This is a genomic window from Xanthobacter aminoxidans (assembly GCF_043193615.1).
GTDB lineage: Bacteria > Pseudomonadota > Alphaproteobacteria > Rhizobiales > Xanthobacteraceae > Xanthobacter > Xanthobacter aminoxidans.
In genome coordinates this window covers 284173-397487 of sequence record NZ_JBAFUS010000004.1, presented here as the reverse complement: position 1 = coordinate 397487, position 113315 = coordinate 284173, and the positions used below count along the sequence as shown (strand labels likewise).

Below are 113315 nucleotides of genomic sequence, written 5' to 3'. Positions count from 1 at the left end.
GAGGGGAGAGGGGAGAAGCCCTCGCCAATACGCAAAAGCACTCTTCAGGAGAAACGCACATGAACGTGGGATTCATCGGCCTTGGCATCATGGGCGCCCCCATGGCCGGCCACCTCATCGACGCCGGGCACACGCTGTTCGTCTATGACGTGGTGAAGGTGCCCGAGGCGCTGACCGCCAAGGGCGCGACCACCTGCGCCTCCTCCGCCGAGGTGGCGAAGCAGGCCGACATCATCATCACCATGGTGCCGGATACCCCGCACGTGGAAGAGGCGCTGTTCGGCAAGGGCGGCGTCGCCGAAGGCCTCTCGGCCGGCAAGATCGTGGTGGACATGAGCTCCATCTCCCCGGTCGCCACCAAGGGCTTCGCGCAGAAGATCAACGCGCTCGGCTGCGACTATCTCGATGCCCCGGTCTCCGGCGGCGAGGTGGGCGCCAAGGCCGCCTCCCTCACCATCATGGTGGGCGGGCCGGATGGCGCGTTCGACACCGTGAAGCCCCTGTTCGAGAAGATGGGCAAGAACATCACCCTCGTCGGCGGCAATGGCGACGGCCAGACCACCAAGGTCGCCAACCAGATCATCGTCGCGCTGACCATCGAGGCGGTGGGCGAGGCCCTGCTGTTCGCCTCCAAGGCCGGCGCCAACCCGGCCAAGGTGCGCGAGGCGCTCATGGGCGGCTTCGCCTCGTCCAAGATCCTCGAGATCCACGGCGACCGCATGGTGAAGCGCACCTTCGATCCGGGCTTCCGCATCGAGCTGCACCAGAAGGACCTCAACCTCGCCCTCCAGAGCGCCAAGGCGCTGGGCGTGAGCCTGCCCAACACCGCCACCTGCCAGGAGCTGTTCAACGCCTGCGCCGCCCACGGCGGCTCCAAGTGGGACCACTCCGCCATGGTGAAGGCCCTCGAACTGATGGCCAACCACACCGTGGCCCCGGACGCCTGAGGGCGCCGGATCGCACGCAGCACCACGACGACACCCTTGGCGGCGCGGACGGTTTCCTCCCCCGCGCCGCCGGCATCCCGGACGGGTCCGCGCGACCCCTTCGGAAGAGGCGCGCCGACAGCGTTCCCGGCGCGCCTCCGCCGCCTCACATTGCGCCCCCACCTCCGGCGCCGAACGGGGGGCGAAACGGACGCCTGAGATGCCCGCAACGGTCAGCCCTGCTGCCGTTTATGCGACTTTATGCGTACATCAAAGACGCGCATGATATCGACTACATCGATTGCCGTTCGGCGGACGGGAGGCGAGCCAGGCTCTTGAGTTCACGCATTTTCTTCATGAGAGCCAGAGCCCCCCTCGCCTGAAAATGCTCTAGAAGACACTGAACCGAGCGCGAACGCGCCAGCCGGAGGACGACACATGCCCAACAAGCGCCATCACCCCCTCAAGCGCCAGCGCGCCACCAAGATCGTCGCCACGGTCGGGCCCGCCTCCAACAGCGAAGAGAAGCTGAAGGCGCTGTTCCTCGCCGGCGTGGACGTGTTCCGGCTCAACTTCTCCCACGGCACCCAGGCCGATCACGGCGAGGTGCTGGCCCGCATCCGGCGGCTGGAGAAGGAGATGAACCGGCCCATCGGCGTCATCGCCGACATGCAGGGTCCCAAGCTCCGCATCGGCCGCTTCAAGGACGGCTCCATCGCGCTCAAGGCGGGTGACGTGCTCCACTTCGATGCCGACGTCGATCGCCCCGGCGACGAGACCCGCGTGCCCATTCCCCACCCCGACATCCTTGAGGCCCTCACGGTGGGCTCCACCGTGCTGTGCGACGATGGCAAGGTGCGCCTGAAGGTGGTGAAGAAGGGCGCCGGCTTCCTGGAGGCCCAGGTGGTGGCGGGCACCAAGCTCTCCAACAACAAGGGCTTCAACATCCCCGACGTGGTGCTGCCCCTCTCGCCCCTCACGGAGAAGGACCGCCACGACCTCGAATTCGCCTGCGAGGCGGGGGTGGAGTGGATCGCCCTCTCCTTCGTGCAGCGGCCGGAGGACATCCACGAGGCGCGCGGCCTCATCAAGGACCGCGCCGCCATCATGCTGAAGATGGAGAAGCCCGCCGCGGTGGAGCATCTCACCGAGCTGGTGGAGCTGTCCGACGCCATCATGGTGGCGCGCGGCGATCTCGGCGTGGAAATGTCGCTGGCCGAGGTGCCGGCGCTGCAGAAGCGCATGATCGCGGAATCCCGCAAGTACGGCCGCCCGGTGATCGTGGCGACGCAGATGCTGGAATCCATGATCACCGCCCCCGTGCCCACCCGCGCCGAGGTGTCGGACGTGGCCACCGCCGTCTATGAGGGCGCGGACTGCGTGATGCTTTCCGCCGAGACCGCCGCCGGCCAGTTCCCGGTGGAGGCCGTGACCTTCATGGACGACATCATCCGCCATGTGGAGTGCGATCCCGGCTACCGGCAGGTGCTCGACGCCACCCAGTCGGAATGGGGCAAAACCATCGGCGATGCCGTGACCAAGGCCACCTATCAGGCCGCCATCGCGGTGGATGCCTCGGCCTTCGTCGCCTTCACCCTGTCGGGCACCACCGGCCTGCGCGCCGCGCGCGAGCGGCCCGCCATTCCGATCCTCGGCCTCACCCCCAAGGTCGAGACCGCGCGGCGCCTCGCCTTGTCCTACGCCGTGCACGCCGTGCACATGAAGGAGGACATCCACTCCTTCGGCGAGATGGTGGACACCGCCGTGCGCACCGCGGTGGAGCACGGCCTCGGCAAGCCGGGCGACCGCCTCGCCATCACCGCCGGCGTGCCCTTCGCCAAGCCCGGCACCACCAACATCATGCGCATCACCACCATCGGCGCCACCAACCCGCCCTCGCGGGACGATTTCGACACCGGGGCGGCGAAGAGCAGCAAGTCCAAGGCCCACGCCTGACGCGTGCAGCATGATCGGGAGCGCACGTTCCGCGCGCGCTCCCATCGCTGCGAAGCATGAGCCTGACCGGAGCCGACGCTTCGTAATGTGCTGCCTGTTGACGCATGCGGCAGTCTGAAATCGTTTTCTTCGGCCACATGGGGGGTTGGACGTCCTCTGCGGGGCTGGACGAGGGGCGCCCCCTTCGGTCTATGCTGGGCCATCCACAGCCCAACCGGCCGAAAGATGCCCGTCGAGATCGAGCGCAAGTTCCTCGTCACCTCCCACGCATGGCGGGCGGGCGCGCGCGCCACGCCCATCCGCCAGGGCTACCTCTCACAGGATGGGGCGACGGTGCGCATCCGCATCGCCGACGGCGACGCCTTCATCACCGTGAAGGGCAAGACGCAGGGCCTCGCGCGGGCCGAGTTCGAATATCCCATCCCGGTCGAGGATGCGCGGGTGATGCTGGAGACGCTCTGCGCCCGGCCGCTCATCGAGAAGACCCGCTATTCCGTCCAGCATGCCGGCCGCCTGTGGACCGTGGACGTGTTCGAGGGCGAGAATGACGGCCTCGTCATGGCCGAGGTGGAACTGGACGGTATCGACCAGCAGGTGGACCTGCCCGACTGGGTGGGCGAGGAAGTCACCTCCGACCCCCGCTACCGCAACTCCTCGCTGGTCAGCGCCCCGCTGGGGTATGGGAAGTAGCGGGCGCGCCTGAGCGCTGCCATCGCACACCACCGCCATCGCCTCCCACGCGCCGTCATGCCCGGGCTTGTCCCGGGCATCCACGTGGTTCGACTGGGAACGCCTTTTGACGCGTGATCCGTCGGCCCGACGTGGATGGCCGGGACAAGCCCGGCCATGACGCTGGCTCAAAGCGCCAAGGCTGGCGCGGCGACATAGAGGAAATCCCCCGCCGCCTCCCCCTCAGCCCCCGCCCTTCCCCGCCAGCAGCGCCTCCACCGCCAGCATGTCGCGCCAGGCGAAGCGCTTGCCGAGTGGCGTGCGCAGCAGGTAGGCCGGGTGGAAGGTGGCGATGGCGCGGATGGTGCGCGTGCCGGTGTCGTAATCCATGAAGCGGCCGCGCAGCCTGGTGATGCCCTCGGTGGTGCCGAGCAGCGCCTGCGCCGAGGGGCCGCCCAGACACACGAGAATATCCGGGTCCGCCAGCTCGATCTGCCGGGCGATGAAGGGCAGGCACACCGCCGTTTCCTGCGGCGTCGGCGTGCGGTTGCCCGGCGGGCGCCAGGGAATGACGTTGGCGATGTAGGCGCTGGTGCGGTCGAGGCCGATGGAGGCCAGCATCAGGTCCAGCAGCTTGCCGGAGCGGCCGACGAAGGGCAGGCCCTGCTGGTCCTCGTCGCGGCCCGGCGCCTCGCCCACGAACATGACCTTCGCGGCCGGATTGCCATCGGCGAACACCAGCCGGCTCGCGGTGCGCTTCAGCGCGCAGCCCTCGAAGCCGTCGAGGATCGCCTTCAATTCGTCGAGGCTCGCGGCGGCCCGGGCGGCCTCGCGGGCGCCCATCACCGCCTCGTCCGGCGGCTGGGTCACAAGGGTGGGCGTTGCCGGAGGTGCGGGCCGCGCGGGCTGGTTGCGGGAGGGGGCCGGGCGGCTCGGGGCAAAGCCCGCCGGGCCTCCGGACGCCGCGCCGGTGGAGCCGGTCTCGCGCATCGGGGGCGCCTGGGGCCGGGACCGGCTCGGCTCGGCGGCGCTCTCGGCGAAGCGGTCCACCGGCACCTCGCCGATGGCCACGTCCACGCCCGCCTCCCAGTGGAAGGCGAGAATGTCGGCCCAGTCGGCGAAGTCCCTGTCGGCGGTCACGCTCATGAATTCCTTTTAGCCATTGAAGCGCCCAGCGCGAAGCCCGGCATGCCGCGCCGCACCACACTTTCCAGCGCGGCGGCATTATATTCCCACATACGGAAAGATGTTGCCCTAAACGGCAGTGCGCGGTTGTCTTTGCCGGCGTGTCGTGGAAAAAGTCCAATCAACGGGATTGACGGACGGGAGCAGGCGTATGAGCGCGGCGGAGCTGCCTGAGCGCGAAGGCATGGATTATGATGTGGTGGTGGTCGGCGCCGGCCCTGCGGGCCTTGCCACCGCCATCCGCCTGAAGCAGCAGGCCGCCGAGCGCGGCACCGACATCTCCGTCGTGGTGGTGGAGAAGGGCTCGGAAGTCGGCGCCCATATCCTGTCCGGCGCAGTCATCGACCCGGTGGGCCTCGACGCCCTCGTTCCCGGCTGGCGCGCGGAGGCGGATGCGCCCCTCACCGTGCAGGTCACGGACGACGCCTTCTACCTGCTCGGCCCGGCCGGCGGTGTCCGCCTGCCCAATTTCGCCATGCCGCCGCTGATGAACAATCACGGCAATTTCGTCGGCTCGCTGGGCAATGTCTGCCGCTTCCTCGCCCAGAAGGCCGAGGCGCTGGGGGTGGAGATCTACCCCGGCTTCGCCGCCGACGAAATCCTCTATGACGACAAGGGCGCCGTCACCGGCATCGCCACCGGCGACATGGGCGTGGACAAGAACGGCGTCCCCAAGGGCGAATTCACCCGCGGCATGGAATTGCGCGGCCGCTACACCGTGTTCGCCGAGGGCGCGCGCGGGCACCTCACCAAGCAGATCATCGCCAAATACGACCTGGGCGCCGGCCGCGACGTGCAGAAGTTCGGCATCGGCCTGAAGGAACTCTGGAAGGTAAAGCCGGAGAAGCACAAGCCCGGCCTCGTGCAGCACGCCTTCGGCTGGCCGCTCGACGGCAAGACCGGCGGCGGCGCCTTCCTCTACCACATCGACGACGAGCAGGTGGTGGTGGGCTTCGTGGTCCACCTCAACTACCAGAACCCCTGGCTCTCGCCCTTCGACGAGTTCCAGCGCTTCAAGACCCATCCCACCTTCCGCGACACCTTCGAGGGCGGCAAGCGCATCGCCTACGGCGCCCGCGCCATCACCGAGGGCGGGTACCAGAGCGTGCCCAAGCTCTCCTTCCCCGGCGGCGTGCTGGTGGGCTGCGCGGCGGGCTTCGTGAACGTGCCGCGCATCAAGGGCAGCCACAATGCGGTGCTCTCCGGCATGCTCGCCGCCGACCACCTGCTCGACGCGCTCGCGGCCGAACGCAGCCATGACGAGATTGCGAGCTACGAGGCGGCCTGGCGCTCCTCGGCCATCGGCGCGGACCTGAAGAAGGTGCGCAACGTGAAGCCGCTGTGGTCCAAGCTCGGCACCTTCGTCGGCATTTCGCTGGGCGCGCTGGACATGTGGACCAACACGTTCGGCTTCTCGCTGTTCGGCACGCTGAAGCACGGCAAGACCGACGCCGCCTCGCTGAAGCCGGCCAAGGACTGCAAGAAGATCCAGTATCCCCGCCCCGATGGCGTGCTGACCTTCGACAAGCTCTCCTCGGTGTTCCTCTCGAACACCAACCACGAGGAGAACCAGCAGGTGCATCTTGTCGTGAAGGACATGGCTTTGCAGAAGGCGTCCGAGCACGACGTCTACGCCGGCCCCTCCAACCGCTATTGCCCCGCCGGCGTCTATGAGTGGATCGAGGAGGGGGCGGATGCCCCGCGCTTCCAGATCAACGCGCAGAACTGCGTCCACTGCAAGACGTGCGACATCAAGGACCCCAACCAGAACATCACCTGGACGGCGCCGGAAGGCGGCGGTGGGCCGAACTATCCGAACATGTGAGGATGGGTCGTCATGCCCCGGCTCGTCCGGGGCATCCGCCTTGCCCTATCCCCGCGCGGCCTCGGCCGCCTGCGGCAGGTCCTGCGCCGCGACTTCCGACAGGGCATGGCCGTAGAGCACGAGGCAGGGGCCGTCCGCCCCTTCGTCCACGGCGCGGGTCACGGCCTCCACGAGGCTGGCGACGGTGGCGATCACCACCTTCTCCTCCGGCCGCGTGACCGAGAAGATGGCCACGGCCGGGGTCGCCGGCTCGATGCCGGCGGACATGAGATTGCGCACGAGGTCCGGCAGGGTCCGGCGCGGCATGTAGACGACGGTGGTGGCCGCCTTGTCGGAGAGCGCCTTGAAGTCGAGATCGGCGGGCAGCTTCCCGTCGCGGGCATGGGCGGTGACGAATTGCAGCCGCCGCGCATGGTCGCGATGGGTGAGGGAGGTGACGAGGCGGCTCGCCGCGCCCTGCGGGGAGGAGATGCCCGGCACCACCTCCACCGGCACGCCGGCCGCGCGGCAATGGGCGATCTCCTCGCCGGCCCGGCCGAAGATCATGGGCTCGCCGCCCTTCAGGCGCACCACGCGGCGGCCTTCGCGGGCGAGCTCCACCATCAGCGCGTTGATGTCGTCCTGCTTGCAGGAGGGGCCGTAGCCGGTCTTGCCCACCAGCATCTTCTTCGCCTCGCGCCGGGCGAAATCGAGGATCGCGCCGGACACGAGGTCGTCATAGAGCACAACGTCCGCCGATTGCAGCGCGCGCACGGCCTTCAGCGTCAGAAGCTCGGGATCGCCCGGCCCCGCGCCCACCAGCACCACCGAGCCGCCGTGCGGTATTGAGCCCTGCGTCTCGAGCGCGGCGAACAAAGCGGCGCGGTCGGCCTCCTCCGGCGCACGATGGGGCTCGGCGAGGGCTTTCGCCGCGAAACGCTCCCAGAAGGCGCGGCGGGCGTGGAAGGAGAGGCCGCGCTCGGTCACCGCCGCGCGCCACGTCTTCGCCGCCTGCGCCCAGGCGCGGAAGCCGGAGGGCAGCAGCGCCTCGATCTTGGCCCGCACCGCCTGCCCGAACACGGGGGCGGCGCCATCCGTGGAGATGCCCACCACGAGGGGCGAGCGGTTCACGATCGCCCCGAAGGTGAAGTCGCACAAAGCCGGCCGGTCGATGACGTTCACCGGCACACCGGCCGCGCGGGCGGCGGCGTAAAAGCGCTCGGCCGCGTCCGCATCCTCGAAATCGCCGATGGCGAGGGCGGCGCCCGCGATGTCGTCGGCGTGCCACTCGCGCACATGCACGGCGATGGCGCCGTGGGTCGGTGCGCCGGCCAGCCGCCAGATGTCCTCGCAGACGGCGGGGGCGATCACCTCCACCCGCGCCCCGGCGGCGGAGAGAAGCTCCGCCTTCCAGGCCGCCGGCTCGCCGCCGCCCGCCACCAGCACGCGCCGGCCCTCAAGACCGAAGAACAGCGGCAGGCGCGCAAGCGCCTCCATGCGCGCCTGCCGCGTCTCACGCGGGGCACGGGGGCTGCTGGATTCGGCGCCGGGGGCGGCCATGGGAAAAGCTCCAAAAAGCTTGTTGTTCGGAAAGGGTAAGCTCCAAGTCCGCCGGGCGCCACCCCTCTCCCCTCGCGGGAGAGGGGATGGGGGTGAGGGGGCGCGCGCGGCTCTCGCAGAGCCGGACAAACGGCGCCATACCCCTCACCCCAGCCCTCTCCCGCATGAACTCGGCTGATGCCGAGTTCATTTCGTGAAAACCGAAGTCGGCAAAAGCTGACTTCGAGGGGAGAGGGAGCCCTGAGATCAGCCGCGGGCGGCGACGACGATGATCTCGACCAGGAACTGCGGCGCGGCGAGCTTGCCTTCGCTGGTGGCGCGGGCGGGGGGATTGGCCTTGTCCACCCAGGTGTCCCACACGCGGTTCATGCCGGCGAAATTCTTGATGTCCGACAGCCAGATGGTCGCGGTGAGGATGCGCGACTTGTCGGTGCCGGCGCGGGCCAGCAGGCTGTCGATGGAGGCGAGCACGGCCTTGGTCTGGCTCTCCACGTCCGGCCCCTCGGCCACCTGGCCGGCGAGATAGACGGTGTTGCCGTGGATCACCGCCTCGCTCATGCGGGCGCCCTTGTCGAGCCGTTCGATGCTCATGATGTGTCCTCTTGTTGGGGATGGCGGGTGTTTAGCAGCATCCGGGGCGGAGGCGTCAATGGCGACGGGTGTCTCACCTCGTTCCGGCGTCATCCCCCGCCTTGTGCGGGGGATCCAGCTGTGGCCGGGCGCGGTCTCGACAATCGGAGAGCCGGCCGTCGGCCCGGTGGATGCCCCGGACAAGCCGGGGCATGACAGCGGGAATAGGCCTCAGTGCGCCTCTTCCCAGTTCTTCGCCGCCCGCGCGTCCACCTTCAGCGGCACGGCGAGATGGACGGCGGGGGCGGCCGCCGTCTCCATGGCGTGGCGCACCACGGGAATGGTGGCCTCCGCCTCGGCCTCCGGCACCTCGAACACCAGTTCGTCGTGCACCTGCAACAGCATGCGGGCGGACAGGCCCGCCTCAACCAGCGCCGGCTCCATGCGGATCATGGCGCGGCGGATGATGTCGGCGGCCGTGCCCTGGAGGCGGGCATTGATGGCGGCGCGCTCGTTGAAGGCGCGGAGCGAGGGGTTCTTCGCCGCGATGTCGGGATAGTGGCAGCGCCGGCCGAACAAAGTCTCCACGTATCCGTGCTCGCGGCAGAAGGTCTTGGTCTCCTCCATGTAATCGCGGATGCCGGGGAAGCGTTCGAAATAGCGCTTGATGTACTGCCCCGCCTCCTCGCGCGGAATGCCCAGCTGGTTGGCGAGGCCGAAGGCGGAGATGCCGTAGATGATGCCGAAATTGATGGCCTTCGCCCGTCGGCGGATTTCCCCCGGCATGTCCTTCACCGGCACGCCGAACATTTCCGAAGCCGTCATGGCGTGGATGTCCAGCCCCTCGGTGAAGGCCTGCCGCAGCGCCGGGATCTCGGCGATCTCGGCCAAAAGCCGCAGCTCGATCTGCGAATAGTCCGCCGAGACGAGGAGGTTGCCCTCCTCCGCCACGAAGGCGCGACGGATGCGCCGGCCTTCCTCGGTGCGCACGGGGATGTTCTGGAGGTTGGGATCGGAGGAGGAGAGCCGCCCGGTGGTGGTGGCGGCCAGCGCGTAGGAGGTGTGGACGCGCTTCGTCTGCGGATGCACGAAGTTCGGCAGCGCGTCCGTATAGGTGGAGCGCAGCTTGGAGAGCTGGCGCCATTCCAGGATCTTCTGCGGCAGCTTGTGGCCCAGCTCGGCCAGCTCCTCCAGCGCGGTGGCCTTGGTGGACCACATGCCGGTGGCGGTCTTGGTGCCGCCGGGGAGGCCCATCTTGCCGAACAATATGTCGCCCATCTGCTTCGGCGAGCCCACGTTCAGCCGCTCGCCGGCGAGTTCCGCGATCTCGTCCTCCACCCGCGCCGCGCCCTGCGCGAATTCGGAGGAGAGGCGCGCCAGCATGGCCTTGTCGATGGCGATGCCGCGGGATTCCATGCGCGCCAGCACGGGAATAAGGGGCCGCTCCAGCGTCTCGTAGACGGTGGTGCGCCCCTCGGCGGCAAGGCGGGGTTTGAGCACCTGCCACAGGCGCAGCGTCACGTCCGCATCCTCGGCGGCGTAGGCCGTGGCGGGCTCCAGCGCCACCTTGTCGAAGGTGATCTGCGCCTTGCCCTTCCCCGTCACCTCGGAATAGCCGATGGGCTGATGGCCGAGGTGGAGGACGGAAAGCTCGTCCATGCCGTGGCCGTTCTTGCCGGCGTCCAGCGCGTAGGACATGCACATGGTGCAGTCGATGGGCGCGACGTCGATGCCGTGGCGGGCCAGCACCGCCTCGTCATACTTCACATTGTGCCCGATCTTGAGGGTGCCCTTGTCCTCGAGCATGGGCTTCAGGGCCGCGATGGCATCGCCGAGCGAGATCTGCCCCGGCAGCAGGCCCTCGGAGAACAGGCCGTCGCCCGCGCCCTGGTGCAGCAGCGGGATGTAGCAGGCCTCGTTGGGCGAGAGCGCGAGCGAGACGCCCACGAGGTCCGCCTGCATGGGGTCCAGCGAATTGGTCTCGGTGTCGAAGGCGACCACGCCGAGGTCCATGGCCTTGGCACACCACGCTTTCAGCTCGGCGAGATCGAGGATGGTGCGGTAGGCCTTGCGATCCACCGGCGTCGCCCGCGCGGCCTGCGCGCGCTGGTGGGCGAGATCGGAGGGGGTGGGCGTGCCGCTGGGGGCGGCGGGAGCAGCGCCGGGTTGGGCGGCGGCGGCCGGCGCTTCGCCGTCTGCGGTGGGCGCAGCGGCGGGGGCGAAGAGATCGCCGCCGCTGGGCGCCAGTTTCGGGTCCGGCTCCACCTCGCCGGCTTCCACGCCATAGGCCTCGGCCACGCGGCGGGTGATGGTGGTGAATTCCATGGCCTTGAGGAAGGAGATGAGGCGCTTCGCGTCCGGGTCTTCCAGCACGAGGTCTTCCAGCGGCACTTCCACCGCCACGTCGCGCACCAGCGTGACGAGCTGCTTGGAGATGCGCGCGGCCTCCTGATTGTTCAGGAGCGACTCGCGGCGCTTGGGCTGCTTGATCTCGCCCGCGCGGGCGAGCAGCGTTTCGAGATCGCCATATTCGGCGATGAGCTGCGCGGCGGTCTTGATGCCGATGCCGGGCACGCCGGGCACATTGTCGGTGCTGTCACCGGCCAGCGCCTGCACGTCCGTGACCTTCTCCGGCGGCACGCCGAAATATTCCACGACCTCGCCGAGGCCGATGCGCCGCTCGGGGCGCGCCCCACGCCCGCCGCTCTCGCCCGAGGCGGGATCGTACATGGCGACCTTGGGGCCGATGAGCTGCATCAGGTCCTTGTCGGCGGAGACGATGAGCACGTCCGCCCCGGCCTTCACCGCCTGCTCGGCATAGGTGGCGATGATGTCATCCGCCTCGTAGCGCGCCTGCTCCACCGGGATGAGGCCGAAGGCGCGCACCGCCTCGCGCATGAGCGGGAACTGGGGAATCAGCTCGTCCGGCGGCTCGGAGCGGTTGGCCTTGTAGTCGGGATAGAGCTCCTTGCGGAACGAATCCTCCGACTTGTCGAAGACGATGGCGAGGTGGGTGGGGCGGATGCCCACGGCCCCGTCGCGCACGAACTGGAACAGCTTGGTGCAGAAGAGGCGCACCGCGCCCGTGGGTAGCCGGTCCGAGCGGAAATTGTACTTCCGGTCCTGGTTGATGGACTGGAAATAGGCGCGGAACACGAAGGAGGAGCCATCCACCAGGAACACATGGTCGCCGGGCTTGAGGGGGCGGGGAGAGGGGGACATGGGGCGTCCTTCAAAGGTCCGGCGGCAGCGGCGATCAGGGGTCGGGGTCGGGGGTCGCAAGATCGGGGGTCGATCGAGGCGCGCACGATGCCCGAGGGGGCGGCCAGGAACAAGTGCCGCGGCACCCGCTGAAGATGCGCACCGCCGGCGCGGGAAAGCCCGCCGGCCCAATGGCCAAGCCGTGCCGCAGCGCACACTTCGCAGGCATCTGCATCATCAGATGAACAACGGAAGTGCAGGCGCCGCGCACGCCCAATTTTTCATCAATCTAATTTTATTCGTGGAATCAGAGACCTAAGCATCCGGGCGCACTTGGCCCATCACTTGCTTTTATCACTGCGGCGCAGTCGATGATGACCGCGCCCCATATTCGTCCCAACGATGGGACCCGCAGCAGAGCCGCTGACAGCCATGACCGGAAGGTCGTGAGCATGTCCGCGGCTTTTTTCGTTTCGGGTCTCCGCGTCCGCCTTTGCCGATCCAGGGGAAAAGAACATGAGCGACGCTTTCAAGTCCGGGCCCAACGAAACCGTCTCCACCGAAGCCGACGCCTCCACCCCCGCCGGCGTCTCGCGCCGCTCGCTGCTGAAGGGCACGGCCGCGGCGCTGGGCACCGCCGCTTTGTTCGAGAGCATCCGCATGGCCTTCCCCGGCGGCGTGCCGGCGGCCTACGCCTCCGAGGCGCCGGAGACCAACAAGGCGACGCTCGGCTTCATCGCCCTCACCGATGCGGCGCCCCTGTTCGTGGCCAAGGAAAAGGGCCTGTTCGACAAATACGGCATGACCGACGTGACGGTGGCCAAGCAGGCCTCCTGGGGCACCACGCGCGACAATCTGGTGCTCGGCTCCGAGGGCAACGGCATCGACGGCGCCCACATCCTCACGCCCATGCCCTACCTGATCTCCGCCGGCAAGGTGACGCAGAACAACGTCCCCACCCCCATGTACATCCTCTCCCGGCTGAACCTGAACAGCCAGTGCATCTCGGTGGGCCAGGAATATATCGACCTCAAGATCGGCCTCGACACCAAGCCCTTCAAGGAAGCGCTGGACAAGAAGAAGGCCTCCGGCAAGTCGGTGAAGGCCGCCATGACCTTCCCCGGTGGCACCCATGACCTGTGGATCCGCTACTGGCTCGCCGCCGGCGGCATCGATCCCGACAAGGACATCGAGACCATCGTCGTCCCGCCGGCCCAGATGGTGGCCAACATGAAGGTGGGCACCATGGACTGCTTCTGCGTCTGCGAGCCGTGGAACGAGCAGCTCATCCACCAGAAGATCGGCTACACCGCCGTCACCACCGGCGAGCTCTGGAAGGACCATCCGGAGAAGGCGCTCGGCATGCGCGCCGCCTATGTGGACAAGAACCCCAAGGCCGCCATGGCGCTGCTGAAGGCGGTGATGGAAGCCCAGATGTGGTGCGACAAGATGGAAAACCGCGAGGAAGTCGCGGCCATCTGCGCCAAGCGCCAGTGGATCAACGTGCCGGTCGCCGACGTGGTGGACCGCATGAAGGGCAAGTTCGACTACGGCACCGGCCGCGTGGTCGAGAAGAGCCCGGTCATGATGAAGTATTGGCAGGACAATGCGTCCTACCCCTACCAGAGCCACGACCTGTGGTTCATCACCGAGGACCAGCGCTGGGGCAAGTTCGAGCCCGATTACGACGCCAAGGCCCTCATCGCCAAGGTGAACCGCGAGGACATGTGGCGCGAGGCGGCGAAGGCTCTCTCCGTGCCGGCGGCCGAGATCCCCACCTCCACCTCGCGCGGCAAGGAGACCTTCTTCGACGGCAAGGTCTTCGATCCGGAAAACCCCTCCGCCTATCTGTCGAGCCTCGGCATCAAGCGGATTTCGTGATCGCGCGGCGCCGCCCCTGATCCCAGACCACGGGGGCGGCGCCCCCTGCCCCGAACCCGGAGACGCATTCATGTCCATGCCCGCCCTCAAGCTGGAAAAATCCTCGCCTGCCAAGATGGCGCAAGCCCCGGCAGCCCAGGTGGTGAAGATGCCGGCGCGCAAGCGCCCGGCGCTGGCGGAGAAGATCGTGCCCTTGCTGAAGACGGCCGCGGCCAACATCGTCCCGCCCATCGTCGTCATCGCCCTGCTCCTGGGCCTGTGGCAGATCCTGTGCAGCGCCCCGGGCTCGGCCCTGCCGCCGCCCTCCTCCATCATCCAGAATTCGTGGGAGCTGATCGCCCACCCCTTCTATGACCGGGGCGGCCTCGACAAGGGCCTGTTCTGGCACATCCTCGCCTCGCTCCAGCGGGTGGCGGTGGGCTACAGCCTCGCGGCGGTGGCGGGCGTCGGCCTCGGGGTGCTCATCGGCCAGTCCACCTGGGCCATGCGCGGGCTCGACCCGCTGTTCCAGGTGCTGCGCACCGTGCCCCCGCTCGCCTGGCTGCCGCTCTCGCTGGCCGCCTTCCGCGACGGCCAGCCGGCGGCGGTGTTCGTCATCTTCATCACCGCCATCTGGCCGATCATCATCAATACGGCGGTGGGCATCCGCAACATCCCGCAGGACTACCGGAACGTTGCTGCGGTGCTGCGGCTGAACCCCATCGAATTCTTCCTGAAGATCATGATCCCGGCGGCCGCGCCCTACATCTTCACCGGCCTGCGCATCGGCATCGGCCTCAGCTGGCTCGCCATCATCGCGGCGGAGATGCTCATCGGCGGCGTCGGCATCGGCTTCTTCATCTGGGATGCGTGGAACTCGTCGCTCATCGGCGACATCATCGTGGCGCTCTTCTATGTCGGCATCACCGGTTTCATTCTGGACCGCATGATCGCCGCCGTCGGCGCCTTCGTAACCCGCGGCACCGCCGCTGCCTGAGGAGGCTTCCATGGGCGCCTATCTGAAGCTCGATCACATCGACAAGACCTTCACCCGCGGCTCCGCCTCCACCAATGTGCTGAAGGAGGTGACGCTCGACATCGACAAGGGCGAGTACGTCTCCATCATCGGCCATTCCGGCTGCGGCAAGTCCACTTTGTTGAACATCGTCGCCGGCCTCACCTCCGCCACCACCGGCGGGGTGATCCTCGACGGGCGGGAGGTGAATTCCCCCGGCCCGGACCGCGCCGTCGTGTTCCAGAACCACTCCCTGCTGCCCTGGCTCACCGTCTATGACAACGTGCGCCTCGCGGTGGACAAGGTGTTCTCCGGCACCCGCTCGCGCGCCGAGCGGCACGACTGGACCCTGCACAATCTCGACCTCGTGCAGATGGGCCATGCCAAGGACAAGCGCCCCTCCGAAATCTCCGGCGGCATGAAGCAGCGCGTCGGCATCGCCCGGGCGCTGGCCATGGAGCCGAAGGTGCTGCTGCTGGACGAGCCGTTCGGCGCGCTGGATGCGCTCACCCGCGCGCACCTGCAAGACAGCGTGATGCAGATCCACGCCACGCTGGGCAACACCATCCTCATGATCACCCACGACGTGGACGAGGCGGTGCTGCTCTCCGACCGCATCGTGATGATGACCAACGGCCCCTCCGCCTATGTGGGCGAGGTGCTGGAGGTGAAGTTGCCCCGCCCGCGCAAGCGCCTCGAGCTGGTGACCAACCCCACATACCTCAAGGCCCGCGAGGCGGTGCTGAAATTCCTCCACGAGCGCCACCGCTTCGTCGAGGCCGCCTGACGCAAAGGCGCGGCCTGTCCGCGCCATCGACGCGCAATAGAGGCGCGGGCCTGCCCGCGCCGTCCTCCTAGACCGCCGAGACCACGCGCCCAACCGGCGCGCACGGGTTCGCGCGCCCTTCATCAGGAGTTTTGCCATGAGCCTGACCCCGCACCAGATCGAGCTGATCCAGGACTCGTTCGCCAAGGTGGTGCCCATCGCCGACACCGCCGCCGCCGTCTTCTACGGCCGGCTGTTCGAGATCGCGCCGCAGGTGAAGCCCCTGTTCAAGGGCGACATGAGCCTCCAGGGCGCCAAGCTCATGGCGACGCTGGGCCTCGTCGTCGCCGGCCTCAGCGATCTCGGCAAGATCGTCCCCGCCGCCGAGAGCCTCGCCCGCAAGCATGTGGCCTATGGCGTGAAGGACGAGCACTACGCCCCCGTCGGCGCCGCGCTCATCTGGACGCTGGAGCGCGGCCTCGGCCCCGACTTCACGCCCGAGACCAAGGAAGCCTGGGGGGAAGCCTACGGCATCCTCTCCTCCGTCATGATCGCCGCCGCCGCCAAGGCGCCGGTCGCGGCCGAGTGAGGAGAGGCACGTGAGCGAGCCCCTTCTCGTCATCGGCAACGGCATGGCCGCCGCGAAGCTCTGCGAGGAGCTGACCCGGCGCGCGCTGGGCCGCCACGCCGTGGCGGTAATCGGGGCGGAGCCGCACCTTGCCTATAACCGCGTGCTGCTCTCCGAAGTGCTCGCCGGCCACATGAGCGCCGCCGAGGCGGAGATGAAGCCCGCGCAATGGTGGCGCGAACGGGGCGTGACGCTGCAATACGGCACCCCCGCCGCCGCCATCGACCGCGCCGCCCGCGACGTGGTGCTGGCGGACGGCCGCCGCCTGCCCTTCGGCAAGCTGGTGCTGGCCACCGGCTCCCACCCCATCCGCCTGCCGCTGCCCGGCATGGAGCTGCCCGGCGTCCACACCTTCCGCGATTTGAAGGACGTGGAAGCCCTGCTGGCCGCTGCCGCCGTGCCCGGCACGCGCGCCGTGGTCATCGGCGGCGGGCTGCTGGGCATCGAGGCCGCCGCCGGGCTTGCGGGTGCGGGCGTCGAGACCCGCCTCGTCCATCTCATGGACCGGCTGATGGAGCGCCAGCTGGACGTCGCGGCCGGCGGCTTCCTCCGACGCGCCGTGGAGGCCAAGGGCATCGAGGTGCTGCTGGGCGCCGCGAGCGAAGCCATCGAGGGCGAGAGCCACGTCACCGGCCTGCGCCTGAAGGACGGCCGCGTCCTTCCCGCCGACATCCTGGTGGTGGCCTGCGGCGTCATCCCCAATGCGGACCTCGCCCGTGGGGCGGGGCTGGAGGTGAAGCGCGGCATCGTGGTGGACGACACCCTCGCCTCGTCCGATCCCGACATCTTCGCCATCGGCGAATGCGCCGAGCATCGCGGCATGACCTACGGCCTCGTCGCCCCGGCCTATGAGCAGGCCGGCGTGCTCGCCCGCCGCCTCGCCGGGGAGGATGCGCGCTACGCGGGTTCCGTGGTTTCCACCAATCTCAAGGTGTCGGGCGTGCCCGTCTTCTCCGCCGGCGACGTCACCGGCGGCGCGGGCACGGAGGACATCGTGCTCACCGATCGCGGCCTCGGCATCTACCGCCGGCTCATCGTGAAGGACGGCGTTCTAGCCGGCGCCGTGCTGTTCGGCGACACGGCGGACGGCCTCTTCTACCTCGACCTCATCACCCGCCGCACCCCCATCGCCGCCATGCGCACCGAGCTTGCGTTCGGCCGCGATGCGGTGGCGGCCGCAGCCTGACAAGAAGAAGAAAGGAAACCCCATGGGCGCCGATTTCACCACCGACCAGAAGCGCTATCTGGAAGGCTTCGTCTCCGGCGCCAAGGCCGTGCAGATCGCCCGCGGCGCGCCCGCCGCTGCGCCGGTCGCCGAGATGACCGGCCCCGACGCCGCGAGCCATCGCGCCATGGCCCGTACCGAGGCGGCGGGAAAGAAGCTCACCCCGGAGGAGAAGGCGAAGCGCGAGGAACTGGGCCTCGACGCCTATGACCGCATGCGCGCCGCCGCCCGCGACGGCGTCTTCCCCAAGGGGCCGGACATCCTGCGCTGGAAGTATCACGGTCTGTTCTATGTCGCCCCGGCGCAGGACAGCTTCATGTGCCGCATGCGCATTCCCGGCGGCATCCTCACCCACTGGCAGTTCCGGGGCGTCGCCGACATCGCGGAGCGCCACGGCGGTGGCTTCACCGACATCACCACCCGCGCGAACCTGCAGATCCGCGAGATCCCGCCCACCGACGGCATTGCCGTGCTGGAGGGGCTGGTCTCCCTCGGCCTCACGGCCAAGGGCTCGGGGGCGGACAATATCCGCAATGTCACCGGCACCCCCACCGCCGGCATCGACCCGCAGGAACTGCTCGACACCCGCCCGCTGGCGAGCGCGTGGCACCACTACATCCTCAATAGCCGCGACATGTACGGCCTGCCGCGCAAGTTCAACGTGGCGTTCGACGGCGCCGGCACCATCGGCGCGCTGGAGGACACCAACGACATCGGCTTCCAGGCGGTGGAGGTGATGGACGGCTTCGGCATCGCCCCCGGCGTCTGGCTGCGCCTCGTGCTGGGCGGCATCACCGGCCACAAGGATTTCGCCCGCGACACCGGCATCGTCGTGCGGCCGGAGGAAACGGTGGACGTTGCGGCGGCCATCGTGCGCGCCTTCATCGACACCGGCGACCGCACCGACCGCAAGAAGGCGCGGCTGAAATATGCGCTCGATTCCATGGGCTTCGACGGCTTCCTGAAGCGGGTGGAGGAAAAGCTCGGCCGCCCCTTCACCCGCCTTGCCGCCGAGGCGGTGAAGCCGCGCGCGGAGCCGGACCGGCTCGCCCATCTCGGCGTCCATCCGCAGAAGCAGGCGGGGTTGAATTATGTGGGCGTCGGCACGCCCGTGGGCCGCATGAGCGCGGCGCAGATGCGCGGGCTCGCCGACATCTCGGCCCGCTTCGGCGACGGAGATATCCGCCTCACCGTCTGGCAGAATCTGCTCATTTCCGGCGTCGCCGATGCCGATATCGCGGCCGTCACGGACGCGGTGGAGGCCCTCGGCCTCACCACCAAGGCAACGCCGCTCCAGGCGGGCATCGTCGCCTGCACCGGGGCGAAGGGCTGCCGCTTCGCGGCGGCCGATACCAAGGGCACCGCGCGGGCCATCCTGGCCCATTGCGAAGAGCGGGTCGCCCTCGACGGGCCGGTGAACATCCACGTCACCGGCTGCCACAATTCCTGCGCCCAGCACTATATCGGCGATATCGGGCTGATCGGGGCGCGGGTGCCAGTCAATGACGACGGGGACACGGTGGACGGCTATCACATCCTCGTCGGCGGAGGCTTCGGCAGCGCGGCCGCCATCGCCCGCGAGCTTTACCAATATGTGCCGGCGGACGACGCCCCGGCCGTGGTGGAACGCCTGCTCAAGAGCTGGCAGGCCCACCGCGCCGCGGGCGAAAGCTTCGCCGACTTCACCCGCCGCCTCGACCCCGACGCGCTGAAGGCGCTGGCGGCTGCGGCATGAGCGCAGGCGTTCCGGCCGCGCACACTCCATTCGAGACACGCCCATGAGCCTCCAGTCCCGTCCCCCCATCGTCCCGGTCCTGCCCGACAGCGCGCCCTTCTCCGCGGAGCAGCGGGCGTGGCTGAACGGCTTTTTTGCCGCCATCCTCTCCACCGAGACGGCGCCCGCGCCCATGGCCCTCTCGGCCGGCGACGCGGCGGCGCTGATGCCTGATATCTCCGCTCCCGCGCCTGCGGAAGAAGATGACGGCGCACCCTGGCACGACCCCTCCATGCCGCTTCCCGAGCGCATGGCGCTGGCCGAGGGCAAGGCCCTGCCCCGGCGCATGATGGCGGCCATGGCGCAGCAGGATTGCGGCCAGTGCGGCTATGTCTGCGAGACCTACGCCAAGGCGCTGGCGAGCGGCGCGGAATCAAAGCTCAACCTCTGCGCCCCCGGCGGCAAGGAGACGCTGCGGATGCTGAAGCAGCTCGCGGCGGAAACTTCGGCTCCGGCCGAGGCCGCGCCGGTCGCCGAGGCCCCCGCCCCTGCGCTCGCCCCCGCAGCCGCCGCCACCGGCACCCGCGAGAATCCCGGCGAAGTCACCTTCCTCTCCCGCACCCGCCTCAACAAGGCGGGCTCGGAGAAGGAGACGTGGCATGTGGAGTTCGACCTCGCCGGCTCCGGCATCGACTATGCCGCCGGCGACAGCTTCGGCGTCTTCCCGGTGAACGATCCCGGCCTCGTCGCCGCCGTGCTGGAGGCGCTGCACGCCCCCGCGGACTTCCCCATCGCCGGCCATACGCTCGCCGAGGTGCTGGCCCGCGAGGTGTGCCTGAAATCGGCGCCGGACGCGCTCTTCACCCTCATCTCCTATCTCGTCGGCGGCGAGCGCAAGGCGAAGGCCCGCGCGCTCGCCAATGGCGAGGACCCGGACGGCGACGCCGCCACCCTCGACGTGCTGGCGGCGCTCACGAAATTCCCCGGCATCCGCCCCGACCCGGAAGCCCTCATCGAGTGCCTGGAGCCGCTGCAGCCGCGCCTCTATTCCATCTCCTCCAGCCCCGTCGCCACCCCCGGCCGGCTCACGCTGACGGTGGATGCGGTGCGCTATGATCTGGAAGGCCGCACCCGGCTCGGCGTCGCCTCCACCTTCCTCGGCGACCGCCTCGCGCCGGGCACGCGGATGAAGGCCTATATCCAGAAGGCCCACGGCTTCGCTTTGCCGCAGGATCTGGCGAAGGACATCATCATGGTCGGCCCCGGCACCGGCATCGCGCCCTTCCGCTCCTTCCTGCACGAACGGCTGGCGACCAGGGCCCCGGGCCGCAACTGGCTGTTCTTCGGCCACCAGCGCCGCGAGACGGATTTCTTCTACGAGGACGAGTTGTCCGGCCTTCAGGCCGCCGGCTGCCTCACCCGCCTCGACACCGCCTGGTCCCGCGACGGCGACCGCAAGGTCTATGTGCAGGATCGCATCCGCGAGGCCGGCGCGGAGCTGTGGGGCTGGCTGAAGGACGGCGCGCATTTCTACGTCTGCGGCGATGCCAGGCGCATGGCGAAGGACGTGGAGCAGGCCGTCGCGGATGTGGCCGCCACCCATGGCGGGCTTTCGGCGGAGGCGGCGGCGAAATTCGTCGCCGATCTCAAGACCGCCGGGCGCTATCAGGCCGACGTGTACTGAGCTAGAAATGATGGCCACGCCTCAGGCAGGACCGGCATGAACGCCCCCCTCACCTCGCCCCCTTCGGTGAAGACCACCTGCCCCTACTGCGGCGTCGGCTGCGGCGTGAAGGCGACGCCGGACGGGCTGGGCGGCGCGCTGGTGGAGGGCGATCATGACCACCCGGCCAATCTCGGCCGCCTGTGCTCCAAGGGCGCGGCGCTGGGGGAGACGCTGGGGCTCGGCACCCGCCTGCTCCACCCGCTGGTGCGCGGGGCGGACGGCGTGCTCGCCCGCGCGAGCTGGGACGAGGCGCTGGACCGCATCGCGGGAGACCTCTCCGCCATCATCGACCGGCACGGGCCGCAGGCGGTGGCCTTCTATCTCTCCGGCCAGCTGCTGACCGAGGATTATTACGCCGCCAACAAGCTGGCCAAGGGCTTCCTCGGCACGGCGAACGTGGACACCAATTCGCGCCTGTGCATGTCCTCCTCCGTCGCCGGCCACAAGCGCGGCTTCGGCTCGGACACGGTGCCGGGCAGCTATGAGGATCTGGATGGGGCCGACCTCATCGTCCTCACCGGCTCCAACACCGCGTGGTGCCATCCCGTTCTGTTCCGCCGCATGGAGGCCGCGCGCAAGGCGCGGGGCACGAAGCTTGTCGTCATCGACCCGCGCCGCACCGACACCGGGGCGGAGGCGGACCTGTTCCTGCCCCTCGCCCATGGCACGGATGCGCTGCTGTTCTCCGGCCTGCTGGTGCATCTGGCGCAGAGCCCGGCCTTCGATGCCGCTTATGTGGAGGCGCACACGACAGGCTTTGGCGAAGCCTTGGAAGCCGCCCGCGCCGTGGCGCCCGATGCCGCAACCACCGCCCGCGCCTGCGGGCTGGCGGTGGCGGACGTGGAACGCTTCTTCGCTTTGTTCACCGAAACGCAGCGCACCGTCACCTGCTACTCGCAGGGGGTGAACCAGTCGGCGGTGGGCACCGACAAGGTGAACGCCATCCTCAACTGCCACCTCGCCACCGGCCGCATCGGGCGGGAGGGCATGGGGCCGTTCTCCCTCACCGGCCAGCCCAATGCCATGGGCGGGCGCGAGGTGGGCGGGCTCGCCAACCAGCTCGCCGCCCACATGGGCTTTTCCCCCGCCGAGGTGGACCGGGTGCGCCGCTTCTGGGGCGCGCCGCACATGGCGGAGCACGAGGGGCTGAAGGCGGTGGACATGTTCGCCGCCATCGGCCGGGGCGAGATCAAGGCCCTGTGGGTGATGGGCACCAACCCCGCCGTGAGCCTGCCAAAGGCCGACGCCGTGCGCACGGCGCTGGAAGGGCTGGAGCTGTTCGTCCTCTCCGAGAACGTGGTCGCCAACGACACCGCCGGATGCCGCCCGCATGTGATGCTGCCCGCCGCCGCCTGGGGCGAGAAGGATGGCACCGTTACCAATTCCGAGCGCCGCATCTCCCGCCAGCGCCCCTTCCTGCCCCGCCCCGGCGAGGTGCAGCCCGACTGGTGGGCGCTCAAGGGCGTTGCGCAGCGCCTCGGCTTCGGCGCGGCCTTCGCGTGGCGCGGGCCGGCGGACATCTTCCGCGAGCATGCCGCCCTCTCCGGCTTCGAGAATGACGGCGCGCGGGATTTCGACATCTCCGCCTTCGCCGGCCTCACCGAAGCGGCCTACGAGGATATCGCGCCGGTGCAATGGCCCGTCCCCACCGGCCGGGCGGAGGGCACCGCGCGCCTGTTCGCGGACGGCGGCTATTTCACGCCCGACCGGCGCGCCCGCTTCGTCGCCCCGCGCCCCGTGGTGGCGGTTTCGGCCGAGAACGATTTCCCCTTCCTGCTCAACACCGGCCGCATCCGCGACCAGTGGCACACCATGACCCGCACCGGCCTCGCGCCCCGCCTCGGCGCGCACATTCCGGCGCCGTTCGTCGCGGTTCATCCGGACGATGCCGCGCCGCTGGGGCTCGCCACGGGCATGCTGGCGGAGGTGACGAGCGCCCACGGCCGCGCGGTGCTGGAGGTGGTGGTGGACGCCGGCCAAAGACCCGGCACGCTGTTCGCGCCCATCCACTGGAGCCACGCCAATTCCTCCGACGGACGCGTCGGCGCGCTGGTGCATGCGGTGACGGACCCCATCTCCGGCCAGCCCGATTCCAAGGCGACGCCGGCTGCGCTGGCGCCCCATGCGGCGCCGTTCGAGGGCTTCGTGCTGGCGCGCCGGCGCATGGCGCTGCCGGAGGGCGTGTGGTGGGCGCGCGCGGCGCTGGAGGGCGGCTATGGCTGGCGCATCGCCGGCCGCATGGGGCCTGAGGACTGGGCGCAATGGGTGAAGGCGGAAGGCCCGGCGGACGTCGCCGAGCTGAGCGATACGCCCTCCGGCCTCTACCGCGCCGCCGCCTTCGATGCGGACGGGAGGCTCGACTTCGCGGTGTTCATCGGCGCCGCCGGCCAGCGCGTGGCGTGGGATGCGCTGAAGGGGCTGCTGGCGTCCGAGGTCTCGGCCGCCGACCGGCGCCTCGTGCTTTCCGGCCGCCGGGCGGGCGCGAATGCCGCCTGCGGGCCGCTGGTGTGTGCCTGCTTCGGGGTGCCGAAGGACACCATCCTCGCCGCCATCCGGGACGGCGCCGCCGATGCGGCGGCGGTGGGCGCGCGGCTCAAGGCCGGCACCAATTGCGGCTCCTGCCTGCCGGAAATCCGCAAGCTGATTCTGGAGGCGACGGCGCCGGCGTGAATTGAGGGCCGGAGGCGTTGCGAGATCGGTTGCGTCCGGGCTGTCGCAAGCCCCATCGATCCTACACCACCGTCATGGCCGGGCTTGACCCGGAAGTCGGCTGCTGCCGACTTCCGCCTTGGAGAACGGAACCCGCAAACATGCGGGCTCCGGCCATCCACGTGGCGAGGCTGGGAATGAAATTCACCAGCCGTCTCAGGCGGATCGACGTGGATGCCCGGGACAAGCCCGGGCATGACGCCGAATGACGGATTTAGACGCGCATTCCCGCACCGCGCGCATCGATGCGCTTGTCCGGGGAACGGCCCTTCGGTCAAGCCGGAGGGCGACAGGTCAACGGCCTAAAGGGAGGCGGAAGACCTCAGCCTTCCTTGCCTTCGGCCTTGGCGCGCTCGATGCCTTCGAGGATCAGCTTGTGCGCCTCGGCGGCGTCGCGCCAGCCGACGATCTTCACCCACTTGTTGGGCTCCAGATCCTTGTAGTGCTCGAAGAAGTGCTCGATCTGCTTGAGGGTGATCTCGGGCAGGTCGTTGTAGTTCTGCACCTTGTCGTAGCGCTTGGTGAGCTTGGAGGAGGGCACGGCGATGATCTTCTCATCCATGCCGGCCTCGTCCTCCATCAGCAGCACGCCGACGGGGCGCACCGAGATGATCGCGCCGGCCACGATGGCGCGGGTGTTGGCCACCAGCACGTCGCAGGGGTCGCCGTCGCCGGAGAGGGTGTGCGGGATGAAGCCGTAGTTTCCGGGATACCGCATGGCGGTATAGAGGAAGCGATCCACGAAGAGGGTGCCCGCGGCCTTGTCCATCTCGTACTTGATCGGCTCCCCGCCGATCGGGACTTCGATCAGCACGTTCACGTCGTGGGGCGGGTTCTTGCCGATCGGGATCGCGTCGATGCGCATGGGATGCTCGCTCTTGACACTGGCTGCGGGACTTCGGGTCCGCTCCGACCAAAGTCGAATCGGCGCCACGCAAGGCTGCGCAGGCGCTTCGGACCCGACGGGCGGGTGCCCGTCCGGGCGCTACCGCTGCCAAGCGAAGGCGGTCTTGTCCAGCGTTTTCGAACCGAACTGCTCGGTCGAGGATGCGACCGGTTGCCCCCCCAACGCCTGATAGAAGCCCACGGCGCTTTCGTTTTCCGCGAGCGCCCACACCACGAGACCACCAAGCCGGGCGATGGCGAGATCGCGCCGGGCGGCCGCGAACAGGCGCTGGCCGAAGCCGAGGCCCTGATATTGCGGGTGGAGGTAGATTTCGTAAATCTCGCCGCCATAGGGCAGCGCCTTGGCGCGGTTGCCGCCGTAATTCACGTAGCCGGCGATGTCCTCGCCCACGAGCAGGACGGACAGGCGGCTGCCTCTGCGGATGGCGGCATCCCACCAGCGCGGACCGCGCCGCTCCACCATGCGCTCCAGCTCGATGCCGGGGATGATGCCGCGATAGGCTGTCCGCCACGCGTCGTCATGGACCGCCGCGATCGCCTTGGCGTCGGCGGGCTTGGCCCTGCGGATCTCGATCAGGCCGGTCGTCATACCCGTGATGGAAGCAAACCCGGCGCCTTCCATCAAGGGGCATGACGCAGGACAGCCACAACCGGCGGGGGACGACGCCTTGAGCCTCGCCGCACGCGCGCCGAAACCGCGCGGCGGCATAGGCACTTAAGAGGTATCAGGCCGCAACCTCGGGGATGAGGCGCACGGTCATCACAAAGCGGCGTTCCTCGCCCGCGGGGATGTGGAGAAGGCCCGGCTTCTCCACGAACGGGCGGGTATCGCCCTCCGGCGTCGCATAGCCGGACCATGGCTCGATGCAGAGGTACGGCGCGCCGGGCTTGGTCCAGATGCCGAGGTCCGGCATGCCGGGAAAGGTGATGTCCAGCCCCGGCCGGCCCGGCACCCCATACTGGAGCCGGTGCGAATTGAGCCCGAGGAAGATCAGCGCATCGCGCTCGAACATGGCGTCATCCGGAGCCAGCACCCCCTCGGCGGCGGGGCTCGGCTCGCTGGCGCGGGAGAGCAGGCCGTTGACGGGGCGGTGGATGGGCGCGGGCTCGGGATGCTCGAAAATCACCCGGTGCTCGGCGCGCGTGCCGCCATAGGGCAGCGGCCAGAGGAAGGCGGGGTGGTAGCCGAAGCTCGCCGGCAGCACGCCAGGGCCGGGATTCGTCACCACCGCCTCCATGGCGAGCGTCGCGCCTTCGAGCGCAAAAGTGACCTCCAGCGCGAAATCGAACGGGTATTCGGCCCGCGTCGCCGCGCTGGGGAGAAGGCGGAAGGTGGCCCGGTCCGGCGCCTCTTCCACCACCTCGAACTCGGAGAAGCGCGCGAAGCCATGCCGGCGCATGGGGTGGCCCTTGCCCTCATGCACGAGGGTGAGGTCCGGCAGCTCGCCGACGATGGGGAAGAGCAGCGGCGCCCGGCCGGTCCAGAAGGCCGGATCACCGTGCCACAGCAAGGCGCGGCCCTCGGCGTCGGCCAGCGCCCGTAGTTCGGCGCCCAGCGTGGAAATCTCCGCCGACAGCGCGTCCGAGCGCAGCGATACGGTCCTGCCCATGGTGTCCCCCCGGTTTCTTCCCTGCGCCAGCTGTAGCACCCGAGCGAAGCAGGAGCACGGGCTGGCGCAGCCCTCCCCAACGTCAGACCTACAACCAAAGGCGCACGCGCGGTATCCCTCACCCGAAAGTATTAGACAGCAAGGCTTCTGCAACAAGTGGGTTTCCAAGTCGGAAAAACGCCCGCCGCGCCACGTAATAAAGCGTCAAAAAGCCACTCCAAACATTTACAGATCATCGATTCCCGCGCACTCCACAGAAGCAGGCAGCGCACTGCACAATACATTCGGCGTATGGCCGAAAGTACGGGGTTTCCTCAACTAGCGCGCGGCGTCGCCTCTGGTACAGAGTGCAGGGTGACGAGGCCGGTCGAGGCCAAGGTCGATCACGAAGATAACAACCGGGGCCCACGGGTACCGCGGGCTTTCAGGGAGGGCGACCCATGGACAATTCCGTGGCCGCACGCATTGCGGCCGATCCCAATTACCAGGCGCTGAAATCGCGCCGTTCGCGCTTCGGGTGGAGTCTCACCCTGGCGATGCTGGTCGTGTATTACGGCTTCATCCTGCTCATCGCCTTCCGCAAGGACCTTTTGGCCGCACGCATGGGTGACGGCGTGATGACCTGGGGCATTCCGATCGGCTTCGGCGTGATCGTGTTCACCATCCTCATCACCGCCATCTACGTCCGCCGCGCCAACGGCGAGTTCGACGCGCTCTCCGAGAAGATCAAGCAGGAGGCGCTCAAGTGAACGCGACGCTCCCGACCTCGTTCGCCCGCCGCGCGTTCGCCATCGGCGCCGCGGCCGCGCTCGTCCTCGCCCCCACCCTGGCGCTCGCCGCCGGCGGCGATCTCGGGCAGGCCGACAAGCAGGCCACCAACTGGACCGCGATCACCATGTTCGTGGTGTTCGTGCTGGGCACGCTCTACATCACCAAGTTGGCGGCCGCGAAGACCAAGTCGGCCGCCGACTTCTACACCGCGGGCGGCGGCATCACCGGCTTCCAGAACGGCCTCGCCATCGCCGGCGACTACATGTCGGCCGCCTCCTTCCTCGGCATATCCGCCGCGGTGATGAGCTCCGGCTATGACGGCCTCATCTACTCCATCGGCTTCCTCGTCGGCTGGCCGATCCTGACCTTCTTGATGGCCGAGCGCCTCCGGAACCTCGGCAAGTTCACCTTCGCCGACGTCGCCGCCTTCCGCTTCGCCCAGACCCCGGTGCGCGTGTTCGCCGCCTCCGGCACCCTGGTCGTGGTGGCGTTCTACCTCATCGCCCAGATGGTGGGCGCCGGCCAGCTCATCAAGCTGCTGTTCGGCCTCGACTACTGGATCGCCGTGCTGATCGTCGGCGCGCTGATGATGGTCTACGTGCTGTTCGGCGGCATGACGGCCACCACCTGGGTGCAGATCATCAAGGCCTGCCTGCTGCTCGGCGGCGCCACCTTCATGGCGGTCATGGTGATGTGGCGCTACGGCTTCTCGCCCGAGAAGCTGTTCGCCGCCGCGGTCGAGGTGAAGACCAACATCGCCGCCGCCAAGCCCGGCACCACGCCCCAGGCGGCGGCCGCGGCCGGCCAGTCCATCATGGGACCGGGCAACTTCATCAAGGACCCGATCTCGGCCATCTCCTTCGGCATGGCGCTCATGTTCGGCACTGCCGGCCTGCCACATATCCTGATGCGCTTCTTCACGGTTCCGAGCGCGAAGGAAGCCCGCAAGTCGGTGATGTGGGCCACCGCCTGGATCGGCTACTTCTACCTCCTGACCTTCATCATCGGCTTCGGCGCCATCACCTTCGTGCTCACCAATCCGGAGTTCCTCACCGGTCCCGGCGGCGGGCTCATCGGCGGCGCCAACATGGCGGCGGTGCACCTCGCCCATGCGGTCGGCGGCAACGTGTTCCTCGGCTTCATCTCGGCGGTGGCGTTCGCGACCATCCTCGCGGTGGTGGCCGGCCTCACGCTCTCGGGCGCCTCGGCGGTGTCGCACGACCTGTATTCGACGGTCATCAAGAAGGGCAAGGCCGACAGCGCCTCGGAGCTGAAGGTCTCCCGCATCACCACGGTCTGCCTCGGCATCCTCGCGGTGCTGCTCGGCATCGCCTTCGAGAAGCAGAACATCGCCTTCATGGTGTCGCTGGCCTTCGCGGTTGCCGCCTCGGCCAACTTCCCGGTGCTGTTCATGTCGGTGCTATGGAAGGACTGCACCACCAAGGGCGCCGTCATCGGCGGCTTCCTGGGGCTCCTGTCCTCGGTGGTGCTGACCGTGCTCTCGCCCTCGGTGTGGGAAGCCACCCTCGGCAACCCGGCCGGCTCCGCGCCGTTCCCCTACACCTCGCCGGCGCTGTTCTCCATGACGCTCGGCTTCGTCGGCATCTGGCTGTTCTCGATCCTCGACAACAGCCAGCGGGCGAAGATCGACCGGGCCGGCTTCCCGGCGCAGGAAGTGCGTTCCGAGACGGGCATCGGTGCGGCGGAGGCGTCGGGGCACTGACCCTTCGTCAGTCGCTCCATGCTAGGCTGACGCCATGCCACGGCCGGACCACATGACCGGCCCCCCGAACGGGGACCGCCGGGAGGATGAACCCCGGGCCGCCACGGCCCGGGGCACAGCCCCCCACGGTCCCGAGGACGCCCCCGCAGCGTCCGGCCCGCCCGCCCCCGGGCGGGCCTCGCCGTCAGAACGGGACCGGCGCGAGCTGGTCTCGCTCATGACCTCGCGGGTGCGCGACGTCTATCTGCGCAAGCCCTTCTTCGTGGACGGGGCGACCGACCTCGTCTCCCTCTGCCGCGACCTCTCCGCCCGCCGCCTCAGCGAAGCCGTGGTGCGCGACGCCGGCCGCATCGGCATCTTCACCACCACCGACCTGCGCGACGCGCTCACCCGCGACACGCCCCCCGCAGCCCTCTCGGTGCGCGAGGTCGCGACCTTCGAGCCCTGGTGCATCTCCCCCGATGCCGAGCTGTTCGAGGCGCTGATCCTCATGCTGCGCCACCGCATCCACCGCCTGCTCGTGCGCGAGGGTGGCGGACGGGCGACGGGCGAGGACGGCATCCTCGGCGTGCTCGGCCAGCTCGACCTGATGGCCTTCGTCGCCAACCATTCCCATCTGATCGCCCTTGAGGCCGCCCACGCGGGCAGCCTCGACGAGCTGAAGGCCGCCGCCCGCCAGATCGACAGCATGGTCGCCGTGCTCAGCGCCGACGGGGTGCGGGTGGAGGTGATCGCGGCGCTGGTGGGCGAACTCAACCGGCAGGTGTTCCGCCGCCTGTGGGAGCTGCTGGCGCCGGAAGAGCTGCGCGCCAAGTCCTGCCTCGTCATCATGGGCAGCGAGGGGCGCGGCGAGCAGATCATCAAGACCGACCAGGACAACGGCCTGCTCCTCGCCGACGGCTTCGCCTTCGCTGGCCTCGACGACATCACCGCGCGCTTCACCGCGGCGCTGATCGATTTCGGCTATCCCCCCTGCCCCGGCGGCGTCATGCTCAGCCGGCCCACCTGGTGCCAGCCGCTCTCCGCCTTCAAGGAGACGCTGAAGGACTGGATCCACGGCGGGGCGCAAGACGGGCCCATGAATCTCGCCATCTTCCTCGATGCCGTGGCGGTGGCGGGCGACGCCTCCCTGCTCGCGGCGGCGCGGGCGCATGTGGACTTCCTGATGATGGGCGACCACGGCTATTTCGCCCGCTTCGCCCAGGCGGTGGAACGCTTCGGCGAGAGCGGAAGCTGGTGGAGCCGCCTGCCCGGCCTCACCGGGCGCGGCGCGGCCGAGGTGGACCTGAAGAAGCTCGGCATCTTCCCCCTCGTCCACGGCGTGCGGGCGCTGGCGCTGGAGCACCGCATCACCGCCCTCGGCACCGCCGACCGGCTCGCCGCGCTGGTGGCGGCCGGGCACATGGACGAGGGCTTCGCCCGCGACCTCACCGATGCGCTGCGCCTGTTCATGGGCATGAAGCTCGCCAGCAACCTCCGGCAGATCGCCGAGGGCCGCGCCCCCGGCAATGCGCTGCGCCTCGCCGATCTCGGCACGCTGGACCGGCAGGCGCTGAAGGAGGCCCTCGCCATCGTGCGCGGCTTCAAGCAATGGCTCTCCCGCCACTACCGGTTCGACGCCCTATGAGCCCCGGCCGAGGTTCCGAAGACTCCCCCGAGCCGCCGGGAGGGCGCGGGCCGGACCGGCAGGGGCTCATCGCGCTGGCGGCGCTGGGCGTGCTCGCCTTCAATTTCCCGCTCTTGGCGGTGTGGGACACGGAGGCGACCGTCTTCGGCCTGCCGCTGCTGCCGGTGGCGCTGTTCGCCATCTGGGGCGCGCTGATCGCGGCTTTGGCGTTTGCGAGCGAGCGGCGCGGGCATGGGGCGGCCTCCCCCCTTCTCCCGGCCGAGCCGGACGAGCACTGAGGCGGCGCCATGTCACCCTTGCTCTCACCCGCCCTCTCCCCGGCCCTCGTCATCGGCGTCGCCGCGCTCTATCTGGCGGCGCTGTTCGCCATCGCCGCCTTCGCGGATCGGCGCGCGCGGGAGGGCCGCTCGCTCATCGGCAATGCGTGGGTCTACGGCCTGTCGCTGGCGGTCTATTGCACCGCCTGGACCTATTTCGGCAGCGTCGGCCGCGCGGCGACCACGGGCGTGTGGTTCCTGCCCATCTATCTCGGCCCCACGCTGGTGATGCTGGTGGCCTGGGTGGTGGTGCGCAAGATGATCCGCATCGCCCAGACTTACCGCATCACCTCCATCGCCGACTTCATCGCCTCCCGCTATGGCAAGAGCCCGCTGGTGGCGGCGGTGGTGACGCTGATTACCGTGGTCGGCATCGTCCCCTACATCGCGCTGCAACTGAAGGCCGTCTCAGCCGGCTACACGGTGCTCACCGCCACCGGCGCGCAGACGGCGGCGCCGAGCTGGTGGCAGGACGGGACGCTGCTCGTGGCGCTCGCCCTCGCGCTCTTCACCATATTGTTCGGCACCCGCCACCTCGACAGCGCCGAGCGGCACGAGGGCATGGTGGCGGCGGTGGCGGCGGAATCGCTGGTGAAGCTCGTGGCCTTCCTCGCGGTGGGCGCCTTCGTCACCTATGGCCTGTTCGGCGGCTTCGCCGATGTGTGGGCGCGCGCCTCGGCGCTGCCGGGGGTGAAGGGGCTGCTCACGCTTTCGAGCGCAGGAAACTTCGCCTGGGCGCAATGGTTCAGCCTCACTTTGCTCTCCGGCCTCTCCGTCCTGCTGCTGCCACGCCAGTTCCAGATGATGGTGGTGGAGTGCGTGGACGAGCGGCACCTGAAACGCGCCGCCTGGCTATTCCCGGCCTATCTCCTCGCCATCAACATCTTCGTCCTGCCCCTGGCGCTTGGCGGCCTGGTGCTGCTGGGCAAGGGTGCGGACCCGGAGACCTTCGTCCTCACTTTGCCGCTGGCGCACGGAGCGGGCGGGCTGGCGCTCATTGCCTATGTGGGCGGTCTCTCGGCGGCGACGGGGATGCTCATCGTCGAGACCATCGCCGTCTCCACCATGGTCTGCAACGACCTGGTGATGCCGGCGCTGCTGCGCCTCAAGCTCATCCGCGCCGACGGGGGCGACCTCACCCGCCTCCTCCTCAACATCCGCCGCGCCGCCATCCTCGGCGTGCTGCTGCTCGGCTATCTCTATTTCGGGGTGGCGGGGGAGGCCTATGCGCTGGTCTCCATCGGCCTCATCAGCTTCGCGGCGGTGGCGCAGTTCGCCCCGGCGCTGCTTGGCGGCATGTACTGGCGCGGCGGCACGCGCCTCGGTGCCTTGGGCGGGCTGCTCGGCGGCTTCGCGGTGTGGGCCTATACGCTCATGCTGCCCTCGGTGGCGAAATCCGGCTGGATGGACGGCGCCTTCCTCACCCACGGCCCATTCGGCATCGCCGCTCTGGCGCCGGAGCGGCTGTTCGGCCTCTCCGGCCTCGACAACCTCTCCCACGCATTGTTCTGGAGCCTCTTCGTCAACGGCGTGCTCTATGTGGGGCTCTCGCTCTGGCGTGCGCCGTCCGGGCGGGAGGCGAGCCAGGCGCTGCTGTTCGTGGATGTGTTCGCCCGTGGCCGCAGCGCCGCCGATCCCGTCTTCTGGCGCGGACGGGCGCACCGGGCCGATCTCGAAGCCCTCGCCCGGCGCCTGCTGGGCGCGGACACCGCCCGCCAGATCTTCGAAGACCACGCCCGCGAGCGCGGCACCGGCGACGTGGCGGACCTCACCGCCGACGCCCGTCTCGTGGACCTCGTGGAACGCCGCATCGCCGGCGTGGTGGGCTCGGCCTCCGCCCGCGTGCTGGTGGCGGCGGTGGCGGACGAGGAGCCGCTGGGTGCCGGCGACGTGATGGACATCCTCAACGAGGCCTCGCAACTGCGCGTCTATGCCCGCGCGCTGGAGGAGAAATCCCGCTCGCTGGAGATCGCCTCCGCCGAACTCTCCGCCGCCAATGCCCAGTTGCGCACGCTGGACGAGCTGAAGGACGACTTCATGTCGTCCGTGACCCACGAGTTGCGCACCCCGCTCACCGCCATCCGCGCCTTGTCCGAACTCATGCTCGACACGCCGGACATGGAGGGCGACCAGCGGCAGGACTTCCTGCGCATCATCGTGGGGGAGAGCGAGCGGCTGGGGCGGCTGGTCAACCAGGTGCTGGACATGGCCAAGATCGAATCGGGCCATGCTGAGTGGCACAGCACGGATGTGGACCTCAGGGCCCTCGTCGCCGACGCGGTGAAGGCGACGGCCGAACTCGCCCGCACCAAGGGGGCCGAGATCGTGCTCACCGCCCCCGCCTCGGTGCCGACCGTGAAAGCCGATCCCGACCGCCTCACGCAGGTGATGCTGAACCTCATCTCCAACGCCGCGAAATTCGTGCCGGCGCAAGGCGGGCGCATCGACGTGCGGCTGTCCGCCGACGCCGGCGGGCTGGAGGTGCAGGTGGAAGACAACGGCCCCGGCGTACCGCCCGCCGACCGCGACACCATCTTCGAGAAGTTCCGCCAGGGCGGCGACGCCCTGAACCGCCCGCCCGGCACCGGGCTCGGGCTTCCGATCAGCCGCCGGATCGTGGATCATTTCGGCGGAAAGATCTGGCTGGATCAACGGGAGGGGAAAGGCGCATGCTTCGCCTTCCGGCTGCCGCTCCGGTCCCAAGGGGCGAACGCCCCGACACTAACAATTTCGGCAGAAGCCGAAGAGACCACATGAGGAGGAAACGCCATGGACAGGGAGATCGCCATGGAGCCGGGCGCCCATCCCGCGCCCTGCCCGCAAGGGGCCAAGGTGCTCATTGCCGATGACGAGCCCAACATCGTCATCTCGCTGGAGTTCATGATGAAGCGCGAGGGCTTCGCCGTGCTGGTGGCGCGCGACGGCCGCGAGGCGCTGGAGACCATCCGCCGCGAGCATCCGCACCTCGTGCTGCTGGACGCCACCATGCCCGGCATGAGTGGCTTCGACGTGTGCGAGGCGGTGCGGGCGGACGCCGAGGTGCGCGCGACCCGCATCGTCATGCTCACCGCCAAGGGCCGCGAGACCGACATGGCCCGCGGCGTCGGCGCGGGGGCGGACGCCTATGTCACCAAACCCTTCTCCACCCGCGAGCTGATGCAGAAGGTGAAGGACATGCTGGCCGAGCCGCCCGCCGGGAGCCTGCCTGCATGAAGTTGCCGCGGGGGACGGGCGCCGTTCTGGCCATGCTACTGCCGGGGCTCGCCCTCGCTCTGTGGCTGGTGCTGGGCGCCGGCTTCCTGCTGATGGCGCTGGATGGCGCCGCGCGCACCGCGCTTGTCGGCACCCTCGCCCCGGTGGCCGAGAGCCATGGCATGGTTCTGGTGCTGTGGTGGGTGCTGTTCTCCGCCGGGGCCGGTCTGCTGGCGCGGCGGTTCTATGTGGCCCATGCGGAAGCGCCCGGGCGCCTCGCCGATGCGGCGCGGGTGCTGGCGGGCGATCCTGCCGCGCCTCACGTTCCCGCCACCGGCCCGGCCGGCCTGAAGGCGCTGGCGGAGGTGGTGAACGACCTCGCCGGCCAGCGCCGCGCGCTTCAGGACGACATGGCCCGGCTCGTCGCCGAGGCCAGCCGCGACGTCGCCTTCCAGCGCGACCAGCTCGCCGCCCTGATGGCTGAGCTGGAGCAGTCGGTGGTGGTGCTGAACCTCGAAGGCCGCATCCTCCTCTACAATGCCCGCGCCCGCACCCTCTTCCGCCGCCTGTTCCGCGCGCCGGGCAGCGCCGCGGGTGGAACTGGGGAAGGCGTCGGCGCCGATCCCATCGGCCTCGGCCGCTCCATCCACACCGTCATCGACCGCGCGCTGATGGACCATGCGCGCGAGACCGTGGAGCGGCTGATGGGCCGGGGCGAAGCTCGGCCCTCCGCCCGCTTCGTCACCACCACGCCGCTCGGCCATCTGGTGCGGGTGCTGCTCGCCCCCGTGCGGGCCGAGGCGGGGGGCGCGGTGACGGGGTTCGTGCTGCTGCTCGACGACATCACCGACGAATACGAGGCCCGCGCCCGGCAGGACCGCACCCTCATCGACCTCAACGAATCCGCCCGCGCCTCGCTCGCCGCCATGCAGGCGGCCCTCGACATGCTGGACTATCCCGACCTCGACGCGCCCGACCGCGAGCGCTTCCAGGCGGTGGTGCGCGACGAGGTGACGGGCCTCGGCACCCGCCTGTCGCTCGCCGCCGAGGCCACGAGCGACACCGGCGCCCGCTGGCCCCTGCAGGACATGCTGGGCGCCGACCTTGCGGCCGCCGCCGCCCGCCGCATCGCCGCCGACACCGGCCATTCCGTCGCGACCGATGCGGTGGATGCCGACATCTGGCTGAGCGTGGACAGCTTCGCCCTCATCGGCGCCCTCGCCTTTCTCGCCGCCCGCGTGGCGGAGGCCGAGGGCGGGGCCGATCCCGCCTTCGCGCTGCGCCTCGCGCGGGCCGGCGGGCGGGTCCATCTCGATCTCGCCTTCGCCGATGCCCATGCGGCGGCGGGCGGCGCCGGCTGGCCGGGCGCGCCCATGGGAGCCTCGCAACTGTGCGTCCGCGACGTGGTGGAGCGCCACGGCGGGGAACTCTGGCTGGAGCGCGCCCGCTCCGGGTCCGGCGCCTGCTTCCGCTTCCTGCTGCCGGCGGCTTCGGAAGGCCATGCCGAGGCGGCGGCCCCGGCGGAGAGCCGACCGGCCTATTTCGATTTCGACCTGTTCGCCGCCAGCGCCGGCAGCCACGCCAGCGACGACCGCCTTCTGAGCGACCTCGCCTATACGGTGTTCGACACCGAGACCACCGGCCTCGACCCGGCCGGCGGCGACGAGATCCTCCAGATCGGCGCCACCCGCATCGTCAACGGACGCATCCTCTCCAGCGAATGCTTCGACCAGTTGGTGGACCCCGGCCGTTCCATCCCCGAGGCCGGCATCGCGGTGCACGGCATCCGCCCCGAGATGGTGCGGGGCAAGCCGTCCATCGCGCGGGTGCTGCCCGCCTTCCACGCTTTCGCGGCGGAGACGGTGCTGGTGGGGCACAACGTGGCCTTCGACATGCGCTTCCTGACGCTGAAGGAGCAGGCGAGCGGCGTCGCCTTCGACCAGCCGGTGCTGGACACGCTGCTTCTCGCCGGCCTCGCCCATCCCGGCGAGGAGAGCCACAGCATGGAAGCCATCGCCGGCCGCCTCGGCGTCACCGTCTCCGGCCGCCACACGGCCTTGGGCGATGCGCTCGTGACGGCGGACATCTTCCTGAAACTGCTGCCCCTGCTCCGCGCGCGCGGCATCCGCACATTGGGCGAGGCACGGGCGGCGGCGGCGACGTCCTATTACGCGAAGCTGAAGTACTGAGGCCTCACCCCACCCCGTCCAGCAGCCCCGCCAGCGCCTCCGGCTCCAGCACCATGGCATCGTGGCCGGTGGGCATCTCGATGAAGGTCCATCCCGCCTGCCGCGCATAGGCCCGCGCCGGCTCCATGGGCAGATAGAGCGGATCGGTGCAGGAAATGTAGGTCGAGGGCCGCCCGTTGCCGACCGGGTTGGCCAGCGCGAGCGGGCTCTCGTAGGAGCCCACCGGATGGGGCGTGAGGCGGCGGCGCACCCAGTCCGCGCGGGGATGATCGGCGGGGACGCCGAAGGCCGTCACATCAGGCACCGGCATGGCGATGCCGCCCGCCTCCGCCATCTTGCGCCGCCGCTCCGCAACCACCTCCGCCGGCAGCACGCCGAAGGCGCTCTCGCCGTTCTGAAGGATAGTGGCATCGAGATAGACGAGCGCGCGGATACGCTCCGGCATGGCGTCCGCCACGCCGCTGATCACCGCGCCGCCATGGCTGTGGCCCACGAGGATGATGTCTTCAAGCTCCTCCGCCTCGATCACGCCGGCCACATCGGCGACGAAGGTGGCGAGGCTGATGTCGGGGCTCATGAGATGGCGACGCTCGCCGAGGCCGGTGAGGGTCGGCGCGAACACGCGATGGCCGCGCCCGCGCAGGAGGTCCGCCACCTCTCGCCAGCACCAGCCGCCGTGCCACGCGCCGTGGACGAGCACAAAGGTCTTCGGCGAAATCTCGTCTCCGGGCATGGGCGCGCCTCCGTTTCGACGGAGTGAAGCAGCCTTCTCCCGGCGCGGCAATGCGGATGAATTGCGCCCGGAGCGCCCCTCCCTTAAGCCTTCGCCGGAGACGAGAAAGGGCGCGACGATGGCGGACGAGACCCCCACCCTGAAGGACTTCGCCCTCGCCCTCTATGGCCGCGAAGGCGTGCCGCCCGCCTGCCTCGTCCTGCAGGACGCGACCGGGCTCGACGTCAACATCCTTCTCTTCGCCGCCTGGCGCGGGGCGGCGCTGCGGCAGGAGGTGGGGGCCGCCGACATCACCGCCGCGCGGGCGCGCGTGGCGGACTGGCACAATGAGGTGGTGAAGGCCCTGCGCACCGTGCGTCGCCGCCTGAAGACCGGCCCCAGCCCCGCGCCGGACGCACGCACGACGAAGCTGCGCGCGCAGGTGCAGGCCATCGAGATCGCCGCCGAGATCATCGAGCTGGAAGAGCTGAGCACACTCCCCGCCGGGCCGCCTGCGCCGCCCGAGGTCGATGCGGCAGCCCGCGCCCGCGCCGCCATGGCGCAGGTGGTGGCGTCCTTCGCCGGCCGGAAGCTCACGGAAGAGGAAGAGGCGGCCGTGCGCGCCATCGCAGCCGCGATCTGAGCCTCAGCGCGCGCGGCCCTGACCGGGGGTCATGAGGCCGCCCCCCGTCACGGCCGGAACGCGAAGGCGCCCGCGTGCCGCCGCTCCACGTCCTTGAGGGAGGCGAGATCCCGCACGCCGAGCTGGCCCATGGCCACCTGCACTTCCTCGGTGAGCAGTTCCGCCACATAGTCCGCGCCGCCGTCGCCGATGCCGGCGAGGCCGATGAGGAAGGCGCGGCCGCAGAAGGTGCTGGCGGCCCCCAGCGCCAGCGCGCGGGCCACATCGAGGCCGGAGCGGATGCCGCTGTCATAGAGGACGGTTGCTCGGCTCCCGACGGCCGCGGCGATGGCCGGCAGAACGTCGATGGCGGCCGGCGCGGCATCGAGCTGGCGGCCGCCATGGTTGGAGACGAGGATGCCGTCCACGCCGATGGAAATCGCCATCTCCGCATCGGCGGGGTGGAGGATGCCCTTCATCACCAGCGCACGCGGCCAGGCATCGCGCAGGCGCTTCACCGCTTCCCAAGAGAAGGTGCCCTTGATCTCGCTCTGAACGAAGCCGGCGGTCTTGGGCAAGGTCGCGGGCGCCGCCACGTAAGGCGCCATGTTGGCGAATTGCGGCGTGCCGGCCTTCGCCAGCGCCAGCGCCCACGGCAGGGCCAGGGCCACGTCGCGCACGGTTCGGGCGGTGGTGCGGAAGGGCACCACGAGCCCATTGTTGAGATCGCGCGGGCGCTTGGAGCGCACGGGCGCGTCCAGCGTCGCCACGAGGGCGCGGGCGCCCGCCGCCTCGGCCCGGCGCACCAGATCGAGGGTGACGAGATGGTCCCGTCCCGGCAGGCCGTAGAGCTGGAACCAGGTGCAGTCGCCGGCAAACGCCGCCACCTCCTCGATGGAGGCGCTGGCCAGCGTGCCCACCACATAGGGAATGCGCGCCTTCGCCGCCGCTGTGGCGAGGAGCTGCGTTGCGCCGGGCCACACCAGCCCGTCCACGCCCACCGGCGAGATGCCGATGGGTGCGCTGTAGCGGGTGCCGAAGAGATCGACGCCGGTGTCCACCGGTCCCGGCGCGCCGTAGCGCGGCACCAGCTTCACGGCGTCCAGCGCCGCGCGGTTCTCGGCGATGCCCACATCGGCGCCGGTGCCACCTTCGAGGAAATCCCAGGCGAAGCGCGGGATGCGGCGGCGGGCGGCGCGCTCCAGATAGTCGAGCGTCGGCATCCGCTGCTTCAGCCGCGCGGCAGCGCTGGTGCCGGAGCCAGCGCCCCAGGCTGCGGCGGGCACGGAGGCGGGTGGAACGGAGGCGGGTTGAGAAGCGCGCCCGCTGATGGCGCGGTCCGTCATGGCACGGCTCCCATGGCGTTTCCTCGTCTTGTCTTGTTCCCGCTGTGGTAGAGCGCCGGCCGCCATCACCGCAAATAATTACGGATTATCGGGGAAATCAGCGCGACTGATCTTTCCCCGGCCCCGCCGCCGCGTGGGCGACACCGGCGCCGCGGCGCGCACGAAGGTGGCGGCGGAGGTGGCGGCGTCCACCAGATCCTGCCGGATCACCTCCACCACCGCATGGGCCGCCGCCGAAATGGCCCGGCGCGGGTGGTGCACCATGGCGATGGAGCGCGTGAGGGGGGTGGCGAAGCGATGCCCACGCACCCGTCCGGCCGCCAGCACCTGATGCAAAGCAATGGTGGGCAGCACGGTGGCAAGATCCGTGGTCGCCACCACCTCACAGATGGCAGACAGCGTGTCGATCTCGATGCGTGGCTTCAGTTCGATGCCCGCCTCCGCCGCCTGCGCTTCGAGGATGGCGCGCAAGCCGTGGCGCTTGGAGGGCAGCACCAGATCGAGCCCGCCGAGATCGGCAAAACCGAGGCCATCCGGAACTTTGAGGGGCGCATCCGTGCGCGTGGCGAACACCATCTCCTCGTCGAGGATGTGCCGGGAGGCGAGCCCCCTTTTCTGCCGTGGAACATTGATGATGGCCAGGTCGAGTTGGCCGGTCGTCACCCAGTCCATCATGGTCTCGGTGTAGCCCTCGCAGGCGGAGAATTCCACGTCGGGATAGCGCGCGGCGACGGTGGCGGAAGAGTTCGCCAGCGTGCTCTGCGCCACCGAGGTGATGAGCCCCACCACCACCCGGCCGGACACCCGCCCATCGAGCCGCGCCATCTCCTGCATGGCGTGCTCCACGTCGCGCACGATGGGCGAGATGAGCCGTGCCAGCGCCTCCCCCGCCGGGGTGGTGGAAACACCGTGGGCGCTGCGGTCGAACAGCTTCTTGCCGAATTCGGCTTCGAGCTTGGCGATCTGCATGCTCAGCGCCGGCTGCACGATGTTGAGCTGGCGCGCCGCGCGGGTCACGTTGCCGGTCTCCGCGAGGCACAGGAAATACTGCATCTGCCTGAGGTCCATCGCGACTGTCCTTCGCGGTCCTGCTTGAAATCAGCATAAATGATAACGTCGATAACCATTCATTATTTGCAGTGATTACTACCTTTGTCTATGACCTGATAACCGGCTCACGGAGCCGTCGCCCAGAAGGCCGGAACGGCCCGTGGCGGGGAGGGATCGTCGGCAAGGACGGGCGCATGGCGCCCGAACGATGTGCCTTGCCTTTTCCACATCTCCCGTCCGGCCTCAGCCACATGTGCGGCAGCGCGCGGAGGAGATGCCATGCAGGATCACAAGCGTCTCGTCGTCGGCATCTCCGGCGCCTCCGGCGTGATCTACGGCGTCCGGATGCTGGAGCTTCTGCGCGCCGCCGGCATCGAGACCCATCTCGTCATGTCGCGCACCGCCGAGATCACGCTGGCCCACGAAACCGACCGCAAGGTGGCGGACGTGAAGGCCCTCGCCAGCGTCTGCCATTCCAACGACGACATGGCCGCCGCCATCTCCTCCGGCTCGTTCCGTACGCTGGGCATGGTGGTGGCGCCGTGCTCCATGCGGTCCATGTCCGAGATCGCGTCCGGCGTCACCGCCAGCCTGCTCAGCCGCGCGGCTGACGTGGTGCTGAAGGAGCGCCGCCGCCTAGTGCTGATGGCGCGCGAGACGCCGCTGCACACCGGCCACCTGCGTACCATGACCCAGGTGTCCGAGATGGGCGCCATCATCTCCCCGCCCATGCCGGCCTTCTATTCCCGCCCCGCCAATCTCGAAGAGATGATCGACCACACGGTCGGGCGGGTGCTCGATCTGTTCGACATCGAGGTGGGCGCCGTGCGCCGCTGGGGCGAGGAGAGTGGCCCGCGCCGCCGCAAGACGCCCCTGCGCCAGATCGCCCCCGCCAGCTGAATACCCTGACGTCCCGACCAGCGGAACCTGAGACCATGTTGGAACCCCGCCCCCGTCCCGCCACGCAGACCCCGCCGGACCTGCGTTCTTGGCTCGCCGACCTCGCCGCCCACGGCCGGCTGGCGGTCGCGCGGGAGAATTTGCCGCTGGCCGATAATCTCGCCGCCGTGGCCAAGCGCACCGAGCGCGACAAAGCGGTGCTCTTCCCTCATCCCGTGGGCGCGGACGGCAAGGCGCACGACATGCCTGTCGTGGTGAACCTCTTCACCCAGCGCGCATGGGTGGCGGATGCCCTGGGCGTCACCGAGGACCAGTTGCTGCCCCATTTCCTCGCCGCCGCCGCGAAGCCGACACCCTGTGTGGAAGTCACCTCCGCCCCCGTGCAGGAGGTGGTGCACACGCAAGTGGACCTCCTCGCCCAACTCCCCATTCCCTCACACAACGAGCTGGACAGCGGCCCCTACATCACCGCCGGCCTCCTCATCGCGCGCAATCCCGTCACCGGCGTACAGAACGTCTCCATCCACCGCTGCCAGATCAGCGGGCCGAACCGCATCGGCGTGCTGCTGCTGCCGCGGCATACGCTGGCCTACTACCGCATGGCGGAAGAGGCGGGCGCGGCGCTGGAGATCGCCATCGTCATCGGCGCACACCCGGCGCTGCTCCTCGCCTCGCAGGCCATCTGTGCGCTGGATGAGGACGAGATGGAGATCGCCGGCTCCCTCCTCGGCCGCCCGGTCGAGGTGGTGAAGTGCAGGACCAATGCGGTGCGCGTGCCGGCCGCCGCCGAGATCGTGGTGGAAGGGCGCATCCTGCCCAAGGTGCGCGAGCCGGAAGGCCCGTTCGGCGAATTCCCGCAATATTACGGCCCGCGCGCCGCCCGCGAGGTGATCGAGGTGGATGCGGTGACCCATCGCCGCCACCCGATCTACCACACCATCGTCGGCGGCTCGTTCGAGCATCTGGTGCTCGGCGGCGTGCCGCGCGAGGCGACGCTGCTGCAGCACCTCAAGCGGTCCTTCCCCAACGTGCTGGACGTGCGCCTCACCCGCGGCGGCACCTGCCGCTATCACCTCGTCGTCAAGATCGACAAGGAGCGCGAGGGCGAGGCCAAGAACATCATCCTGTGCGCCTTCGGCGGCCACTACGACGTGAAGCAGGTGGTGGTGGTGGACAAGGACGTGGACATCTCCAGCGCAGACGAGATCGAATGGGCGGTGGCCACCCGCTTCCAAGCCGACCGCGACATGGTGGTGGTCTCCGGCGCGCTCGGATCCAAGCTCGACCCCTCCACCGACGAAGGCGGCATCGGCGCCAAGCTCGGCCTCGACGCCACCGCCCCGCTCTCCGACGATCCCCTCGCCTTCCGCCGCATCCGCGTGAAGGGCGAGGAGAGCGTGGACCTCTCCGACGCGCTGGTGAAGGACCCCAACGCCGCCTTCGCCCGCATCGTCGCTCAGGTCTCCTGAACGGGTTGACCTGATCCAAAGCCGGCGCGGCCGAGCCGCAACCGCGCACAACAGAAGCCGGGCGCTCCGCGCACCGGCCACCCGACCGGGAGGATTTCCATGATCAGGACGACGACCCGCCGCCTCTTCTGCGCCGGAGCCTTTGCCATCGCCTTCGCCGCCGCCGGCACCGCGCAGGCCGCCGACAAGGTGAAGGTCGGCATCAACAATGTGGTGTCGGATGTGGTGTTCCACCTCGGGCTCGAGCGCGGCATCTTCGCCGCCGAGGGGCTGGACGTGGAGCTGATCGCCTTCGATTCCGGGCCGAAGATGGTCGCCCCGCTGGGCGCGGGCCAGATCGACGTGGGCGCGGGCGCCTCCTCCGCCGGGCTCTACAATGCCGCCGCCCGCGGCATCAACATCAAGGTGGTGGCGGACAAGGGCTCCACCCCGGTCCATTACGACTACATGCCGCTCATGGTCCGCAAGGAGCTGGTGGACAGCGGCAAGGTGAAGACCGTCGCCGACCTCAAGGGCATGCGCGTGGGGTCCGTGGGACCGGGTGCGGCCACCAACGCCAAGATGGCGCATCTCCTCGCCAAGGCCGGCCTCGGCTACAAGGACGTGAACCACACTTACATCGGCTACCCCCAGCAGATCGCCGCCTTCACCACCGGCGCCATCGACGCCGCCATCAGCACGGAGCCGTCCGTGACCCAGGCGGTGAACAACGGCGTCGCCGTGCGCTTCGTGGTGGACGGCTATCCCAACCAGCAGGTGGCCGTGCTGCTCTATGGCGGCGACTTCATCGCCAAGCGCCGCGACGTGGCCCAGCGCTTCATGAACGCCTATGTGAAATCGGCCCGCATCTTCAACGACGCCACCGCGGGCGGGAAGTTCGACGGCAAGGGCGCGGACGAGGTCATCAAGACCATCATGCGCACCACCGGCCTGAAGGACGCAGAACTGTTCAAGACCATGATCCCGAACGGCATCGACCCCGACGGCAAGGTCGATACGCAGAGCATGGCGGAAGACCTCAAGTTCTTCACCGAAAACGGCTATCTGGAGCGCCCGGCCAAGGTCTCCGACGTGGTGGACACCTCGTTCGCGGACGCCACCCTGAAGGCGCTAGGCCCCTACAAGGCCGCCCAGCACTGACGCGCGACCAGCGCGCGCGGGGCGCCCCCGCAGCGCTCGCCCCATCGGCATCCGGAGGACAGATTGATGGCCGTCGTGAGCATGTTGAACGTGAAGCCGAGCCCGGCGGCATCCGCGCCGCCGGTGCAGATTTCCATGCGCGGCGTGCGCAAGTATTTCGGCTCGTCCGGCTTCGTGGCGGTGGACGGCATCGACCTCGACATCCCGCAGGGCCAGTTCTTCGTCATCGTCGGCCCCTCCGGCTGCGGCAAGACCACCCTTCTGCGCATGCTCGCGGGGCTGGAGAGCGTCAGCGAAGGCACCATGAAGCTGAACCGGACCGACCCGAGCCGGCCGGAGAATTCCATGATCTTCCAGGGCGACAGCCTGTTCCCCTGGATGACCGTCTACGACAATGCCGCCTATGGCCTGCGCATGCGCGGCGTGGCGGAGAAGGACGTGGCGGAGAGTGTGAAGCTCTGGCTGGAGCGCATCGGCCTCTACCGCTTCCGCGACCGCTATCCCAACCAGCTCTCCGGCGGCATGCGCCAGCGCGTCTCCATCGTGCGCGCCTTCGCCAACGATCCGGAAATCCTGCTCATGGACGAGCCGTTCTCGGCCCTCGACGAGCAGAACAAGATGCTGCTGCATGAAGAATTGCTGCGCATCTGGGAAGCCACCAAGAAGACCGTTGTCTTCATCACCCATTCGGTGGACGAGGCGGTGACGCTGGGCGACCGCATCATGATCATGACCGCCAATCCGGGGCGCGAGAAGGCCATCATCGACGTGCCCTTCGCCCGCCCCCGCAACGTGCTGGAGCTGCGCCACGATCCCGCCTACGGCGACCTGGTGTTCCACATCTGGGAGCAGTTGCGCGATGAGGTGCAGCGCGCCCGCATGAACGCCGAGGGAGGCAAGTGATGGCAAGAAAGTCCAGCCTCATCGGCGAGCGTTTCATCGGGCTTCTCACGCCCCTCCTTCTGCTCGGCCTGTGGGAGGCGGCGGCGCGCATGGGGCTCATCGACGCCCGCTTCTTCCCGCCGCCCTCCAGCATCGTCCACACCTTCGGCGCGCTCGTCGCCTCGGGCGAATTGTGGACCAACCTCGTGGCGAGCCTGCGCCGCCTCTTCCTCGGCATGCTGCTCGGCGGCGTGCCGGCGCTGTTCCTCGGCCTCGCCATGGGCATCTCGAAGCCGCTGCGCGCGGCCATCGACCCGCTGATCTCGGCCACCTACCCCATCCCGAAGAGCGCCATCCTGCCCCTCGTGCTGCTCATCTTCGGCCTCGGCGAGATGTCAAAGGTGGTGATGGTGGCGCTGGGCGCCTTCTATCCCATCCTCATCAATACGGTGATGGGCGTCGCCAACATCGACAAGATCTATCTGGACGTGGGCCACAATTACCGCGCCAGCCGCTGGCAGGTGTTCCGCACCATCGCGCTGCCGGGGGCGCTGCCCTCCATCATGGCCGGGGTGAAGCTCGCCATGGGCATGGGCCTCATCCTCATCGCCATCTCGGAGATGGTCGCCGCCTCCGACGGCATCGGCTACATGATCTGGAACGCCTGGCAGGTGCTGACGGTTGACACCATGTATGTGGGGCTGTTGGTTATTGCGCTGCTCGGCTTCGTCTTCTCCGTCATCCTCGACGAGATCGAGCGTATGCTGATCCCCTGGAAGGCGAAAGCTTAAGCTTAGAAAGAGGCCGGATGTCGAACGCGCTCCGGATCGCGCACGGGGCCTTCGGGCGGGTCGCCCTTCTGGACATGGACCGCCCGCTGGTGCGCCATGCGCATCCGCATTGCCACGTCCTCCTCAAGGTCGAGGGCGCGGACACGCAATTCGCGGTCGGCGAGGGGCTCGTTCCCCTCACCGACCGTTCGTGCGTTCTGGTGAACGGCTGGGAGCCCCATGCCTATGTGCATGATCCCAACCGGCCGAAGACCATCATCCTCGCCCTCTACATCGAACCGGAGTGGCTGAAGACCTTCCGCCCCGGCTGGGTCGCCTCGGGCGGCGCCGGCTTCTTCGCGCAGCCGGGCGGCGAGGTGTCGCCGCGCATCCACCGCCTCACCCACGACCTTGCCGCTGCCATGATGGCCGAGCCCGATGCCAAGGCGGTGCACGAGGCGCTGCTGGCAGACCTGATGATCGCCGTGGTGGAGCGCTTCACCCCCTGGCGCAGCTTCTCCATCCGCGCATTGGACGGCCAGCGCCGCATGGACTGGCGCATCCGCCGCGTCGTGGACGGCATGCGCGCCAACCTTGCCGAGGAGGTGGACACGTCGACGCTCGCGAAGGAGGCGGGGCTCTCCCGCGCCCACTTCTTCCGCCTGTTCGAGGCCTCCACCAACGTCCCGCCGCGCATCTATCTCAACGTCATGCGGGTGGAGGCGGCGGTGGCCGCCGTGACCGCCGAGGATGGCAGCTTCACCCATATCGGCGAACGCCTGGGCTTTGCCGCCCCCTCCCATTTCACCCGCTTCTTCCGCGACCACACCGGCGTGACGCCGAGCGAATTCCGCGCCATCTCCCGCATCGCAATGTGAGGCCGGGGCATCGCGGAAAGTGCATGCCCGCACTCGACTTCGAAGCGCGGCGCCCGGCCGATTTCCCACCGCAGCGCACAACGGCAAATGAGACTCCTCGGTAAAAGCTGAGACGGCTCGGCATGGTCCGCGCCGCCCTGTCCCGGCACCTTCCCGCCAACCAAAGCCGCCGCACCTGCGGGGCAAAAAGGGAAGCGCCGGGATGCTGGAGACGCCGCACGACAGAGCGGGGGGATGGGTCGGCCGCGCCATCGAGCGCGTGGAGGATGCCGCCCTTCTCACCGGCGGCGGCCGCTACCTGGATGATCTGGGCACAAAGCCCGGCACGCTTCACATGGCGATCCTGCGCGCGCCCCACGCCCATGCCGACATCGTTTCCATCGACACCGCCGCCGCCAAGGCCCTGCCCGGCGTCGCCGCCGTGCTCACCGGCGCGGACGTGGCACAGCTCACCACCTCCCTCGTGGTGGGCGTGAAGGCGCCGGTGGACTGCTGGCCCATGGCGGTGGACCGTGTGCGCTTCGTGGGCGAGCCGGTGGCGCTGGTGGTCGCGCAGGACCGCTACGTGGCCGAGGACGCCCTCGACCTCATCGAAGTCACCTATGAGATGCGCCCGGCCGTGGTGGACCCGCTGGCCGCCATGGACGAGGGCGCGCCGCTGCTGCACGACGGCTTCCCGCGCAACATCGCCTCCGACCGCAGCTTCCGCTATGGCGACCCGGAAACGGCGTTCGCCGAGGCCCCGCACCGTATCGCGGTCTCCGTGCGCTACCCCCGCAATTCCTGCACACCCATCGAGACTTATGGCCTCGTCGCCGAATACGACCCGCACGAAGATGCCTATGACGTCCTCGCCAATTTCCAGGGCCCCTTCTCCATCCATGCGGTGATCTCGCGGGCGCTCAAGGTGCCGGGCAATCGCCTGCGCCTGCGCACGCCACGCGACAGCGGCGGTTCGTTCGGCGTCAAGCAGGGCATCTTCCCCTACATCGTGCTGGGCGCAGTGGCGGCGCGGGTATCCGGGCGGCCGGTGAAGTGGATCGAGGACCGCCTCGAACACCTCATGGCCTCGGTCTCCGCCACCAACCGCGCCACGACGCTGACCGCCGCCGTGACGGCGGACGGGCGCATCACCGCCCTGGACTGGGACCAGGTGGAGGATTGCGGCGCCCATCTGCGCGCGCCCGAGCCCGCGACGCTCTACCGGATGCACGGCAACCTCACCGGCGCCTACGACATCCGCAATCTCACGGTCCGCAACCGCGTGGTGGTGACCAACAAGTGCCCCACCGGCCTCAACCGGGGCTTCGGCGGCCCGCAGGTCTATCTCGCCCTCGAACGGCTGATGCAGCGCATCGCCGTGGAGCTGGGGCTCGACCCGCTGGAGGTGATCCGCCGCAATCTCGTTCCGGCGAACGCCTTCCCCTATCGTACCGCCTCCGGCGCGCTCCTCGATTCCGGCGACTACCAGAAGACGCTGAAGGCGGGCCTTCAGGCCGGCGACCTCGCCGAGCTTCTGGCCCGGCGCGACACGGCGCGCGCGGAAGGGCGCATCTACGGCATCGGCTATGCCGCCGTGGTGGAGCCCTCGGTCTCCAACATGGGCTATATCGCCACCGTCCTTACCCCGGCCGAGCGCCAGAAGGCGGGGCCGAAGAACGGCGCGCAGGCCACCGCCACCATCGCCATCGATCCGGTGGGCTCGGTCACGGTCCATGTCGCCTCCGTGCCGCAGGGCCAGGGCCACCGCACCGTGCTCTCGCAGGTGGTGGCGGACGTGCTGGGCCTGAAGCCTTCCGACATCCGCGTGAACGCGGAGATGGACACCGCCAAGGACGCCTGGTCAATCGCCTCCGGCAACTACGCCAGCCGCTTCGCCGCCGCCGTGGCGGGGGCTGCGAAACTGGCGGCGGACCGCATCGCTGAACGCCTCGCCCGTGTCGCCGCCGCGCAGCTCAACGTGCCGGCAGAGGACGTGATGTTCTCAGGCGGCAAGATCGCGGCGCGCTCCAATCCGGCCAATGCGGTGCCCTTCTCCCGCGTCGCCGCGCTCTCCCATTGGTCGCCGGCGCAACTGCCGGACGGGGTGGCGCCCACCATCCGCGAAACGGTGTTCTGGACGCCGCCGGAACTCACCGCGGCGGACGCGGGCGACCACATCAATTCCTCCCTCTGCCACGGCTTCATCTTTGATTTCTGCGGCATCGAGATCGACCGCGACACGGGCGCCATCCGCATCGATCGCTACGTGACCGCGCACGACTGCGGCACCATCCTCCACCCCGGCATGGTGGATGGGCAGATCCGCGGCGGCTTCGCCCATGCCCTCGGCGCCGCGCTGCTGGAAGAATACGCCTACGGGGACGACGGCAGCTTCCTGACCGGCACCTTCGCCGATTATCTCGTGCCCACCGCCATGGAGGTGCCCGAGCCAGTCATCGTCCATACGCAGACCCCCTCCCCCTTCACGCCGCTGGGCGCCAAGGGCGTGGGCGAAGGCAATTGCATGTCCACCCCCGCCTGCCTCGCCAACGCGGTGGCGGATGCGCTGGGCATCACGGATGTGCGCCTGCCGCTGGCGCCCTCCGCCGTCGCGGCCCGGCTTCACGGCGCGGAGCCGCCGGCTCCGGCGGGCGCCCGTGCTGCGCCCGCGCCGGCTCCCTCCGGCAAGGGCGAGCGGCTCCTGCGCGGCGCCGGCAAGGCCCATGTCGCAGCTGCCCCCGAGGCGGTGTGGGCCATGCTGCTGGACCCGGACACACTCGCCGCCATCATCCCCGGCGCCCACGACGTGCGCAAAGTCTCCGATACGAAATTCACCGCCGACGTGACGCTGGGCATCGGCCCGGTGAAGGGCCGCTACAAGGCGCAGGTTGCGCTCTCCGATCTCGACCCGCCCAGGGCCGTAACCCTCTCCGGCAAGGTGGACGGAAACCTCGGCTTCGGCGGCGGCTCCGGCCGCGTCACCCTCACGCCGGCCGGCACGGGCGGGACGGAGCTATCCTACACCTACGAGGCCTTCGTGGGCGGCAAGGTGGCGAGCGTCGGCGGGCGGCTGCTGGACGGCGCGGCCAAGGTCATCATCGGCCAGTTCTTCGCGGCTCTCGCCCGCAAGGCGGACGGCGGTGCGGCGCCGGAGGGGGGACTCGTCTCCCGGCTCCTCGCCCGGCTCTCCACGCTGCTGGGGAGGGACGCGCGATGAAGCCCGTGGCCTTCGATTACGTCCGCGCCGAGAGCGTGGAGGAAGCCCTTGCCGTGCTGAAGCAGGAGGGCTCCGACGCCCGCATCCTCGCCGGGGGCATGTCCTTCATGGCCATGCTCAACATGCGCCTCGCCCGACCCAAGGTGCTGGTGGACATCATGCGCGTCGCCCCCCTGGCGCGGATGGAGGAGGAGACCGGCGCGCTGAAGATCGGCGCCGGCGTGCGGCAGGCGCGGCTTCTCGCCGCCGACGTCCTAGACCATGCAGCCCCGCTCATCGCCAAGGCCCTGCCCTTCACCGGCCATGCCCAGACTCGCAGCCGCGGCACGGTGTGCGGCTCCATCGCCCATGCGGACCCGAGCGCGGAGCTGCCGCTCTGTCTCGTGACGCTGAGGGGCCATGTGCACCTCAGGAGCGCCAAGGCAGCGCGCAAGGTGGCGGCCGACGACTTCTTCACCGGCATGATGGCGACAGCCAAGGCCGACGACGAGATGATCGAGGCCGTCTCCTTCCCCACGCCGCGCGGAGAAGGCACCGCCTTCCGCGAGATCGCCCGCCGCCATGGGGATTTCGCCATCGTCGCCTGCGCGGCGCTGGTCTCCGACACAGGCATCCGCCTCGGCGTGGGCGGCGTCGCCGACATGCCGGTGGCCCGCGATTTCCCCCTGCTCGACGGCACGGCGCTCGACGACGCGCTGAACGCCTTCGCCTGGGAGCTGGATGCCCGCGACGACGTGCATGCCACCGCCCGCTATCGCCGCGAGCTGGTGCGCCGGATCGGCCGCACCACCATCGAGGAGGCCAGACAATGCCGCGCCTGAGCGCCGCCGCGCGCCACACCGTGCGCTTCACCCTCAACGGCCGCCCGGTGTCGGGGCATGCCGCCCCGCGCACCCTGCTTTCTGATTTCCTGCGCCACGAGTTGGGCGCCACCGGCACCCATGTGGGCTGCGAGCACGGCGTGTGCGGCGCCTGCACCGTGGATGTGGACGGGATGCTCACCCGCGCCTGCATGACGCTCGCCGTGCAGGTGGAGGGATGCGCCATCCGCACCGTGGAGGGCCTCGCCCCGGCGCCGGATCGCCTGTCCGTTCTTCAGGCCGCCTTCCGCCGCTACCACGCGCTGCAATGCGGCTTCTGCACCGCCGGCATCCTCATGTCGCTCGACGTGTTCCTGAAGACCGAGTCGGACCCGAGCGAGGCGGCCGTGCGCGACCTGCTCTCCGGCCATCTGTGCCGCTGCACGGGCTACACGCCCATCGTCCGCGCCGCGCTGGAAGCGGCGGCGGAGCTTCGCGACGTCCAAGGGAAAACCACCCATGCTTGACCTCGGCACCAGCTTCCTCGCCAGCGTGGCGCGCGATCCCGGAGCCATCGCCATCGTGGACGGCGACCTGCGCCTCACCTACCGCGACTGGCTCGGCAGGATCGGCGCCGTGGTCGCCGCCTTCGACCGGCTGGGGCTGAAGCCCGGCGACCATCTGGTGAGCGTGCTGCAGAACCGGTTCGAGGCGGCGACCCTGCACTGGGCCTGCCAGTTCGCCGGCCTCGTCATCACCCCCATCAACTGGCGCAGCAAGGCCGACGAGATCGATTTCGCGCTGGAGAATGCCGAGGCGAAAGCTCTGGTGTTCGAGGCGGTTTCCGCGGAGGCCGTCCGGGGCGCGACGCAAGCCGCCGGCCTCCTCACCATCGCCGTGGGCATCGAGGCGGAAGGCGCCGTGCCCTTCGCCGCGCTTCTGGCTGAGGCGGCGCCGGAACCGCTGCCGCGGGCGGGGGCGGATGCATGGTCCATCATGCTCTACACCTCCGGCACCACCTCCCGCCCCAAGGGCGTGCCGCGCCGCCACCGGGCGGAGCGGGCGGCGGGCATCGCCCATGTGGCGCAGAACCTCTATCGCCGGGGCGAGGTGACGCTGGGCGTCATGCCGCTCTACCACACCATGGGGGTGCGCTCGCTCCTCGCCATGTCGGTCATCGGCGGCACCTTCGTGTGCCTGCCGCGCTACGACACGAAAAGCGCGCTGGCGCTGATCGAGCGCGAGCGCGTCACCAATCTCTATCTGGTGCCGACCCTCTACCACGACCTCGTGCACGATCCCGCCTTCGCCACCACCGACGTGTCGAGCGTGCGCAAGCTGGGCTTCGCCGGCGCCTCCATGACCGACGGGCTCCTGAAGAAACTCGACGCGGAATTCTCGCCCGAGCTGTTCGTGAACCATTACGGCTCCTCGGAAATCTACACCTTCACCATCGACCAGAAGGCCATCCTGAAGCCCGGCTCGGCCGGCCGCGCGGGCATCAACCAGATGGTGCGCGTGGTGCGCCTGGGCGCGACCTCCGCCGACGAGATCGCGGCGCAGGGTGAGGAAGGCGAGATCATCGCCCTGCTGGCCGGGGATGAATCCTTCGAGGGCTACTGGCGCCGCCCCGAGGCCGACGCGAAGTCCCTGCGCGACGGCTGGTACTTCACCGGCGACACCGGTTTTTTGGACGCGGACGGCGACCTCTTCGTCACCGGCCGGGCGGACGACATGATCATCACCGGCGGCGAGAACGTCTCGCCCGTGGAGATCGAGAGCTGCCTGTCCCTTCACCCCGCGGTGTCCGAGGTGGCGGTGGTGGGCCTGCCCGACGAGAAGTGGGGCAAGATCGTCGTCGCCTTCGTCAAGCGCGCCGCGCCGGTGGATGCGGGCGAACTGGACGCCTGGTGCCGCACCTCGGGCCTCGCCAATTTCAAGCGCCCGCGCCGCTTCGTGTTCGTGGCCGACATCCCGAAATCCCCGGTGGGCAAGCTGCTGCGCCGCCAGCTCGTCGCCGGTGAATACGTGGCCGAGGCGGACGCCGCCCACTCCGCCGCCTGATCTCTTCTTGCCAATTCACGTTCATCCAGAAGGAAATCCAAGATGGCCGTAGCCTACACCTTCGCCGATCCCCGCCTCGCCAAGCTGGACGGGTTCGGCGTCGAGATCGACGAAGCCAAACAGCGCGCCGACATCGTCCTGAACCGCCCGCCCTTCAACATCGTCTCCATGCCCCAGCGCGACCAGCTGCGCCTTGTGTTCGAGACGCTGGACGAGGACGAGCGCGTGCGCGTCATCGTGGTACGCGCGGTGGGTGAGCACTTCTCCTCCGGCGGCAACATCAAGGGCTTCATGGAGGCCTCGCCGGAGACCGTCTCCAAGCTCGCCTGGAACATCGCCGCGCCCTTCCGCGCCTCGAAGCCGGTCATCGCCGCCAACCGGGGCTTCTGCTTCGGCGTCGGCTTCGAGCTGTCGCTGGCCTGCGATTTCCGCATCGTCACCGACACCACCCAATATGCCCTGCCCGAGCAGAAGCTCGGCCAGATCCCCGGCTCCGGCGGCTCGGCGCGCCTGCAGATGATGGTGGGCATCACCCGCACCAAGGACATCGTGATGCGCTCCAAGCGCATCAGCGCGCAGCAGGCCCTCGACTGGGGCATCGCCACCGAGAAGGTGGCCGACGCGGACCTGGAGAAGGCCACCGACGCCCTCGTGGACGAACTCGTCGCCTTCTCGCCCATGGCCCAGCGCACGGCGAAGAAGCTGCTCAACGACACCGAGGATTCCCCGCTCTCCATCGCCATCGAGCTGGAAGGCCATTGCTACAGCCGCCTCAGGCAGTCCCACGACTTCAAGGAGGGCGTCGAGGCCTTCCACGAGAAGCGCAAGCCCGAGTTCAAGGGCTGCTGAACACACAAAACATGCCCCTCAGGGGCCGGGAGGAAACAACAATGTCCGCTCAAGATATACCCGTCGCCCCTGCCGCCATGGCGGTGGGGAGCCGCCAGCGCAACAGCGCGATCATCGCATCCGTGCTCGGCTGGTCGCTCGATTTGTTCGACCTGTTCATCCTGCTCTATGTGGCGCCGGTGGTGGGGCAGTTGTTCTTCCCCTCCACCCATCCCACATGGTCGCTGGCGGCGGTCTATGCCTCGTTCGCGGTGACGCTGCTGATGCGGCCCATCGGCTCGGCCCTGTTCGGCCATTATGCCGACGTGCACGGCCGCAAGGGCGCCATGCTGGTGGCCATCACCGGCGTCGGCCTGTCCACCGCCGCCTTCGGCCTGCTGCCCACCATCCATCAGGTGGGTGCCATCGCTCCCGTCATCTTCCTGCTGCTGCGCCTCGTGCAGGGCGTGTTCGTGGGCGGCGTGGTGGCCTCCACCCACACCATCGGCACGGAATCGGTGCCGCCCAACTGGCGCGGCCTGATGTCCGGCCTCGTGGGCGGCGGCGGCGCGGGCATCGGCGCGCTGCTGGCCTCCATCGTCTTCCTCATCACCTCCACTTTGTTCCCGGGCGATGCCTTCGCCGAGACCGGCTGGCGGGTGATGTTCTTCTCCGGCCTGCTCTCCTCCTTCCTCGGCTGGTTCATCTTCCGGAACCTTGAGGAATCTCCCTACTGGAAGGAAATGCAGAAGCAGAAGGCGGCGAAGAAGGCCGCGGGCGCCGCAAGCCAGACGCCGCTCAAGGCCCTGTTCGCGAGCGGCTACCGCAACGTGCTGCTGGTGAACCTGCTCATCACCATCGGCGGCGGCGCGGGCTATTACCTCACCTCCGGCTACATGCCGACCTTCCTGAAGCTCATCAACAAGCTGCCGAACCAGACCTCCTCCTACATCCTGATGGCGTGCTCGGTCTCCGCCCTCATCTCGGCGGTGCTGGTGGGCGCGCTCAGCGACGTGATCGGCCGCAAGAAGACCTTCCTGCTGGTGGGCATCGCCGCCATCATCCTCCTGCCGACCTTCTACCTCGGCATGGCGAAGGCGACGGACATGTCCACCATCGTGCTCTATGCGCTGGGCATCGCCTTCATGGGCAATGCGGGCTACGCGCCGGTGCTGATCTTCCTCAACGAGCGCTTCCCCACCGCCATGCGCGCCTCGGGAACGGGCCTGTCGTGGAACATCGGCTTCGCCATCGGCGGCATGATGCCCACCTTCGTCTCGCTGGCGAGCCCCACGCCCGCGGACCTGCCCCTGTCGCTCTCCTTGTTCGCCGGCGGCGTGTTCGTGCTCTACCTCATCGGCACGCTCATCATCCCGGAAACGAAGGGCAATTTCCGGTAGGCTGGGCGCCCCACGAACCGGAGAGTCGCGCCGCAAGGCGTGGCTCTCGCGCCCCGGCAGGACCGGGCAAGACCACACACGGGCAGAACCATGGCGAATACGAAGACCTTGCGCTCCGGCGGCGAAATCCTGGTGGAGGCGCTGAAGATCCACGGCGTCGAACGCGTCTTCTGCGTGCCCGGCGAGAGCTTCCTCGCCGCCATCGACGCCCTCGCTGGAGCGGACCGGGCCATCGAGACCATCGTCACCCGCCACGAGGCCGGCGCCGCCAACATGGCGGAGGCCTATGGCAAGCTCACCGCGAAGCCCGGCATCTGCTTCGTCACCCGGGGGCCGGGCGCGAGCCATGCGGCCATCGGCATCCATACCGCCGCGCAGGATTCCACCCCGATGATCCTGTTCATCGGCCAGGTCGGCTCGCACATGCGCCAGCGCGAGGCATGGCAGGAGGTGGACTACCCCGCCATGTTCGGCGGCATGGCCAAATGGGTGGTCGAGATCGACCGCCCCGAACGCATCCCCGAACTCGTCTCCCGCGCCTTCCACGTCGCGACATCCGGCCGCCCCGGCCCGGTGGTGGTGGCCCTGCCCGAGGACGTGCTTTCCGATGAATGCGAGACGGGGGATGCGCAGGCCTATCGCCGCGTCGCCGCCCATCCGGGGGCGCAGGACATGGCGCGGCTCGCCGCCATGATCGGCGAGAGCGCGCGTCCCCTCGTGCTGGTGGGGGGCGGCGGCTGGACCAAGGCCGCCTGCCGCGACTTCGCGCATTTCGTGGAGGCATTCGATCTGCCGGTGGCGGCGGGCTTCCGCCGTCAGGACATCCTCGACAACAACCACCCCAACTACATCGGCCATGCCGGCCTCGGCCCGAGCCCGAAGCTCGTCGCCCGCATCCGCAACGCCGACCTGATCATCGCGGTGGGCGGACGCCTCGGTGAGACGACCACTAATGGCTACACGCTGTTCGACCTGCCGCGCCCGGCGCAGCGGTTCGTGCATGTCCATGCGGACCCGAACGAGCTGGGCCGGGTCTATCAGGCCGACCTGCCCATCAATGCCGGAATGCCGGAGTTCGCCGCTGCCGCTGCGGCGCTGAAGCCCAAGGGCCCCACCGGCTGGCGCGCCCGCACACCGTGGAGCGACGAGGTGAAGGCCGCCCGCTCCGCCTATGAGGCCGACCAGGTCCCCGGCCCCATGCCCGGCCGGCTCGATCTCGGCGCGGTGATGATGCATCTGCGCGAGGTGCTGCCGAAGGACGCCATCCTCGCCAACGGCGCGGGCAACTATGCCATCTGGGTGCACAAGTTCCACCGCTACGGCGGCTTCCGCACCCAGCTCGCTCCCACCTCCGGCGCCATGGGCTACGGCCTGCCGGCGGCCATCTCGGCCAAGCTCCACCACCCCGACCGGGAGGTGATCTGCTTCGCCGGCGACGGCTGCTTCCTCATGAGCGGGCAGGAGCTCGCCACCGCCTGCCAGTACAAGGCCGGCGTGGTGGTGCTGGTGGTCAACAACAACATGTACGGCTCCATCCGCGCCCATCAGGAGCGCGAATATCCCGGCCGTGTCTTCGCCACGACGCTGGAGAACCCGGACTTCCCGGCGCTGGCCCGCGCCTATGGCGCGTTCGGCGAGAAGGTGGAGGAGACGGCGGCCTTCGCCGACGCCTTCGCCCGCGCCCGCGCCTTCTCAGTCGAGCAGAAGAAGCCGGCGCTCCTTGAACTCGTCATCGACCCCGAGGCCATCACCCCCTCGACCACGCTGACCGCGCTGCGCGCGGCGGCGCTCAAAGCGGGTCACGGCTGACCTGAAAGGGCCGTCGCGGACGGCCGGGAGGACAAATGAACGCCATCGCCCCGCTCGCGGCGCAGAACCTCATCGACGGCATCTGGCAGGGCGCGCTCTCCGGTGAGACCGCACCGAGCTTCGATCCCGCCACCGGCGCCGTGCTCGGCCACTTCCCGGCGAGCAGCGCGGCGGATGCCGAAGCGGCGATTGCCGCCGCACGGCGCACTTTCGAGCGGCCGGAATGGGCGCAGGCCCCGCGCCTGCGGCAGATGGTGATGCTGCGCTGGGCCGATGCGATGGAAAAGAAGGCGGACGCCCTCGCCCGCCTCCTCACCGCCGAGAACGGCAAGCCGCTGGCCCAGTCGCGTGGCGAGATCGCCGGCTCCATCTCGGAAATCCGCTATTATGCGGGCATCACGCGCCACATTCCGGGCCATGTGTTCGAGGTGGAACCGGGCGCCTTCTCCACCCTGCTGAAGGAGCCGGCGGGTGTCGCCGGCCTCATCATTCCGTGGAACGCGCCGGCGGTGCTGCTCATCCGCGCGCTGACGCCTGCGCTCGCCGCCGGCTGCACGGCGGTGGTGAAGCCCGCCGCCCAGACCGCACTCGTCACCGCCGAGATCCTGCGCACACTGGCCGAGGTGGAGGGCCTGCCGCGCGGCGTCGTCAACCTCGTCGCCGAGACCGGGCACGAGGTGGCGCGCACGCTGGTGTCGTCGCCGGAGGTGGATGTCATCTCGTTCACCGGCTCAAACGCCACCGGCGCCCGCATCATGGCCGATGCCGCCCCCACCATGAAGAAGCTGTCGCTGGAGCTTGGCGGCAAATCCTGCTGCCTGGTGTTCGAGGATGCGGACGTGGAGGCGGTGGCGCCGAAGCTCGCGGCGGCGGCCACCATCATCGCCGGCCAGCAATGCACGGCGGCGCGGCGCATCCTCGTCCACGAGAGCCGCTTCGACGCCATGAAGGCGGCGCTGAAGGACGCCCTCGCCGGACTCAAGATCGCCCCCGGCGCGGACGCGGGCAGCCAGATGGGCCCGCTCATCGATGAAGCCTCCCGCGCGCAGGTTGAGCGCAAGACCGAGGAAGCCATGGCGATCGCCGATGAGGTGGTGCTCGCCGGCAGCCGGCCCGGCGGCGCGCTGGAGAAAGGCTGCTTCCTCTCCCCCACTCTGCTGGCCCACGCCGACACCGGCGCCTTCTTCGTGCAGGAGGAGATTTTCGGCCCGCTGGTGGTCATCGAGCGCTTCACCGACGAGAAGGACGCCGTGACCCGCGCCAACCACACAGACTACGGCCTGTCTGCCAGCGTGTGGACCCGCGACGGCGCGCGGGCGATGCGGGTGGCGCGGGCGCTGCGCAACGGCACGGTGTGGATCAACGACCACAACAAGCTGTTCGCGGAAGCCGAGACCGGCGGCTATCGCCGGAGCGGCCTCGGCCGGCTGCATGGCTATGATGCGCTGATCGACTTCATGGAGATCAAGCACATCTATCAGGAGGCCGGGGTGGTCTGATGCCCGCCCGCGCTCCCATTCCCGACATGCCTTTCTTCGACACGGTGATCGTGGGCGGCGGCTCCGCCGGCTGCGTCATGGCGAACCGGCTCTCGGCCGATCCCGCCCACAGCGTCCTGCTGATCGAGGCGGGGGAGGATACGCCCCCCGGCGCCGTGCCCGACGCCATCGCCGACAGCTACCCCATGGGCCTGTTCCACGGCGACCGCTTCGTCTGGCCCGGCCTCTCCGCTCTCACCGCCCACCGACCGGATGGCACGCGCGGGTCGCGCGCCTATGAGCAGGGGCGCGTCATGGGCGGCGGCTCCAGCATCAATGTTCAGTCCGCCAATCGCGGCCTGCCGCGCGACTATGACGAATGGGCCGCCCTCGGCGCCGCCGGCTGGGGCTGGGACGACGTGCTGCCCTTCTTCATCAAGCTGGAGCGCGATCTCGATTGCGGCGGGCCGCTGCACGGCAGGGATGGTCCCATCCCCATCCGCCGCATCCTGCCGCCCGGCTGGCCGCCCTTTGCCGAAGCCGCGACGTCGGCGTTCGCGGCGAGTGGCCTGCCGCGCCGGCTGGACCAGAACGGGGAGTTCGAGGACGGGGTGTTTCCGCCCGCCTTCAACAACGAGAACGACCGCCGTATCTCCGCCGCCATCGGCTATCTCGACGCCGCCACACGCGCCCGGCCGAACCTTGCGATCTGGCCGCGCGCGCAAGTGCTGCGCCTCAGGATGGACGGCGCCCGCGCAGCGGGCGTCGAGGTGGAGCGGGGCGGCGCGGTGACAGAAGTCGCCGCGGGCCGCGTGGTGGTGACGGCGGGGGCGTTGCAGACGCCGGCCATCCTCATGCGCGCCGGCATCGGCGACGGGGTGGCGCTGGCGGCGCTGGGGCTTCCGGTCGTCATCCATCGGCCCGCTGTGGGGCGGAACCTGCGCGACCATCCCACCCTCACCTTCTGCCAGTATCTGCCGGAGCGGCTGCGCCTGCCCATGACCTATCGCCGGGCCTCCTTCGCCGCCCTGCGGTTCTCCTCCGGCGTGGACGGCGGCGAAGCCTCGGACCTCTACGCCACCGCCTCGGCGCGGGCGGGCTGGCACGGGCTCGGCCGGCGGCTGGGGCTCTATTTCCTGTGGTGCAACCGGCCGAAGTCCAGCGGCTCCGTGCGCCTCGTCTCGGGCGATCCGCGCGCCTATCCGGAAGCCGACCTCAACCTGCTCGACGACCCCAGCGACCTCGCGCGGATGAAGGCGGGCGTGCGCACCCTTTTCTCCCTCCTCGTCTGCGAGGCGCTGAACCCGGATGCGGGGGACGTTTTCCCCGCCGCCTTCTCGCCCTTCGTGAAACGCCTCAGCCGCGTGTCCCGCACCAACGCGCTTCTCGCCGAGGCGCTGGGCGCGCTGCTCGACGTGCCGGCGGGGCTGCGCCAGATGGCGCTGAAGCGCTTCATGTCCGGCGGGGTGTCGCTGGCGGAGATCGTCGCGGACGATGCGCGGCTGGAGGCCTTCGTGCGATCGAGCACCTTCGGCGTCTGGCACGCCAGCGGCACCTGCCGCCTCGGCGCGCCGGACGATCCCGCGGCGGTGCTCGACCCCACTGGCAAGGTGATCGGCAGCGAGAATCTCTATGTGGCGGACGCCTCCGCCATGCCGCGCCTGCCCACCGCCAACACCAACATCCCGGTGCTGATGATCGCCGAGAAGATCGCCGCAGGCCTCGCCCGCGCCTGATGCGGCGCGGGCGGCGGCGCCTCAGGCCTTGGACTTGAGGTAGGCGACCATGCCGATCACATCCTCAGCCACCAGCCGGCCGATGGGCCCGCTGGAATAGACGGCGTTCAGCACTTTGCCCTCCGGGTCGAGCAGGAAGCCGGTGGTCTGCAAATAATGGGGCTCCGCATTGATGTAGGCCCCGAGCGCTTCGGCGACCGCATCCGCATCGACGCTGTGGCCGACGGGGAAGGACAGCTTGTGCCGGGCGATGGTGCCGGCGCTGGTCGGCTCGTCGTCCACCGAGAAGGCCACCACCTTGATGCCCGTCGCGGCGAGCTTTTCGGCGGCGCGCTGGAAGCCGGCGAGCTGGGCCTGGCAATAGGGGCACCAGGCCCCGCGATAGACCAGCACCACGCCATAGGAGCCGGCGAGGGTTCCCGGCAGCGCAATGGTGCCGCCACCAACGGCGGGGACGGTGAGGGACGGAAACGTCTCGCCATTCTGCAAACGCGACATGGACAGCTCCTTGAACTGGACTTGTTGGTCCAAGGCGCCAGAGCGAAATTGGACTGTCAAGTCCAGTTCAACTAAGCTCGGCCCATGTCGAAGACGCCGACTCCTCCACGCCCGACCCCCTCTCCTGCCCTCACCCGCCGTGGTGCCGCCACCCGCGCCCGCATCATCGCGACGGCGGCGGACCTCATCCACGCCCACGGCGCCGAGCGCACCAGCCTCGACGACGTGATGGAGGCGGGCGGGTTCAGCAAATCGCAGCTCTACCACTACTTCTCCGACAAGAATGCGCTGGTGCTGGAGGTGATCCGCTTCCAGACGGAGCGCGTGCTTGCCGCCCAGGATCCGCACCTCGGCACGCTCGATTCCCTCTACGCCCTGAAGCGCTGGCGCGACGCGCTGCTGGCGATCAATGCGGCGGGCGGCACCGCCGGCTGTCCGCTGGGGTCGCTGGCAAGCGAGGTGTCCAACGATTTCGAGACCGCCCGGCTCGATTGCGCCGCCGGCTTCGCGAAATGGAGCGGCCTTCTGGAACTGGGCTTCGCCCGGATGCAGGCGCGCGGCGAGATCGGCCCGTTCGCCGATCCGCACACCCTCGGCATCGCCGTGCTGAGTGCCGTGCAGGGCGGGCTGCTGCTCGCCAAGACCGCGCGCTCGGCCGAGCCGCTGCGCGTCGCCTTGGACATGGCCATCGCCGAGGTCGCCCGGCACACCACGACGGGCGCAGCCTAGGGTGCGGACGGCGCCGCGCCGGCGACTTCGGCGATGAGGGCGCGCAGCCAACGCTGGCCGGCATGGCCGTGGGTGCGTTCGTGCCAGATGAGGCTCACGTCGAACCCCTCGGCAAGCCACGGCACATCGATCATCACCAGCCGCGCGGGCGGATCGCGCAGCAGGCGGCGGGGCACCAGCGCCACCAGGTCGCTCGCGGCGACGATTTCCGGAATGAACAGGAACGAGGCGGCCGACATCACGACCTTGCGCCGGTGGCCCAAAGCGGCGAGCCCCTCGTCCACGGGAGTGCGGAAATGGCCGCCGCTGGGCGACACGATCACGTGCTCCAGCTCGGCGTAGGCTTCGATGGACAGTCCAGGCCGCAGGCGCGGATGGCCGCGCCGGCCGATCAGCACATAGGTCTCCGCGAACAGGTGCTGCGCGCGCAGATGCGCCTGCGCCGGCTGGGGCGTGGTGAGCACGAGATCGGTCTCGCCGGAGGCGAGCTGCTGCTCGATCAGATCGGGCATCAGGTGACGCACCGCCACCCGCACGCCCGGCGCCTGCGCCCGCAGCGCCACCACCAGCGGCATGACGACTGCGGCCTGGATATAGTCCGAGCAGGCGATGGTGACGGTCAGATCCGCCGTCGCCGGATCGAAGTCGCGGGCCTCCAGCGTCGTGCGCAACTGGTCCAACGCGGCACGCAGCGGGCCGGCGAGTTCCACCGCCTTGGCGGTGGGCGTCATGCCGCGCCGGGCCGGCACCAGCAGCGGATCGTCGAACAGGTCGCGCAGGCGGGCGAGCTGCGCGCTCACCGCCGGCTGGCTGAGATGCAGCCGCGCCGCCGCCCGCGTCACGTTCCGCTCGGCGAGCAGCGCTTCCAGCGTGACCAGAAGATTGAGGTCGAGGCGGCTGGTATCCATCTTGATTATGCCAACTCAGAAGAGATGCGATTTCATAGATAGCATGACGCGGCCTAGCTTCGAAGCGTCGCCGCCCGCGCGGAACCGGCCCACTCCGGCCGCAGCGGGCGCCAGGGAGCTTTGGTCATGTCCAAGACAGTCCTCGTGGTCTTCGCCCACCCCGAGCCCGCCTCCGTCACCCGCCAGCTGGTGGACGTGACGGTGGAGACGCTCGCCGCCGAAGGCCACCGCATTCTCACGTCCGATCTCTACGGCATGCGCTGGAAGGCGGTGTACGACGCGGACGACTTCCCGAGCCGCGCCAACCCGGAACGGCTCTCCTTCGTAACCGAATCGGGCCACGCCTATGCCACCGGCCGGCAGACGCCCGATGTGTTGGCGGAGCAGGAAAAGCTCCTCGCCGCCGATGCCGTGATCCTGCAGTTTCCGCTGTGGTGGTATGGCGTCCCCGCCATCCTCAAGGGCTGGATCGAGCGGGTCTATGCCTTCGGCTTCGCCTATGGCTACAGCAACGGCACCAACGAGCACCGCTACGGCGAGGGCATCCTGAAGGGCAAGAGGGCGCTGGTGAACGTGCTGACGGGCGGCCCCGCCGCCGATTACGGGCCGCGCGGCATCAATGGGCCCATCGACCAGCTGCTGTTTCCCCTCACCCACGGTGCCCTGTTCTATCCGGGCATGGAGGTGCTGCCCGTCCACGCCGTCTACGGCGCGGGGCGCTTCACCAGCGCCGAGCAGGTGGAGGCGGCAAAGGCCGGCTGGCGGCAGCGGCTCGGCGGGCTGTTCACGGACACGCCCATCCCCTTCCGCGCCCAGAACGGCGGCGATTTCCCGGACCGGCACACCATGGCCGACCATGTGGCGCCGGGCCGGACGGGGATCGTCGCCCATGTGGCGGAGACTGACGCCGGCTGACGCGGAGCGGGGCCGGTTTTTCCCGCCCCGCCAGTCGTTCACGCGCTCAGACGGCGCAGAAGAATCGAACGGGACAAGCGTTGTCGGCCCGGCCTATAGTCGTTGAAGATGGGACGAACGGGCCGGGCCGGCCTGCATTGCCAAATGTTCCCGGTTTTTCTTTGCCGAATCTTCCCGTTTTCCCTGGCAGCGTTCCCTAGAAGACACACCTTGAAATCCTAAGAGGATTCTCAGCCGCCCGGCCGATTGACGGCACTTCGGGCGCGCTTATGGTTTCATCGTGGAAGAATTCTGGTGTGACGACCACACGGTTCCCGGCGCCCGGCGCGGGTCATCGCGGCGACGTCACACCGCCAAAAAAACGGCCCCGGTCGGACGAGGGCTGAAAGGGGCGGGCGATGCACGGGGAGCGCGAGAGCGGGGCCTCACGGAGCGCACATTCGCAGCGGGTGGCTTCCCGCAGCGGGGCGCCCGGACACTCGACAGCCGGCAGGACGGCCTCGGCAGGCGCCTCGCGGCGCGCCATGGCCATCGCGCTCGGTCTTTCCGCAGCAGCCGTGCCGGTTGCGCTGCTGGCCGCCTTCCCGGCGCTCGCGCAGGAGCAGAGCGATTCGTCCGGCACCCTCCAGCTCGGTACCGTGGAGGTGGTCGCCACCACCCCGCTCTCCGGCACCGGCATCGATGCCGACAAGGTACCCGGCGCCGTCACCATCATCGGCGCCGACCAGTTCGACCGGCTGAACTCCTTCGCCGTCACCGACGGCCTGTTCCAGTACACGCCCAGCGCCAACACGTCCGACGTGCAGGGCAACGCCTTCTTCCAGGATTTCCGCTACCGCGGCTTCGCGGCCTCCCCGCTCCAGGGCACGCCGCAGGGCATCGCCGTCTACCAGAACGGCATCCGCCTCAACGAGGCCTTCGGCGACACGGTGAACTGGGACCTCATCCCCGAGGTCGCCATCAGCCGCGCCGAAGTGTTCTCCAACAATCCCGCCTTCGGCCTCAACGCGCTGGGCGGCGCCGTCTCTATCCAGATGAAGAACGGCTTCAACTATCACGGCTTCGAAGGCAGCATTCAGGGCGGGTCCTACGGCCAGATCGGCGGCAACATCCAGTATGGCGGCGAGAAGGACGGCTTCGGCGTCTACGTCGCGGCGGATGCCGTGCATTCCGATGGCTGGCGCCTGCAATCGCCGTCCGACCTCGCCCGCTTCTACGGCGACCTCGGCTGGAAGAACGACAAGACCGAGGTCCACCTCGTCGCCAGCGCCGCCACCACCAATCTCGGCGTGGTCGGCCCGACCCCGGTGGAGATGCTGAACCAGAACTGGAACTCCATCTACACCTGGCCGCAGACCACCGAGAACAACGTCGGCATGCTGGCCCTGAATGGCAAGTATGACCTCACCGATACCTGGCAATTGCAAGGCAACCTCTATGCCCGCAAGTTCAGCCAGGCGCACGTCGACGGCAACGACGCCGATCTGGAGGCCTGCTCCAACAAGTGGAATCCGGGTGTCGGCAACACCAAGATGTGCCTGGAAGAGGACCAGTTCACCGGTCCGCCCGGCGGCGGCAACCCGGCCACCAACCCGGCCTATGCCGCCTTCCGCAGCCAGATGGTCCTCTACGACCAGAACGGCAACACCATCCCGTTCACCACGCTCGGACCCAACCAGCTCTACGGCGTCATCAACCGCACCTGGACCGACACCACCACCTATGGCGGCTCGGTGCAGGCGACCAGCACCGACAAGCTGCTGGGCCACGACAATTACTTCGTGGTCGGCGGCAGCATCGATTCCAGCGACATCAATTTCCGCTCCAATACGGAGCTGGGCATCACCAACACCAACACCCTGCAGGTGGTGGGCACCGGCACCTACCTGAAGAACATCCCCAATTATTCGCTGCCGGACCAGTATCAGGTCTTCTACCTGCCGGTGGATCTCAACGCGAGCACCCGTTACTACGGCCTCTACGCTACCAATGCCTTCGACATGACCGACCGGGCCACCCTGACCATGGGCGCGCGCCTCAATATCGCGCAGATCTCCATGCAGGACGGCACCGGAACGAGCCCGCAGCTCAACGGCGACTACACCTTCGCCCGCATCAACCCGCTCATCGGCCTCACCTACAAGCTCACGCCGGAAGCCACCCTCTATGGCGGCTATTCGGAATCCAACCGCGCGCCCACCCCACTGGAGCTGAACTGCGCCGATCCCAACCGGCCGTGCCTGCTCGAGAACTCGCTGGTGGCGGACCCGCCGCTCAACCAGGTGGTCTCCCACACCTACGAGGTGGGCCTGCGCGGCAACGGCATGCTGTTCGGCGGCAAGGTGAACTGGAAGCTCGGCGTCTATCGCGTGGACAGCGACGACGACATCGTGTCCCTCGCCAGCCAACAGACCGGCTACGGCTATTACACCAACGTGCCCGCCACCCGCCGCGAGGGCTTCGAGGCGGAGATGCAGTATGTGAACGGGCCGTGGAAGTTCTACGCCAACTACGCCTATCTCAACGCCACCTACCAGTTCACCGGCTATCTCGCCTCCCCCAACAATCCCTACGCCAATGACGGGCAGGTTCTGGTGACGCCGGGCGACACCATCCCCGGCATCCCCACCCAGACCCTCAAGCTCGGCGTCGACTACATGGTGACGCCGAAGTGGAAGCTCGGCGGCGATGTGATTGCCGTCTCCAGCCAGTATTATGTGGGTGACGACGCCAATCAGGCGCCCATGCTGCCCGGATACTGGGTCGCCAACATCCACACCTCCTATCAGGTGACGGACAACATCCAGGTGTTCGGCTACATCAACAACCTGTTCAATGCCCGTTACGCCACCTACGGCACCTTCTTCGACACGGAATATCTCGGCCTCAACAATCCGCAGATGCAGTCGCCGGGCCAGCCCTTCTCCGCTTATGCGGGCCTGAAGGCGACCTTCTAACCGGCGGCGCGCCTGCTGGCGGCGGGCGCGCGCTTCATCTGCGTGATCGGGCGATCGGACGGGCGCAGGGGCTCTTCGATCGCCGCTCTCAGGGCGGACCCGGGGCGCATACCGGGTCCGCCCCCTGTCTCTCTCCTCGGGCGTTCTCCCCTTCAATGACCTCCGTCCACGCGCTACCTTCCGCGCCGCCCATCCGGGCCTGTTCATTGCCGGTGATCTCTGCCCGATGACCCCTCCCACCGATTCCGCCCTGCCTCTCTCGATCGACGAGGCGATCCGCTCGCGCCGCTCCATCCGTGCCTTCCTGCCGACGCCGATCGAAGACGAGATCGTCGCGCGCATCCTGGAGCTTGCTGCCCGCGCGCCCTCGGGCTCCAACATTCAGCCCTGGCGCGTGCGGGTGCTGCGCGGTGCGCCCCTCGTCACGCTGACGGCCGAGCTGCACGCGCTCTCCCTTTCCGGGGATCGCGGCGCCGAGGAATATGCTTACTACCCCCGCAAATGGCGCGAGCCCTATCTCGCCCGCCGCCGCAAGGTGGGCTGGGACCTCTACGGCGCGCTGGGCATCGGCAAGACCGACACAGGCCGCATGCGGGAGCAGCATGCCCGCAATTTCCTGTTCTTCGATGCGCCGGTGGGCCTCATCTTCACCATCGACCGCGACATGGAAGCGGGCTCCTGGCTCGATTACGGCATGTTCCTGCAGAACATCATGATTGCCGCGCGCGGTCTCGGCCTCCACACCTGCCCGCAGGCTGCCTTCACGCTCTACAGCACCTTGATCGCGCAGCGCCTCGCCATCCCCGACACCGAAATGGTGATCTGCGGCATGGCGCTCGGCTATGCCGACCCCGCGGCGCCGGAAAACAATTTCGAGACGGTGCGCGAGCCGCTGGAGAATTTCGCGCACTTCGTCGACACCCTCGCCTGAATGGGCCGCGCCGGCCGCACCCGGCCGCCGGCTCAGGCCAGCCCTGCCTCGGCCGCCGTGACGAGCGTCGTCTTGGAGCCGATGGCGTTGAGGGCGATGCGGTGCACCACCTCGATGGGGGCGGTGCACAGGTCGCCGATCACCTTCACCGAAAAGCCGTCCGCATCCCGCGACAGCGCGGTGAAGACCACGCAGTTCTGCGTCATCATTCCGCACACGAGAAGCTCGTCCGTGCCGGCGAGCTGCGCGGCAAGGTCCGTCTCCTGGAAGGCATCGGCGAAGCTTTTGGTGACGAGGGGCGCGTCCCCCGCCGCGGCAAGGATCGCCGGACGGATGGCGATGCCCGGCCCGTCCGCAGCGAACAGGCCCTTCGGTGCGGTGGAGACATGGCGCACCAGCACGATGCGGTCGCCAGCCGCCCGCGCCTTGCCGATGGCGGTGACGATGCGCGCCTCGGTCTCCTCCGCCTGCCAGAGCGGCAGCACGCCGCCGGGGAAATAATCCTGCTGGATGTCGATGACGAGAAGGGTGCGGCTCATGGCTGGCTCCTGTGAATGCCCCCCTTCTAGAACCGCGCGGTGCGGGCGATCAGTGGCCTGATGGACAAGAATAATGTAAATCGGGCCAATGCGCCTTGCCATCCTCGCCTATGACGGCATCAGCCCCTTCATGCTGTCCACGCCGCTCGCGGTGTTCGGCGAGCCCTTCCTCGCGGCGGGCCACAGCGTCGATGTCTGCGCCGAAGCGCCCCGCCTCTCGGCGACGGGCGGCCTCGTGATCGAGGCGCCGCATCCCCTGTCCGCCGCCCGCGCGGCGGATGTTGTCATCCTCCCCGGGTGGCGGGACGCGGACGAGCCGGTGCCGGAGGCGCTGGTGGCGGAGCTCAGGGCGGCGGAAGCGCGGGGCGCGCTGGTGGTGGGCCTGTGCCTCGGCGCCTTCGGGCTGGCGCAGGCCGGCCTTCTCGACGGACGGCGCGCCACCACGCACTGGGCGCGGGCGCAGGCCTTCGCGGCGCGCTATCCCAAGGTTCGGGTGGATGCCGGGGCGCTGTTCGTGGACGAAGGCCAGATCCTGACCTCGGCCGGAATCGCGGCGGGTCTCGATTGCTGCCTGCACCTTATGGCGCGGCTCTCCGGCGTGGGAGAGGCGAACCGGGTGGCGCGCCACCTCGTGGTCGCGCCGCAGCGGGCCGGCGCGCAGCCGCAGATCATCGCGCGGCCGACCATCGCCACACCCGCCGACAAGAAGGTGACCGATCTGCTGGAAAGCCTGCGGGCCGATCCTGCGCAGACGCCCGCACTGGACGATCTCGCCGTCCGCATGGGCATGAGCCGGCGCAGCCTCACCCGTCACATCCGCGCACGCACCGGCGGCAGCCTCGGGGACTGGCTGAAGCGGGCGCGGCTGGCGCAGGCGCAGGATATGCTCGCCGCGGGCGCCCGCGGCCTCGATGCCATCGCCCAGCGCTGCGGTTTTGCCGACGCGCAGGCCCTGCGGAACGCCTTCCGCGCGGAACTCGGCACCACGCCGCGCCAGTGGCTGGCGCGGCAGCGGCTGGATTGAGCGGCGCCGCCCGTTCGGACGGCGCCCTTTTCCGGAGCCTCAGGCGCCCTTGAGCGCGGCCTGGAGCTTTTCTTCCTGCTCCTTGGAGAGGCTGGTCTGCAGCACGGTACCGCCGAACTGCGCCATGTCGGCCACCACCTTGTCGGCGGTCACCTTGCCCACCAGCACGCACAGCGCCGCCTGGTTCGGGCCGAGGGCCGAGCTTGCCTGCCTGATGAAGTCGTCATTGATGCCGACATCGGTGAACTTGCCGGCCAGCGCGCCCGCACCGGCGCCGATGGCCATGCCGAGCAGCGGGTTGAGGAACAGCAGGCCGACGAGCCCGCCCCACAGGCCGCCCGAAGCTGCGCCGGCGACGGTGGTGTTGATCATCTGGTGCAGCTTGATCGAACCATCTTCCTGACGGACCGCCACCACCGCGTCGCCGAGCTCGATCAGATATTCCTTCTGGAGCTTGAGCAGCTCCTGCCGCGCGGCCTCCGCCTTGGCCTCGGAATCATAGGCAATGATGATGAGGTCGGCCATCTTGGTCTCCAGCTCCCGTCGACAGGCATCGCTTCGCGCCCGCCGCCCTCTCTACAGGCCAAGTCGCGCCGATGCGCAACCCCCTTGGACAGCCAAACCCGCCACGAAAACCGGCCCGCCCGTCGCAAGGGCGTCACAGACCGGAGCGGTGGGGGGCAGCCTCGATGCGGCGACAGGGCACTGCTGTGGACGTTTTGTCCAATGGCTGCCGCACCGCAACACGGCGACAAGGTCTGGGTGCGAATGGACGCCGAGGCCATGTCAGGAAGATCGAGGCAGCACCGCGCGGGACGGCTCGTCGTCACCGCAGCCGCAGGGCTCCTGATCGCGCTCGCTTCGCCCCGTCCCGGCGTGGCCGCGTCCGACGCCGAACGCAGCGCGCTGGGCGCGATGCTGTTCTCCGATCCCGACCTTTCCGCGGGACGCAACCAGTCCTGCGCCACCTGTCATGATCCGGCGCACGGCTTCGCCGACCCGCGGAAAGACGCTGCCAGCGGCGCCATCTCCCTCGGCTCGGACGGACACGCGCGCGGCGTGCGCAATGCGCCCACGGTGAGCTATGCGGCCTCCGCGCCGCGCTTCCACAGGGACGAGCAGGGCCGCTATGTCGGCGGCCAGTTTCTGGACGGCCGCGCCGATACGCTGGAGGCGCAAGCCGGGGGGCCGCTGCTCAACCCCGTCGAGATGGCGATGCCGAGCAAGGCGAGCGTGGTGGCGCGGCTGAAGGAGAAGCCGGCCTATGTGGAGGCCTTCGGCCGGCTGTTCGGGCCCGACGTCCTCGCCAGCGACGCCCGCGCCTTCGCCGCCCTCACCGAGGCGCTGGCGGCCTATGAGCGCAGCGCGGAGGTTTCGCCCTTCGATTCGAGATATGACCGCTCCCTGCGCGGCGAATACAAGATGACGGATCAGGAAGAACTGGGGCGTGTCCTGTTCTTCTCCACCCAGTTCACCAACTGCCACCTCTGCCACCAGATCGAGCCGCAGGGGGGCGGCCGCGAAACCTTCTCCAACTACCAGTTCCACAATATCGGCGTGCCGGCGAACCCGGATCTGCGCGCGCCCACCGATCACGGCCTGCGTGCCGGCCGGCACCTGAAGGACCGCCGGCAGGATGGCCGGTTCAAGGTCCCCACCCTGCGCAATGTCGCCGTCACCGGCCCCTACATGCACAACGGCGTGTTCAAGGACCTGCGCACCGTCATCCTCTTCTACAACAGCTATGTCACCAAATCGGACGCGCGCCGCATCGACCCCGAGACCGGCCGCCCTTTCGCGCCCCCGGAGGTCGGCAGCACGATCTCCCGCAAGGAGCTTCTGGACGCGCCCGCCCTCGACGACAAGCGCATCGACGCGCTCGTCGCCTTCCTGAAGACGCTCACGGACGCGCGCTACGAGCCGCTGCTCGCGCCATGAGCGCATACGAGATCTGCCCCATGTCGACCCATCCGAAATCAATCCGGTCGCGCCGCAGGGCGCAGCCAGAGACAAGGAGACCGGACCGTCCCGGCAGATCCCATGATCCTCGATACCGTCGACCTCTCGCGGTTGCAGTTCGCTGTGACCGCGCTCTACCATTTTCTCTTCGTGCCGCTGACGCTCGGCCTCTCGGTCCTGCTCGCCATCATGGAGACGGTCTATGTGATGACCGGCCGGCCCATCTGGCGCCATATGACCAAGTTCTGGGGCACGCTGTTCGGCATCAATTTCGTGCTGGGGGTGGCCACCGGCATCGTCATGGAATTCCAGTTCGGCATGAACTGGAGCTATTACAGCCACTATGTGGGCGACATCTTCGGCGCGCCGCTCGCCATTGAAGGCCTGATGGCCTTCTTCCTGGAGGCAACGTTCGTCGGCCTGTTCTTCTTCGGCTGGGACAGGCTGTCGAAGGTGGGGCACCTCGTTACCACCTATGCGGTGGCGCTGGGCTCGAACCTCTCCGCGCTGTGGATCCTCATCGCCAACGGCTGGATGCAGAACCCCACCGGGTCGGCCTTCAACCCGCAGACCATGCGCATGGAAGTCACCGACTTCTACGCCGTGCTGTTCAATCCGGTGGCGCAGGCGAAGTTCGTGCACACCGTCTCGGCGGGCTATGTCACCGCCTCCTTCTTCGTGCTGGGCGTCTCCGCCTGGTACCTGCTGAAGGGGCGCCACACCGACCTTGCGAAACGGTCCATGACGGTGGCGGCCTCCTTCGGCCTTGCCGCGTCCCTGTCCGTGGTCGTGCTGGGCGACGAGAGCGGCTATCTCGACGGCGAGCACCAGAAGATGAAGCTCGCCGCCATCGAGGCCATGTGGGAGACCGAGCCCGCGCCGGCCGGCTTCACCATCGTCGGCCTGCCGGACCAGCAGGCGCGCGAGACGCGCTTTGCGGTGCGCGTGCCGTGGGTGCTGGGCCTCATCGCCACACGCACGCTGACGATTGAGATTCCCGGCATCGAGGAACTGGTCGGCCACGCCGAAACCCGGATCAAAAGCGGCATCCTCGCCTTCGACGCCCTGCAGCAGATCCGCGCCGCCGGCAACAGCGCGGCCATCGCGCCCGCGGTGAAGCAGGCGTTCGAGGACAATGGCGGCAACCTCGGCTACGCCCTCCTGCTGAAGCGCTATGTGGACGACCCGCGCAAGGCGACCGCCGCCCAGGTGAATCAGGCCGCCTGGGACACGGTGCCGAACGTGCCGACCCTGTTCTGGTCGTTCCGGGTGATGGTGGGGCTCGGCTTCTTCTTCATCGCCTTCACCGCGCTCCTCTTCTACCTGTCGGCCCGGCGTCGGCTGGACCGCAGCCGCACGCTGCTCTGGATCGCGGTCCTCGCCATCCCGCTGCCGTGGATCGCGGCGGAACTGGGATGGGTGGTGGCCGAGGTGGGTCGCCAGCCCTGGATCATCGAGGGCGTGCTGCCCACCGCCGCCGCGGTCTCCAGCCTCGGTGCCGGGACGGTTCTGGCGACGCTCGCCGGATTTGCCGCCATCTACACGGTGCTGATCGTCATCGAGATGACGCTGATGCTCCGCGCCATCCGCAAGGGACCGGAGCCGGACGACGCCCCCGAGGCCCGGCTCATTCCCCCCGCATTCGCCGCCGCGGAGTGACTGCCATGATCCTTCACACCCTCATCGACTACGACGCGCTGCGCGTCATCTGGTGGCTGCTGCTCGGCGTGCTGCTCATCGGCTTCGCCATCATGGACGGGTTCGATCTCGGCACCGGCATGCTGCTGCCCTTCGTCGCCCGTACCGATCTGGAACGGCGCGTCGTCATCAACACGGTCGGTCCCGTCTGGGAGGGCAACCAGGTGTGGCTCATCCTCGGCGGCGGAGCCATCTTCGCCGCCTGGCCGCCGCTCTATGCGGTGTCCTTCTCGGGCTTCTACCTCGCCATGTTCGCCATCCTCTTCGCGCTGATCCTGCGGCCGGTGGGCTTCAAGTATCGCTCGAAGCGCGAGGGCATGGCCTGGCGCTCGGCGTGGGACTGGGCGCTGTTCGTGGGCGGGCTGGTGCCGGCGCTGGTCATGGGCGTCGCCGTGGGCAACGTGCTGCAGGGCGTGCCCTTCCACCTCAACGACGAGCTGCGCATCTTCTACGACGGCACCACCCTCATCGAGCTCTTGAACCCCTACGGCCTGCTGTGCGGGCTGCTGAGCGTCGCCATGCTGGGGATGCACGGGGCCAACTGGCTGGTGCTGAAGACGGAGGGCGAGGTGGAGGCACGGGCCCGCGCCATCGGCAGCGGGGCGGCGCTCGCAACCGTCCTGCTCTTCGTTCTCGGCGGGGTCTGGCTCTATTTCGGCGTCAGCGGCTACCGGATCGTCGGCGAGATCGCCAAGGACGGCCCCTCCAATCCGCTGGCCAAGGCGGCGGAGCTTTCGCCCCACGCCTGGTTCGCCAATTATGCGACGCGGCCATGGATCATCGCCGGACCGCTCCTCGGCATCGTCGGCGCGCTGGCGTCGTTCGCGGCGCTGCGTGCGCGGCGGGAGATCGGTGCCATCCTGGCGAGTTCCCTCGCCATCTTCGGCATCATCTCGACGGTGGGGCTCTCCATGTTCCCGTTCATCCTGCCATCCTCCATCGACCCGCGGTCGAGCCTCACGGTGTGGGATGCCTCTTCCAGCCATCTCACCTTGTTCATCATGCTGGTCTGCGCCGTGATCTTCGTGCCCATCATCATCGCCTACACCACGTGGGTCTACCGCGTGCTGTGGGGCAAGGTGGACGCGAAGGCCATCGCCGATGGCTCCGGCCACGCCTACTGAGGGAGCTCAAAGATGTGGTACTTCGCCTGGCTCCTCGGCCTGCCCCTGGCCGCCGCCTTCGCCGTGCTCAACGCCATGTGGTTTGAGCTGATGGACGACCGCGCCCGCACGCTCGCGAGCAAATCCGGTCAGAAATAAACCTCGACCAAGGCCGGTGCCGCACGCAAGTTCGGCACCGGCAGCTGCTTTTTCTGCCGTTCCACTTGCCCGGAGCATATCGAAGCTTCGTCGGCTTGGACCGTTTGTCCAATCGTGCCCTGCCGCGGCCTCACCATAGTGGGGCCATCCGCGAACACAGCACGACGGACCCATGATGATCGCCCATGCTCTTTCCAGGCTGGGGGCCTGGCTTGCCGCCCGGCCCGACCGGCTCACGGTGGTGAATGCCCTGCTTCTCACCGCCATCCTGATCCTGCTCGGCTCAGCCGACCTGTTCCGCTTCGTCGGCGGCTCCGCCGTCCTCCTGTGCGCGGCCGCGATCCTGGTCCGGACCCTGCGGCGCATGGACGGCAACCCGCTGCCCCTGCACCCCTACGATCTCGCCGTGATGCTCGCGCCGCCGGCCATCGCCGCTGCGCTCGCCGTGCTCGCCATCATCCTCGTGGTCGGCCATGCCCCCGGCAGCTTCGCCCACACCATGGGCCTCGTGCTGTTCACCATCGAATTCGCGCTGCTGGCACTGGGAGCGAGCGATGGCGCGCCCGAAGCTGCGAGGGCATGATGGACTTTCCCGTCTTCCACCTCGACATCCTCGGCAATCGCGGCCTCATCGCCACCATCGCCATCCTGCACGTGCTCATCAACCACGGCCTCGCGGTGGGCCTCATGCCGCTTGTCGCGGCCATGGAATGGTATGGGCACAAGCGCGGCGATGCGCGCTGGGACAAGCTCGCCTACCGCATCCTGTTCTTCGCCTTCCTCATCACCACCACGGTCGGCGCGCTGACCGGCGTCGGCATCTGGCTGTCGGTGTCGCTGGTGAACCCCTATTCCATCGCCAGCCTCATCCGCGTCTTCTTCTGGGCGTGGTTCGTGGAATGGCTGGTGTTCATCACCGAGGTCTGCCTGATCCTCGCCTATGCGCTCACCTGGAAGAAATGGACGACGGGTGCCGCCAAGGTGCGCCACATCCGCCTCGGCTTCGCGCTGGCCTTCTTCTCATGGGTGACGATGGCCATCATCGTCTCCATCCTCGGCTTCATGATGGACCCAGGGAACTGGCTCTCCGAGCACACCCTGTGGAGCGGCTTCACCAATCCCGTCTACCTGCCGCAACTCGCCTTCCGCACGCCGCTCGCGGCCGCCATGGCGGGGGTCATCGCCATGTTCCTCGTGCCCTTCTTCGTGAAGCGGGACGATCCCTTTCGGGCGACGGCGCTCCGGGCCATCGCGGTCTGGACGCTGGTGGCGGCGCCGCTCGTTCTGGCCGGCGGGCTCTGGTACTACGCGGTCGTGCCGGAGGCCATGCGCGAGAATTTCGGCGTGGCGCTGGCCAGCCTGCAATTCGCCGAGTGGCAGCAGAAGTTTCTGGAGATCGCGGTCGTCACCGTGGTCGCCATCCTCGCCGTCGTGCAATGGGCGATCACCAGGCCGCAGCTCCTGCCGCGCATCGTCCTGATCGTGCCGTTCGTCGCCATCCTGTGGATGACCGGACACTTCGAGCGGGTGCGCGAATTCGTCCGCAAGCCCTATGTCATCGGCAGCTACATGTATGCCAACGGCTTCCGGGTGGACGACTACGCCCTGCTCCAGCGCGACGGCGTGCTCGCCTATGCCACCTATTCCAACCCGCTGACGGACGCCGAGAAAGCCGGCCTGCCCGACGGGCTGGCCGCGCCTGAACGCGCGGCGCTGCTGACGCGCATCCAGGCGGGCAAGGACGTGTTCATGAACACCTGCTCGCGCTGCCACACCGGGCACGGCGTGAATTCCATCACCGGCCATCTCCAGCGCATGTTCGGCGACCAGCCGTGGAAGAGCGAACTCACCGCCGGCTACATCGAGAACATGCACGAGGCCCAGCCCTTCATGCCGCCCTTCCCCGGCAATGCACGGGAGCTGGAACTGATGGGCGCCTATCTCGAGCACCTCCAGCACAATGCTGCGCCCATCCCGGGCGCCCAGCAGGCCGGCGTCGTCGTCATCACGCCGACGCTGCGCGCCGCCCTCACCGGCACTCCACCCCTCACCCAGGCCTCCGCAACGCCCCTCACGCGGGAGACCAGCACGCGATGAACCCCAACGTTCCTGTTCCCCACGACATCCCGGTCCCCCACGACATTCCCTTGCCCATGCCGGCGCCGGAGCCGGTGCTGGTGGCGGTGCTGATCGTCTTCTTCCTCATGCACATCGCCTTCGTGAACTTCATGGTGGGCGGGGCCTTGCTGTCCTTCATCTATGAAGCGCGCGGGCTGAAGCAGAAGCGCTACGACCGCCTCGCCTATGAGATCGCCTCCACCATCACCGCCAACAAGAGCATCGCGGTGGTGCTGGGGGTCGGGCCGCTGCTGGCGATCAACACGCTCTACACGGTCTATTTCTACACCGCGAATGCACTCACCGGCGCGCTGTGGGTGTCCATCATCCCGCTGGTGGTGATCGCCTTCGTGCTCACCTACATCCACAAATATCTCTGGCACCGCATGGAGCGGATGAAGGCCCTGCACCTCGCCATTTCCGGGGTCGCGTGCCTGCTCTTCCTGTTCATCCCGCTGATCTTCCTCACCAACATCAACCTGATGCTGTTTCCCGAGAAATGGGGAACGGTGCACGGCTTCCTCTCCGCCCTCGCCTTGCCCAACGTGCTGCCGCGCTACGCCCATTTCGTGCTCGCCTGCCCGGCCATGGTGGGGCTTTTCCTCGTGTGGCTGTTCCGCCGGCGGAGCGATGCGGAGATCGCCGACACCGGCTTCAGCCGGGCCGAGCTGATCCGCCTCGGCTATCGCTGGGCGTTCTGGCCGACCATGGCGCAGTTCCTCGTCGGCCCCGTGGCCCTCTTCACCCTGCCGCACACCAGCGGCTCGCAGGCCGGCGCCTTCGGCCTGTTCGGCCTCTCCATCCTCGTGTCGCTGGCGCTGTGCGTGGTGATGATCCGCGAGATCCGCGGGCCCGACGGCGCCATCGGCCGCATGTTCGGCCTCGCCGCCTCGCTGATGCTGGTGGTGGTGGTGCTGATGGGCGCCGGGCGGCACCTCTATCGCGAGGCGGCGGTGAGCGAGCATCGCGAGATGGTCCGCGCCAAGACGCTTGAGTACGCGCGCAAGGCCGAGGAGGCCCGCCGGCAGGCCGCGTCCGCCACGGCGGCGGCGGTGAAATGAGCCCGGCGCGCGGGGTACGGACTTCCCCGGAGGCGGAAAGGTCGCGTTGCCTCGCGTGCCGACGGGGCGATAGTGGTCGCGGTCCAGCTGCCGCAACCGGGGAGTGACGTCGGCATGAGCGTGACTGCCATCGAGAGCGACGCCACGCGCGACAATCTGCGGCTGCTCATATCGCTGCGCTGGCTCGCCGTGGCGGGGCAGATCGCGGCCATCGCCTTCGTGCATCTGTGGCTGGGCATCTCCCTGCCGCTGGCCGAGATGGGGCTGGTGGTCCTCTTCCTCGTCGGCCTCAATCTCGTCAGCCTTCACCGGGCGCTCAGCGCGGTGGAGGTGACGCAGACGGAACTCTGCATCGAGCTGCTGCTCGACGTGGCGGCGCTGACCCTCCAGCTCTATCTGAGCGGCGGCGCCACCAATCCCTTCATCTCGCTGTTCCTGCTGCAGGTGATCCTCGGCGCGGTGCTGCTCGCGCCGGCCATGGCCTGGGTCATCGTGCTCGTCACCAGCCTGTCCTTCATCTGGCTCACCCACTTCTATCGGCCCATCGACTTCGGCAACCATGTGGGCGGGCACCACCACGCCGAGCGCACCTTCTTCGACCTCCATGTGCAGGGCATGTTCCTGTGCTTCATCCTCGCCTCGGTGCTCGCGGTGGTGTTCGTGACCCGCATCACCTCCAATCTGCGCCGGCGCGACGCCCACCTCGCCGAAGCCCGGCGGCGCGCGGCCGAGGAGGAGCACATCGTGCGCATCGGCCTCCTCGCCTCGGGCGCCGCCCACGAGCTTGGCACACCGCTGGCGACGCTCTCGGTCATCCTGAACGACTGGCAGCACATGCCGCGCTTCCGCGACGATCCTGCCTTCGCCGAGGAGCTGGCGGAGATGCAGACCGAGATCGGCCGCTGCAAGTCCATCGTCTCGCATATTCTCATGGTCGCCGGCGAGGCGCGGGCCGAGGAGGCCCAGCGCAGCCCGCTGTCGGATTTCCTGGACGAGATGGTGGAAAGCTGGGTGCAGAGCCGCCGCCCCAGCGCCCTCGACTACGCCAATGCCACCTCGAAGGGGGTCGCGATCACCGGGGACGGCGTGATCCAGCAGGCCCTGTTCAACGTGCTCGACAATGCGCTGGAAGCTTCGCCCGGCGGCATCAGCGTCCTGGCCGCGGAAGAGGGGGAAGACCTTGTGATCCGCGTCACCGACCAGGGTCCCGGCTTCGCTCCCGATGCCCTCACGCAGCTCGGCCGGCCGTTCCAGTCCAGCAAGGGCGAGGCGGGGCGCGGGCTCGGCCTGTTCCTCACCATCAACGTGCTGCGCAAGCTGGGCGGGGATATCGAGGCCGGCAACCTTGCGGGCGGCGGCGCCTTCGTCGAGCTGCGCCTGCCGCTGGAGGCCCTCGCCGTGGACTATGCCGATGTCGCGTGAACGGGACCTCCTTCTAGTCGAGGACGACGCCACCTTCGCCCGGGCCCTTCAGCGTTCGTTCGAACGCCGGGGCTACAGCGTGCGGCAGTGCGGGCGCATCGGCGACCTTCCCGAGGTGCTCGCCGGCTTTCACCCCGGCCGCGCCGTGGTGGACCTGAAGCTGTTCGACGCCTCCGGCCTCGAATGCATCCAGCAGCTGCGCACCTTCGATCCCGACATGAAGATCGTGGTGCTGACGGGCTTCGCCAGCATCGCGACCGCGGTCGAGGCGATCAAGCTCGGCGCCTGCCACTACCTCGCGAAACCGTCCAACGCCGACGATATCGAGGCCGCGTTCGCGCGGCAGGGCGGCAACCCGGACGTGCCCCTCGGCGTGCGGCCAAGCTCCATCAAGACGCTGGAGTGGGAACGCATCCACGAGACCCTGGCGGAAACCGACTTCAACGTCTCCGAAACCGCCCGCCGCCTCGGCATGCACCGCCGCACACTGGCCCGCAAACTCGCCAAGCGCCGGGTGACATAGACCGCACGCGCCATCATCGCGTGGCCGGAGGCCGAATTCCGGCGCCTCATGGCCAAGACCAAGTTGCCTCGTCCGGGAGCCGCGCCTAGCGTGCGCGTCGAACCGGCGGTTGGGGGCCGGGAAGCCGGCTTGCACCGTCGGCTTCCGCCTGTCCGCGTCTGCCGGCGGAGAGGAAGCAAGGCCCGTTGTGACCCAGCCGGCTCCCGCGCGTCATCCGCCTTGCAGATGCCCACCTCGCGGAGCGCGGCCGACACAAAAGACCTTAGGCGGCAAGGAGGGATGAAATGCGTAAGACGACATTGGCGATCGCAATGACTATGGCATTGACCCCCTGCATTGCGGCCCGCGCTGCCGAGCCGGATGACAGCGAGGTCATGACGGTCGTGAATCAATATCTCGCCGACATGAACCAGGGCGCGGCAGAGAAGTTCGTCAAGCTGTGCGCACCGCAGACCATCATCATCGATGATTTCCCGCCCCATGTCTGGCAAGGCCCCACGGCGTGCATGGACTGGCTGACCGCCTTTGCGGCATTCGATGCGAAGGCGGGCATCACCCCGCGTGCGGTGACCGTCGACAAGCCATGGCGCGTCAGCGTCACCGGCGACGTCGCCTATGTCGTGATGCCGGCAACGTACAAGTATACGGAAGGCAAGGAGAAGATCACCGAGGCCAATTCCGTGTGGACCCTGGCGCTCCGGAAAGGTCCGGATGGCTGGCGCATCTCGGGATGGGCCTGGGGACAGCGATAGCCAGCCCGCCCTTCCAGCTCGGCCGTGCCCTCCCGCTCAGCCAGCGCGCCCTGCCCGGCTGTCGGAAGACGGGCGAGACCGGCGTGAGGGACTGCGAAGGAGCGACAGCGCAACGATGTCGCCCCTGTGGGCGCCCGGCTAGGCGAGTACGGCCCGCACTTCGGCCTCGTCCAGCACGTCGTCCAGGGTTCGCCTGAGGCGCGACAGAAGCAGGTCCATTTCCTCGGCGGTGCAGGTCAGCGCGGGCGCGAGGCCGATGGTGCCGTCAGCGAAGGCGCGGAAGATCAGGCCATTGCGGTAGCCGGCCTCGAACAGGCGGTGCGGCAGCTCCACGGCGGGATCGAAGCGCGTCTTCGCCGCCTTGTCGCGCACGAGTTCCAGCGCGCCGAGCAGCCCGCGCGCGCGTGCGTCGCCCACCAGGGGATGATCGACGAGGCCGTCGAGCCCCGCCGCAAAGGCCGGCCCGCGCGCCTCTCCATTGGCGAGGATTCCCCCCTCCGTATAGAGGCGCAGCACCTCCAGCCCCACCGCCGCGCTCACCGGGTGGCCGGAATAGGTGAAGCCGTGCCCGATGGGCGCCTCGGGCGCCAGACCGTCAGCGATGGCCTGATAGATCCGGTCCGACATGAGAACCGCGCCCATGGGCACGTAGCCGGCCGTCAGGCCCTTGGCGACGGTCATCAGGTCCGGCGACACCGCCTCCGCGTGACAGGCGAAGATCGGCCCCGTGCGGCCGAAGCCGGTGATGACCTCGTCGGCGACGAACAGGATGTCGAGGCGTGTGCAGGTCTCCCGCATGGCCTTCAGCCAGCCGGGCGGCGGCACGATCACGCCGCCCGAGCCCTGCACGGGCTCGCAGAAGAAGGCGGCCACGTTTTCAGCCCCGAGTTCGGCGACCTTCGCCTCCAATGCTGCGACGGAGGCGGCGATCACCGCTGCGGGGTCGTCGCCCACCGGGTTGCGGTAGGGATAGGGCGAGGCGATGGTGTGTTGGCGCGGCGTCGGCACATCGAAATGGGCATGGAACGCCGGCAGCGCGGTGAGGCCCGCCCCGGTGGAAGACGAGCCGTGATAGCCGCGCTCCAGCGAGATGAAGTGCTTCTTCGCCGGCCGTCCGGTGGAATTGAAGTAATGCGTGATGTAGCGGACCGCGCTGTCCACGGCGTCCGATCCGCCGAGGGTGAAATAGACATGGTCCAGTCCTTCCGGCGCCAGCTCCGCGAGGCGCGCCGCGAGGCGGATGGAAGGTTCCGAACCGAAGCCGAAATAGCCGGTGGCATAGGGCAGGCGGCGCATCTGCTCCGCCGCGACCTGCACGATGCTCTCCTGCCCGTAGCCGACATTCACGCACCACAGGCCGGCGAAGGCATCCAGCAGCTCATGCCCCGAGGCGTCCCGCAGGAACATGCCGGAGGCGGACTGCAGCACGGTGACACCGTGCTTCTCATGGCCGCGGAACGACATGACCGGATGGATGAGGTGATCGCGGTCGAGAACCTGAAGCGAATTCGCGGGCATCGCGTGGTGCGGCCGGGCGTCAGGCGAGGGCATCGGCGATTGCCTTTCCGCAGCTCAGCGTGTTGGCGGTCCCACCTATATCGGCCGTGCGGCCCGCAGGTTCGGCCAGCACCCGCTCGATGGCGCGCTCGATGGCATTCGCGGCGTCCATTTCCCCGAGATGCTCGAGCATCATGGCCGCGGACCAGATCTGGCCCACCGGATTGGCGATGCCCTTGCCGGCGATGTCCGGCGCCGACCCATGCACCGGCTCGAACAGCGAGGGGAAGGTGCGGTCGGGGTTGATGTTGCCGGACGGCGCGATGCCGATGGTGCCGGTGCAGGCGGGGCCGAGATCGGAGAGGATGTCGCCGAACAGGTTGGAGGCAACCACCACGTCGAACCGATCCGGATGCAGCACGAACTGCGCGGTGAGGATATCGATGTGGTACTTGTCCGTGCGCACCTCCGGGTAGGCGGCCGCCATCGCCTCCACCCGCTCGTCCCAATAAGGCATGGTGATCGCGATGCCGTTGGACTTGGTGGCCGAGGTCAGGTGCCGGTTCGGCCGCCGCATGGCCAGCTCGAACGCGAATTTCAGGACGCGGTCGACGCCGTGCCGCGACATCACCGTTTCCTGGATCACCAGCTCGCGGGGCGTGCCGGGATACATGCGCCCGCCGATGGAGGTGTATTCCCCCTCCGTGTTCTCGCGCACCACCCAGAAGTCGATGTCGCCGGGCTTGCGGCCGACGAGGGGGCAGGGAACGCCGGGCATCAGCCGCACGGGCCGCAGGTTCACATACTGATCGAACTCCCGCCGGAACTGGAGCAGGGAGCCCCAGAGCGAGACATGGTCCGGCACCGTATCCGGCCAGCCCACCGCGCCGAACAGGATGGCGTCCGAGGTGCCGACCCGCGCCTTCCAGTCCGCCGGCATCATCTCGCCATGGCGGGCGTAGTAGTCGCAGCAGGCGAAGTCGTGCCAGGCGAGATCGAGGCTGAAGCCATAGAGCGCCGCCGCCTTCTCCAGCACGCGCACGCCCTCGGGCATCACTTCCTTGCCGATGCCGTCTCCGGGGATGACGGCGATGCGATAGTGTCTTGCGGCCATGGTCACGTTTCCTGCGCTATGTGGGAGATTGGGGTCAGACCGGCGCCGTGAGGCGCAGCCCACCCATGTGAAAGGCCTTGGGTTCCAGATATTCGGCGATGCCGAGATAGCCGCCCTCGCGGCCGAGCCCGGATTGCTTCACGCCGCCGAAGGGCGCCACCTCCATGGAGATGGCACCGGTGTTGAGCCCCACCATGCCGAATTCCAGCGCCTCGCCGACCCGCCAGGCGCGGTGCATGTCCTCGGTGAAGAAATAGGCGGCGAGTCCGTAGGGAGTCCCGTTGGCGATGGCGATCGCCTCCGCCTCGGTCTCGAACCGGAACACCGGGGCGACGGGGCCGAAGGTTTCCTCATTGGCGAGCCGCATGTCGGTGGTGGCGCCGGTGAGGAGCAGCGGGGCGACGAAATTTCCGTCCGCGCAGGAGGTCTCCGCCTGCTGCGCCACGCGCGCGCCCTTGGCCACCGCGTCGGCCACGTGCGCGTGCACCTTTTCGGCGGCAGCCCGATTGATGAGCGGGCCGATGCCGACACCGGGCTGCGTGCCCGGCCCGACCTTCTGCGCGGCGATCCGCGCGCCGAGGCGGGCGACGAAGGCGTCGTGGATGCCGGCCTGCACCAGGATGCGGTTGGCGCACACGCAGGTCTGTCCGGCATTGCGGAATTTCGAGACCATGGCCCCCTCCACCGCAAGGTCGAGGTCGGCATCGTCGAAGACGATGAAGGGCGCGTTGCCGCCCAGTTCCAGGCTCAGCTTCTTCAGCGTCCCCGCCGACGCGCGCATGAGATGGGCGCCGACCCTGGTCGAGCCGGTGAACGAGATCTTGCGGACCGCGGGGTTGGACGTGAGCTCCTCGCCGATGGCGGCCGGCAGGCCCGTCACCACCGAGATGACGCCGGCGGGAATGCCGGCCCGCTCCGCGAGCTTCACCACCGCCAGAGCGGAAAACGGCGTCAGTTCCGACGGCTTGATGACCATGGTGCAGCCGGCGGCGAGGGCCGGCGCGCATTTACGCGTGATCATCGCGATGGGAAAATTCCACGGCGTGATGGCGGCGGTGACGCCGATGGGCTGCTCCAGCATCAGGATGCGCCGGTCGGTGCCGGGTGCCGGGATGGTGCGGCCGTAGATGCGCCGTGCCTCCTCCGCGAACCACTTCACGAAGGAGGCGCCGTAGCGCACTTCCCCCTCCGCCTCGGCCAGCGGCTTGCCCTGCTCGGCCGTCATGATCCGCGCGAGGTCGGCAGCGTTGGCGAGGATGAGGTCGTTCCAGCACTCCAGCAGGCGCGCGCGCTCCGCCGCCGGCACTGAACACCACGAGCGGAACGCCGTCTCCGCCGCCGCGATGGCGCGCCGCGTCTCGGCCGCGCCGCAGGCCGGAACGGTGCCCACGACCTTGCCCGTGGCGGGGTCCTCCACGGCGAGCGTCGCGCCGTCATCGGCGACACACCACTGGCCGCCGATGAAGGCCGCCTGGACGAGGAGGCTCGGGTCGGCGAGGGCGAGCAAGTTTTCAGCGGCGAGGGACATGGGCGACGTCTTTCAATAGCCGCGGCTGCGTTCGACGAGGCCGATCATCGGCTCGCCCGCGGCGTGGCGGCGGAGGTTTTCGAGCAGGCTGACCACGGCGGTCTCCGGCCGGGTGAGACTTGCGACGTGCGGGGTCAGCAGGATGCGCGGATGGCTCCAGAACGGATGCTCCGGCGGCAGGGGCTCCGGCTCCGTGACATCGAGCACGGCGCCCGAGAGGGTGCCGGCGTCGAGGGCTGCAATCAGGTCCTCGGCCACCACATGGCCGCCGCGCCCCGCATTGACGATGCGGGCGCCTGCGGGCAGCCGGGCGAACAGGTGTGCACCGAGGATGCCCCGCGTCTCGGCGGTGAGCGGCAGCAGGCATACGAGGATGTCGGTGCGGGCGAGGAACGGTCCGAGGCCGGCCTCGCCGGCGAAGGTCTCCACGTTCGGGATATCCCGCGGCGAGCGGCTCCAGCCCGCAAGCGGAAAGCCGAACGGCGCGAGGCCCGTGAGCGCCGCCTGCCCCAGCGAGCCGAGCCCCATGATGCCGACGCGCCGCTGCGCCGCCGGCGTTTCATAGTGCTGCGCCCAGAGGTGCCGCTTCTGCTGGTCGATATAGGTCGGCAGGTCGCGGTGGAGCGCGAGCACGGCCATGGTTACGTACTCGACCATGCCCTCGACGATGCCGGGCTCCACCATGCGCACCACGGGAATGCCCGGCGGGATGCGGGTGAGGTCGAGGTGATCCACACCGGCCCCGGTGGAGAAGACCACTTCGAGATTCGGAAACGTCGCCGCCAGATCCACCCGCACGTCCCAGACGGCGACCCAGCGGATGTCGGCCGGGTCTCCCATGTCGGGCCAGATGCGCACGTCGATTTCAGGCGCCATTTCGCCGATCAGCCGGCGCCAGACTTCGCCGCGGGCGGGATCGGCCATGTAGAGGAGTGCCATGGGCAGGACCTGACAGAATGAGGGGGCGGGATCAGGAAACGGCAACCCACAGCTTGCGCACGGTCTCCAGCGTTTCCCAGGTTCCCACGAAGCCCGGCCGCAACACGAAGGTGTCGCCCGCGCTGAAGCGGCGCGGACTGCCGCCATCCTCGGTCAACACGATCACGCCGGAGAGGATCGTGCAATATTCCCACGTCGCGCCCTTGATGGAGCGCGTGACGCCCGGCGTCGCCTCCCAGATGCCGGTGCGGATGTCCTTGTGGCCGGCCGCCGCGATTTCCCAGGTCTTGTAGCTCGGATCGCCAGCGATCAGCCGGTCGGGCACGGGCTTGCTCTCGCGCGCGGGTCCGGGGGCGGCAAGGTCGAAGGCGATGAGGTTGCTCATGGTCGCGGTTCCAGACGGCAAAGGGAGGCGGGCGCCGGCCGGGATGGGCCGCCACCGCGCGGTGCGAGGCGTGGAGGTCTCAGGCGTCGGCGTTCTTCCGCGGCGCGGTGCGCGCGCTGAGGGAAACGAGGATCACCATCAGGAAGGAGATCGCGGTCAGAAGGGTGCTGATGGCGGCGATGGTCGGATCGATCTCGTCGCGCAGCGCCGTGAACATGCGCTTGGTGAGCGTCTGGTACTCGCCGCCTGAGATGAAGATGGCGACCACCGTTTCGTCCAGCGCCGAGATGAAGGCGAACAGCAGGCCCGAGATGACGCTGGGGCGGATCTGCGGCAGCGTCACGATGAAGAAGGTGCGCAGCCGGTTCATGCCGAGACTGCGCGACACCATCTCCTGCGCCGGATCGAACTTCCTGAGGCCCGTCAGCACCGAGATGATGACGAACGGCAGGCCGAGCATGACGTTGGCGAGGATCAGGCCGCTCATGGTCGCGAGCAGTCCGACGTTGGCGTAGACGAGGAAGACGCCGACGGCCGTGATCACGATCGGCACGACGAGGGGCAGAAGCAGCACCACCTGCAGGCTGCGCACCAGGCGCGACGTGGAGAGATTCAGCGCGTAGGCCGCCGCCGTTCCAAGCACGGTCGCGATGATCGCGCTCGACACGGCGAGGATCAGGCTGACCCGCGTCGCCTGCATCCAGGCTGCGCTTTCAAGATAGGCCTCGTACCAGCGCAGCGACCAGGAGGGCGGCGGGAAGGCGAGGAACCGCGCGCCCGAGAAGGACATGGGCACGATGATGAGGACCGGGACCATCAGCCAGACCAGGATGAGGCCCACCGCCACGTAGAGGATGATGCGGGAGAGGGACATGATCAGCGCGCCCCCATGATGCGTTCGAACGGGATGATGAGGCTCGCCAGCCGGAAGACGAGGAACACGCAGGCGAGCAGCACGATGCTGATGGAGGAGGCGGCGCCCCACTCGTTGTAGACCTCGATGTTCCGCGACACGAGCATGGAGACCATGTAGGTCCGCCCGCCGCCGAGCAGTTCCGGGGTGATGTAGAAGCCGAGCGTCAGCACGAAGACGAGGACCATGCCGGCCACGACGCCGGGCAGCGACAAAGGCAGGAACACCCGCGTGAAGACATAGAACGGCGTGCCGCCGAGGCTCGCGCCGGCCATGGTGAGTTCAGCCGGAATCTTCTGCATGGTGGCGTAGAGCGGCAGCACCATGAAGGGCAGGAGGATGTGCACCGTCGCGATCACGGTACCCAGCTCGTTGTTGACGAGCGCGAGGGGGTTCTGGATCAGCCCGAAATCGGTCAGCACCGAGTTCACGAGGCCGCGCCGTTGCAGCAGGATCAGCCAAGCGTAGGCCCGCACCAGCACGCTGGTCCAGAACGGCAGGATGACCATCGCGAGGATGAAGATGCTCCATCGCCGCGATGCGCCGGCCGCCACATAGGCGATGGGATAGCCGAGCAGCACGGTCGCCGCGGTGACGATGAAGGCGATGCGGAAGGTCTGCAGGAAGGTCGTCCAGTAGACGGCATCACTGAAGAACCGCGCATAGTGCGCCAGGGTGAAGGCCCCATCCTGCCGCACCGACTGCCAGACGAGCCAGCACAGCGGCACGATCAGCAGGCATCCCACCACGGCAAGCGAGGGTGCGAGCAGCAGCAGGACGAGGCGCTGTTCCCCCCTCTTGTGGGCAAGCGACGGATCGGTTGACGAGGCCGACATGGCGGGCTCCTGGAGCAGGCTTGCGGGTCTGGCCGGCCCGCGACACGGCGGGCTCGGCAGCGCGGGAGGGATCGCTTCACCCCATCTCGGGCAGGGGAAGCGATCCGGCGGCCCGCGGGCTTATTTCTGGACGAAGCCCGCCCAGCGCTTGATGGCGTCTTCGCCGGCGGGCGAGGCCCACCAGGCCTGCGACACCAGCACCTGCTTGGCCGCATTCTCCGGCGCGCTCGGCATCTGGGCCGTGCGCTCGGGCGAGATCTTGCCGGTGGCATAGGCGGCCGGGTTGCCCGGGCCGTAGTCGATGTAGGCGGGGAAGTTCGCCTGGATATCCGGCGTCATGGCGGCATTCACGAACTTGTAGGCGGTTTCGAGGTTCGGCGCGCCCTTCACGATGCACAAAGAGGTTTCCTGAAGCAGGCCCTGGTTGAAGGTGAAGCTCACCGGAGCGCCCTCCTTCATCACCGCCGCGACGCGGCCGTTCCAGGCCATCTCCATGTCGATCTCGCCGTCCGCCAGAAGCTGCGCCGACTGGGCGCCGGAGGTCCACCACACCGTGATGTTCGGCTTGATCTGCTCCAGCTTCTTGAAGGCCCGGTCCACATCGAGCGGATAGAGCTTGTCGGCCGGCACGCCATCCGCGAGCAAGGCGGCTTCCATGGTCGCCTGCGGATGGTTGCGCAGGGCACGGGTGCCGGGGAAGGCCTTCACGTCCCAGAAGTCGGCCCAGGTCTGCGGCGCCTTGCCGGCGAACTTCTTCTTGTTGTAGGCGAGAACCGAAGAATAGAATTCGTAGGCCACCGAATAGGGCGTCTTGTACTGCGCGGGCATGGACGCCGCGTTGGGAAGCTTGGAGAAGTCGAGCTTCTCCACCATGCCCTGGTCGCCGCCTCGGACGCAGATGGTGGTCGGCGCGTCGATGACGTCCCAGATGGGCTTGCCGGTGGCAGCCTGCGTCTTCAGGACCGGCCATGCATCCGGGGCGCTGTCCTGGTTGATGGTGATGCCGAGCAGCTTGGCGGCGGGGTTCAGGATGGCCTTGGTCTGGGCCTCCTGATACGCGCCGCCCTGCGAGACGAAGGTGATCTGCTCTGCGGAGGCCGTCGCCACCGACAGGGCCAGCGCCGCGGTCATCACCGGGATCGAGACTGAAAAGCGCATGCCTTTTCTCCTCTTGGCCGCTTCGGGCCCTTGCCTTCTGGAAGCTGTCTGCTCGTCCGCCGTCATCTCCCGATGGCGTCGAGGAATTGATAGGCCCCTGCGACCAGCCGCACCGCCGGCTCGCGCAGGGCATAGAATGGAATGGGGTGGAGCGGCTGCCGGGTGATGAGGCCGAGATCCGGCAGGCGCCCCGTCACCAGATCCGCCACATGCCGTCCGATGCCGGAGGCCAGCGCGACGCCGGTACCGTTGTAGCCCACGCTATAGACCACCCAGTCGTCGAGCCGTCCGAGATGGGGCAGGCTGTCCAGCGTCATGGCGACGAGGCCGGACCAGCGGTGCGTCACCTTCACCTGCTGGAGCTCGGGGAACTGCCGCACCATCGCCTGTTCCAGCGCGGTGAACGCGCTCTCCCGGTCAGTCTTCCCGAAGGCGCCGCGACCGCCATAGAGCAGGCGATCGCCGGCCTTGCGAAACCAGCGCATCATGCGCCGCGTCTCGGTATAGCTCCGCCCGGTGCGCAGCAGATGGGCGCCGGGCGTGCCGGTGAGCGGCTCGGTGGCGATCATGGCGGAACGGAACGGGATGATGGAGGTGCGCACACGCGCCGTGGCGGGCGTCAGGTCCGAATAGGAATTGGTGGCGATCACCACCTGCCGCGCGGTGATGCGCGCCGCCGGCGTCTCGATCGCCACGCCCGCCCCCTCGCGACGCAGGCTCATGACCGGCGAGCGCTCATGGATGGCGATTCCCCCCGCCTTGAGCCCGGCGGCGAGGCCGAGCACGTAGTTCAGCGGGTGGATGATCCCGCCATGGGTGTTCAGCATGCCGCCGGTGAAGCCATGGGAGCCCGTCTCCGCCGCGACCTCTTCTGCGCTCAGGATGGAGATCGCCGTGTCGCCGAGCGCGCTGCGCAGCCACTCCGCTTCGGTCCTGAGCTGTTCGAGCGTATGCGCATTGTGGGCGCAGCGCAGCGAGCCGGTGGGCTGGTAGTCCGCCCCCGCGATGCCAAGCTCCGCGATGATCTCGCCCACATGTGCGATGGCCTCGAGCCCGAGATCGTGCATCCGGCGGGCGGTGTCGATGCCATGTCGGCTGGCGATGTCGCGGAAGCCAAGCCGGAACTTGCCGGAGACCACGCCGCCGTTGCGCCCGCTCGCGCCCCAGCCGATGCCGTTGGCCTCCAGCACCACCGGCGACAGGCCGGCCTTGGCCAGATAGTGAGCGGTGGTGAGGCCGGTATAGCCGCCACCGATCACAGCCACGTCGAAGCTCTGGTCCCCGCCCGCGCTCGCAAATGTGGGACGCGCGACCGAAGTCGCCTGCCACAGCGAGGGGATGTCGGTCGGGAGCGCGGGGGTGACCATGAGGTTTTGCCTTCTCGCTCAGGCGGCAACGCGGGACGTGTCGAGTTCCGCATCCACGGCATCGGCGAGCTGCTTCAGCGTGGAAAAGTGGAAGTCCGGCTTGGTCAGCACCTTCGGGTCCGGCGTGCCGCCGAAGCCCTTCTGGCCCTGGCGCCGTTCGATCCAGCAGGTGGTATAGCCCTCGGCCTTGGCGACGCCGATGTCGTGATACTGGCTCTGCGCCACGTGCAGGATTTCCGACTGGCGGAAGCCGTGCGCGGACTGGCGCCCCTTGTTGAAGGCGAAGAAGCGCGGATCCGGCTTGGCGCAGCCCGTCTCGTCGCAGGTCACGCTGTCGTGGAAGGGGTTCTCGAGCGTCGCCGAATAGGCCGAGAAGGCGGTCCGGTCGGCATTGGTCATGGCGACCAGGCGGAAGTTCTTGCGCAGCCGGCGCAGGGCATCCACCGAATCCGCGAAGGCCGGCCAGCGCAGCACGGCGAGCTGGAAGGCCTCCGCGGTGGCCTCGTCGTTCTGGAAGCCCCGCTCGGCGGCGAGGGACAGGTAGACATCCTTCATGGCGAAGGAGGAGCGGCCATAGAACTTGTCGCGGCCGCGCTTGTAGGGCTCGAAGATGTCGTCGTCGCTGGCCGCCGCCGCCTTCGGGCCGCCCAGCGCGCGCACGGCGTTCAGGACACCCGTCTCGAAGTCGATGAGCGTGCCGACCACGTCGAACGTCAGGACTTTGAACTGAGAGAGCTTCATCTTACGCTTTCCTTGTGGATGTCGAATTGGGGAGCAAGGTCTCAGGGCGCCTGAGGCACCACGATGGTGTCGTCCGGATGCAGACGGACGGCGATGCGTTCGCCCGGCGACTTCATGCGGGACCGGTTTTCGTGATTGCTCGGCACCCTCAGGCTCAGGCGGGCGCCGTGGTCCAGATCCACGAAGATGCGCACGCTCTCGCCCTGGTAGAGCGTTTCCGAAACGGTGCCGGAGAGGATGTTCGCGGAGGTGTCCGCGCCGTCCTGCACCACCGTGAGCTTCTCGGAGTGCACGGCCAGGAACAGCTTCAGATTGTGCGGGATCGGCCGCGCCGAGACGATGCGCGTGCCCCCGAGGTCCACCGAACGGTCGTCGATGCGCGACACCGGCAAGAGCGTCGCTTCGCCGATAAAGCCGGCGACGAAGGAATCCACCGGATGGTCGTGCAGCCGCTCCGGCGCATCCACCTGGACCACACGCCCCTTGTTCATGATGGCGATGCGGTCGCTCATGGTGAGCGCCTCGCGCTGGTCGTGGGTCACGTAGATGATGGTGGCGGCAAGCTGGCGGTGCAGGTGCTTGAGCTCGATCTGCATCGTCTCGCGCAACTGCTTGTCGAGGGCCGAAAGCGGCTCGTCCATCAGGATGAGCCGCGGCTCGAAGATCATCGCCCGGGCGAGCGCGACGCGCTGGCGCTGGCCGCCGGACAGCTCGTGGATCTTGCGGTCGCCGAACCCGCCCAGCTCCGTCATTTCCAGCGCCGCCTTCAGCTTCGCCGGCCATTCGGACTTCGGCATGCGGCGGGCGCGGAGCGGAAAGGTCACGTTCTCGGCGACGCTCATGTGCGGGAAGAGCGCGTAATTCTGGAACACGATTCCGATGTCGCGCTTGTGCGGCGGGGCGAACGTGATGTCCCGCTCACCCAGGAAGACCGACCCGGAGGACGGCTGGACGAAGCCGCCGAGAATGCCCAGCAGCGTCGTCTTGCCAGACCCTGAAGGTCCAAGCACGGAGACGAACTCGCCGGGCGCCACCTCAAGACTCACGTCGTTGAGGGCGCAGAACCCGGCGTAGTGTTTGGTGGCGTTCCGGATGGATACGCCAACGGTTCCGGAAGATGCAGGCCTGTTCATCTCGCCCCGCTCTGGAAAGCAACGCGGCAACGTTACATCGCATGTGCCATCGGACGAAAAAGCCCGTGCGCTGGCGCGGGCCGATCCGCGATCGCGATGCCGTTCCCCTGTGTCTCTGGCTTTTATCGGCCCTTGTTGGGCCTTCGTTGCGGCTAAGAAGACCAATCTTGCGCACCGGGTTCAATTGAAAAAAAATCCCGGCTAAGTTACATTATGTAAATGCGCAAAATCCGCCTCGCCCTGCCGTCCATGAATGGCTTCTTCACCTTCGAGGCGGCGGCCCGCTGCGGGAGCTTCGCCCGCGCCGCCGGCGAGCTGAACGTCACGCCGGCGGCCGTCAGCCGCATGATCGGCCGGCTCGAAGAGCACATCGGGACCACGCTGTTCAACCGCCTGCCCGGCGGCGTGACGCTCACCGAGCCCGGGCTCATTCTCTACGAAGCCATCTCGCGGGGATTTTCCGGCATCGAGCACGCGCTGCGCGAAATCGAGGACCGCAATGCCGGCGTGGATACCGTGACCCTGTCGGTCTCGACCGGGTTCACCACCCACTGGATCATGCCGCGGATGGCGGAACTGAAGCGGACCTTCCCGACGGTGGAGCTTCGGTTCGAACTCATCATGTCCGCCTTGACCGGGCCGGTCACCGACGTCGACCTCGGCATGCGCTTCGTGAACGGGCCGGACGAGCGGCACGAGGCGGCCTACATCATGCCCGAGATTCTCCTGCCCATCTGCAGTCCCGGCTACAGCGACGCGCACCGGGGCCCGACGAAGTCCACGGAGGAAACCCTCATCTTCCTGAGCGAGGCGCAGCCGAACTGGTCGCACCTCTTCTTTCCCGAGGACCCGAGCTCGCCCGTCAATTCAATGATCTTCTCGGACTACGCCATCGTCGTGCAGGCTGCCCTGCTGGGTCAGGGCGTGGCGCTGGGTTGGCTGAACGTGATCTGCCACTGGCTGCGCAACAAGATGCTCATCCCCGCGAGCCCGCGCCTCATGACCACCGGGCGGCACTGCCAGTTCGTGCGGTCGCGCGACAAGGCCACGCGCGCGATCGTCACCGAGGTGCGGGACTGGATCATCGCGCGCATCCAGGAAGACATCGCGGTGGTCACGGAACTCCATCCGGAACTCGGCCTCGACGCGGTGCTGGAGCAAGGCGCGCGTCAGGGCGCGTCCAGGAGCTGATCCGATCTCAGCAGCCCCGGATTTTTAGGTGAGGGGCTCATAAGGGCGAGCCCCAAATATGCGCCACGGCGAGCTTGAGAGTGGCAGGGACGGCGCCGCTATCGCATCCTCCCATGACGGCCTCTCGCGGGCGGAGGACGCCGCCATCGATGATCGCCGTGGACGTCGTCGCGCCGCTCCCGCGCCTTGGCGAGATCGACAGCTCGAGATAGGGGCCTATAGCGAGGAGCTTCTCCTTGCCCTCGATGCGGCACTTCAACCGCCAGAGGCGGGAGCCCGTCGGGTTCACCAGGAGATAGAGACCGCCACCGTCCGCCAGCTTATAGGGCTTGTCGCCGGCCTTGGCCGCGCGGATGGCCGTGTCGGTCAGGGGCATTGGGGGTCGCCCTCAATGGGGGGACGTTTCCGATACCCCCAAATTTGCCGGCTGCCAACGGATACCCCCAGACACCCCCGGAACCTGCTGGACCGGAGAACTCAGTGTTTGTAAGGGTTTTCGGAGCTTTTTGGACTTACCCGGAAGGGTAAATGGTGCCAGGAGAGGCAACGAATAATTCGACTAACTAACTGATATATAAAAAAATAATACTTTTTCAAATTTTAGATACCCCCAAATATACCCCCAATTGTCGCCGCAGCCCAATTTGCTCGCTTCGAGCGGAATGCTGCAACATCGCGCATCCCGCCATCGCTATGTAGGCTGCCGACCTCCCGGCCGTCCACAACAACGGTTAATGGCGACGCGCCCGACCTTGTCAGCGCCGCAGCCTTCCGGTAGACATGATGACTATGATACCCATTCTGAAAACTCCGCACGGCAAGCTTTACGAGGCAGATTGTCTCCAACTGCTTCGCAGCCTTCCCGCCGAAAGTGTGGACTTGGCCTTTGCCGATCCGCCCTTCAATCTCGGCAAGGAATACTCGTCCAAGATAGACGATGCCCGCGCCGCGCATGATTATCTGGAATGGTGCCAAGAGTGGCTTGGGGAGATGGCGCGGACGCTGAAAAAAGGCGGGTCGCTGTTCCTTTGGAACCTCCCTAAGTGGAACCTGCCCCTAGGGGCATATCTCGGACAACACCTGACTTTCCGACACTGGATAGCGGTTGACATTAAATACTCATTACCGATCCAAAGCCGCCTTTATCCGTCGCACTACTCATTGCTGTATTTCGTGAAGGGGCCGAAGCCCGCGATTTTTCACCCTGACCGCGTACCGTGCCCTTGCTGCCGCCATTGCGGCGGCGAATTGCGCGACTACGGTGGATACAAGGACAAAATGAACCCCTTGGGCGTGAACCTGTCCGATGTGTGGACCGACATTCCGCCAGTCCGGCACGCGAAATACAAAAAGCGCGCGGCGAACGCATTGTCGCTCAAGCTCATGGATCGAATTGTGAGCATGGCAAGCAACGAAGGTTCTGTAGTGTTGGACCCATTCGGTGGGTCCGGCACGACGTTTGTGGCTGCTGAGCTGACAGGCCGCAAATGGATCGGCTCGGAACTGGATTGCTCGTCCATCATCGAGCGTTTCGACGCCCTCGATGGCGACAAGCAGCACCTTGCTGATATACAGGCTAACAAAAATACGCTCTTCACGGCTGCTGACCTCGCTAAGCGCCGCAAGTGGGGCAAGCCGCTGTCGAAGGACTACCGCATAGCCGAAAATGCCGCCTGCAACTGCAAGGACAATGCAACGCCGGACCTGTTCGCTAAATCTTAGCGCGGCCCTCGCTAGCGCGCCCGTCATTCCCCATCGTGAGATACGGCAATGCCGGATCATCGGTTAGGTGGTCGTGTTCGACTACGGTAATAGCCAGCAAACCCGTATTCACGGTGGCCTTCAATCCTTCCCACATGGCGAGATAGCCCGATAACTCGCCGATATTGCCGATGCGGTCGGTCAGGTGTTCGTATAGCAGCCTGCTTGGGAGGATTAGAACACCGATTTGTAAGATGCCATGGGCCAACGCGATGGCCAGTTTGTTCATACTCCGGTGAGAGGATGAAATATTACCCGTTTCCCATTCAATCGCCACGCGGCAACCACCTGCCCCTGTTGTTATGAAGTCGAAGCCGCCGAAGTCGGACGTTATCGGCTCACGGTAGTCCTCAAGGCTAGGGTACAGCTTAATCGGCGGCTGCACTCTGTCACGCCCCAAGTCTACGCCACCTTCCGCCTTCCACTTTTCGACTTCTTGCATGTTTCGCAGAAATTGCGAACGCAGAAATCCAACGCCATTTCGCTGCCACTGCCCATTAGGCAGGCGCATCTTGCGCCGCAATGTCAGCGCACCGCTGCCTAGCGGATGATTCACGCTTACAATAGAGCGCACATAGCTGTCGTGAACTGTCGCCCAATCGGCGGAGTTTATGACGTTGCCCTTCTCGAACAAGATAAGGGTACGGAGCCACTTCATCGGGGCGGCTCCGGCAAATCTGCGGTCAAAGCCGCCACGTCGCACGATAGTGCCATGCAAATCTGGCAAAGTACTGTGAACGTCAGATTGCGTTCGCCGCGCTCCACGCTGCCGATGTATGAACGATCAATCTTGGCCGTGTCCGCAAGGGTTTCCTGCGTCCAGCCAAGGGTCTTTCGGCGCTCCCTGATACGGTGCCCGAGGGTCTTAAGTGATGACTGATCCACCGCGGCACGGTCGGAAAAAGAGGACTAAGAGTCCACGGACTACGATACCCATTCCCCCTTGATGCACACCAAACACCTACGTTCATCATGAGGCATCGGCGGCAGGAGCCACGGCTCCCCTGAACACCGATTCTCCCTGCCGCGCCAAGAGTGCGCCGATCTGCGCCAGCACGTCGCCGGCCTCGGCATCGGCCTCCCGCCCCATCCGCCCCATCACCTCACCCTGCCGGTGGGGGTCGATCCGCCCGTAGGAGGTGAGCGTGGTGGCGATGTTCTCGTGGCCGAGGTTCTGGCTCCAGGCCTTCAGCTCCTCCGGGGTTCGGCACATGGTTTGCGCCAGATGGCCGAGGGTGTGGCGGAAGGAGTGGGGCGGGAAATAGGGCAGGCCCGCACGCTCGAAGGCCTTGCGGAAGATCTCCCGCACTGGCGAGGCATTGCTCCAATGCTCCCGCTCAATGCCCACCGGGGCGAAGCCGCCGTCGCCGCCGAGGCCCATGCGCGTGCGGGGAAAGAGCGGATCGGCCGGGCCGAACAGGTGGACCTTGCGCAATTCCTCGATCCAGGCGAGCGCGATATCGGCGAGGTCGTCGCCCACCGGGAAGAAATAGGTGACGATGGCCTTGGCGAACTTGGTCTCGACGCTGTTGGGGTCCTGCGCCACCACCGGGATCTTGCCGGACGTCTCCACATGGCCGAGTGACAGAGACACCAGCGCACGATCGCGGATGCCGGTCAGGAGCGCGAAGGCGACCAGGGCGCGATTGCGCCGGTCAATGACTGTCTCCCCCGGCATGGCGGCAACAGTGGCGCGCACCTGTTCGAGGCTGGGGAAGGCCCGCAGCTTCGCCGCCTTGGCCCGCGCCGCATCCTTGTTCGAGGGCGACAGATAGTCGATATCCGCCATGTGGACCTTGGACTTGAAGCCGGGTTGCCACGACAGCCAGGTGAAAAAGTCCTTCAGCGCGGTGAGCGTGCTGGCCTGCGTGGATGCGCTCAGGCCCTCGCCGGTGCGCACGCCCTCGGTCTCGGCCAGCCGGGCCTTGAAGCCAATGGCCTGTTCGCGCCGGAAGGTCCTGAAGTCCTTTGCCGCCGTGTACGCTTCATAGCGGGCGAGTGCCTTGCGGACGGCATCGAGCGTCGCCTCGCTCTTGCCCTTGGCTTCCTTTAGATAGCGGATATAGTCCCTCTTCAGGCGCTCATTGGACGGGTTCAGTCTCGTCATCGCATCACACCTCCTCGAAAGCACGGTTTGCATTGGGGTCGGAACACCCATTCATTCGTTCCGGCGCCAGCGTGTGCAGATCGATCAGGGCGCCGAGGGCCGGCAGGTCGGCCCGCCGCACGGTGCGGTGCATGGGGGTTCCGCAGGAGGCGCAGAGGGCCGCAAGGCGCGCGACCTTCTCATTGCGGAATGACACGTCCGCCGTAGCGCCCCACGGCGCGCGCGGCACCCGACAGCGGAAGCAATAGAACTCGCCGGGGCGGCAGGTGTGGCGCCGACTCTCCCGCCGCTTGGCAAGGAAGGCCTTCAGGGCCGAGCCGTGGATCAGAAGGGGGCGCCGGTCATCGATCGCCCCCAGCCCCTCCTTGAGCCACCGCCGCACCGTGTTGCGGTGGATGCCAAGGAGCTTGGCAACTTCGGCCACTTCATAGGTGGTGCCCTGCTTCACCCTCTGCGGCGAGCATCGGCGCGGCTTGCGGGCGCGCACCCCCTTCACCCCCGCCGCCCCGTGGCGATGCGGTCGGCAATCCAGCCGTCAATCTCCGCCTCGATCCAGGCGACGCAGCGCTCGGTCAGGGCCACCGGCTGGGGAAAGCGCCCCTCCCGCATATAGGCGTAGATGGTGCTGCGGCTGAGACAGGTGCGGGCCTTCACGGCCTCCAGGCGCAGGAGAGAGGGGCGGGTCGTCGTATCGTTCGCGTTCATTGGCTCCATCCGGGTCCGAGTGGACATGGATGGAAGGATGGGCGCGACGCGGACGGTAAAATAGCCGGGCGAATTTGAAAAAAGGATGCCTGCTCAATGCACTAAGCGAACCCTAACCCGACCAAAAGTCACCTAGAAGGGGATCTCGTCATCTAGGTCGGGACTAGAGAAACCCTCCCCCCTGCTTGTCGAAAGGGGAGGTGTAGTTTTTCCGAACCCACCCTTTAGTCCACCATTATCCTTGGGGGTAGTTGGCGCGCCGCCGGCTGGCTTCCAGTTCGCCACCTTGGCGATTTCCTCGATCCCGGTGGCGTTTGGCGTTCCGTCTTTGTTCATCAATCCGTATCGAGCCGCATTCTCCTTCAACCACAGCTCGATCGCCTTTTTGGGGGAGCGTCCTCGAAGCCACGTCTTATCCGACGTAACGGCCTTCCAGGCATCGTTCGCGGCCGCGAGCTTCGGGGCGTAGAACGGGCTGAGGAAATCGCCAGGCCCATCATCCTCTTCTTCGATAGGTACAAAGAACCCATCCTTGAAACCGGCCGTTTCCAACCATGAACGAATATCGTCTACCCGCATCAAGCTGCGATCTAGATCGAGATATTCATCGAACTCACCAGAACGAAATTCTTTGGCCAGTTTTATTGTTCCATCTTCACTCGCACTTCGTAGCGCGTGAATAACTGCGGCCGTCTTATTCTTAATATCAGGATGCCAATTGTATGGCGGCGAGTCCTCAAATTTGGCTGGGTCATAACCTTCGATGAGAAGCGCTGCTTGATAGATGGTTAGCGACTTGGCGAGCCGCCATCTGGACCGGCCGGACATAGTGCACCTGCGGACTGATTCGTTATTTTTATTGTCGAATCAATTGGCCCTCAGTCCAGCGCCGTCCGAGGATTTCCTCACCCCGTGCACAGTGGGCGCGCTGAAGCCTCTGCACTTTCCCGCAGCCCGTCCAGATGATCCGCCCACCACGCCATCATCCGCACCCGCTCCTCCCAATGCTCGCCCCGCAAATAGGCGCGGCGCACCTCATTGTTCTCCGCATGGGCGAGCTGGCGCTCGATGGCGTCGGCATGCCACCGCCCACTCTCGTTCAAGAGCGTCGAGGCGGTGGCGCGGAAGCCGTGGGCGGTGGCGATATCCGGGCCGAAGCCGAGACGGCGCAGGGCGAAGTTCAGGGTGTTCTCGCTGATCGGCTTCTTCGCCGCGCCGATGCAGGGGAAGGCGAAATCCTCCCCCGCCGTAACGGCATGAAGCTCGCGAAGAATGGCCACCGCCTGCGGGGGAAGTGGGATGCGGTGGGGCCGGCGCATTTTCATGCGTTCGGCCGGGATGGACCAAATCGCCTTGTCGAGGTCGAATTCGGACCACCGCGCCGCGCGCAACTCTCCGGGACGGGGAAACAGCAGAGGCATAAGCCGCAGCGCCGCGCGCGTCGCCGGCTGGCCGCGATATCCGTCGATGGCCTTGAGGAGCTTCCCCAACTCGGTCGCGGTGGTGACAGCCGATCGGTGCTGCACCCTCGGCGTGGTCAGGGCGCCGCGCAGGGCGAAGGTCGGGTCGTTCTCGATTCGGGCGGTGGCGATAGCGTAGCGGAAAACCGAGCCGATGACGGACCGCATCCGCCGCGCCGTCTCATGGTGGCCCTTGGCCTCGATCTCCCGCAGCGCCACCAGCACGTCGGCCGAGCTGACACTGCCGATATCCCGGTCCCCGAAATGGGGGTATGCGAACCCGAGGAGCCAACGCCGCTTCCCCAGCGTGATATCGGCAAGCCCCTCGCGCTCCAGCTTGGCAAGGTGTTCCTCGGCCACCGCGCGGAAGGTGTTGGCCGGCGCCACCTTCGCATCCTCCCGCGACTGCTTCTTGAGGGCGGAGGGGTCGGCCCCGTCGATGATCGCCTTCTTGGCGTCGTCGCGCCGCTCCCGCGCCTTGGCGAGCGTCACATCGGGATAGGGGCCTATGGCGAGGAGCTTCTCCTTGCCCTCGATCCGGTACTTCAACCGCCAGAGGCGGGAGCCGGTCGGGTTCACCAGGAGATAGAGACCGCCACCGTCCGCCAGCTTATAGGGCTTGTCGCCGGCCTTGGCCGCGCGGATGGCCGTGTCGGTCAGGGGCATTGGGGGTCGCCCTCAGTGGGGGTACGTTTCCGATACCCCCAAAAATACCCCCAAATTTGCCGGCTGCCAACGGATACCCCCAGACACCCCCGGAACCTACTGGACCGGAGAATTGAGTGTTTGTAAGGGTTTTCGGAGCTTTTGGGACTTACCCGGAAGGGTAAATGGTGCCCAGGAGAGGACTCGAACCTCCACGGCTTTCACCACTGGTACCTGAAACCAGCGCGTCTACCAATTCCGCCACCTGGGCCCCGTCCGGTTGGGGCCGGATCGGAGCGCGACACATAGAGGGGGTGCGGCTTGCTTGTCAACACGCTCCTTGCGCTCTGTCGCGGAAAGATGGGGAAGGCGGGTGCGGCCGGTGGGGCGGCACCCGCGTCTGCGTCAGCCCTTGAAGTTGGGCGGGCGCTTTTCGATGAAGGCGCTCATGCCTTCCTGCTGGTGGGCGAGGCCGAACTGGGACTGGAACACCCGGCGCTCGAAGCGGATGCCCTCGGCAAGCGACGTCTCGTAGGAGCGGTTCACCGCCTCCTTGGTCTGCATGGCGATGGGCAGCGACATGCCGGCGATGACCTTGGCGACCTTCAGCGCCTCCGTCATCAGCTCGGCGGCGGGGATGATGCGCGAGACGAGGCCGGAGCGCTCGGCTTCCACCGCATCCATCAGCCGGCCGGTGAGGCACATCTCCATGGCCTTGGACTTGCCGACGAAGCGCGTGAGGCGCTGGGTGCCGCCCGAGCCGGGCATGACGCCGAGCTTGATCTCCGGCTGGCCGAACTTCGCCGTGTCGGCGGCGAGGATGAAGTCGCACATCATGGCCAGCTCGCAGCCGCCGCCCAGGGCGAAGCCGGCTACCGCCGCGATCACCGGCTTGCGGGTGCGCGAGAGGCGCTCCCAGGAGGTGATGTAGTCGTCGAGATACGTGTCCGGATAGGTGAAGCTCTGCATCGCCTTGATGTCGGCGCCGGCGGCGAACGCCTTCTCCGAACCGGTGAGGATGATGCAGCCGATGGCGCGGTCGTTCTCGAGCACGTCGAGGGCGGCGTTCAGCTCGTTGATGAGCTGGGCGTTGAGCGCGTTGAGCGCCTGCGGGCGGTTCAGCCGGATGATGCCGACCCGCTCGTCCACCTCCAACAGGATCGTCTCGTAAGCCATCCTCATCTCCTCCTGAGCCGGCGTGACGCCGGTCGATATCCTGCGCCGCGCGCGCGGAACCGTGCTCTAGCGCTTCCGCGCCGGCATGCGAAGTGGCAGCCTCGCACAGCGGCCGTGCGGGGCTGCGCTATCTCTGACAGACCGGGCAGTAGAAGGTGGAGCGCCCGCCTTGCACGATGCGCTGGACGATGCCCTTGCAGTGCCGGGTGCGGCAGGGTTCGCCCTCGCGGTCGTAGACGCGGAAGGTGTGCTGGAAATAGCCGAGCTCGCCGCTCACCTGCTTGTGGTCCCGCAGCGAGGAGCCGCCGGCCTGGATGGCCTCGCGCAGCACGTCGCGAATGGCGGTGACGAGACGCTCGACCCGCGGCGTCGGCTTGCCGTCCTTCGTGACGATGGTGTGGGCAAGGCGGCGCGGCGAGAGGCCGGCGCGGAACAGTGCCTCGCAGACATAGATGTTGCCGAGGCCCGCCACCAGCTTCTGGTCCAGCAGCGCGGCCTTCAGCGACGTCTTGCGGCGCGCGAACGCGCCCGCGAGATAGTCGGCATGGAAGGCGTTGCCCAGCGGCTCCGGGCCGAGGCCCGCCAGAAGCGGATGGCTCTCCAGCCGGTCGTAGGGGACGATCAGGATGGCGCCGAAGCGGCGCGGATCGTTGAAGGTCACGGTGGTGCCGCCGGCGAGGTGCAGCACCACATGGTCGTGCGGCCCGGCGGCGGCGCGGGGATAATGGAAGGCCCCGGGGCGGAGCGCCTTTTCGCCCTCCACCCGGATGGAGCCGGACATGCCGAGGTGCAGGATCATCACCTCGCCGCCGTCGAGGTCGGCGAGCAGGTATTTGGCGCGGCGGCCGATGGCCTCCACGCGGCGGCCGGCGAGGCGTTCGGCGAAGTTCTCCGGCAGCGGCCAGCGCAGGTCCGGGCGGCGCGCCTCGGCGCTTTCGATCACGGCGCCCTGCAAGACGGGCATCAGGCCGCGGCGGACGGTTTCCACCTCGGGCAGTTCGGGCATTTCGTCCTTAAAGGTCACGGGCGCGCCCCAACCGGCGCGCGATTCATCTCAGGCGTCAGCATCCCGCCTCGCAGGCCGCCGCGCAAGATGCCGCAACCCCCGACCGGGGCCGCATCAACAGGCCTCAGCCCTTGCGCAGGATCTTCTCCAGCGGCCGCCCGCGCGCCAGTTCGTCGATCAACTTATCGAGATACCGCATCTCCCGCATGGTCGGCTCGGCGACCTCCTCCACCCGCACGCCGCAGACCACGCCCGTGATGAGCGCGCGGGCGGGATTGGGGGCGGGGACCTGCGCGAAGAAGGTCTCGAAATCGGTCTTTCCGGCAAGGAGGGTGGCAAGCTCGGCGTCGGAATAACCGGTCAGCCAGCGGATCACCGCGTCCACCTCCGCCGGCGTGCGCCCCTTCCGCTCGGCCTTGGCGACATAGAGGGGATAGACGCTGGCGAAGCTGGTGGTGGTGATGCGGTGCTTCGGCATGGCGCCGGCCCTCACTTGGGCGGCGGGGAGGACGCCGGACCGGGGGTGTCGAAGTCGAGCTGCTCCAGCCTCAGCCCGCGCCGGGCGATCTTGTCGGCGGAGATGATGACGCGCTGCACGTCGTCACCCACCTGCGCGAAATGCTTCGCGAGGTCGCCCACCCGCTCGCGCAGGCGGCTCACGTCCTCCACCAGGGCGCCGACCTCGGCCCGCACGCGGTCCGCCTCCTCGCGCATGCGGGCGTCCTTGGCGATGGCCTGCACCACCTGCACGGCCAGCATCAGGAGCGATGGCGAAACCAGCACCACGCGCTGGCGATAGGCCTCCTGCACCACGCCGTCGAAATGCTCGCTGATCTCGGCATAGACGGATTCGGACGGCACGAAGATGAGCGCTACGTCCTGCGTCTCGCCGGGGATGAAGTAGCGCTCGGCCACGTCATAGACGTGCTTCAAGAGATCGTTGCGCAGGCGCTGGCCTGCGGCCTTGCGATGCTCGGCGGATGGCGCCTCGCGGAAGGCGGTGACAGCCTCCAGCGGGAATTTGGAATCGATGAGCAGCGGGCGCGCATCCCCCGGCAGGAAGATGGCGCAGTCCGGCCGCTTGCCGTTGGAGAGGGTGTACTGGAAGGCGAAGCTTCCGCGCGGCAAGCCATCGGAGACGATGGCCTCCATCCGCGCCTGCCCGAAGGCGCCGCGCGCCTGCTTGTTGGCCAGCGTCTCGCGCAGGGAAACCACCTGCGCGGAAAGATCGCCGAGCGTGCGCTCGGCCGTCTCCACCATCACGAGACGCTCGGCGATACGCGTCAGGCTTTCATGGGTGGCGCGGGCGGCGGTGGAGAGGGTCTCTCCCAGCCGATGGGAGGTCTGGTCGAGCCGGTCGGAGACGGCGCGGGCCAGCTCGCTCTGCCTCTGGGCGAGGATCTCCGTCATGCTCTGCACGCGGCCGGCGGTCTCGGACTGGACGCGGACCAGCTCGCGCAGGCGGCGATCCATCTCGTCGCGCCGGAGTGCTTCCTCTGCGACCGCGGCGGCGCGCGCCCGCGACTGGCGCACGAGGCTCACCAGCACCAGAAACAGCAGCAGCGCCAGCACCGCCGCGGCGACCGCAGCCGCCTCGGCCACGGTGAAGGGCCGCCCGCCGAAGGTGAACAGCACAACCGGCATGCCTTGCTCTTGCGTGAACCTTCTCTTCTTACGTGATTCTCTCATCTGAACAAACGGCGAACATGTTGACCTATGCGGCAGCTTCGCTTATCTCGCTCGAATGACGATCCGGCCCATCCTCATCATCCCCGAGCCCAAGCTGCGCACGCTTTCCACCCCGGTCGAGAAGATCGACAGCGAGGTGCGCAAGCTGGTGGAGGACATGTTCGAGACCATGTACGACGCCCCCGGCATCGGGCTGGCGGCCATACAGGTGGGCGTGCAGCGCCGCGTCATCACCATCGATGTCGCGCGCGACGGCGAGAACAAGAAGCCCATCGCCCTCATCAATCCGGAAATCATCGCCGCCTCGGAAGAGACCTCCGTCTACAGCGAGGGCTGCCTCTCCATCCCCGAATATTACGAGGAGGTGGAGCGCCCGGCGAAGGTGGCGGTGCGCTTTATGGACGTGGAGGGCAAGACGCGGGAGGTGGAGGCCGAGGGCCTGTTCGCCACCTGCGTGCAGCACGAGATCGACCATCTCAACGGCGTGCTCTTCATCGATCACATCTCCAAGCTGAAGCGCGACCGGGTCATCAAGAAATTCACCAAGCAGGCGAAGCACAAGGCCGAGGCCTGATCCCGCTGCGGCGGGAGATCACGGGACACGAGGGTCCATGCGCATCGTCTTCATGGGTACGCCGGATTTCGCCGTGCCCACCCTCTCGGAGATCGTCGGGCGCGGCCACGAGGTGGTGGCGGTCTATACCCGCGCCCCGGCCCCGGCCGGCCGGCGCGGGCTCGACCTCACCCCCTCCCCCGTCCATGCGGTGGCCGAGCGCTTCGGCCTGCCGGTGTTCACGCCCAGGAGCCTGAAGGGCGAGGAGGCGGCGGACGCCTTCCGTGCCCATGAGGCGGACGTGGCGGTGGTGGTGGCCTATGGCCTCATCCTGCCGCAGGCCATCCTCGATGCGCCGCGCCTCGGCTGCCTGAACCTGCACGGCTCGCTGCTGCCGCGCTGGCGCGGCGCCGCGCCGATCCAGCGGGCCATCATGGCCGGCGACACGGAGACCGGCGTCGCGGTGATGCAGATGGAAGCGGGGCTGGACACCGGCCCCGTGGGCCTCGTGGAGCGCATCCCCATCGGCCCGGACATGACCGCCGGCGAATTGCACGACCGCATGATGGTGATCGGCGCCGACCTCATGGGCCGGGCGCTGGCCGCGCTGGAGCGCGGCGGGCTCGGCTTCACGCCCCAGCCGGCGACCGGCGTGGAATATGCCGCCAAGATCGAGAAGGCGGAGACCCGCATCGACTGGTCAAAGCCCGCCCAGGAGGTGCACGACCGCATCCGCGGCCTCTCCCCCTTCCCCGGCGCCTGGTTCCCCCTCGGGCCGGACGAGGCGCGGGTGAAGGTGCTGCGCTCGACGCTGGCGGAGGGCTCCGCAGCGCCCGGCACGGTACTTGACGACCACCTCACCATCGCCTGCGGCGCGGGCGCGGTGCGGCTCGTGGAGCTGCAGAAGGCCGGCAAGCAGCCCATGGGGGCGGACACATTCCTGAGGGGCAATGCCGTCCCGCCCGGAAGCCGGCTCGCCTGAGGGCGGCCAGACCCGCCATGCCCCGCTACAAGCTCACCATCGAATATGATGGCACCCCCTTCGCCGGCTGGCAGATGCAGGCGGAGCTGCCGACCGTGCAGGGTGTGCTGGCCGAAGCCTTTCAGCGTTTCTGCGGGGAAAAGGTGACGGTAGCGGGCGCCGGGCGCACCGATGCCGGCGTCCATGCCACCGGGCAGGTGGCCCATGTGGATCTGTCGAAGGACTGGCGCACGGATACGGTGCGCGACGCCATGACGGCCCAGCTTCGGCCCCATCCGGTGGCGGTGCTCTCCGCCGAGCTTGTCCCGGACAGCTTCGACGCCCGCTTCTCCGCCACCAGGCGGCACTACCTCTACCGCATCGTCAACCGCCGCCCCGATCTCGCCCTCGACCGCGACCGGGCGTGGCGCATCCCCCAGAAGCTCGACGCCGAGGCGATGCACGACGCCGCCCAGCGTCTGCTGGGCAAGCACGATTTCTCCACCTTCCGCGCCGCCGAGTGCCAGGCCGCCTCGCCGGTGAAGACGCTGGACCAGCTGGATGTGTCCCGCCACGGCGACGAAATCCGCGTCGTCACCTCCGCCCGGTCCTTCCTGCACCATCAGGTGCGCTCCATGGTGGGCTCGCTGATGCGGGTGGGGGAAGGCCGCTGGAGCGCGGACGATCTCGCCACCGCCCTCGCCGCCGCCGATCGCACCCGCTGCGGCCCCATGGCCCCGGCAGCGGGGCTCTATCTCGCCGCCGTCAGCTATTGAGCCGCTCCGTTCCGCCGGCTTGAGCCTTGCTGTGGGTAACATCCTGGTGACGTTCACGACGTCGCAGGTTGGAACGGTCGGGCACCCTTGAGCATTTCCACTGGGAAGACACCTCAGGGGCGATAGAGGACAACGGGTCCGATGTTCAGTTTCCGTATGCCGCGCTGGCAGCCCGCGCGCCGCCGCGTCCCCCTCTCCCTCGCCCATCTGGTCGCCCGCGCCGTGCCGGGTGCGCCGTGCGGCTGGGTCTTCTTCGACGGCAGTGAAACCCGGATCGATACGCAGGAGGGTGAGACCGTCATCGTTCCAGGCGGCGCTTTCTTCCCCCGCGAGGCGCATCGCTTCGCCAATGAGGGCGAGGCGCAGGCCGAGGCGGCCCGGCTCAACGATGCCAGCCTCTGCCTCGACCGCCCATGGCGGGTACGCCCTGCCTCCGCGTTCACGGTGGAGCGCGTCTCTCCCTCAGGGAAAATGCTGGCAAGGCACGGCTGAGGCCTGTTCAAGCCCCCCAACAAAAACAAAAAAGCCCCCGAATCGGGGGCTTTTTCATATTCGGCGGAGTCGAAGCTCAGATCGAGCCGTTGATCCACTGCACCAGCTTGGCCTTGGGGGCGGCGCCCACCTGACGGGAGGCGATCTTGCCGTCCTTGAACAGGAGCAGGGTGGGAATGGACATGATGCCGTACTTGGATGCCGTCTGCGGATTCTCGTCCACGTTCAGCTTCACGATGCGGACCTTCTCGCCCAGCTCGCCGGAGACTTCCTCCAGGATGGGGGCAACCATGCGGCAGGGGCCGCACCACTCCGCCCAGAAGTCGACGATGACCGGCGCGCTGGACTTCAGCACGTCCTGATCGAAATTCTGATCGGAAACCTTCTCGACGGCCATGACATACCTCGTAGGGCAGAACGGGGAGAACCACTGGATGTTGGGGGAGAACGTAGGTAGCCCCTCCCCTCCCCGTCAAGGCGGCTTCACGCGCCCTTGACGCCGTGGGAGGCGAAAGGCGGGGACGGAACACCAAGCTTCGTCAGCGCCGCGGCGAGCCGGGAGGGAATGAGCGGCACCACAAGCGGCCCCGCCGTATAGATCAGGCGCGCTTCCACCGGCCGCCCGCCGAACGCCTGCGACAGAATGGCGCCATAGACGGCGAGCTGGGAAACATAGCTTTCGCCGGCCTCCGCGGGGTCCGAAGGCGGTACCCGGTCCGTCTTGAAGTCGGCCACGAGGATGCGGTCGGGCAACACCACCAGCCGGTCGATGCGGCCGTTGACGGCGAACACCTCCCCGCCTCCGCCCGTGATGCGCCCGATCACCGGCACCTCGGCCCGGCTTCCGGCGCCGAACAGCTCCGCGAGGGGCGCATGGCCGAGCACGCCGAGCGCCTCGGCGAGAATCGCCCGGTGCGCCGCCTCGTCCACCCCGTCCGCCGCGTGGCGCAGCAGGCGCAGGCCCGCCGCCTCCCGCTCGGCCGCCGCCACCTCCGGCAGGCCGGCCAGCAGCCTGTGGACCAGATCGCCGCGCAGGAGGGGAGACAGCGCACTCTCGGGCAGCGGCGCGGGCGCCGCCGGCCGTTCGGGTCGGGGGTCCGTTCCGTCGAGGCCGGAGGGACGCAGGCGGCGCAAGGTGGGTTCGGGCGGCGGGGGATTCGGAAACGAAAGCGCCTCCCCCTCCTCGACCATTGCCGCCACCGCGGCACCACCGCCCGCCACCTTCAGCCCCGGCCCCCTGCGCCAGCGCAGCACCTCACCCTCGAAGCCCAGCGCCGGGCCCGCGTCGGCGTCCGGCTCCAGCGCCGCGCGGGCGAGGTCGTACCAGCAGCCCTCGGGCCGGGCGTGGGGCTTGTCCTTGGCCGGCGCGCGGGTCTCGGCGCCGCAGATGACGAGCGCGTCCTCGGCGCGGGTCAGCGCCACGTAGAACAGCCGGCGATATTCCTCCAGCTCGCGGGCGGCGGCGGCGGCGCGGGCGGTGGCGAGCACCTCCGGGTCTTCCGCCTTGCGCGGCGCCAGCACCGGCACCCCCGCACCCGGCAAGGTGAGCAGACCACCGGCGATGCGCGGGCGCGGCATGTCCACCGTGTCGGCGAGGATGACGAGGGGCGCCTCCAGCCCTTTCGCGCCATGGGCGGTCATCACCCGCACCTCGTCGCGCCCGCTCTCCATGTCGCGCTTGGTCTCGGCCCCGCCGCGCCGCAGAAACGCGAGGAAGCCGGCAAGGCTCGCGGGTTCCGCGCCCTCATAGGTGCGGGCCAGCGCCATGAACTCGTCCAGCACGTCCGCCGCCTCGGGGCCGAGCCGCACCAGCATGGCCCGCCGTCCGCCGTCGCGGCCGAGGACGCGGCCGTAGAAATCGAACGGCCGCAGCCCCTCCGCCTCGCCCTGCCAGCCGGCGAGGCGCGCGGCGGCGGCGCGGTGGCGCGGATCGTCTGACGTGGAGAGGACGGAGGCCAGTGTTCCCTTGCGCTGCGGGCACAGGGCCATGAGGTCGTCGTCGGCGAAGCCGAACAGAGGGCTTTTCAGTACGGCCGCGAGCGAAAGATCGTCGTGCGGCGAGAGCAGCGCGTCGCCCAGTGCCATCAGATCGAGGGCGGCGATGTGCTCCGGCACCACCAGCCGGTCGGCGCCGGCCACCTGCACGCGCGGGTCCTTCAGTTCCTTCAGCGCGCGGATGACGGCCTCGAACACCCGCCCGCGCCGGCGCACCAGCACCAGCACGTCGCCGGCCCGCATGGGCCGCCCGTCGCGGGAGGGGATGGCGAGGCCGTTGGCGATGCCCGCCTGGATGAAGCTCGCGATGCGCGCGGCGAGCCGGCTGACGGGATCGTCGGTGGGCACCTCGTCCAGCGGCCGGCGCCAGTTGTCCGGCTCGGGATGGGGCTCGGGAACGGTGGTGGGCCAGATCTCCACCAAGGCCGGCGCATCGGCGCGGATGGCGGCGTGGACGGGGCCCACCCCATCGAGGGTCAGCCCCGCATGGGCCACCTCGCTCTTGAAGATGGCATCCACCGCCTCCAGCACGCCCGGCGCGGAGCGGAAGGAGTGAGGCAGTTCCACCCGGCGGAACGCCTCGTCCCCCACCTTGCGCGCAAAGGTCGAGCGCATGGCGCCGAAAGCGCGCGGATCGGCGCCCTGAAAGGAGAAGATGGACTGCTTCTCGTCGCCCACCACGAAGATGGTGCGGGTCACGCCCGCCCGCGCGCCCTCACCGGAGAAGAAGTCGGAGGCGAGGCCCTCCACCACCTTCCACTGCTCGGGGCTCGTATCCTGCGCCTCGTCCACGAGGATGTGGTCGATGCCCTGGTCGAGCTTGAACTGCACGAAGGTCGGCTGCTCGGCGAGCATGGCCGCGGCCTTGGTGATGAGGTCGTCGAAGTCGAGCAGGCCCCGCGCCGCCTTCGCGGTCTCGTAGGCCTGGCAGGCCGCCGCGCCGAGGGTGAGGGCCGCGCCGGTGCGCTCCAGCGTCCAGGCGGCCTTCAGGCGATCGTCGAGGCCGGCGAGGCGGTCGCGCTCGGCGGTGAAGCGGGCGAGCAGGTCCGGCTCGCGCGTGCCCATGCCCTTGGTGAGCAGGTTCTTGTCGGAGCGCGGGCCATCCGAGCCGAAGAACACGCCGCGATAGGCCACGAGCGCAGAGGCGTCGTCTTCTGCCGCAGCGGCGGCGGCGAGGTCGTCGGCGCGCTTGCGGTCGGTGGCCTTGTCTGAGGTGGCGAGCGTCGCCGCGACGCTCTCCCATTCGGAGCGAGGCAGATGCGGGCTCGCCAGCATCTCGGTTTCCACGTCTGCCACGGTCAGCCCCGCCGGCAGCCCCAGCGCCCGCGCCACGGCCGCCCGGCGGGCGGCGGGCGTGTCGCCCAGGGGCAGGATGCGCGCGCGCAGCGCCACCGCCGCCTCGATGAGGCCGGTGAGGCCGCTGTCGGACATCTCCTCCGTGAGCCGCGCCAGCGCCTCGCCGGTGGGAGAGGCGGGGGCGAGACTCGCGGAAACCACCAGATCGGCGCGGATGCGGGCCATCAATTCGCGCCGGGCCACCTCGTCCAGCTCGCGGAAGCCCGCCGCCACGTCCGCCTCGAACGGGAAGCGGTGCAGAAGGCCGCCGCAGAAGGCGTGGATGGTCTGGATCTTCAGCCCGCCCGGCGTCTCCAGCGCTGCCGCGAACAGCCGGCGCGCGCGGGCGCGCAGGGCTTCATCCGGCGCCTCGCCCACCGTCTCGGCGATGGCGGCATCGAGCGCGGCATCGTCCATGCGCGCCCAGCAGCCGAGGATGGCGAGCACGCGGTTCGCCATGTTGGCCGCCGCCGCCTTGGTATAGGTGAGGCACAGGATGCGCCCCGGCGGCGTGCCGGCGAGCAGCAGCCGGATGACGCGGCGGGCGAGCACATGGGTCTTGCCCGAGCCGGCATTGGCCGAGACCCAGGCAGAAACGGCGGGGTGAGAGGCCTCCGACTGGCGGCGGGTGGCCTCGGACTTGGCGCTGCTCTCGAGGCTCGCGCTCATTCGCTTTCCTCCCCGGCCAGCGCCCATTCGCGCACGCGGGCGAGGTGGTCATAATCGCCATAGCGGCCGGACCATTGCGGCGCGGCGAGCGAGCGATAGCCCTGCGCCACATTCTCGAACGCCTTCAGCAGGCTTTCGAGGCCGGCGAGGGCATCCTCGGCGAGGTCGTGGGTGGAGCGGTCCTTCACCTTCACCGGCTTCTCCGCGCCGCCGTCGGCCCCGCCCTTCAGCTCCACATAGGTGAGTTCCTCCACCGGCGCCCCCGGCACCCCCTCGAAGCCGCCACGCCGGGCCATGGCCGCTTCCAGCGGCAATTGGGGGGAGAGGGAGGCGGCCTGCTTCGCGCTCGGTGCGGTGCCGGTCTTGTAGTCGATGATGGCGAGCGTCCCGTCGCGCTTGATCTCGATGCGGTCGGCGCGGCCGGTGAGGCGGAAGGTGGAGGCGGCGAGCGGGATTTCGAGGCTCCCCTTCGTCTCGGCGACGATGCGGTCCAGATGCGCCCGCCGCTCGCGCTCGAAGGCGACGAGGAAGGCCGCCGCCCGCTCGAACCGCGCCCACCACAGGGCATGTTCCGCAGGGAACGCCTTCAGCGGCGCGAAGGCGCGGGCGCCCTCCTCGATCAGCCGCGCCAGCGCGTCGGGCGGCAGGTCGTCGGGGAAGTCGGTGGTGAAACGGCCCACGGCCTCGTGCAGCGCGCTGCCCCGCTCGGCGCCGCCCGGCGGTGCGTCGAGGTCGTCCAGCGGGGACAGGCCGAGCACGTGCCGGGCATAGATGGAATAGGGATCGCGCAGGAAGGTCTCGATCTCCGTCACCGAGAGCCGGCGCGGGCGCAGCTCCAGCGGCGGGGCGGGCGCGGGCCGGGTCGCGCGGGGCACGGCGGGCGCCTCATCCAAACGGCGGGCGGCGCGGACGAAGCGGGCGCCCCGCGCGCGGGCGGCGTTCCACTCGGCCTCCCCGGCCACGGTCTTCAGCCGCTGCACGAAGCGCGAGGGCACGCTCTGGGTGCCGCCCACCTTGGCGGCGAAGCTCAGCACCAGTTCGCGCGCGCCGAAGCCCTGCGCGAAATCGTGGGCGGACAGGCCGATGCGCCGCTCCGGCAGGTCGAGGCCCAGTTGCGCCCGCATGGGGCGGCTCAGCCACGGGTCGGTCTCGGGAATGGTCGGCCAGGAGCCCTCCACCAGACCGCCCAGCACCATGCGGTCCACATGGACGAGGCGCGCTTCCAGCGGGCCGAGGATGCGGATGCGCGCATGGGGCTCGGCGCGCGGGCGGACCATGGTGTCGGAGAAGAGCGCGCCCGCCGCATCCGCATAGGAGGCGAGGTCGAGGGCCGGGCCGTCGCCGGCGGCGCTCTTCAGCGTGTCGAAGGTGCGGGCGAGGGCCGCCTCCGCCGCATCCTCGGCCTCGGGATCGAGCCGGCCGGCGGCGGCCTCCACCGCAGCGCGATGGGCGGCGACGAGTTCGGCGAGGGGAACGGCACCGTGGCGGTCGCCCAGCGCCAGCAGCGAGCCGAGCGCGCCCTCCAGCCGCCGCACCAGATCACGCGCGGCGGCGATGGCCGCACCATCGATGCGGCTGCGCGGATCGGAGCGGCGGTAGCCTTCGGGATCATGCGCATCCAGCGCGGCGGAGAGGCCGGCGAGGCCAGCGGCGGGGCGGGGACCGCGCAGGGCGGCCAGTTCCAAAGCCGCCACCGCTTCGGCCTTCGCGTCCGCATCGAGGCCGAAGCGCGCCAGCGGGTGGGTGAGGAGCGCAAACAGCGGCACCGGCGCCAGCCCTTCCGCCGCCGCCGTCACCAACAATCCGGCGAGGCGCCCGGCGGGGGCGTCGGCCAGCGGCGTTCCGGCGGAATCGTCCAGCGCCACGCCGAAGCGCGCCATCTCCGCCGCCACCCGCCGCGCAAGGTCGCGATCCGGGGTGACGAGGGCCGCCGTCTCGCCCGGCCGCTCCAGGCTGTCGCGCAGCAGGAGCGCGACGCTCAGCGCCTCGGCGCGGGGATCGTCCGCCTCCACCACGCTGATGCCGGCCATGGCGGCGGCAAGGTCATCCGCCGGCAGGCGCGCGGGCAGCGTCGCCCAGAGGTCGGTCATCTCGGCCTGCCGCAGCGCCTCGCCCATCAGCCGCTCACGGCCGAAGGGAGCCGACGGGGCCAGCGGGATCACCTCCCCCCGCTCTACACCGAGGGTGCCGAGAAGGCGGGCGAGGCCGTATTGCGGATGGTCGGGCGCGCCGAGCACGGGATCGGCGAGCCGGTCGAAGGACGGCGCATCGAGATCGAGGTCCAGCCCCGGCAGCACCACGGCGCCATGGGGCAGGCTGGCGATCGCCTTCAGGAGGCGCGCGGTGGCCGGCATGGAGCCGGTGGAGCCGGCGGCGATCACCGGCCCGGCGGCCGTGCCGAGCGCCGTGAGGCGGCGCGCCTCGGCATCCACCAGCGCATCGCGACGGGCGGCGGGCTCCACCAGCCCCTCCTCCGCCAGATAGGCGGAGAAGGCGCGCCGGGCGATGCGGACGAAATCCAGCCCCACCTTGAAATAGCGGTCCAGCTCGTCCGGCACGAGCCCGTCCATCCGCTCGACGCCGAGGCCGGCGGTGGTGAGATCGTCGAACAGGGAGCCCAGCGCATCGGCGAGGGCAAAGGTGGAGGCGGTGCCGGCGGCGACCGCCTCCCGCTCCACCGCCTTGGACAGCGTATCGCGCCAGTGCGCGACCAGCCGCGCCAGCACCAGCCGGCGGTGGACCGGGGCGATGGCGTGGGGCGCGGCCAGCACCGGCGCGTCTTCCGAGAAGGCGAGCGCGTCCTCGTCCACGTCGCCCAGGGGCACGATGCGCGGCAGCAGCAGCGCCGTTCCGCCCGACGCCTCCAGCAGCGCCTCGGCGAACAGCCGCCCGGCGCGGCGGGTGGGCAGAAAGACGGTGGCACCGGCCAGCGCGAGCGGATCGTGACGCGGCGCGAAGCCTTCCACCAGCGCGCCGTCGAGCAGCGCCCGCGCGAGCACCGGCAGGAAGGGCGCGGAGGGCGGAATGGTCAGCACGCGCGGCACGGCTTCACTCCTCGTCCCGCCAGAGGAAGACCCTCAATCGCTCGACCGCTCGATGGCCTCCTCGGCCAAGGCGATGGCGTCGGGCGTGCCCACATGCATCCAGATGCCGTCCAGCCGCAAGCCGAACAGCCGCTCCGCCGCCGCCGCGCGGTCGAACACGCGGTTCAAGGAGAAAGCGCCCTCCGGCGTGCCCTCGAACAGCTCCGGCTTCAGGATGGCGGCGCCGGCATAGACGAAGGGGGCGATGGTGCGCTCGCCCCGGCGCTCCAGCCGGCCGAGCTTGTCCATCTGGAAATCGCCCAGGCCGTCATAGCCGATGGAATGAGCGGCGGAGGCGAGCAGCAGCAGCGCATCCATCCGCTCGGGATCGAACTGCTCCATGAGCCGCACGAGGTTCGGCCGCGCGCCCTCGATCCAGATCGTGTCGGAATTGATGGCGAGGAAGGGCGTGTCGCCGATCAGCGGCAGCGCCTTGCGCACGCCGCCGCCGGTCTCGAGCAGCAGGCCGCGCTCGTCGGAGACGAGGATGTCGGGTGCGCCCGCGCGGGCCTTGAGGTGCGCCTCCAGCAGATCGGCATGGTGGTGCACATTGACGATGGCGCGGGGAATGCCGGCGGCGGCCACGCGGTCAAGCACATGGTCCACCAGTGCGCGACCGTCCACCTCCACCAGCGGCTTGGGGCGGGTGTCGGTGAGGGGGCGCATCCGCGTGCCGAGGCCGGCAGCGAGCACCATGGCGGTATCAACCCGGACGGATCCGGCGGCGGGCGCGTCAAGCAGCGTGTCGGGGGCAGCGGTCACGCGGAGAGGTCCTTCGATGGCAGCACCGCCTCATACCACATGCGCAGCGATCCCAGCTCCTCATGGGCGAGGCAGCGGGCGAGATAGCGCCGGATGCGCGGCAGGTGCCGGAGATAATGCGGCTTGCCGTCGCGATCGTTGAGGCGGGTAAAGATGCCGAGGATCTTGCTGGCCCGCTGGGCGCCCATCAGCGCGTAGGTGCGGGCGAAGCCGCGGGGATCGAAGGTGGGGTCCGCCTCGCGGCGCATCGCCACGTAGCGGCGCACGAGTTCGAGCTCCAGCTCCTCCGGTACGTCCACGCGCGCATCCTGCGCCAGCGACACCACGTCGTAGGCCGCCGGCCCCATCACCGCGTCCTGGAAGTCGATGAGGCCGATGCGGCGCAGCCCCTCCCGCTGGGGCAGCCAGATGAGGTTGGGGGAGTGGTAGTCGCGCAGCACCCAGGTGGGCGGCTCGGCCATGGCCGGGTTGAGCGCGCTGCGCCACAGCAGGCGGAATTCCTCGCGCACCACCCCGTCGAGCCGGATGCCGCGGGACGGCAGGTACCAGTCCAGCATCAGGTCGATTTCGGTGAGCATGGCGGCGACGTCGTAGGACGGCAGCGCCCGCTCCACCCGGGGCGCGATGTTCAAAGTGCGCGGCAGCGGCCGGCTGTGCAGGGTGGCGAGCACTTCCACCGCGAGGCGATAGCGCTCCGGCACCGGGGCGGGCGGGGTGCCGGCCACCACGAATTCCGGGCCGAGGTCTTCCAGCACGAGGATGCCGGCTTCCAGATCCGCCGAATAGATCAGCGGCGCGGACAGGCCCTGCGCCAGCAGCGCCCGGTCCATGGCGACGAACGGCTTCACGTCCTCCGCCAGATGCACGAGCTGGCTGTAGGGCAGGCCGCGCTTCAGCGGCGGTCCGTCCGGCTGGCGCGGCGCGTTCATGACGATGGCGGAGCGATCGCCCAGCACGAGGCGGCTGTAGGAGCGGGCGGAGGCGTCGCCCTGCAGGAAGCGGTGCGCCGCCTCGGCAAAGCCACTCTGCTCGATGAGCGACTGGGCGATCATCAGCCGGTCGAGCCGCGCCCCGAACTTGCCATAGCCGGTGACGATGGCGATGCGCGCC

General features: G+C 68.7%; 98 protein-coding genes and 1 tRNA gene (1 of these 99 running past the window's edge). 56 read left to right on the top strand and 43 right to left on the bottom strand.

Annotation, left to right across the window (positions count from 1 at the left end; genetic code table 11):
- Positions 1–59: 59 nt before the first annotated feature.
- The 3 genes from glxR to V5F74_RS20505 all read left to right on the top strand — a co-directional run bounded on the left by glxR (position 60) and on the right by V5F74_RS20505 (position 3572).
- Positions 60–947 (top strand): 2-hydroxy-3-oxopropionate reductase, encoded by an 888-nt coding sequence (gene glxR, locus V5F74_RS20515; RefSeq protein ID WP_394009861.1) that lies wholly within the window; start codon positions 60–62, stop codon positions 945–947.
- Positions 948–1364: 417 nt separating this feature from the next.
- Positions 1365–2882: a pyruvate kinase gene (gene pyk / locus V5F74_RS20510; RefSeq protein ID WP_051678950.1), complete on the top strand. Its 1518-nt coding sequence runs from the start codon at positions 1365–1367 to the stop codon at positions 2880–2882.
- Positions 2883–3107: 225 nt separating this feature from the next.
- Positions 3108–3572 carry a CYTH domain-containing protein gene (locus tag V5F74_RS20505; protein WP_029556689.1) on the top strand — a complete coding sequence of 155 codons (465 nt, stop codon included), beginning with the start codon at positions 3108–3110 and terminating at the stop codon, positions 3570–3572.
- Positions 3573–3794: 222 nt separating this feature from the next.
- Here the strand turns inward: V5F74_RS20505 and V5F74_RS20500 are convergent, their stop codons facing one another.
- Positions 3795–4697 carry a uracil-DNA glycosylase gene (locus tag V5F74_RS20500; protein ID WP_394009860.1) on the bottom strand — a complete coding sequence of 301 codons (903 nt, stop codon included), beginning with the start codon at positions 4695–4697 and terminating at the stop codon, positions 3795–3797.
- A gap of 190 nt (positions 4698–4887) precedes the next feature.
- On the opposite strand from V5F74_RS20500, the gene V5F74_RS20495 reads away from it, so the two are divergent.
- Positions 4888–6561 carry an electron transfer flavoprotein-ubiquinone oxidoreductase gene (locus V5F74_RS20495; RefSeq protein ID WP_394009859.1) on the top strand — a complete coding sequence of 558 codons (1674 nt, stop codon included), beginning with the start codon at positions 4888–4890 and terminating at the stop codon, positions 6559–6561.
- 45 nt (positions 6562–6606) lie between these two features.
- Here V5F74_RS20495 and cysG read toward each other — a convergent pair whose 3' ends face one another.
- The 3 genes from cysG to polA form a co-directional block, all read right to left on the bottom strand.
- Entirely contained in the window at positions 6607–8100 is a 1494-nt protein-coding gene (gene cysG / locus V5F74_RS20490; protein ID WP_394009858.1) for a siroheme synthase CysG, read from the bottom strand.
- A gap of 246 nt (positions 8101–8346) precedes the next feature.
- A complete protein-coding gene (locus tag V5F74_RS20485; protein ID WP_394009857.1) occupies positions 8347–8691 on the bottom strand; it encodes a RidA family protein in 345 nt (114 codons plus the stop codon).
- A gap of 210 nt (positions 8692–8901) precedes the next feature.
- Entirely contained in the window at positions 8902–11892 is a 2991-nt protein-coding gene (polA, locus tag V5F74_RS20480; RefSeq protein ID WP_394009856.1) for a DNA polymerase I, read from the bottom strand.
- 495 nt (positions 11893–12387) lie between these two features.
- On the opposite strand from polA, the gene V5F74_RS20475 reads away from it, so the two are divergent.
- From V5F74_RS20475 to V5F74_RS20440, 8 genes are all read left to right on the top strand, one after another.
- Positions 12388–13752 carry a CmpA/NrtA family ABC transporter substrate-binding protein gene (locus V5F74_RS20475; RefSeq protein ID WP_394009855.1) on the top strand — a complete coding sequence of 455 codons (1365 nt, stop codon included), beginning with the start codon at positions 12388–12390 and terminating at the stop codon, positions 13750–13752.
- Between the two features lie 70 nt (positions 13753–13822).
- The gene (ntrB, locus tag V5F74_RS20470; protein ID WP_250164975.1) at positions 13823–14728 is read left to right on the top strand and encodes a nitrate ABC transporter permease; all 906 of its coding nucleotides are present in this window, start codon (positions 13823–13825) and stop codon (positions 14726–14728) included.
- A 10-nt stretch (positions 14729–14738) separates the two neighbouring features.
- On the top strand, positions 14739–15533 hold the full coding sequence (locus V5F74_RS20465) for an ABC transporter ATP-binding protein (protein WP_374254780.1): 795 nt from the start codon (positions 14739–14741) through the stop codon (positions 15531–15533).
- 142 nt (positions 15534–15675) lie between these two features.
- Entirely contained in the window at positions 15676–16101 is a 426-nt protein-coding gene (locus tag V5F74_RS20460) for a globin family protein (RefSeq protein ID WP_394009868.1), read from the top strand.
- Between the two features lie 10 nt (positions 16102–16111).
- On the top strand, positions 16112–17326 hold the full coding sequence (locus V5F74_RS20455; RefSeq protein WP_394009854.1) for an NAD(P)/FAD-dependent oxidoreductase: 1215 nt from the start codon (positions 16112–16114) through the stop codon (positions 17324–17326).
- Between the two features lie 22 nt (positions 17327–17348).
- Positions 17349–19100, top strand: coding sequence for a NirA family protein (locus V5F74_RS20450; protein ID WP_394009853.1), 1752 nt, complete (start codon positions 17349–17351; stop codon positions 19098–19100).
- Positions 19101–19143: 43 nt separating this feature from the next.
- Positions 19144–20763, top strand: coding sequence for a sulfite reductase subunit alpha (locus tag V5F74_RS20445; protein ID WP_394009852.1), 1620 nt, complete (start codon positions 19144–19146; stop codon positions 20761–20763).
- A 36-nt stretch (positions 20764–20799) separates the two neighbouring features.
- Positions 20800–23475, top strand: coding sequence for a molybdopterin-dependent oxidoreductase (locus tag V5F74_RS20440; protein WP_394009851.1), 2676 nt, complete (start codon positions 20800–20802; stop codon positions 23473–23475).
- 361 nt (positions 23476–23836) lie between these two features.
- Here V5F74_RS20440 and ppa read toward each other — a convergent pair whose 3' ends face one another.
- The 3 genes from ppa to V5F74_RS20425 form a co-directional block, all read right to left on the bottom strand.
- Positions 23837–24379, bottom strand: a complete 543-nt coding sequence (gene ppa / locus V5F74_RS20435) for an inorganic diphosphatase (RefSeq protein ID WP_029556675.1) — start codon at positions 24377–24379, stop codon at positions 23837–23839.
- Positions 24380–24499: 120 nt separating this feature from the next.
- A complete protein-coding gene (locus V5F74_RS20430) occupies positions 24500–25009 on the bottom strand; it encodes a GNAT family N-acetyltransferase (protein WP_029556674.1) in 510 nt (169 codons plus the stop codon).
- 136 nt (positions 25010–25145) lie between these two features.
- Positions 25146–26030 (bottom strand): aldose 1-epimerase family protein, encoded by an 885-nt coding sequence (locus V5F74_RS20425; protein ID WP_394009850.1) that lies wholly within the window; start codon positions 26028–26030, stop codon positions 25146–25148.
- A gap of 440 nt (positions 26031–26470) precedes the next feature.
- Here V5F74_RS20425 and V5F74_RS20420 point away from each other — a divergent pair, with 440 nt between their 5' ends.
- The 7 genes from V5F74_RS20420 to V5F74_RS20390 all read left to right on the top strand — a co-directional run bounded on the left by V5F74_RS20420 (position 26471) and on the right by V5F74_RS20390 (position 35849).
- Positions 26471–26779, top strand: coding sequence for a DUF485 domain-containing protein (locus V5F74_RS20420; RefSeq protein WP_024277041.1), 309 nt, complete (start codon positions 26471–26473; stop codon positions 26777–26779).
- On the top strand, positions 26776–28524 hold the full coding sequence (locus V5F74_RS20415) for a cation acetate symporter (RefSeq protein ID WP_394009849.1): 1749 nt from the start codon (positions 26776–26778) through the stop codon (positions 28522–28524). The genes V5F74_RS20420 and V5F74_RS20415 overlap by 4 nt, the downstream gene beginning before the upstream one ends.
- A 217-nt stretch (positions 28525–28741) precedes the next feature.
- The gene (locus tag V5F74_RS20410; protein WP_394009848.1) at positions 28742–30151 is read left to right on the top strand and encodes a putative nucleotidyltransferase substrate binding domain-containing protein; all 1410 of its coding nucleotides are present in this window, start codon (positions 28742–28744) and stop codon (positions 30149–30151) included.
- Complete coding sequence (locus V5F74_RS20405; protein WP_394009847.1) at positions 30148–30429, top strand: hypothetical protein; 282 nt, start codon at positions 30148–30150, stop codon at positions 30427–30429. The genes V5F74_RS20410 and V5F74_RS20405 overlap by 4 nt, the downstream gene beginning before the upstream one ends.
- A gap of 9 nt (positions 30430–30438) precedes the next feature.
- A complete protein-coding gene (locus V5F74_RS20400) occupies positions 30439–33225 on the top strand; it encodes an ATP-binding protein (protein ID WP_394009846.1) in 2787 nt (928 codons plus the stop codon).
- 12 nt (positions 33226–33237) lie between these two features.
- Positions 33238–33681 carry a response regulator transcription factor gene (locus tag V5F74_RS20395; protein ID WP_374254764.1) on the top strand — a complete coding sequence of 148 codons (444 nt, stop codon included), beginning with the start codon at positions 33238–33240 and terminating at the stop codon, positions 33679–33681.
- Complete coding sequence (locus tag V5F74_RS20390) at positions 33678–35849, top strand: exonuclease domain-containing protein (RefSeq protein WP_394009845.1); 2172 nt, start codon at positions 33678–33680, stop codon at positions 35847–35849. The genes V5F74_RS20395 and V5F74_RS20390 overlap by 4 nt, the downstream gene beginning before the upstream one ends.
- 4 nt (positions 35850–35853) lie before the next feature.
- Here the strand turns inward: V5F74_RS20390 and V5F74_RS20385 are convergent, their stop codons facing one another.
- The gene (locus V5F74_RS20385; RefSeq protein ID WP_394009844.1) at positions 35854–36582 is read right to left on the bottom strand and encodes an alpha/beta fold hydrolase; all 729 of its coding nucleotides are present in this window, start codon (positions 36580–36582) and stop codon (positions 35854–35856) included.
- Between the two features lie 118 nt (positions 36583–36700).
- On the opposite strand from V5F74_RS20385, the gene V5F74_RS20380 reads away from it, so the two are divergent.
- Positions 36701–37204, top strand: a complete 504-nt coding sequence (locus V5F74_RS20380; protein WP_394009843.1) for a TIGR02444 family protein — start codon at positions 36701–36703, stop codon at positions 37202–37204.
- A 47-nt stretch (positions 37205–37251) separates the two neighbouring features.
- On the opposite strand, the gene V5F74_RS20375 is transcribed toward V5F74_RS20380, so the two are convergent.
- Positions 37252–38529: an alpha-hydroxy acid oxidase gene (locus tag V5F74_RS20375; protein ID WP_394009842.1), complete on the bottom strand. Its 1278-nt coding sequence runs from the start codon at positions 38527–38529 to the stop codon at positions 37252–37254.
- A gap of 78 nt (positions 38530–38607) precedes the next feature.
- A complete protein-coding gene (locus tag V5F74_RS20370; RefSeq protein ID WP_394009841.1) occupies positions 38608–39597 on the bottom strand; it encodes a LysR family transcriptional regulator in 990 nt (329 codons plus the stop codon).
- Between the two features lie 261 nt (positions 39598–39858).
- On the opposite strand from V5F74_RS20370, the gene V5F74_RS20365 reads away from it, so the two are divergent.
- The 15 genes from V5F74_RS20365 (at position 39859) to V5F74_RS20295 (ending at position 58932) form a co-directional block, all read left to right on the top strand.
- On the top strand, positions 39859–40479 hold the full coding sequence (locus V5F74_RS20365) for a UbiX family flavin prenyltransferase (RefSeq protein WP_394009840.1): 621 nt from the start codon (positions 39859–39861) through the stop codon (positions 40477–40479).
- Positions 40480–40514: 35 nt separating this feature from the next.
- The gene (locus tag V5F74_RS20360; protein ID WP_394009839.1) at positions 40515–41948 is read left to right on the top strand and encodes a UbiD family decarboxylase; all 1434 of its coding nucleotides are present in this window, start codon (positions 40515–40517) and stop codon (positions 41946–41948) included.
- A gap of 99 nt (positions 41949–42047) precedes the next feature.
- Positions 42048–43088, top strand: coding sequence for an ABC transporter substrate-binding protein (locus V5F74_RS20355; RefSeq protein ID WP_394009838.1), 1041 nt, complete (start codon positions 42048–42050; stop codon positions 43086–43088).
- Positions 43089–43154: 66 nt separating this feature from the next.
- Positions 43155–43991 (top strand): ABC transporter ATP-binding protein, encoded by an 837-nt coding sequence (locus V5F74_RS20350; protein ID WP_394009837.1) that lies wholly within the window; start codon positions 43155–43157, stop codon positions 43989–43991.
- Positions 43991–44761, top strand: a complete 771-nt coding sequence (locus V5F74_RS20345; protein ID WP_250164956.1) for an ABC transporter permease — start codon at positions 43991–43993, stop codon at positions 44759–44761. The genes V5F74_RS20350 and V5F74_RS20345 overlap by 1 nt, the downstream gene beginning before the upstream one ends.
- 17 nt (positions 44762–44778) lie before the next feature.
- Positions 44779–45618 (top strand): helix-turn-helix transcriptional regulator, encoded by an 840-nt coding sequence (locus V5F74_RS20340; protein ID WP_029556658.1) that lies wholly within the window; start codon positions 44779–44781, stop codon positions 45616–45618.
- A gap of 202 nt (positions 45619–45820) precedes the next feature.
- Complete coding sequence (locus V5F74_RS20335; RefSeq protein WP_394009836.1) at positions 45821–48817, top strand: xanthine dehydrogenase family protein molybdopterin-binding subunit; 2997 nt, start codon at positions 45821–45823, stop codon at positions 48815–48817.
- Complete coding sequence (locus V5F74_RS20330) at positions 48814–49638, top strand: FAD binding domain-containing protein (RefSeq protein ID WP_394009835.1); 825 nt, start codon at positions 48814–48816, stop codon at positions 49636–49638. Before V5F74_RS20335 ends, V5F74_RS20330 begins: the two co-directional genes overlap by 4 nt.
- Complete coding sequence (locus V5F74_RS20325; RefSeq protein ID WP_394009834.1) at positions 49626–50144, top strand: (2Fe-2S)-binding protein; 519 nt, start codon at positions 49626–49628, stop codon at positions 50142–50144. Before V5F74_RS20330 ends, V5F74_RS20325 begins: the two co-directional genes overlap by 13 nt.
- Positions 50137–51681: an AMP-binding protein gene (locus tag V5F74_RS20320; protein ID WP_394009833.1), complete on the top strand. Its 1545-nt coding sequence runs from the start codon at positions 50137–50139 to the stop codon at positions 51679–51681. Before V5F74_RS20325 ends, V5F74_RS20320 begins: the two co-directional genes overlap by 8 nt.
- Positions 51682–51723: 42 nt before the next feature.
- Positions 51724–52530: an enoyl-CoA hydratase/isomerase family protein gene (locus V5F74_RS20315; protein WP_029556653.1), complete on the top strand. Its 807-nt coding sequence runs from the start codon at positions 51724–51726 to the stop codon at positions 52528–52530.
- 41 nt (positions 52531–52571) lie between these two features.
- Positions 52572–53909 (top strand): MFS transporter, encoded by a 1338-nt coding sequence (locus V5F74_RS20310; protein WP_029556652.1) that lies wholly within the window; start codon positions 52572–52574, stop codon positions 53907–53909.
- Positions 53910–53999: 90 nt separating this feature from the next.
- Positions 54000–55718 (top strand): thiamine pyrophosphate-binding protein, encoded by a 1719-nt coding sequence (locus V5F74_RS20305; RefSeq protein WP_394009832.1) that lies wholly within the window; start codon positions 54000–54002, stop codon positions 55716–55718.
- Positions 55719–55753: 35 nt separating this feature from the next.
- Positions 55754–57217, top strand: a complete 1464-nt coding sequence (locus V5F74_RS20300) for an aldehyde dehydrogenase family protein (RefSeq protein WP_394009831.1) — start codon at positions 55754–55756, stop codon at positions 57215–57217.
- Positions 57217–58932, top strand: coding sequence for a GMC family oxidoreductase (locus V5F74_RS20295; protein ID WP_394009830.1), 1716 nt, complete (start codon positions 57217–57219; stop codon positions 58930–58932). Before V5F74_RS20300 ends, V5F74_RS20295 begins: the two co-directional genes overlap by 1 nt.
- Before the next feature lie 21 nt (positions 58933–58953).
- Here V5F74_RS20295 and V5F74_RS20290 read toward each other — a convergent pair whose 3' ends face one another.
- Entirely contained in the window at positions 58954–59430 is a 477-nt protein-coding gene (locus V5F74_RS20290; protein ID WP_394009829.1) for a peroxiredoxin family protein, read from the bottom strand.
- Positions 59431–59514: 84 nt separating this feature from the next.
- Between V5F74_RS20290 and V5F74_RS20285 the strand changes: the two genes are divergently transcribed.
- Positions 59515–60159 (top strand): TetR/AcrR family transcriptional regulator, encoded by a 645-nt coding sequence (locus V5F74_RS20285; RefSeq protein ID WP_394009828.1) that lies wholly within the window; start codon positions 59515–59517, stop codon positions 60157–60159.
- On the opposite strand, the gene V5F74_RS20280 is transcribed toward V5F74_RS20285, so the two are convergent.
- Positions 60156–61067: a LysR family transcriptional regulator gene (locus V5F74_RS20280; RefSeq protein ID WP_394009827.1), complete on the bottom strand. Its 912-nt coding sequence runs from the start codon at positions 61065–61067 to the stop codon at positions 60156–60158. The two genes, V5F74_RS20285 and V5F74_RS20280, sit on opposite strands and share 4 nt — an antisense overlap.
- Before the next feature lie 126 nt (positions 61068–61193).
- Between V5F74_RS20280 and V5F74_RS20275 the strand changes: the two genes are divergently transcribed.
- The 3 genes from V5F74_RS20275 to V5F74_RS20265 all read left to right on the top strand — a co-directional run bounded on the left by V5F74_RS20275 (position 61194) and on the right by V5F74_RS20265 (position 65870).
- Positions 61194–61982 carry an NAD(P)H-dependent oxidoreductase gene (locus tag V5F74_RS20275; protein WP_394009826.1) on the top strand — a complete coding sequence of 263 codons (789 nt, stop codon included), beginning with the start codon at positions 61194–61196 and terminating at the stop codon, positions 61980–61982.
- Positions 61983–62506: 524 nt separating this feature from the next.
- Positions 62507–64939 carry a TonB-dependent receptor gene (locus tag V5F74_RS20270; protein ID WP_029556644.1) on the top strand — a complete coding sequence of 811 codons (2433 nt, stop codon included), beginning with the start codon at positions 62507–62509 and terminating at the stop codon, positions 64937–64939.
- A 226-nt stretch (positions 64940–65165) separates the two neighbouring features.
- Positions 65166–65870, top strand: a complete 705-nt coding sequence (locus V5F74_RS20265; protein WP_394009825.1) for a nitroreductase — start codon at positions 65166–65168, stop codon at positions 65868–65870.
- A 32-nt stretch (positions 65871–65902) separates the two neighbouring features.
- Here the strand turns inward: V5F74_RS20265 and V5F74_RS20260 are convergent, their stop codons facing one another.
- Entirely contained in the window at positions 65903–66409 is a 507-nt protein-coding gene (locus tag V5F74_RS20260; RefSeq protein WP_394009824.1) for an isochorismatase family protein, read from the bottom strand.
- A gap of 88 nt (positions 66410–66497) precedes the next feature.
- Between V5F74_RS20260 and V5F74_RS20255 the strand changes: the two genes are divergently transcribed.
- The gene (locus V5F74_RS20255; protein WP_394009823.1) at positions 66498–67433 is read left to right on the top strand and encodes a GlxA family transcriptional regulator; all 936 of its coding nucleotides are present in this window, start codon (positions 66498–66500) and stop codon (positions 67431–67433) included.
- Between the two features lie 39 nt (positions 67434–67472).
- Here V5F74_RS20255 and V5F74_RS20250 read toward each other — a convergent pair whose 3' ends face one another.
- Positions 67473–67958, bottom strand: a complete 486-nt coding sequence (locus tag V5F74_RS20250) for a DUF1269 domain-containing protein (RefSeq protein WP_394009822.1) — start codon at positions 67956–67958, stop codon at positions 67473–67475.
- A 201-nt stretch (positions 67959–68159) separates the two neighbouring features.
- On the opposite strand from V5F74_RS20250, the gene V5F74_RS20245 reads away from it, so the two are divergent.
- The 10 genes from V5F74_RS20245 (at position 68160) to V5F74_RS20200 (ending at position 78228) form a co-directional block, all read left to right on the top strand.
- Entirely contained in the window at positions 68160–69371 is a 1212-nt protein-coding gene (locus tag V5F74_RS20245; RefSeq protein WP_394009821.1) for a cytochrome-c peroxidase, read from the top strand.
- 102 nt (positions 69372–69473) lie between these two features.
- Positions 69474–71051, top strand: a complete 1578-nt coding sequence (locus V5F74_RS20240) for a cytochrome ubiquinol oxidase subunit I (protein ID WP_394009820.1) — start codon at positions 69474–69476, stop codon at positions 71049–71051.
- Positions 71052–71056: 5 nt separating this feature from the next.
- Positions 71057–72214: a cytochrome d ubiquinol oxidase subunit II gene (gene cydB, locus V5F74_RS20235; RefSeq protein ID WP_394009819.1), complete on the top strand. Its 1158-nt coding sequence runs from the start codon at positions 71057–71059 to the stop codon at positions 72212–72214.
- 12 nt (positions 72215–72226) lie between these two features.
- Complete coding sequence (gene cydX, locus V5F74_RS20230) at positions 72227–72352, top strand: cytochrome bd-I oxidase subunit CydX (RefSeq protein WP_024277007.1); 126 nt, start codon at positions 72227–72229, stop codon at positions 72350–72352.
- Between the two features lie 172 nt (positions 72353–72524).
- On the top strand, positions 72525–72935 hold the full coding sequence (locus tag V5F74_RS20225; protein WP_394009818.1) for a hypothetical protein: 411 nt from the start codon (positions 72525–72527) through the stop codon (positions 72933–72935).
- Complete coding sequence (locus V5F74_RS20220; RefSeq protein WP_394009817.1) at positions 72932–74449, top strand: c-type cytochrome; 1518 nt, start codon at positions 72932–72934, stop codon at positions 74447–74449. The genes V5F74_RS20225 and V5F74_RS20220 overlap by 4 nt, the downstream gene beginning before the upstream one ends.
- On the top strand, positions 74446–75531 hold the full coding sequence (locus V5F74_RS20215) for a hypothetical protein (protein WP_394009816.1): 1086 nt from the start codon (positions 74446–74448) through the stop codon (positions 75529–75531). Before V5F74_RS20220 ends, V5F74_RS20215 begins: the two co-directional genes overlap by 4 nt.
- Before the next feature lie 114 nt (positions 75532–75645).
- Entirely contained in the window at positions 75646–76953 is a 1308-nt protein-coding gene (locus V5F74_RS20210) for an ATP-binding protein (RefSeq protein WP_394009815.1), read from the top strand.
- A complete protein-coding gene (locus V5F74_RS20205; RefSeq protein WP_394009814.1) occupies positions 76943–77476 on the top strand; it encodes a response regulator transcription factor in 534 nt (177 codons plus the stop codon). The genes V5F74_RS20210 and V5F74_RS20205 overlap by 11 nt, the downstream gene beginning before the upstream one ends.
- 284 nt (positions 77477–77760) lie before the next feature.
- Positions 77761–78228: a YybH family protein gene (locus tag V5F74_RS20200; protein WP_394009813.1), complete on the top strand. Its 468-nt coding sequence runs from the start codon at positions 77761–77763 to the stop codon at positions 78226–78228.
- Positions 78229–78366: 138 nt separating this feature from the next.
- Here the strand turns inward: V5F74_RS20200 and V5F74_RS20195 are convergent, their stop codons facing one another.
- The 11 genes from V5F74_RS20195 to V5F74_RS20145 form a co-directional block, all read right to left on the bottom strand.
- Positions 78367–79746: an aminotransferase class III-fold pyridoxal phosphate-dependent enzyme gene (locus V5F74_RS20195; protein WP_394009867.1), complete on the bottom strand. Its 1380-nt coding sequence runs from the start codon at positions 79744–79746 to the stop codon at positions 78367–78369.
- A 19-nt stretch (positions 79747–79765) separates the two neighbouring features.
- Entirely contained in the window at positions 79766–80839 is a 1074-nt protein-coding gene (locus V5F74_RS20190; RefSeq protein ID WP_394009812.1) for a tartrate dehydrogenase, read from the bottom strand.
- A gap of 34 nt (positions 80840–80873) precedes the next feature.
- Positions 80874–82367 carry an NAD-dependent succinate-semialdehyde dehydrogenase gene (locus tag V5F74_RS20185; protein WP_394009811.1) on the bottom strand — a complete coding sequence of 498 codons (1494 nt, stop codon included), beginning with the start codon at positions 82365–82367 and terminating at the stop codon, positions 80874–80876.
- A gap of 12 nt (positions 82368–82379) precedes the next feature.
- Positions 82380–83306: a 2-hydroxyacid dehydrogenase gene (locus V5F74_RS20180; RefSeq protein WP_394009810.1), complete on the bottom strand. Its 927-nt coding sequence runs from the start codon at positions 83304–83306 to the stop codon at positions 82380–82382.
- A 31-nt stretch (positions 83307–83337) separates the two neighbouring features.
- On the bottom strand, positions 83338–83691 hold the full coding sequence (locus V5F74_RS20175) for a cupin domain-containing protein (protein WP_394009809.1): 354 nt from the start codon (positions 83689–83691) through the stop codon (positions 83338–83340).
- Positions 83692–83770: 79 nt separating this feature from the next.
- Positions 83771–84565: an ABC transporter permease gene (locus tag V5F74_RS20170; RefSeq protein ID WP_024276995.1), complete on the bottom strand. Its 795-nt coding sequence runs from the start codon at positions 84563–84565 to the stop codon at positions 83771–83773.
- Positions 84566–84567: 2 nt separating this feature from the next.
- Complete coding sequence (locus V5F74_RS20165) at positions 84568–85440, bottom strand: ABC transporter permease (protein WP_024276994.1); 873 nt, start codon at positions 85438–85440, stop codon at positions 84568–84570.
- A 120-nt stretch (positions 85441–85560) separates the two neighbouring features.
- Complete coding sequence (locus V5F74_RS20160) at positions 85561–86598, bottom strand: ABC transporter substrate-binding protein (RefSeq protein ID WP_029556625.1); 1038 nt, start codon at positions 86596–86598, stop codon at positions 85561–85563.
- 62 nt (positions 86599–86660) lie between these two features.
- Complete coding sequence (locus tag V5F74_RS20155; protein ID WP_394009808.1) at positions 86661–87965, bottom strand: NAD(P)/FAD-dependent oxidoreductase; 1305 nt, start codon at positions 87963–87965, stop codon at positions 86661–86663.
- A gap of 18 nt (positions 87966–87983) precedes the next feature.
- Positions 87984–88706, bottom strand: coding sequence for an HAD-IA family hydrolase (locus V5F74_RS20150; protein WP_394009807.1), 723 nt, complete (start codon positions 88704–88706; stop codon positions 87984–87986).
- A gap of 41 nt (positions 88707–88747) precedes the next feature.
- Positions 88748–89839 (bottom strand): ABC transporter ATP-binding protein, encoded by a 1092-nt coding sequence (locus V5F74_RS20145; protein WP_394009806.1) that lies wholly within the window; start codon positions 89837–89839, stop codon positions 88748–88750.
- Positions 89840–90058: 219 nt separating this feature from the next.
- Here V5F74_RS20145 and V5F74_RS20140 point away from each other — a divergent pair, with 219 nt between their 5' ends.
- Positions 90059–91030, top strand: a complete 972-nt coding sequence (locus V5F74_RS20140; protein ID WP_394009805.1) for a LysR family transcriptional regulator — start codon at positions 90059–90061, stop codon at positions 91028–91030.
- 37 nt (positions 91031–91067) lie between these two features.
- Here the strand turns inward: V5F74_RS20140 and V5F74_RS20135 are convergent, their stop codons facing one another.
- Positions 91068–91406 carry an Arm DNA-binding domain-containing protein gene (locus V5F74_RS20135; protein WP_394009804.1) on the bottom strand — a complete coding sequence of 113 codons (339 nt, stop codon included), beginning with the start codon at positions 91404–91406 and terminating at the stop codon, positions 91068–91070.
- A 413-nt stretch (positions 91407–91819) separates the two neighbouring features.
- Between V5F74_RS20135 and V5F74_RS20130 the strand changes: the two genes are divergently transcribed.
- Complete coding sequence (locus V5F74_RS20130; protein WP_394009803.1) at positions 91820–92752, top strand: DNA-methyltransferase; 933 nt, start codon at positions 91820–91822, stop codon at positions 92750–92752.
- On the opposite strand, the gene V5F74_RS20125 is transcribed toward V5F74_RS20130, so the two are convergent.
- From V5F74_RS20125 to V5F74_RS20070, 12 genes are all read right to left on the bottom strand, one after another.
- Positions 92742–93449 carry a hypothetical protein gene (locus V5F74_RS20125; protein ID WP_394009802.1) on the bottom strand — a complete coding sequence of 236 codons (708 nt, stop codon included), beginning with the start codon at positions 93447–93449 and terminating at the stop codon, positions 92742–92744. The two genes, V5F74_RS20130 and V5F74_RS20125, sit on opposite strands and share 11 nt — an antisense overlap.
- Positions 93446–93676: a helix-turn-helix domain-containing protein gene (locus tag V5F74_RS20120; RefSeq protein WP_394009801.1), complete on the bottom strand. Its 231-nt coding sequence runs from the start codon at positions 93674–93676 to the stop codon at positions 93446–93448. Before V5F74_RS20120 ends, V5F74_RS20125 begins: the two co-directional genes overlap by 4 nt.
- Positions 93677–93761: 85 nt before the next feature.
- Positions 93762–94898: a tyrosine-type recombinase/integrase gene (locus tag V5F74_RS20115; RefSeq protein ID WP_394009800.1), complete on the bottom strand. Its 1137-nt coding sequence runs from the start codon at positions 94896–94898 to the stop codon at positions 93762–93764.
- A 4-nt stretch (positions 94899–94902) separates the two neighbouring features.
- Positions 94903–95385: a helix-turn-helix domain-containing protein gene (locus tag V5F74_RS20110; RefSeq protein ID WP_394009799.1), complete on the bottom strand. Its 483-nt coding sequence runs from the start codon at positions 95383–95385 to the stop codon at positions 94903–94905.
- A 5-nt stretch (positions 95386–95390) separates the two neighbouring features.
- Positions 95391–95603 carry a helix-turn-helix transcriptional regulator gene (locus V5F74_RS20105; protein ID WP_250164919.1) on the bottom strand — a complete coding sequence of 71 codons (213 nt, stop codon included), beginning with the start codon at positions 95601–95603 and terminating at the stop codon, positions 95391–95393.
- A gap of 132 nt (positions 95604–95735) precedes the next feature.
- A complete protein-coding gene (locus V5F74_RS20100) occupies positions 95736–96431 on the bottom strand; it encodes a hypothetical protein (RefSeq protein ID WP_394009798.1) in 696 nt (231 codons plus the stop codon).
- A 77-nt stretch (positions 96432–96508) separates the two neighbouring features.
- Positions 96509–97729: a tyrosine-type recombinase/integrase gene (locus V5F74_RS20095; RefSeq protein ID WP_394009797.1), complete on the bottom strand. Its 1221-nt coding sequence runs from the start codon at positions 97727–97729 to the stop codon at positions 96509–96511.
- Between the two features lie 165 nt (positions 97730–97894).
- Positions 97895–97979, bottom strand: a tRNA-Leu gene (locus V5F74_RS20090).
- A 134-nt stretch (positions 97980–98113) separates the two neighbouring features.
- The gene (locus V5F74_RS20085; RefSeq protein WP_024276973.1) at positions 98114–98884 is read right to left on the bottom strand and encodes an enoyl-CoA hydratase; all 771 of its coding nucleotides are present in this window, start codon (positions 98882–98884) and stop codon (positions 98114–98116) included.
- Between the two features lie 127 nt (positions 98885–99011).
- Entirely contained in the window at positions 99012–99890 is an 879-nt protein-coding gene (mutM, locus tag V5F74_RS20080) for a bifunctional DNA-formamidopyrimidine glycosylase/DNA-(apurinic or apyrimidinic site) lyase (protein ID WP_029556620.1), read from the bottom strand.
- 124 nt (positions 99891–100014) lie between these two features.
- A complete protein-coding gene (locus tag V5F74_RS20075; protein ID WP_394009796.1) occupies positions 100015–100368 on the bottom strand; it encodes a DUF2200 domain-containing protein in 354 nt (117 codons plus the stop codon).
- An 11-nt stretch (positions 100369–100379) separates the two neighbouring features.
- Positions 100380–101534: a DNA recombination protein RmuC gene (locus V5F74_RS20070; RefSeq protein ID WP_394009795.1), complete on the bottom strand. Its 1155-nt coding sequence runs from the start codon at positions 101532–101534 to the stop codon at positions 100380–100382.
- A 100-nt stretch (positions 101535–101634) separates the two neighbouring features.
- Here V5F74_RS20070 and def point away from each other — a divergent pair, with 100 nt between their 5' ends.
- The 4 genes from def (at position 101635) to V5F74_RS20050 (ending at position 104361) form a co-directional block, all read left to right on the top strand.
- The gene (def, locus tag V5F74_RS20065; RefSeq protein WP_029556617.1) at positions 101635–102153 is read left to right on the top strand and encodes a peptide deformylase; all 519 of its coding nucleotides are present in this window, start codon (positions 101635–101637) and stop codon (positions 102151–102153) included.
- 37 nt (positions 102154–102190) lie between these two features.
- Positions 102191–103114 (top strand): methionyl-tRNA formyltransferase, encoded by a 924-nt coding sequence (gene fmt / locus V5F74_RS20060; protein WP_029556616.1) that lies wholly within the window; start codon positions 102191–102193, stop codon positions 103112–103114.
- Between the two features lie 17 nt (positions 103115–103131).
- Positions 103132–103869, top strand: a complete 738-nt coding sequence (gene truA / locus V5F74_RS20055) for a tRNA pseudouridine(38-40) synthase TruA (protein ID WP_029556615.1) — start codon at positions 103132–103134, stop codon at positions 103867–103869.
- 141 nt (positions 103870–104010) lie between these two features.
- Positions 104011–104361 carry a hypothetical protein gene (locus V5F74_RS20050; protein WP_029556614.1) on the top strand — a complete coding sequence of 117 codons (351 nt, stop codon included), beginning with the start codon at positions 104011–104013 and terminating at the stop codon, positions 104359–104361.
- Positions 104362–104437: 76 nt separating this feature from the next.
- Here the strand turns inward: V5F74_RS20050 and trxA are convergent, their stop codons facing one another.
- From trxA to tsaE, 5 genes are all read right to left on the bottom strand, one after another.
- The gene (gene trxA, locus V5F74_RS20045) at positions 104438–104758 is read right to left on the bottom strand and encodes a thioredoxin (RefSeq protein ID WP_024276966.1); all 321 of its coding nucleotides are present in this window, start codon (positions 104756–104758) and stop codon (positions 104438–104440) included.
- 86 nt (positions 104759–104844) lie between these two features.
- Complete coding sequence (gene addA, locus V5F74_RS20040; RefSeq protein WP_394009794.1) at positions 104845–108360, bottom strand: double-strand break repair helicase AddA; 3516 nt, start codon at positions 108358–108360, stop codon at positions 104845–104847.
- Complete coding sequence (gene addB / locus V5F74_RS20035; protein WP_394009793.1) at positions 108357–111404, bottom strand: double-strand break repair protein AddB; 3048 nt, start codon at positions 111402–111404, stop codon at positions 108357–108359. Before addB ends, addA begins: the two co-directional genes overlap by 4 nt.
- A gap of 33 nt (positions 111405–111437) precedes the next feature.
- Complete coding sequence (locus V5F74_RS20030; protein ID WP_029556611.1) at positions 111438–112139, bottom strand: nucleotidyltransferase family protein; 702 nt, start codon at positions 112137–112139, stop codon at positions 111438–111440.
- 62 nt (positions 112140–112201) lie between these two features.
- Positions 112202–113315, bottom strand: partial view of a tRNA (adenosine(37)-N6)-threonylcarbamoyltransferase complex ATPase subunit type 1 TsaE gene (tsaE, locus tag V5F74_RS20025; protein ID WP_038192879.1) — the 3' portion only. Its footprint extends 458 nt past the window's final position; only the last 1114 of its 1572 coding nucleotides appear in the window; its start codon lies off the right edge, out of view — the gene reads right to left on this strand; its stop codon occupies positions 112202–112204.

Bases quoted from the DNA above. Each gene is read 5' to 3' on its own strand.
- V5F74_RS20245 (WP_394009821.1), top strand. From the start codon at position 68,160: ATGGCTGCCGCACCGCAACACGGCGACAAGGTCTGGGTGCGAATGGAC.
- V5F74_RS20220 (WP_394009817.1), top strand. From the start codon at position 72,932: ATGATGGACTTTCCCGTCTTCCACCTCGACATCCTCGGCAATCGCGGC.
- V5F74_RS20165 (WP_024276994.1), bottom strand. From the start codon at position 85,440: ATGTCGGCCTCGTCAACCGATCCGTCGCTTGCCCACAAGAGGGGGGAA.
- polA (WP_394009856.1), bottom strand. From the start codon at position 11,892: ATGTCCCCCTCTCCCCGCCCCCTCAAGCCCGGCGACCATGTGTTCCTG.
- V5F74_RS20465 (WP_374254780.1), top strand. From the start codon at position 14,739: ATGGGCGCCTATCTGAAGCTCGATCACATCGACAAGACCTTCACCCGC.
- cydX (WP_024277007.1), top strand. From the start codon at position 72,227: ATGTGGTACTTCGCCTGGCTCCTCGGCCTGCCCCTGGCCGCCGCCTTC.
- V5F74_RS20445 (WP_394009852.1), top strand. From the start codon at position 19,144: ATGAGCCTCCAGTCCCGTCCCCCCATCGTCCCGGTCCTGCCCGACAGC.
- V5F74_RS20450 (WP_394009853.1), top strand. From the start codon at position 17,349: ATGGGCGCCGATTTCACCACCGACCAGAAGCGCTATCTGGAAGGCTTC.
- V5F74_RS20155 (WP_394009808.1), bottom strand. From the start codon at position 87,965: ATGGTCACCCCCGCGCTCCCGACCGACATCCCCTCGCTGTGGCAGGCG.
- V5F74_RS20160 (WP_029556625.1), bottom strand. From the start codon at position 86,598: ATGCGCTTTTCAGTCTCGATCCCGGTGATGACCGCGGCGCTGGCCCTG.
- V5F74_RS20290 (WP_394009829.1), bottom strand. From the start codon at position 59,430: ATGTCGCGTTTGCAGAATGGCGAGACGTTTCCGTCCCTCACCGTCCCC.
- V5F74_RS20360 (WP_394009839.1), top strand. From the start codon at position 40,515: ATGTTGGAACCCCGCCCCCGTCCCGCCACGCAGACCCCGCCGGACCTG.
- V5F74_RS20085 (WP_024276973.1), bottom strand. From the start codon at position 98,884: ATGGCTTACGAGACGATCCTGTTGGAGGTGGACGAGCGGGTCGGCATC.
- V5F74_RS20185 (WP_394009811.1), bottom strand. From the start codon at position 82,367: ATGTCCCTCGCCGCTGAAAACTTGCTCGCCCTCGCCGACCCGAGCCTC.
- V5F74_RS20170 (WP_024276995.1), bottom strand. From the start codon at position 84,565: ATGTCCCTCTCCCGCATCATCCTCTACGTGGCGGTGGGCCTCATCCTG.
- V5F74_RS20225 (WP_394009818.1), top strand. From the start codon at position 72,525: ATGATGATCGCCCATGCTCTTTCCAGGCTGGGGGCCTGGCTTGCCGCC.
- V5F74_RS20475 (WP_394009855.1), top strand. From the start codon at position 12,388: ATGAGCGACGCTTTCAAGTCCGGGCCCAACGAAACCGTCTCCACCGAA.
- V5F74_RS20310 (WP_029556652.1), top strand. From the start codon at position 52,572: ATGTCCGCTCAAGATATACCCGTCGCCCCTGCCGCCATGGCGGTGGGG.
- cydB (WP_394009819.1), top strand. From the start codon at position 71,057: ATGATCCTTCACACCCTCATCGACTACGACGCGCTGCGCGTCATCTGG.
- V5F74_RS20385 (WP_394009844.1), bottom strand. From the start codon at position 36,582: ATGCCCGGAGACGAGATTTCGCCGAAGACCTTTGTGCTCGTCCACGGC.
- V5F74_RS20180 (WP_394009810.1), bottom strand. From the start codon at position 83,306: ATGGCACTCCTCTACATGGCCGATCCCGCCCGCGGCGAAGTCTGGCGC.
- V5F74_RS20485 (WP_394009857.1), bottom strand. From the start codon at position 8,691: ATGAGCATCGAACGGCTCGACAAGGGCGCCCGCATGAGCGAGGCGGTG.
- glxR (WP_394009861.1), top strand. From the start codon at position 60: ATGAACGTGGGATTCATCGGCCTTGGCATCATGGGCGCCCCCATGGCC.
- V5F74_RS20495 (WP_394009859.1), top strand. From the start codon at position 4,888: ATGAGCGCGGCGGAGCTGCCTGAGCGCGAAGGCATGGATTATGATGTG.
- V5F74_RS20500 (WP_394009860.1), bottom strand. From the start codon at position 4,697: ATGAGCGTGACCGCCGACAGGGACTTCGCCGACTGGGCCGACATTCTC.
- V5F74_RS20070 (WP_394009795.1), bottom strand. From the start codon at position 101,534: ATGCCGGTTGTGCTGTTCACCTTCGGCGGGCGGCCCTTCACCGTGGCC.
- V5F74_RS20340 (WP_029556658.1), top strand. From the start codon at position 44,779: ATGTCGAACGCGCTCCGGATCGCGCACGGGGCCTTCGGGCGGGTCGCC.
- V5F74_RS20030 (WP_029556611.1), bottom strand. From the start codon at position 112,139: ATGGTGCTCGCTGCCGGCCTCGGCACGCGGATGCGCCCCCTCACCGAC.
- V5F74_RS20105 (WP_250164919.1), bottom strand. From the start codon at position 95,603: ATGAACGCGAACGATACGACGACCCGCCCCTCTCTCCTGCGCCTGGAG.
- V5F74_RS20355 (WP_394009838.1), top strand. From the start codon at position 42,048: ATGATCAGGACGACGACCCGCCGCCTCTTCTGCGCCGGAGCCTTTGCC.
- V5F74_RS20130 (WP_394009803.1), top strand. From the start codon at position 91,820: ATGATACCCATTCTGAAAACTCCGCACGGCAAGCTTTACGAGGCAGAT.
- V5F74_RS20175 (WP_394009809.1), bottom strand. From the start codon at position 83,691: ATGAGCAACCTCATCGCCTTCGACCTTGCCGCCCCCGGACCCGCGCGC.
- ppa (WP_029556675.1), bottom strand. From the start codon at position 24,379: ATGCGCATCGACGCGATCCCGATCGGCAAGAACCCGCCCCACGACGTG.
- V5F74_RS20215 (WP_394009816.1), top strand. From the start codon at position 74,446: ATGAACCCCAACGTTCCTGTTCCCCACGACATCCCGGTCCCCCACGAC.
- V5F74_RS20390 (WP_394009845.1), top strand. From the start codon at position 33,678: ATGAAGTTGCCGCGGGGGACGGGCGCCGTTCTGGCCATGCTACTGCCG.
- V5F74_RS20420 (WP_024277041.1), top strand. From the start codon at position 26,471: ATGGACAATTCCGTGGCCGCACGCATTGCGGCCGATCCCAATTACCAG.
- V5F74_RS20440 (WP_394009851.1), top strand. From the start codon at position 20,800: ATGAACGCCCCCCTCACCTCGCCCCCTTCGGTGAAGACCACCTGCCCC.
- pyk (WP_051678950.1), top strand. From the start codon at position 1,365: ATGCCCAACAAGCGCCATCACCCCCTCAAGCGCCAGCGCGCCACCAAG.
- V5F74_RS20395 (WP_374254764.1), top strand. From the start codon at position 33,238: ATGGACAGGGAGATCGCCATGGAGCCGGGCGCCCATCCCGCGCCCTGC.
- V5F74_RS20320 (WP_394009833.1), top strand. From the start codon at position 50,137: ATGCTTGACCTCGGCACCAGCTTCCTCGCCAGCGTGGCGCGCGATCCC.
- V5F74_RS20145 (WP_394009806.1), bottom strand. From the start codon at position 89,839: ATGAACAGGCCTGCATCTTCCGGAACCGTTGGCGTATCCATCCGGAAC.
- V5F74_RS20205 (WP_394009814.1), top strand. From the start codon at position 76,943: ATGTCGCGTGAACGGGACCTCCTTCTAGTCGAGGACGACGCCACCTTC.
- V5F74_RS20150 (WP_394009807.1), bottom strand. From the start codon at position 88,706: ATGAAGCTCTCTCAGTTCAAAGTCCTGACGTTCGACGTGGTCGGCACG.
- V5F74_RS20325 (WP_394009834.1), top strand. From the start codon at position 49,626: ATGCCGCGCCTGAGCGCCGCCGCGCGCCACACCGTGCGCTTCACCCTC.
- V5F74_RS20195 (WP_394009867.1), bottom strand. From the start codon at position 79,746: ATGCCCGCGAATTCGCTTCAGGTTCTCGACCGCGATCACCTCATCCAT.
- V5F74_RS20330 (WP_394009835.1), top strand. From the start codon at position 48,814: ATGAAGCCCGTGGCCTTCGATTACGTCCGCGCCGAGAGCGTGGAGGAA.
- truA (WP_029556615.1), top strand. From the start codon at position 103,132: ATGCCCCGCTACAAGCTCACCATCGAATATGATGGCACCCCCTTCGCC.
- ntrB (WP_250164975.1), top strand. From the start codon at position 13,823: ATGTCCATGCCCGCCCTCAAGCTGGAAAAATCCTCGCCTGCCAAGATG.
- V5F74_RS20380 (WP_394009843.1), top strand. From the start codon at position 36,701: ATGGCGGACGAGACCCCCACCCTGAAGGACTTCGCCCTCGCCCTCTAT.
- V5F74_RS20285 (WP_394009828.1), top strand. From the start codon at position 59,515: ATGTCGAAGACGCCGACTCCTCCACGCCCGACCCCCTCTCCTGCCCTC.
- V5F74_RS20295 (WP_394009830.1), top strand. From the start codon at position 57,217: ATGCCCGCCCGCGCTCCCATTCCCGACATGCCTTTCTTCGACACGGTG.
- V5F74_RS20050 (WP_029556614.1), top strand. From the start codon at position 104,011: ATGTTCAGTTTCCGTATGCCGCGCTGGCAGCCCGCGCGCCGCCGCGTC.
- V5F74_RS20265 (WP_394009825.1), top strand. From the start codon at position 65,166: ATGACCCCTCCCACCGATTCCGCCCTGCCTCTCTCGATCGACGAGGCG.
- V5F74_RS20370 (WP_394009841.1), bottom strand. From the start codon at position 39,597: ATGGACCTCAGGCAGATGCAGTATTTCCTGTGCCTCGCGGAGACCGGC.
- V5F74_RS20300 (WP_394009831.1), top strand. From the start codon at position 55,754: ATGAACGCCATCGCCCCGCTCGCGGCGCAGAACCTCATCGACGGCATC.
- V5F74_RS20400 (WP_394009846.1), top strand. From the start codon at position 30,439: ATGTCACCCTTGCTCTCACCCGCCCTCTCCCCGGCCCTCGTCATCGGC.
- V5F74_RS20140 (WP_394009805.1), top strand. From the start codon at position 90,059: ATGCGCAAAATCCGCCTCGCCCTGCCGTCCATGAATGGCTTCTTCACC.
- V5F74_RS20190 (WP_394009812.1), bottom strand. From the start codon at position 80,839: ATGGCCGCAAGACACTATCGCATCGCCGTCATCCCCGGAGACGGCATC.
- V5F74_RS20255 (WP_394009823.1), top strand. From the start codon at position 66,498: ATGCGCCTTGCCATCCTCGCCTATGACGGCATCAGCCCCTTCATGCTG.
- V5F74_RS20365 (WP_394009840.1), top strand. From the start codon at position 39,859: ATGCAGGATCACAAGCGTCTCGTCGTCGGCATCTCCGGCGCCTCCGGC.
- addA (WP_394009794.1), bottom strand. From the start codon at position 108,360: ATGAGCGCGAGCCTCGAGAGCAGCGCCAAGTCCGAGGCCACCCGCCGC.
- V5F74_RS20095 (WP_394009797.1), bottom strand. From the start codon at position 97,729: ATGCCCCTGACCGACACGGCCATCCGCGCGGCCAAGGCCGGCGACAAG.
- fmt (WP_029556616.1), top strand. From the start codon at position 102,191: ATGCGCATCGTCTTCATGGGTACGCCGGATTTCGCCGTGCCCACCCTC.
- V5F74_RS20275 (WP_394009826.1), top strand. From the start codon at position 61,194: ATGTCCAAGACAGTCCTCGTGGTCTTCGCCCACCCCGAGCCCGCCTCC.
- mutM (WP_029556620.1), bottom strand. From the start codon at position 99,890: ATGCCCGAACTGCCCGAGGTGGAAACCGTCCGCCGCGGCCTGATGCCC.
- V5F74_RS20345 (WP_250164956.1), top strand. From the start codon at position 43,991: ATGGCAAGAAAGTCCAGCCTCATCGGCGAGCGTTTCATCGGGCTTCTC.
- V5F74_RS20335 (WP_394009836.1), top strand. From the start codon at position 45,821: ATGCTGGAGACGCCGCACGACAGAGCGGGGGGATGGGTCGGCCGCGCC.
- V5F74_RS20125 (WP_394009802.1), bottom strand. From the start codon at position 93,449: ATGAAGTGGCTCCGTACCCTTATCTTGTTCGAGAAGGGCAACGTCATA.
- V5F74_RS20075 (WP_394009796.1), bottom strand. From the start codon at position 100,368: ATGCCGAAGCACCGCATCACCACCACCAGCTTCGCCAGCGTCTATCCC.
- V5F74_RS20250 (WP_394009822.1), bottom strand. From the start codon at position 67,958: ATGGCCGACCTCATCATCATTGCCTATGATTCCGAGGCCAAGGCGGAG.
- V5F74_RS20135 (WP_394009804.1), bottom strand. From the start codon at position 91,406: ATGCCCCTGACCGACACGGCCATCCGCGCGGCCAAGGCCGGCGACAAG.
- V5F74_RS20315 (WP_029556653.1), top strand. From the start codon at position 51,724: ATGGCCGTAGCCTACACCTTCGCCGATCCCCGCCTCGCCAAGCTGGAC.
- trxA (WP_024276966.1), bottom strand. From the start codon at position 104,758: ATGGCCGTCGAGAAGGTTTCCGATCAGAATTTCGATCAGGACGTGCTG.
- V5F74_RS20260 (WP_394009824.1), bottom strand. From the start codon at position 66,409: ATGAGCCGCACCCTTCTCGTCATCGACATCCAGCAGGATTATTTCCCC.
- V5F74_RS20305 (WP_394009832.1), top strand. From the start codon at position 54,000: ATGGCGAATACGAAGACCTTGCGCTCCGGCGGCGAAATCCTGGTGGAG.
- V5F74_RS20210 (WP_394009815.1), top strand. From the start codon at position 75,646: ATGAGCGTGACTGCCATCGAGAGCGACGCCACGCGCGACAATCTGCGG.
- V5F74_RS20100 (WP_394009798.1), bottom strand. From the start codon at position 96,431: ATGTCCGGCCGGTCCAGATGGCGGCTCGCCAAGTCGCTAACCATCTAT.
- V5F74_RS20350 (WP_394009837.1), top strand. From the start codon at position 43,155: ATGGCCGTCGTGAGCATGTTGAACGTGAAGCCGAGCCCGGCGGCATCC.
- V5F74_RS20115 (WP_394009800.1), bottom strand. From the start codon at position 94,898: ATGACGAGACTGAACCCGTCCAATGAGCGCCTGAAGAGGGACTATATC.
- V5F74_RS20430 (WP_029556674.1), bottom strand. From the start codon at position 25,009: ATGACGACCGGCCTGATCGAGATCCGCAGGGCCAAGCCCGCCGACGCC.
- V5F74_RS20505 (WP_029556689.1), top strand. From the start codon at position 3,108: ATGCCCGTCGAGATCGAGCGCAAGTTCCTCGTCACCTCCCACGCATGG.
- def (WP_029556617.1), top strand. From the start codon at position 101,635: ATGACGATCCGGCCCATCCTCATCATCCCCGAGCCCAAGCTGCGCACG.
- V5F74_RS20280 (WP_394009827.1), bottom strand. From the start codon at position 61,067: ATGGATACCAGCCGCCTCGACCTCAATCTTCTGGTCACGCTGGAAGCG.
- V5F74_RS20410 (WP_394009848.1), top strand. From the start codon at position 28,742: ATGACCTCGCGGGTGCGCGACGTCTATCTGCGCAAGCCCTTCTTCGTG.
- V5F74_RS20405 (WP_394009847.1), top strand. From the start codon at position 30,148: ATGAGCCCCGGCCGAGGTTCCGAAGACTCCCCCGAGCCGCCGGGAGGG.
- V5F74_RS20270 (WP_029556644.1), top strand. From the start codon at position 62,507: ATGGCCATCGCGCTCGGTCTTTCCGCAGCAGCCGTGCCGGTTGCGCTG.
- V5F74_RS20375 (WP_394009842.1), bottom strand. From the start codon at position 38,529: ATGACGGACCGCGCCATCAGCGGGCGCGCTTCTCAACCCGCCTCCGTT.
- V5F74_RS20240 (WP_394009820.1), top strand. From the start codon at position 69,474: ATGATCCTCGATACCGTCGACCTCTCGCGGTTGCAGTTCGCTGTGACC.
- V5F74_RS20425 (WP_394009850.1), bottom strand. From the start codon at position 26,030: ATGGGCAGGACCGTATCGCTGCGCTCGGACGCGCTGTCGGCGGAGATT.
- V5F74_RS20200 (WP_394009813.1), top strand. From the start codon at position 77,761: ATGCGTAAGACGACATTGGCGATCGCAATGACTATGGCATTGACCCCC.
- cysG (WP_394009858.1), bottom strand. From the start codon at position 8,100: ATGGCCGCCCCCGGCGCCGAATCCAGCAGCCCCCGTGCCCCGCGTGAG.